This window comes from Microbacterium sp. Root61, from assembly GCF_001427525.1.
GTDB lineage: Bacteria > Actinomycetota > Actinomycetes > Actinomycetales > Microbacteriaceae > Microbacterium.
In genome coordinates this window covers 3,351,593-3,466,935 of sequence record NZ_LMGU01000001.1, presented here as the reverse complement: position 1 = coordinate 3,466,935, position 115,343 = coordinate 3,351,593, and the positions used below count along the sequence as shown (strand labels likewise).

General features: G+C 68.3%; 104 protein-coding genes (2 of these 104 running past the window's edge). 38 read left to right on the top strand and 66 right to left on the bottom strand.

Features of this window, described 5'->3' with window-relative positions:
- The 3 genes from ASD65_RS16140 to ASD65_RS16130 all read right to left on the bottom strand — a co-directional run.
- Positions 1-496: the 5' portion of a MurR/RpiR family transcriptional regulator gene (locus ASD65_RS16140; RefSeq protein ID WP_056224234.1), read on the bottom strand. 386 nt of this gene lie to the left of the window's left edge; 496 of the gene's 882 nt are visible here — the first part of the coding sequence; the start codon lies at positions 494-496; its stop codon lies beyond the left edge, outside the window.
- A 56-nt stretch (positions 497-552) separates the two neighbouring features.
- Complete coding sequence (locus ASD65_RS16135; RefSeq protein WP_200948684.1) at positions 553-1,986, bottom strand: DUF1254 domain-containing protein; 1,434 nt, start codon at positions 1,984-1,986, stop codon at positions 553-555.
- 67 nt (positions 1,987-2,053) lie between these two features.
- Positions 2,054-2,416, bottom strand: coding sequence for a winged helix-turn-helix transcriptional regulator (locus tag ASD65_RS16130; protein WP_056224231.1), 363 nt, complete (start codon positions 2,414-2,416; stop codon positions 2,054-2,056).
- A gap of 96 nt (positions 2,417-2,512) precedes the next feature.
- Here ASD65_RS16130 and ASD65_RS16125 point away from each other — a divergent pair, with 96 nt between their 5' ends.
- Both ASD65_RS16125 and ASD65_RS16120 read left to right on the top strand, forming a co-directional pair.
- Complete coding sequence (locus tag ASD65_RS16125) at positions 2,513-3,367, top strand: SDR family oxidoreductase (protein WP_056224230.1); 855 nt, start codon at positions 2,513-2,515, stop codon at positions 3,365-3,367.
- Between the two features lie 187 nt (positions 3,368-3,554).
- The gene (locus ASD65_RS16120) at positions 3,555-4,232 is read left to right on the top strand and encodes a class I SAM-dependent methyltransferase (protein WP_056224228.1); all 678 of its coding nucleotides are present in this window, start codon (positions 3,555-3,557) and stop codon (positions 4,230-4,232) included.
- Here ASD65_RS16120 and ASD65_RS16115 read toward each other — a convergent pair.
- Both ASD65_RS16115 and ASD65_RS16110 read right to left on the bottom strand, forming a co-directional pair.
- On the bottom strand, positions 4,213-5,211 hold the full coding sequence (locus tag ASD65_RS16115) for an SRPBCC family protein (RefSeq protein WP_056224225.1): 999 nt from the start codon (positions 5,209-5,211) through the stop codon (positions 4,213-4,215). The genes ASD65_RS16120 and ASD65_RS16115 overlap by 20 nt on opposite strands.
- The gene (locus ASD65_RS16110; protein ID WP_056224224.1) at positions 5,208-5,453 is read right to left on the bottom strand and encodes a hypothetical protein; all 246 of its coding nucleotides are present in this window, start codon (positions 5,451-5,453) and stop codon (positions 5,208-5,210) included. Before ASD65_RS16110 ends, ASD65_RS16115 begins: the two co-directional genes overlap by 4 nt.
- Positions 5,454-5,582: 129 nt before the next feature.
- On the opposite strand from ASD65_RS16110, the gene ASD65_RS16105 reads away from it, so the two are divergent.
- The 4 genes from ASD65_RS16105 to ASD65_RS16090 all read left to right on the top strand — a co-directional run bounded on the left by ASD65_RS16105 (position 5,583) and on the right by ASD65_RS16090 (position 8,736).
- Positions 5,583-5,864 (top strand): DUF6412 domain-containing protein, encoded by a 282-nt coding sequence (locus tag ASD65_RS16105; RefSeq protein ID WP_056225099.1) that lies wholly within the window; start codon positions 5,583-5,585, stop codon positions 5,862-5,864.
- Positions 5,865-5,961: 97 nt separating this feature from the next.
- Complete coding sequence (locus ASD65_RS16100) at positions 5,962-6,705, top strand: YidC/Oxa1 family membrane protein insertase (RefSeq protein ID WP_056224222.1); 744 nt, start codon at positions 5,962-5,964, stop codon at positions 6,703-6,705.
- A 210-nt stretch (positions 6,706-6,915) separates the two neighbouring features.
- Positions 6,916-7,623 (top strand): hypothetical protein, encoded by a 708-nt coding sequence (locus tag ASD65_RS16095; RefSeq protein WP_056224219.1) that lies wholly within the window; start codon positions 6,916-6,918, stop codon positions 7,621-7,623.
- Positions 7,624-7,995: 372 nt separating this feature from the next.
- Positions 7,996-8,736, top strand: a complete 741-nt coding sequence (locus ASD65_RS16090; protein ID WP_162248519.1) for a YhjD/YihY/BrkB family envelope integrity protein — start codon at positions 7,996-7,998, stop codon at positions 8,734-8,736.
- A gap of 29 nt (positions 8,737-8,765) precedes the next feature.
- Here the strand turns inward: ASD65_RS16090 and ASD65_RS16085 are convergent, their stop codons facing one another.
- The 7 genes from ASD65_RS16085 to ASD65_RS16055 form a co-directional block, all read right to left on the bottom strand.
- Complete coding sequence (locus tag ASD65_RS16085; protein ID WP_082561832.1) at positions 8,766-9,707, bottom strand: aldose 1-epimerase family protein; 942 nt, start codon at positions 9,705-9,707, stop codon at positions 8,766-8,768.
- A 1-nt stretch (position 9,708) separates the two neighbouring features.
- The gene (locus tag ASD65_RS16080; protein WP_056224214.1) at positions 9,709-11,256 is read right to left on the bottom strand and encodes a GMC oxidoreductase; all 1,548 of its coding nucleotides are present in this window, start codon (positions 11,254-11,256) and stop codon (positions 9,709-9,711) included.
- Between the two features lie 33 nt (positions 11,257-11,289).
- Complete coding sequence (locus ASD65_RS16075) at positions 11,290-13,152, bottom strand: glycoside hydrolase family 15 protein (protein WP_082561831.1); 1,863 nt, start codon at positions 13,150-13,152, stop codon at positions 11,290-11,292.
- The gene (gene zwf, locus ASD65_RS16070) at positions 13,149-14,609 is read right to left on the bottom strand and encodes a glucose-6-phosphate dehydrogenase (RefSeq protein WP_056224210.1); all 1,461 of its coding nucleotides are present in this window, start codon (positions 14,607-14,609) and stop codon (positions 13,149-13,151) included. The genes ASD65_RS16075 and zwf overlap by 4 nt, the downstream gene beginning before the upstream one ends.
- Positions 14,606-15,667 carry a cytochrome d ubiquinol oxidase subunit II gene (cydB, locus tag ASD65_RS16065; RefSeq protein WP_056224208.1) on the bottom strand — a complete coding sequence of 354 codons (1,062 nt, stop codon included), beginning with the start codon at positions 15,665-15,667 and terminating at the stop codon, positions 14,606-14,608. The genes zwf and cydB overlap by 4 nt, the downstream gene beginning before the upstream one ends.
- Before the next feature lie 20 nt (positions 15,668-15,687).
- Positions 15,688-17,073, bottom strand: coding sequence for a cytochrome ubiquinol oxidase subunit I (locus ASD65_RS16060; RefSeq protein WP_056224205.1), 1,386 nt, complete (start codon positions 17,071-17,073; stop codon positions 15,688-15,690).
- A 178-nt stretch (positions 17,074-17,251) separates the two neighbouring features.
- A complete protein-coding gene (locus tag ASD65_RS16055; protein ID WP_056224203.1) occupies positions 17,252-18,262 on the bottom strand; it encodes a glycerophosphodiester phosphodiesterase family protein in 1,011 nt (336 codons plus the stop codon).
- A gap of 132 nt (positions 18,263-18,394) precedes the next feature.
- Between ASD65_RS16055 and ASD65_RS16050 the strand changes: the two genes are divergently transcribed.
- The 3 genes from ASD65_RS16050 to ASD65_RS16040 all read left to right on the top strand — a co-directional run bounded on the left by ASD65_RS16050 (position 18,395) and on the right by ASD65_RS16040 (position 21,096).
- A complete protein-coding gene (locus ASD65_RS16050) occupies positions 18,395-19,309 on the top strand; it encodes a Bax inhibitor-1/YccA family protein (RefSeq protein ID WP_056224201.1) in 915 nt (304 codons plus the stop codon).
- A 103-nt stretch (positions 19,310-19,412) separates the two neighbouring features.
- Complete coding sequence (ligD, locus tag ASD65_RS16045; RefSeq protein WP_056224199.1) at positions 19,413-20,645, top strand: non-homologous end-joining DNA ligase; 1,233 nt, start codon at positions 19,413-19,415, stop codon at positions 20,643-20,645.
- Positions 20,646-20,739: 94 nt separating this feature from the next.
- The gene (locus ASD65_RS16040) at positions 20,740-21,096 is read left to right on the top strand and encodes a helix-turn-helix domain-containing protein (protein WP_056224198.1); all 357 of its coding nucleotides are present in this window, start codon (positions 20,740-20,742) and stop codon (positions 21,094-21,096) included.
- Positions 21,097-21,132: 36 nt separating this feature from the next.
- On the opposite strand, the gene ASD65_RS16035 is transcribed toward ASD65_RS16040, so the two are convergent.
- Positions 21,133-21,735 carry a ClpP family protease gene (locus ASD65_RS16035; RefSeq protein ID WP_056224196.1) on the bottom strand — a complete coding sequence of 201 codons (603 nt, stop codon included), beginning with the start codon at positions 21,733-21,735 and terminating at the stop codon, positions 21,133-21,135.
- Positions 21,732-22,355 (bottom strand): ClpP family protease, encoded by a 624-nt coding sequence (locus tag ASD65_RS16030; RefSeq protein WP_056224194.1) that lies wholly within the window; start codon positions 22,353-22,355, stop codon positions 21,732-21,734. The genes ASD65_RS16035 and ASD65_RS16030 overlap by 4 nt, the downstream gene beginning before the upstream one ends.
- A gap of 223 nt (positions 22,356-22,578) precedes the next feature.
- Between ASD65_RS16030 and ASD65_RS16025 the strand changes: the two genes are divergently transcribed.
- A complete protein-coding gene (locus tag ASD65_RS16025; RefSeq protein ID WP_056225095.1) occupies positions 22,579-24,171 on the top strand; it encodes an ABC-F family ATP-binding cassette domain-containing protein in 1,593 nt (530 codons plus the stop codon).
- Between the two features lie 7 nt (positions 24,172-24,178).
- Here the strand turns inward: ASD65_RS16025 and ASD65_RS16020 are convergent, their stop codons facing one another.
- The 9 genes from ASD65_RS16020 to ASD65_RS15980 form a co-directional block, all read right to left on the bottom strand.
- Positions 24,179-25,570, bottom strand: a complete 1,392-nt coding sequence (locus tag ASD65_RS16020) for a glycosyltransferase (protein ID WP_056224192.1) — start codon at positions 25,568-25,570, stop codon at positions 24,179-24,181.
- The gene (locus tag ASD65_RS16015) at positions 25,567-26,010 is read right to left on the bottom strand and encodes a nitroreductase/quinone reductase family protein (protein WP_200948683.1); all 444 of its coding nucleotides are present in this window, start codon (positions 26,008-26,010) and stop codon (positions 25,567-25,569) included. Before ASD65_RS16015 ends, ASD65_RS16020 begins: the two co-directional genes overlap by 4 nt.
- A 90-nt stretch (positions 26,011-26,100) precedes the next feature.
- Positions 26,101-27,684, bottom strand: coding sequence for a glutamine-hydrolyzing GMP synthase (gene guaA, locus ASD65_RS16010; RefSeq protein WP_056224187.1), 1,584 nt, complete (start codon positions 27,682-27,684; stop codon positions 26,101-26,103).
- The gene (locus ASD65_RS16005; protein ID WP_056224186.1) at positions 27,681-28,181 is read right to left on the bottom strand and encodes a DUF3817 domain-containing protein; all 501 of its coding nucleotides are present in this window, start codon (positions 28,179-28,181) and stop codon (positions 27,681-27,683) included. The genes guaA and ASD65_RS16005 overlap by 4 nt, the downstream gene beginning before the upstream one ends.
- Before the next feature lie 77 nt (positions 28,182-28,258).
- On the bottom strand, positions 28,259-31,495 hold the full coding sequence (locus ASD65_RS16000; protein ID WP_056224184.1) for a metallophosphoesterase: 3,237 nt from the start codon (positions 31,493-31,495) through the stop codon (positions 28,259-28,261).
- Position 31,496: 1 nt separating this feature from the next.
- Positions 31,497-33,392, bottom strand: a complete 1,896-nt coding sequence (locus tag ASD65_RS15995) for a fibronectin type III domain-containing protein (protein WP_156378902.1) — start codon at positions 33,390-33,392, stop codon at positions 31,497-31,499.
- Between the two features lie 263 nt (positions 33,393-33,655).
- The gene (locus tag ASD65_RS15990; RefSeq protein WP_056224180.1) at positions 33,656-34,498 is read right to left on the bottom strand and encodes an SURF1 family protein; all 843 of its coding nucleotides are present in this window, start codon (positions 34,496-34,498) and stop codon (positions 33,656-33,658) included.
- Positions 34,495-35,613 carry a GuaB3 family IMP dehydrogenase-related protein gene (locus ASD65_RS15985; protein ID WP_056224177.1) on the bottom strand — a complete coding sequence of 373 codons (1,119 nt, stop codon included), beginning with the start codon at positions 35,611-35,613 and terminating at the stop codon, positions 34,495-34,497. The genes ASD65_RS15990 and ASD65_RS15985 overlap by 4 nt, the downstream gene beginning before the upstream one ends.
- A gap of 46 nt (positions 35,614-35,659) precedes the next feature.
- The gene (locus ASD65_RS15980) at positions 35,660-36,292 is read right to left on the bottom strand and encodes a TetR/AcrR family transcriptional regulator (RefSeq protein WP_162248517.1); all 633 of its coding nucleotides are present in this window, start codon (positions 36,290-36,292) and stop codon (positions 35,660-35,662) included.
- 81 nt (positions 36,293-36,373) lie between these two features.
- On the opposite strand from ASD65_RS15980, the gene ASD65_RS15975 reads away from it, so the two are divergent.
- On the top strand, positions 36,374-37,837 hold the full coding sequence (locus tag ASD65_RS15975) for a DHA2 family efflux MFS transporter permease subunit (protein WP_056224174.1): 1,464 nt from the start codon (positions 36,374-36,376) through the stop codon (positions 37,835-37,837).
- 354 nt (positions 37,838-38,191) lie between these two features.
- Here the strand turns inward: ASD65_RS15975 and ASD65_RS15970 are convergent, their stop codons facing one another.
- The 10 genes from ASD65_RS15970 to ASD65_RS15925 form a co-directional block, all read right to left on the bottom strand.
- Positions 38,192-39,880, bottom strand: coding sequence for an ABC-F family ATP-binding cassette domain-containing protein (locus tag ASD65_RS15970; RefSeq protein WP_056224172.1), 1,689 nt, complete (start codon positions 39,878-39,880; stop codon positions 38,192-38,194).
- Between the two features lie 237 nt (positions 39,881-40,117).
- Positions 40,118-40,828 carry a GntR family transcriptional regulator gene (locus ASD65_RS15965; RefSeq protein WP_200948682.1) on the bottom strand — a complete coding sequence of 237 codons (711 nt, stop codon included), beginning with the start codon at positions 40,826-40,828 and terminating at the stop codon, positions 40,118-40,120.
- On the bottom strand, positions 40,825-41,694 hold the full coding sequence (locus ASD65_RS15960; protein WP_235566743.1) for a cytochrome c biogenesis CcdA family protein: 870 nt from the start codon (positions 41,692-41,694) through the stop codon (positions 40,825-40,827). Before ASD65_RS15960 ends, ASD65_RS15965 begins: the two co-directional genes overlap by 4 nt.
- Complete coding sequence (locus ASD65_RS15955) at positions 41,691-42,443, bottom strand: DsbA family protein (protein ID WP_056224170.1); 753 nt, start codon at positions 42,441-42,443, stop codon at positions 41,691-41,693. The genes ASD65_RS15960 and ASD65_RS15955 overlap by 4 nt, the downstream gene beginning before the upstream one ends.
- Before the next feature lie 79 nt (positions 42,444-42,522).
- On the bottom strand, positions 42,523-43,149 hold the full coding sequence (locus tag ASD65_RS15950) for a peroxidase-related enzyme (protein ID WP_056224169.1): 627 nt from the start codon (positions 43,147-43,149) through the stop codon (positions 42,523-42,525).
- Complete coding sequence (locus tag ASD65_RS19105; protein ID WP_056224167.1) at positions 43,146-43,646, bottom strand: hypothetical protein; 501 nt, start codon at positions 43,644-43,646, stop codon at positions 43,146-43,148. The genes ASD65_RS15950 and ASD65_RS19105 overlap by 4 nt, the downstream gene beginning before the upstream one ends.
- Positions 43,643-44,422, bottom strand: coding sequence for an ABC transporter ATP-binding protein (locus ASD65_RS15940; protein WP_056224165.1), 780 nt, complete (start codon positions 44,420-44,422; stop codon positions 43,643-43,645). The genes ASD65_RS19105 and ASD65_RS15940 overlap by 4 nt, the downstream gene beginning before the upstream one ends.
- Positions 44,419-45,276, bottom strand: a complete 858-nt coding sequence (locus ASD65_RS15935) for an ABC transporter ATP-binding protein (RefSeq protein ID WP_056224164.1) — start codon at positions 45,274-45,276, stop codon at positions 44,419-44,421. Before ASD65_RS15935 ends, ASD65_RS15940 begins: the two co-directional genes overlap by 4 nt.
- Positions 45,273-47,159, bottom strand: a complete 1,887-nt coding sequence (locus ASD65_RS15930; protein WP_056224161.1) for an ABC transporter permease — start codon at positions 47,157-47,159, stop codon at positions 45,273-45,275. Before ASD65_RS15930 ends, ASD65_RS15935 begins: the two co-directional genes overlap by 4 nt.
- A gap of 65 nt (positions 47,160-47,224) precedes the next feature.
- Positions 47,225-48,382 carry an ABC transporter substrate-binding protein gene (locus ASD65_RS15925; protein WP_082561828.1) on the bottom strand — a complete coding sequence of 386 codons (1,158 nt, stop codon included), beginning with the start codon at positions 48,380-48,382 and terminating at the stop codon, positions 47,225-47,227.
- A 193-nt stretch (positions 48,383-48,575) separates the two neighbouring features.
- Here ASD65_RS15925 and ASD65_RS15920 point away from each other — a divergent pair, with 193 nt between their 5' ends.
- Both ASD65_RS15920 and ASD65_RS15915 read left to right on the top strand, forming a co-directional pair.
- On the top strand, positions 48,576-50,429 hold the full coding sequence (locus tag ASD65_RS15920; RefSeq protein WP_056224157.1) for an FAD/NAD(P)-binding protein: 1,854 nt from the start codon (positions 48,576-48,578) through the stop codon (positions 50,427-50,429).
- Positions 50,426-51,583 carry an FAD-dependent oxidoreductase gene (locus tag ASD65_RS15915; RefSeq protein ID WP_056224155.1) on the top strand — a complete coding sequence of 386 codons (1,158 nt, stop codon included), beginning with the start codon at positions 50,426-50,428 and terminating at the stop codon, positions 51,581-51,583. Before ASD65_RS15920 ends, ASD65_RS15915 begins: the two co-directional genes overlap by 4 nt.
- A 54-nt stretch (positions 51,584-51,637) precedes the next feature.
- On the opposite strand, the gene guaB is transcribed toward ASD65_RS15915, so the two are convergent.
- On the bottom strand, positions 51,638-53,140 hold the full coding sequence (gene guaB, locus ASD65_RS15910) for an IMP dehydrogenase (RefSeq protein WP_056224153.1): 1,503 nt from the start codon (positions 53,138-53,140) through the stop codon (positions 51,638-51,640).
- A gap of 282 nt (positions 53,141-53,422) precedes the next feature.
- Between guaB and ASD65_RS15905 the strand changes: the two genes are divergently transcribed.
- The 4 genes from ASD65_RS15905 to ASD65_RS15890 are packed head-to-tail and all read left to right on the top strand — an operon-like array spanning position 53,423 to position 57,529.
- Positions 53,423-54,766 (top strand): branched-chain amino acid ABC transporter permease, encoded by a 1,344-nt coding sequence (locus ASD65_RS15905; RefSeq protein WP_235566741.1) that lies wholly within the window; start codon positions 53,423-53,425, stop codon positions 54,764-54,766.
- Between the two features lie 9 nt (positions 54,767-54,775).
- On the top strand, positions 54,776-55,753 hold the full coding sequence (locus ASD65_RS15900; protein ID WP_056224149.1) for a branched-chain amino acid ABC transporter permease: 978 nt from the start codon (positions 54,776-54,778) through the stop codon (positions 55,751-55,753).
- A 49-nt stretch (positions 55,754-55,802) separates the two neighbouring features.
- Positions 55,803-56,750, top strand: coding sequence for an ABC transporter ATP-binding protein (locus tag ASD65_RS15895; RefSeq protein ID WP_056225085.1), 948 nt, complete (start codon positions 55,803-55,805; stop codon positions 56,748-56,750).
- Entirely contained in the window at positions 56,747-57,529 is a 783-nt protein-coding gene (locus ASD65_RS15890) for an ABC transporter ATP-binding protein (RefSeq protein WP_056224147.1), read from the top strand. The genes ASD65_RS15895 and ASD65_RS15890 overlap by 4 nt, the downstream gene beginning before the upstream one ends.
- Positions 57,530-57,792: 263 nt before the next feature.
- Here the strand turns inward: ASD65_RS15890 and ASD65_RS15885 are convergent, their stop codons facing one another.
- From ASD65_RS15885 to groES, 3 genes are all read right to left on the bottom strand, one after another.
- Positions 57,793-59,070 carry an ABC transporter substrate-binding protein gene (locus ASD65_RS15885; protein WP_056224145.1) on the bottom strand — a complete coding sequence of 426 codons (1,278 nt, stop codon included), beginning with the start codon at positions 59,068-59,070 and terminating at the stop codon, positions 57,793-57,795.
- A gap of 181 nt (positions 59,071-59,251) precedes the next feature.
- Complete coding sequence (gene rarD / locus ASD65_RS15880; RefSeq protein ID WP_235566738.1) at positions 59,252-60,217, bottom strand: EamA family transporter RarD; 966 nt, start codon at positions 60,215-60,217, stop codon at positions 59,252-59,254.
- A gap of 153 nt (positions 60,218-60,370) precedes the next feature.
- Positions 60,371-60,667 carry a co-chaperone GroES gene (gene groES, locus ASD65_RS15875; RefSeq protein WP_056224143.1) on the bottom strand — a complete coding sequence of 99 codons (297 nt, stop codon included), beginning with the start codon at positions 60,665-60,667 and terminating at the stop codon, positions 60,371-60,373.
- Between the two features lie 296 nt (positions 60,668-60,963).
- Between groES and ASD65_RS15870 the strand changes: the two genes are divergently transcribed.
- From ASD65_RS15870 to ASD65_RS15860, 3 genes are all read left to right on the top strand, one after another.
- Positions 60,964-62,880, top strand: a complete 1,917-nt coding sequence (locus ASD65_RS15870) for an Hsp70 family protein (RefSeq protein ID WP_056224142.1) — start codon at positions 60,964-60,966, stop codon at positions 62,878-62,880.
- Between the two features lie 101 nt (positions 62,881-62,981).
- A complete protein-coding gene (locus ASD65_RS15865) occupies positions 62,982-65,477 on the top strand; it encodes a LuxR C-terminal-related transcriptional regulator (protein WP_056224140.1) in 2,496 nt (831 codons plus the stop codon).
- Between the two features lie 115 nt (positions 65,478-65,592).
- A complete protein-coding gene (locus ASD65_RS15860; protein WP_082561827.1) occupies positions 65,593-66,423 on the top strand; it encodes an IniB N-terminal domain-containing protein in 831 nt (276 codons plus the stop codon).
- 407 nt (positions 66,424-66,830) lie between these two features.
- Here ASD65_RS15860 and ASD65_RS15855 read toward each other — a convergent pair whose 3' ends face one another.
- The 4 genes from ASD65_RS15855 to ASD65_RS19100 all read right to left on the bottom strand — a co-directional run bounded on the left by ASD65_RS15855 (position 66,831) and on the right by ASD65_RS19100 (position 72,123).
- Positions 66,831-68,504, bottom strand: a complete 1,674-nt coding sequence (locus ASD65_RS15855) for a dynamin family protein (RefSeq protein ID WP_056224136.1) — start codon at positions 68,502-68,504, stop codon at positions 66,831-66,833.
- Positions 68,501-70,354, bottom strand: coding sequence for a dynamin family protein (locus tag ASD65_RS15850; protein ID WP_442922441.1), 1,854 nt, complete (start codon positions 70,352-70,354; stop codon positions 68,501-68,503). The genes ASD65_RS15855 and ASD65_RS15850 overlap by 4 nt, the downstream gene beginning before the upstream one ends.
- A 100-nt stretch (positions 70,355-70,454) precedes the next feature.
- Complete coding sequence (locus ASD65_RS15845; RefSeq protein ID WP_056224134.1) at positions 70,455-70,745, bottom strand: hypothetical protein; 291 nt, start codon at positions 70,743-70,745, stop codon at positions 70,455-70,457.
- A gap of 118 nt (positions 70,746-70,863) precedes the next feature.
- Positions 70,864-72,123: a hypothetical protein gene (locus ASD65_RS19100; RefSeq protein ID WP_056224133.1), complete on the bottom strand. Its 1,260-nt coding sequence runs from the start codon at positions 72,121-72,123 to the stop codon at positions 70,864-70,866.
- Between the two features lie 190 nt (positions 72,124-72,313).
- Between ASD65_RS19100 and ASD65_RS15835 the strand changes: the two genes are divergently transcribed.
- The gene (locus ASD65_RS15835) at positions 72,314-73,501 is read left to right on the top strand and encodes a class I SAM-dependent methyltransferase (protein WP_056224131.1); all 1,188 of its coding nucleotides are present in this window, start codon (positions 72,314-72,316) and stop codon (positions 73,499-73,501) included.
- A 1-nt stretch (position 73,502) separates the two neighbouring features.
- Here the strand turns inward: ASD65_RS15835 and ASD65_RS15830 are convergent, their stop codons facing one another.
- The 5 genes from ASD65_RS15830 to ASD65_RS15810 all read right to left on the bottom strand — a co-directional run bounded on the left by ASD65_RS15830 (position 73,503) and on the right by ASD65_RS15810 (position 76,757).
- The gene (locus ASD65_RS15830) at positions 73,503-73,997 is read right to left on the bottom strand and encodes a hypothetical protein (protein WP_056224129.1); all 495 of its coding nucleotides are present in this window, start codon (positions 73,995-73,997) and stop codon (positions 73,503-73,505) included.
- On the bottom strand, positions 73,994-75,079 hold the full coding sequence (gene tsaD / locus ASD65_RS15825) for a tRNA (adenosine(37)-N6)-threonylcarbamoyltransferase complex transferase subunit TsaD (protein ID WP_056224127.1): 1,086 nt from the start codon (positions 75,077-75,079) through the stop codon (positions 73,994-73,996). The genes ASD65_RS15830 and tsaD overlap by 4 nt, the downstream gene beginning before the upstream one ends.
- The gene (rimI, locus tag ASD65_RS15820; RefSeq protein WP_056224125.1) at positions 75,076-75,573 is read right to left on the bottom strand and encodes a ribosomal protein S18-alanine N-acetyltransferase; all 498 of its coding nucleotides are present in this window, start codon (positions 75,571-75,573) and stop codon (positions 75,076-75,078) included. Before rimI ends, tsaD begins: the two co-directional genes overlap by 4 nt.
- Entirely contained in the window at positions 75,570-76,271 is a 702-nt protein-coding gene (gene tsaB / locus ASD65_RS15815; RefSeq protein WP_056224123.1) for a tRNA (adenosine(37)-N6)-threonylcarbamoyltransferase complex dimerization subunit type 1 TsaB, read from the bottom strand. The genes rimI and tsaB overlap by 4 nt, the downstream gene beginning before the upstream one ends.
- 120 nt (positions 76,272-76,391) lie before the next feature.
- Entirely contained in the window at positions 76,392-76,757 is a 366-nt protein-coding gene (locus ASD65_RS15810) for a MerR family transcriptional regulator (protein ID WP_056224122.1), read from the bottom strand.
- Positions 76,758-76,816: 59 nt separating this feature from the next.
- Here ASD65_RS15810 and ASD65_RS15805 point away from each other — a divergent pair, with 59 nt between their 5' ends.
- Entirely contained in the window at positions 76,817-78,016 is a 1,200-nt protein-coding gene (locus ASD65_RS15805) for an MFS transporter (protein WP_056224119.1), read from the top strand.
- 29 nt (positions 78,017-78,045) lie between these two features.
- On the opposite strand, the gene tsaE is transcribed toward ASD65_RS15805, so the two are convergent.
- From tsaE to coaA, 5 genes are all read right to left on the bottom strand, one after another.
- The gene (gene tsaE / locus ASD65_RS15800; RefSeq protein ID WP_156378900.1) at positions 78,046-78,540 is read right to left on the bottom strand and encodes a tRNA (adenosine(37)-N6)-threonylcarbamoyltransferase complex ATPase subunit type 1 TsaE; all 495 of its coding nucleotides are present in this window, start codon (positions 78,538-78,540) and stop codon (positions 78,046-78,048) included.
- Positions 78,537-79,661, bottom strand: coding sequence for an alanine racemase (alr, locus tag ASD65_RS15795; RefSeq protein ID WP_235566736.1), 1,125 nt, complete (start codon positions 79,659-79,661; stop codon positions 78,537-78,539). The genes tsaE and alr overlap by 4 nt, the downstream gene beginning before the upstream one ends.
- Positions 79,658-80,023, bottom strand: coding sequence for a holo-ACP synthase (locus ASD65_RS15790; protein WP_056224116.1), 366 nt, complete (start codon positions 80,021-80,023; stop codon positions 79,658-79,660). Before ASD65_RS15790 ends, alr begins: the two co-directional genes overlap by 4 nt.
- Before the next feature lie 119 nt (positions 80,024-80,142).
- The gene (glmS, locus tag ASD65_RS15785; RefSeq protein WP_056224114.1) at positions 80,143-81,996 is read right to left on the bottom strand and encodes a glutamine--fructose-6-phosphate transaminase (isomerizing); all 1,854 of its coding nucleotides are present in this window, start codon (positions 81,994-81,996) and stop codon (positions 80,143-80,145) included.
- A 105-nt stretch (positions 81,997-82,101) separates the two neighbouring features.
- On the bottom strand, positions 82,102-83,058 hold the full coding sequence (gene coaA, locus ASD65_RS15780) for a type I pantothenate kinase (protein ID WP_056224112.1): 957 nt from the start codon (positions 83,056-83,058) through the stop codon (positions 82,102-82,104).
- A gap of 163 nt (positions 83,059-83,221) precedes the next feature.
- On the opposite strand from coaA, the gene ASD65_RS15775 reads away from it, so the two are divergent.
- Together ASD65_RS15775 and ASD65_RS15770 are read left to right on the top strand one after the other, a co-directional pair.
- On the top strand, positions 83,222-84,682 hold the full coding sequence (locus ASD65_RS15775; RefSeq protein WP_056224110.1) for an APC family permease: 1,461 nt from the start codon (positions 83,222-83,224) through the stop codon (positions 84,680-84,682).
- Complete coding sequence (locus ASD65_RS15770; protein WP_235566798.1) at positions 84,679-85,449, top strand: IclR family transcriptional regulator; 771 nt, start codon at positions 84,679-84,681, stop codon at positions 85,447-85,449. Before ASD65_RS15775 ends, ASD65_RS15770 begins: the two co-directional genes overlap by 4 nt.
- Before the next feature lie 20 nt (positions 85,450-85,469).
- Here ASD65_RS15770 and lepB read toward each other — a convergent pair whose 3' ends face one another.
- The 4 genes from lepB to ASD65_RS19095 all read right to left on the bottom strand — a co-directional run bounded on the left by lepB (position 85,470) and on the right by ASD65_RS19095 (position 89,311).
- Positions 85,470-86,000: a signal peptidase I gene (gene lepB, locus ASD65_RS15765; protein WP_056224107.1), complete on the bottom strand. Its 531-nt coding sequence runs from the start codon at positions 85,998-86,000 to the stop codon at positions 85,470-85,472.
- Positions 85,997-86,629, bottom strand: coding sequence for a DUF305 domain-containing protein (locus tag ASD65_RS15760; RefSeq protein WP_056224104.1), 633 nt, complete (start codon positions 86,627-86,629; stop codon positions 85,997-85,999). Before ASD65_RS15760 ends, lepB begins: the two co-directional genes overlap by 4 nt.
- Before the next feature lie 64 nt (positions 86,630-86,693).
- Positions 86,694-88,547, bottom strand: coding sequence for a copper amine oxidase (locus ASD65_RS15755; protein WP_056224102.1), 1,854 nt, complete (start codon positions 88,545-88,547; stop codon positions 86,694-86,696).
- Between the two features lie 14 nt (positions 88,548-88,561).
- Positions 88,562-89,311, bottom strand: a complete 750-nt coding sequence (locus ASD65_RS19095) for a hypothetical protein (protein ID WP_156378899.1) — start codon at positions 89,309-89,311, stop codon at positions 88,562-88,564.
- A 155-nt stretch (positions 89,312-89,466) separates the two neighbouring features.
- Here ASD65_RS19095 and ASD65_RS15745 point away from each other — a divergent pair, with 155 nt between their 5' ends.
- Positions 89,467-90,420 carry a Ppx/GppA phosphatase family protein gene (locus ASD65_RS15745; RefSeq protein ID WP_056224098.1) on the top strand — a complete coding sequence of 318 codons (954 nt, stop codon included), beginning with the start codon at positions 89,467-89,469 and terminating at the stop codon, positions 90,418-90,420.
- Positions 90,421-90,504: 84 nt separating this feature from the next.
- Here the strand turns inward: ASD65_RS15745 and glmM are convergent, their stop codons facing one another.
- The 6 genes from glmM to ASD65_RS15715 form a co-directional block, all read right to left on the bottom strand.
- The gene (gene glmM / locus ASD65_RS15740; protein ID WP_056224096.1) at positions 90,505-91,863 is read right to left on the bottom strand and encodes a phosphoglucosamine mutase; all 1,359 of its coding nucleotides are present in this window, start codon (positions 91,861-91,863) and stop codon (positions 90,505-90,507) included.
- A gap of 14 nt (positions 91,864-91,877) precedes the next feature.
- Entirely contained in the window at positions 91,878-92,360 is a 483-nt protein-coding gene (gene rpsI, locus ASD65_RS15735; RefSeq protein WP_056224095.1) for a 30S ribosomal protein S9, read from the bottom strand.
- Between the two features lie 29 nt (positions 92,361-92,389).
- Complete coding sequence (gene rplM / locus ASD65_RS15730) at positions 92,390-92,836, bottom strand: 50S ribosomal protein L13 (protein ID WP_056224093.1); 447 nt, start codon at positions 92,834-92,836, stop codon at positions 92,390-92,392.
- 188 nt (positions 92,837-93,024) lie between these two features.
- The gene (locus ASD65_RS15725; RefSeq protein WP_056224091.1) at positions 93,025-93,762 is read right to left on the bottom strand and encodes a CPBP family intramembrane glutamic endopeptidase; all 738 of its coding nucleotides are present in this window, start codon (positions 93,760-93,762) and stop codon (positions 93,025-93,027) included.
- A gap of 8 nt (positions 93,763-93,770) precedes the next feature.
- Entirely contained in the window at positions 93,771-94,295 is a 525-nt protein-coding gene (locus ASD65_RS15720; RefSeq protein ID WP_056224089.1) for a hypothetical protein, read from the bottom strand.
- A gap of 206 nt (positions 94,296-94,501) precedes the next feature.
- On the bottom strand, positions 94,502-95,386 hold the full coding sequence (locus tag ASD65_RS15715; protein WP_056224087.1) for a CPBP family intramembrane glutamic endopeptidase: 885 nt from the start codon (positions 95,384-95,386) through the stop codon (positions 94,502-94,504).
- A gap of 33 nt (positions 95,387-95,419) precedes the next feature.
- Between ASD65_RS15715 and ASD65_RS15710 the strand changes: the two genes are divergently transcribed.
- The 6 genes from ASD65_RS15710 (at position 95,420) to murB (ending at position 102,664) form a co-directional block, all read left to right on the top strand.
- Positions 95,420-96,019 (top strand): arsenate reductase/protein-tyrosine-phosphatase family protein, encoded by a 600-nt coding sequence (locus ASD65_RS15710; RefSeq protein ID WP_056224085.1) that lies wholly within the window; start codon positions 95,420-95,422, stop codon positions 96,017-96,019.
- A gap of 69 nt (positions 96,020-96,088) precedes the next feature.
- Positions 96,089-97,717 carry a polysaccharide biosynthesis tyrosine autokinase gene (locus ASD65_RS15705; RefSeq protein WP_082561822.1) on the top strand — a complete coding sequence of 543 codons (1,629 nt, stop codon included), beginning with the start codon at positions 96,089-96,091 and terminating at the stop codon, positions 97,715-97,717.
- Between the two features lie 6 nt (positions 97,718-97,723).
- Positions 97,724-98,632 carry a hypothetical protein gene (locus ASD65_RS15700; protein ID WP_156378898.1) on the top strand — a complete coding sequence of 303 codons (909 nt, stop codon included), beginning with the start codon at positions 97,724-97,726 and terminating at the stop codon, positions 98,630-98,632.
- 216 nt (positions 98,633-98,848) lie between these two features.
- Positions 98,849-100,312, top strand: a complete 1,464-nt coding sequence (locus ASD65_RS15695) for a sugar transferase (protein WP_056224082.1) — start codon at positions 98,849-98,851, stop codon at positions 100,310-100,312.
- Between the two features lie 32 nt (positions 100,313-100,344).
- On the top strand, positions 100,345-101,694 hold the full coding sequence (locus ASD65_RS15690; protein WP_056224080.1) for a UDP-N-acetylglucosamine 1-carboxyvinyltransferase: 1,350 nt from the start codon (positions 100,345-100,347) through the stop codon (positions 101,692-101,694).
- Positions 101,678-102,664, top strand: coding sequence for a UDP-N-acetylmuramate dehydrogenase (gene murB, locus ASD65_RS15685; protein ID WP_200948681.1), 987 nt, complete (start codon positions 101,678-101,680; stop codon positions 102,662-102,664). The genes ASD65_RS15690 and murB overlap by 17 nt, the downstream gene beginning before the upstream one ends.
- Positions 102,665-102,673: 9 nt before the next feature.
- On the opposite strand, the gene ASD65_RS15680 is transcribed toward murB, so the two are convergent.
- Both ASD65_RS15680 and ASD65_RS19165 read right to left on the bottom strand, forming a co-directional pair.
- The gene (locus tag ASD65_RS15680; protein ID WP_162248516.1) at positions 102,674-103,663 is read right to left on the bottom strand and encodes a glycosyltransferase; all 990 of its coding nucleotides are present in this window, start codon (positions 103,661-103,663) and stop codon (positions 102,674-102,676) included.
- Positions 103,663-104,601, bottom strand: a complete 939-nt coding sequence (locus ASD65_RS19165; protein WP_056224076.1) for a glycosyltransferase — start codon at positions 104,599-104,601, stop codon at positions 103,663-103,665. The genes ASD65_RS15680 and ASD65_RS19165 overlap by 1 nt, the downstream gene beginning before the upstream one ends.
- A gap of 923 nt (positions 104,602-105,524) precedes the next feature.
- On the opposite strand from ASD65_RS19165, the gene ASD65_RS15670 reads away from it, so the two are divergent.
- The 3 genes from ASD65_RS15670 to ASD65_RS15660 all read left to right on the top strand — a co-directional run bounded on the left by ASD65_RS15670 (position 105,525) and on the right by ASD65_RS15660 (position 109,731).
- Positions 105,525-106,601, top strand: coding sequence for a polysaccharide pyruvyl transferase family protein (locus ASD65_RS15670; protein ID WP_162248515.1), 1,077 nt, complete (start codon positions 105,525-105,527; stop codon positions 106,599-106,601).
- Entirely contained in the window at positions 106,598-108,076 is a 1,479-nt protein-coding gene (locus tag ASD65_RS15665) for a lipopolysaccharide biosynthesis protein (protein ID WP_056224072.1), read from the top strand. Before ASD65_RS15670 ends, ASD65_RS15665 begins: the two co-directional genes overlap by 4 nt.
- A gap of 281 nt (positions 108,077-108,357) precedes the next feature.
- Positions 108,358-109,731, top strand: a complete 1,374-nt coding sequence (locus ASD65_RS15660) for an O-antigen ligase family protein (protein WP_162248514.1) — start codon at positions 108,358-108,360, stop codon at positions 109,729-109,731.
- Between the two features lie 63 nt (positions 109,732-109,794).
- On the opposite strand, the gene ASD65_RS15655 is transcribed toward ASD65_RS15660, so the two are convergent.
- Positions 109,795-110,502, bottom strand: coding sequence for a WecB/TagA/CpsF family glycosyltransferase (locus ASD65_RS15655; protein ID WP_056224068.1), 708 nt, complete (start codon positions 110,500-110,502; stop codon positions 109,795-109,797).
- A gap of 223 nt (positions 110,503-110,725) precedes the next feature.
- Here ASD65_RS15655 and ASD65_RS15650 point away from each other — a divergent pair, with 223 nt between their 5' ends.
- The 3 genes from ASD65_RS15650 (at position 110,726) to ASD65_RS19405 (ending at position 113,217) form a co-directional block, all read left to right on the top strand.
- Positions 110,726-111,868, top strand: coding sequence for a polysaccharide pyruvyl transferase family protein (locus ASD65_RS15650; RefSeq protein ID WP_056224066.1), 1,143 nt, complete (start codon positions 110,726-110,728; stop codon positions 111,866-111,868).
- On the top strand, positions 111,865-112,863 hold the full coding sequence (locus tag ASD65_RS15645) for a nitroreductase family protein (RefSeq protein ID WP_056224065.1): 999 nt from the start codon (positions 111,865-111,867) through the stop codon (positions 112,861-112,863). Before ASD65_RS15650 ends, ASD65_RS15645 begins: the two co-directional genes overlap by 4 nt.
- 231 nt (positions 112,864-113,094) lie before the next feature.
- Positions 113,095-113,217: a hypothetical protein gene (locus ASD65_RS19405; RefSeq protein ID WP_268778138.1), complete on the top strand. Its 123-nt coding sequence runs from the start codon at positions 113,095-113,097 to the stop codon at positions 113,215-113,217.
- Between the two features lie 9 nt (positions 113,218-113,226).
- On the opposite strand, the gene ASD65_RS15640 is transcribed toward ASD65_RS19405, so the two are convergent.
- On the bottom strand, positions 113,227-113,535 hold the full coding sequence (locus tag ASD65_RS15640) for a hypothetical protein (RefSeq protein ID WP_056224063.1): 309 nt from the start codon (positions 113,533-113,535) through the stop codon (positions 113,227-113,229).
- A gap of 162 nt (positions 113,536-113,697) precedes the next feature.
- Between ASD65_RS15640 and ASD65_RS15635 the strand changes: the two genes are divergently transcribed.
- Positions 113,698-114,537, top strand: coding sequence for a response regulator transcription factor (locus tag ASD65_RS15635; protein WP_056224061.1), 840 nt, complete (start codon positions 113,698-113,700; stop codon positions 114,535-114,537).
- A gap of 19 nt (positions 114,538-114,556) precedes the next feature.
- Here the strand turns inward: ASD65_RS15635 and ASD65_RS15630 are convergent, their stop codons facing one another.
- Positions 114,557-115,343: the 3' portion of a chitinase gene (locus tag ASD65_RS15630; RefSeq protein ID WP_156378897.1), read on the bottom strand. It continues 779 nt past the right edge of the window; 787 of the gene's 1,566 nt are visible here — the last part of the coding sequence; the start codon falls outside the window, past its right edge; its stop codon occupies positions 114,557-114,559.

Sequence of the window (115,343 nt, the reverse complement as noted above, 5' to 3'; positions counted from 1 at the left end):
CCTCGCACGGGCGGCCGTTCATCACGAAGCCGAACGCGGCGGCCTGAGCCGCCGGAGCGGAGCCGCCGGTGCCGGCGACGAGCACGCGGGATGCCGCGGCGATCGCGTCTGCGGCGGCATCGAACACCGCCGGATCCACCGACGCGAGAGAGGTCTGCAGGACGCCGGCGGCGCCGTCGGCCAGGGTGTGCAGCCAGCCCTCGGTCCCGCCCGCCGGGTTCGCCTCACGCCGGGCCGCAGCACCCAGATCCCGCACGAGCAGGAGACGCAGGTGCTGGAAGCTGCGGAACCCGAGCGCCTGGCTCATGCGGCTCACGGATGCGGCGGAGGTTCCGGCCGCTTCGGCGAGGTCCGCCCCCGACATGTCGACGACGTCCTCCGGTCGCTCGGCGCAGATGCGCGCCGCCCGCTGCGCGCTGGGCACCAGCGACGGCAGCACCGAGAGGATGTGATCGATCGTTCCACCGACGGGCGGCTCGGCGATTCGTTCTTTCATGGCTCGGGTCTACCACGTGTCCGGGAGCGGAAGGTGAACGGGGTGGTGGCGCTCCCCTAGATCGGCTCGAACTCGTTGAGCCGCCACGTCTGATCGAACCACGCCTCGAGTGGCCCATAGGCGCGGAACATCGGGAACCATGCCTTGCCGGGCACGGTCTCGACCCAGTTCGCTTCTTTCCCTTCGGGCGCCGTGGGACCGAAGTAGAGATCGTAGGATCCGTCGTCGTTCGCCTGGACCGCGCCGTCGTTGCTCGCCACCGCGGGCGAGGGCCTGGAGGGCACGACGATGAGCGAGCGCGTCTGCGTGTCGTACACGTCGACCGCCCAGAAGTTCTTCGCCGGCGGATTCGGGTCGACGTGGAACCGATAGTTCCTCGCGCCGTCCAGGATGTCGCCGTTCGCATCCCGCACCGTGTAGGCGTATGCAGATCCGGCGCCGATCTGGGCATGCGCCATGGCCGGCGTGATCACCGTCGCGATGTAGTGGAACTGTGTGCGCGCGTCCAGCAGGCGTGCGCCGTTGCGGAGGAACTCGTAGTCGCCGCCCACGAACGCGTTCAGCCACGACCCGTACAACGAAGCTTCCGGATCCCGAGGGGCATAGGCGAGCACGCGCGCGATCCCGGCCCCGATGAAGGCGGCCTGCTCGAGGATCCGCCGGAGTCGGTCATCGGGGGCGAACGGCTGCCCGGCCACGATGCCGATCGCGGCGAGCTGGCCGGCGCGTTCGGCATCGAGTGCGTCCGTCGGCTCTTCCTCGACGAGGTCGGCGACCTCTTCGAAGAACGTGAAGTCGTTGGCGTGGACAGTGTTCACCACGCGCTCGGCCAGATTCACGAACGTGTTCGGCTCGGGTGCGGATGCTTCGGCCAGCGGATAGATCCTGGTGGTCTTCATCGCCGGCACGCCTCCCAGCGCCCGGAGCACGACGAAGTTCGTGAACGTGGGCGAACGGAAGACGAAGTAGCCCTCGGGGATCTCGCCGTCGTATCCGGGCGGGAGGAACAGGTACTTTCCGCCGGCGCCGCGGTCGGGCCCCGCAATGCCCATGTCTGCCACGTATCGGAACCAGAAGTCATCCACCACGCACAACGACTCCGGCGGCGCTTCGATGACGGTCGGGCCCCATGCCCGCAGATCCAGCATGGTCGTGCCGTAGGTGGTCTCCGTGTTCGGGGTCAGAGCGAGAGATCCCGAGTTCGCGCGCGGATCGGTGATTCCGATGACCCTCGGCGAGTCGACTCCGGCATCCCGCAGGCCTCGTCGAAACGCGACCAACGATGCGCCCGGCACCGAGTTGAGGAACACCTCGATCCCACGCATCAGATCGAGCGCGTCGTACGCCGACGCCACCGTCTCCGGCAGTGGCACCCCGTCGAAGAAACGCAGCTCTCCGAAGGGAGACGCGACCGCATCCGGGGAGCTCAGCGACGCGACCGCCGCGGAGAAGCCTTCTGGAGACAGTCCTGACTTACCGACTTCCGACACGTAGACCTCCGACTGGGCAAACACCGATTGAATCACTGTGCCAGGAACGCCGCCCGTCAGCCAAACGTCAGTCGGCCAGCATCCGGTCGGAGTTGTCGGCAACCCACTCGACGAGCGGCAGCATCCGTTCCATGAGGTCGCGACCCAGCGGAGTGAGGCTGTACTCGACGTGCGGCGGCACCGTCGGGAACGACTCGCGATGCACGAGACCGTCCGCCGTGAGCGTGCGCAGGGTCGACGCGAGCATCTTCTCGCTGATGCCGTCGATTTCGCGGCGCAGCTCGCCCCAGCGCCGCGTGCCGTCGGACAGCGAGGCGAGGACGAGCACGCCCCACTTGCTCATGATGTGGTCGAGGACGACCCGGGTGGGGCATCCCTCGGTGAAGGCGCCTGTCGACGATGCCTTGATCTGCGCAAAACTCACCTTCATGTGGGTACCTTACGACAAAGTGGGTATCGCCGGTTGGGAAGGTTTATGAGCCGACCGGAGGTTGTGTGGAGTGATCCGTCCAGGAAAGGACTCCTCATGACCACTCTCGTCACCGGTGCCACCGGTCAGCTCGGCCGCCTCGTCATCGACAGCCTCCTCGCGCGCGGCGCCGAGCCGCAGTCCATCGTGGCCGGTGCCCGCGATGTGCCGAAGGCCGCCGACCTCGCCGATCGCGGCATCCGCGTCGTCGCGCTCGACTACAACGACCCCGCGACGATCGCCGCCGCTGTCGAGGGCGTCGACGCCGTCCTCCTCGTCTCCGGCTCCGAGGTCGGCCGTCGCGCCGCGCAGCACCAGGCCGTGATCGACGCCGCCAAAGCCGCAGGCGTGGCCAAGTTCGTCTACACCAGCGCCCCGAAGGCGACGACCAGCGATCTCGTACTCGCGCCCGAGCACAAGGCCACCGAGGAGGCCATCGCCGCCGCGGGCCTTCCCGCCGTGATCCTGCGCAACAACTGGTACACCGAGAACTACGCCGCAGACGTCGCCCGCGCGGCCGAGACGGGCACCGTCGCCGCCAGCGTCGGCGCGGGTCGCGTCGCGTCGGCCAACCGCGCCGACTTCGCCGAAGCGGCGGCCGTGGTCCTCCTCGAGGACGGCCACATCGGGCAGGTCTATGAGCTCGGCGGCGACGTCGCCTGGGCATACGACGACCTCGCGGTCGCGCTCACCGAGGTCACCGGTCGCCCGGTGGAGTATGTCGCGCTCTCCTCTGAGGAGCACGGGGCAGCGCTGGAAGCGGCGGGCCTGGATGCCGGGACCGCCGGGTTCGTGACGGCGCTGGATGCCGGCATCCGCGGCGGCGCCCTGGCCGACACCGACGGCACGCTGGCGCGACTGATCGGCCGCCCGACCACGCCGCTCGTCGACGGACTGCGCGCGATCGCCTGACCCGACACCCCGCTTCTGCACCGGGAATCGGCGTCGCGCGCGAGAATCACGTGATTCTCAGACGCGGCGCCGATTCTCAGTTCGGCGAGACTCGGGGCTCCCCGCCTCCTCCGACGGGACCTGCGCGGATCGGTGATGTCGGCATGAACGTCGCCGAGCAGTCTCAGCCGGTGGCTAGGGTCGAGCTGTGGACGACGCCCTCACCGCTCAGACCCGCGACGCGTACGACGTGGTCGCCGCGAAATACGCGCAGCTGCTGCCCGACACCCGGTACGAAGCCGACCTCGATCTCGCGATGATCGGCCACTTCGTGCAACAGCTCGGCGGCCCGGCGGCGGTCCTGGATGCGGGGTGCGGCACCGGCCGGATGATCGGGCATCTGCATTCCCTGGGTGGCGACCTCACGGTCACCGGCGTCGACCTCTCCCCCGCGATGCTCGACCGGGCGCGCGCCGCGCATCCGGATACCGTCCTCCTGGAGGGCGAACTCGCGCGGCTCCCTGTGGATGACGCACAGTTCGATGGCGTCCTCGCCTGGTACTCGATCATCCACACGCCCCCGCACGACCTCGACGCCGCGTTCTCCGAGTTCTTCCGGGTCCTCCGTCCGGTGGGCTCGTGCTGCTGGGCTACCAGGTGGGCATCGGTGGCCGCATCCCCTCGCGTCCTTACGGGCACGACGTGGAACTGCGCGCGTTCCTGCACCACACGCCGTACGTCGCCGCTGCGCTCACCTCGTCCGGGTTCGCCGTCGACACCCGCCTCGATCGCGCCGCGCGGTCAGATGAGCAGCATGCCCAGGGATTCGTGCTCGCACGCCGGGCATGACGCCGGTCGCGTGAACTTCAGCGGAACGCGCGGCTGATCCCGGCAGCCGTCTGAAACAGTGTGACCCAGGTGAGGAATCGCTGGATCGGGCGGAGCGGCCACAGGGCGATCGTTCGCCATCCGCCCCGTCGCGTCCAGGAGTCGACCAGCTGCAGTTGTGTCCCGCCGACGGTCGGGACGAGTTCGATCTCCAGGAGGTGGGCATTCGCCCGCTTCGCGTCCGGGAAGGTTGTGCGCCAGGCGATACGACGCGACTGCTCGACTGTGACGAGCGTCACGAGGCGCCTCCGGTACTGCTCCTTGACGCGCAGCTCCTTGCCGTCCGGGCGGTGAGTGCGGACGAAAGCCCACCAGGTGGGTCCGTAGGTTGATTCCAGCCCGTCACCGTTCGCACGTGCGGCGACCGACCCCACGGCGGGGTTCCATTCCGGCATACGAGCGGGATCGGCAAGCAGCGCCCACACCTCTTCGATGTCCGCGGGGACGAAGGCTTCCGCACGACTGACGACCGCGCCGCGCGACCACCGAGGGTCCGGTTTCGAAGGCGCCTCGGGACGGTCTTGGTCGGCGAGAGCGGCCGACACCTCGGCCCTCGACGTGCCGAGCCGCTGCAGCAGGTCGTCGACGAGGCCGCTCGGCTCGATCAGCAGCTCCCGGAGCACGTCCGACGCGTCCCCTCCGCGCTTCCGACCCGCGCGCTGCAGAACCTTCATGGCGCGAGGAGTCCACTCATACCCACTGGTCTCGTGGAACACGATGGGGCCGGCAAGAGGTTCTCCCGGGGCGATACCGATGCTCTCCAGCTGCGCCGCGTGCAGCGCCTCGACGGCGTCGCGTGCCCGATCGAGGGTGATTCCGGCCGAGCGGAGCGCCTGGCCGGCGGCCCGATCGCTGATGACGAGGGCGAGGAACAGGTGCTCCAGATCGGCATCGCGTTGACCGCGCCGCGAGGCCTCCTCCATCGCGGCAAGCGACAGAGTCTGCATCGTCGCTGCGGCTGTCAGGAAGGAAGTCATGGCGTTCTCCTGGGGACGGGGATCGTGGGATCGATGCGTTTGGCGTACTTCTTGTGGACGGCCTGACGCGTCACGCCGAGCGCATCCGCGATCTCGAGCCAGCTCATTCCTGCGCGCAGCGCGGCCTCGACCTGCCGGAGCTCCAGGGCGTCGGCGAGGGCACGCAGCGAGACGATCGCACGCAGGCCCACTCGCGGATCGTCCGTGTTCGCCGCCACCGCGGCGAGATTCGGACCGGTCATACAAGCAACCTACGTTGCTTGGCCCGCGTGAGCAACTTCGGTTGCTAGCGCGTGCCTCCACAGGGCTGAACACCTCGCGGGTCGGCGCGGTGTTAGCGTGAATCGTCCACAGGGAATGAGGTGGTGCGTGTGCTCGAGTCAGCCGGCACACTCCTGCGCCTTCTCCCGAGCGTTCTCGGCGCCACCACCGCGACCGAATCGACGGCACTGGCGTTGGCCGCCGCTGCACTCGCCACCGTCGCCCTCCTCGCCCTCGCGCTCTGCGCCGTCGAACTGCCGGCGTCGGCGATCGGATCATCGCCGCACCCGCGGCGGGCGATCGACGTCTCCACGCTGCTCGCGCAGAGTGATCCGGATGCCCCGGGCCACCCGCGTCCACGCGCTCCCGGTCTCGCGGCTTCAGCCGCGTAGCCCGGTGACACCTGCCCCGCTGTAGCGGGGCGCTCCTTCGTGTCCCTCGGTGTCGTCGCGGCTGCCTGCCGCCACCGACATCGACGAATGGACACCCATGGACCTGTACGCCTTTCCCCCGATCGCCGCGATCCTCAACGCGGCCTACTCCTTCCTCATGTGGCTCGCCACCCTGCTCGAACCTTTGGCCGGCGCCTCTGCGGCCGCGGCATCCGTCGTTCTGCTCACGATCATCGTGCGCAGCGCGCTCATACCCGTCGGGATCGCACAGGCGAAAGCCGAGCAGACGCGCAGCCGCCTGGCCCCGCAGCTGCGGGCGCTGCAGCAGCGGCACAAGGGCGACCCTGAGCGGTTGCAGCGCGAAACGATGAGGCTCTACGCGAACGAGAACGCGTCGCCCCTCGCCGGCTGCCTGCCGCTGCTGATCCAAGCCCCGGTCGTGGGCGTCGTCTATGCCCTGTTCTTGCATCCGATCATCGGCGGAACGGCCAATACGCTCCTCGGCGAGCAGCTCTTCGGCGTGACGCTGGGGACCAGCCTGGTCGGCGCGGTGGCCGGCGGCACCGTCACACTCGCCACCGTGGCCGTTTTCGGTGTGCTGCTGGTCGCCATCGCGGTGGTCGCCGAAGTGACGCGACGGGCCTTCCGTCCTCCTGTCTTGGCCGTGGATGCCGCAGGCCTGACCGGAATCGCCACCACGAGGCTCGTCGGCGCACTCCAGTTCTCCACGGCGGTCTTCGCGATGTTCGTGCCCCTCGCGGCCACGCTTTATCTCACCGTGACCGTCGCCTGGACGCTGGTACAGCGCGTGATCCTGAGGCGGAGGCATCCCTTGCTCTGAGCGATCCTCGCGCCAGCACGGGAGACATCATCCATCGACCGATGCCGCCCCCTCCCTGGCGCGGTGGCGTGCTTCGGGTGTAGACCAGGCACCAAATCGGCGGTGGGGTGCCATGAGAGAAGGGCGAGGTTCATGAAAACAACGATGCGGCTCAGGGTCCTGGGAACTCTTGCCGTCGCGGGAGCATTGGTGCTCTCGGGAGGATCGGCGATGGCTGCCGTGTCCAGCGGCGCGGCACCGAAGGCGTACACGTGCAGCGGAGGTGACATTCCTTCGGGCACCTACGCCAGCGTGGCCGTCAACGGCCCATGCACGGTATCGACCGATGCCGTGATCACCGTGCTCGGCAGCGTGAACGTCGCCGCCGGGGCGATGCTCGATGCGCAAAGCGCGCCGTCGACCGTCACCATCAGCGGCAACGTCAACGGCGCGCGGGGATCCTTCCTCGGTCTGGGATGCCAGCCACCGTCGTACACGGGCAACTCCGCACACGAGTGCGCCCAGCAGCCGGAGGGGCACTCCACGATCAGCGTCATGGGAAACGTCTCGGTGACCGGCGCCGTCGCTGTGATGCTCAACGGAGTCACCATCCGCGGCAACGTCACCCTGTCCGGCGGAGGCTCCGACATCCCGTGGTCTATCAAGAACAACACGCTCACCGGCAACCTCACGATCAGCGGGCAGCGCACGGAGTGGCTGGGCGCTCTCTTCAACACCATTGGCGGGAACGCGAAGCTGACGGACATCGCGCTGAGTGACTCTCACCCTGGTGCCCCCGGCGTCTACATCGTTCGCAACACGGTCCGAGGGAATCTGATCTGCACCGGGCTGACGCCCGGCGTATCGGGAGGCTTCGTGCCCGGCAGCGTCAACGTGGTCGGCGGCAACGCCACCGGACAGTGCGCGGCGCTGATCTGACCGCTCACCCTGTTCCGCCGGCGCCGCCCGCGCATAGCGGCGTTTGAGGACGGCGGTTGTCGACGCGCCAGGACCATTCCGTCGTCGCCGGCGCGACGAATCGGGTCCTCCGGGCCCTGTCCTGTCAAAGGACACGGCCCGGAGGGCAGGCGGCGCGGAGGCCGACGCGCTGGCCGAGAACCTGACGGCTCGCACCGGTGTACCCTCGGACCGACCGGGCGACGTCGGCCCCGATCACCCACGCTTCGCGAGGTGCGCATGGCTCGGTGGACAGTGAATCGAATGGCGCGGATCGGTGCCAAGTCTGCGTCGGGGCGATTCATCTTGCGCGTGGCCCGCGAACTCGGCAGCCTTCAGCTCATCGATCGAGGCATGACCCTTGCTGCGCATGTCTTCACATCGGTCCTGCCGATCCTGATCGTCGCGGGCGCCTTGCGCGCAGAGCTGGACCCGCAATCCGGTCCGATCATCGCCGAGCATCTCGGCCTGGACGTCCCGTCCGCCGAAATCCTCGACAAGTCCCTTCCTGGCGGAGCCCAGGAGCTGCGCGCGACAGGCGTGTTCGGCGTTGTGCTCCTCATCATCGCCGCCACGTCGTTCGCCCGCGCCCTCGAACGAAGCCTCCGCACGATCTGGCGCACGCCGACGACCCGAATCAGGTTTGCGTGGCGGTGGGTGGCGGCGCTCGTCGCGGTGATCGTAGGGCTCGCCTTGGTTGTCACGACGCGCATCGCCCTTCGAGGTGACGGCCCGGTGGTGGTGCTCGAGTTCATCGCTGAAGTCGCGGCATGGGGCGCCCTGTGGTGGATCGCCGGGTGGATCGTGATGAACCGACGCATCAGCCTGCGAGAGCTCCTGCCCGGTGCGGTGCTCGCCGGGATCGGGTTCGCCGTCGCGGGGGTGTTCGGCCGCCTTTTCCTCCCGCCGCTGCTCGCAGACGCAGCGAACCGGTTCGGCGTGCTCGGCATGGCGTTCACCTACATCGGGTGGTTGCTGGTGCTGGCGTGCGTCCTCCTCGTCGCCTTGACAGCCGGTCGAGTCGTGTACCTCACCCGTACGGGTCGGGTCTGGCAGCGGTCCGCCGCAACCCACTCGTCACCACGTTCACCCTGACGAAGACTCGAGCTCACGCCGAAGGCCGATCAGCGCGGTTCGACAACCCTCAGCCCCCAGGTTCCGCGCCATGTCGCACCCGGAGGCAGCTCGATCAGGTCCAGGCCGCTGCGAAAGGCATCGGGTGGGCAGGTCATCGGTTCGACTGCAAGCGCGGTGCGGCGGCGTTCGGCCCGCGTCACCGCGTCGGCGGTATAGACCATGAGGTAGCGATACCCCTCGTCGACCCAGAGCTCGAGCGCGTGCCCGCTCTCCGGAGCGCGGATGCGCGCTACGGCGCGACCATCGCCGTGACGCGTCAGTCCGCCGAATGCCGTATCCAGCCGTTGCGACCCGATCCGCTCGGCCCGAGTGAAGTCACGCGGGGTACCCGCCACCGGCACCATGTTCGGCGTCGCAGCCGGTGTATCCGGATCGAGGAATGTCGTCACGGGCAGGGTGAGCTCCAGCTCGTCGACCCTGGTGCCGAGCGTGAGATACGGATGAAACCCCGCACCGAACGGGGCCGGCTCGCGGTCCGCATTGACGGCACTCAGGGTCACCGTCAGGCCCTCGTGGTTCAGCATGTAGGTGAGCTGCAGATCCAGCTGCCATTCGTATCCGGGCTGCGGGCGCAAGGCACAAGCCAACGTGACCCGATCCGGCCCCTGAGCGACCGGAGTCCAATCCAACCAGCGCACGAGCCCGTGGATGGCCGTGTGCCTGCTCGGCTCGTTCAGCGCAGCCTGGCACTCGTGCCCGCCGTAGCGGTATCGGCCGTCGGTGAGGCGGTTCGGCCAGGGCGCCAGCACCTGCCCTCTCCCGTCTGTCGCTCGTTCATCCGCCGCGAAACCGTCGATCACATCGACGCCGCCCGCCGTGAGAGCACGCAGGGTCGCTCCCACTTGGCTGACCTGCGCCTGCCAGCTCCCCCAGGCGATGCCGTACTGCGCTCCTGACGGGAACCGCGGCGCTCTCGAGGGCTCTGCCATCTCAACCGAGCCGCGCCAGCAGATGGTCACCCACGCGCAGCGCGTTCGCCATCGCCGTGAGGGCGGGATTCACCGCGCCGATGCTGGGGAAGAAGCTGGTGTCGACCACATACAGGTTGTCCACCTCGTGCGCCTTGCACGAGGCATCCAGCACGGATGTCGCCGGGTCATTCCCGAAACGCACCGTGCCCGCCTGGTGGGCGCAGCCCGCGATGGGAATGTCGTTCTTCATGTACGCATCCCGCGGGATCAGGTGGTGAGGATGCATGCCCAGGTGGCTGAGGTGCTTCTTCACTCGCCGGTACAGCTGCTCGAGGGGCTCCCGGTTGTTGGGCGCGTAGCTGAGCACGACGTTGCCGTCCGTGCCCAGCGTGACACGATTGTCCGGGTCGGGCAGGTCCTCCGTCGACAACCAGAAGTCGACTGCGTGCTCCGCCATCTCCTCGAGCGTGAAGAGGGGGGCGAGCTTGGCGATGTGCTGTTCGCCCCGGTACATCGGCGGGGACGACTTCCCCACCATCTGCACGTTGCCCATCGGGTAGTCGAAGTCCTCGTCGCCCAGATACCAGTCGTTCAGGCCCAGGGTCTTCTGGAAACGGGTTTCGTTCTTCTCCAGCGAGAGTGCGAGGAACGCCCGGCTGTTGTGGAAGAGGTAGTTGCGTCCCACCTGGTCCGAACCGTTCGCGAGACCGCCGGGATGCCTGTCGTTGGCGCTCGCGAGCAGAAGCTTCGCCGAATTCGCCGCGCCGGCCGAGACCACGACGATCGCACCGGAGAACCTCTGCTCGTCACCGTCGACGTCTGCGATCACTGCCGTGATGGTGCGGCCGGCGGGATCGGTCTCAAGCTTGCGGACGTTCGCGTTGCGCACGAGCGTGACGTTCTGGTGAGCTATTGCAGGCCGGACAGCGATCACGTCGGCATCGGATTTCGCATGCAGGAGGCACGGAAATCCGTCGCACGTGGCCGAGCGGATGCAGGGGCTGAACGCGGGATCCTTCTCGTCGAGCATGATTCCGTTCGGCGAATGGAACGGGTGCAGTCCCGCGCGTGCGAGATCGTCGAACAGCTCTTGGATCCGGGGCTCGTGCGACACCGGTGGATATGGGTAGGGCGCGCCCGGCGGGTCTGTCGGATCCTCTCCTCGGATGCCGTGCACCTGATACAGCGCCTCGGCCTGGTCGTAATAGGGCCCGAACTCGTCGTAGCCGATCGGCCACGCCGGTGATACCCCGCCATGATGGGCGAGCTCGCCGAAGTCCTGCTCTCGCAACCGGTACAGCGCAGCGCCGTAGAACTTGGTGGCTCCCCCCACGAAATAGTGGACCTGAGGTTGGAACCGTTTGCCGTCTTTGTCGCTCCACGTGTCCTTCGAGACGTAACGGTTCTCGACGAACACTGCGGTGGCATCCCAGTTCTCGATCTCCCGGGTCAGCCAATCCCCCCGTTCGAGGATCAGCACCCGTTTCCCCGAGGGTGCCAGCCGATGCGCCAGGGTTCCTCCCCCGGCGCCGGATCCCACGATGATGACGTCGTATTCGTCGTTCATGAGTGTCTCCTCAAGGGTCGGCGGCAGGCGCCGCTACAGCGACAGCTCTTCGAGTCGGTCGGCCAGGATGATCCGGGCCGAGGCCTCGATGAGCGCGAGGTGGGAAAAGGCCTGCGGGAAGTTCCCGAGGTGACGCGAGCGGTCGACCTCGAACTCCTCGGCGTAGAGGCCGAGCGGCGAGGCGATCCGCAGCAATCGCTCGAGCAGATCGGTGGCCCGCTTGCGCTCCCCGACGATCGAGAGCGCAGAGACCAGCCAGAAGGAGCAGATCAGGAACGTGCCCTCCTTGCCCGAGAGCCCGTCATCCGTCTCTCCCGTCACGTACCGCAGCACGAAGCCGTGCTCGGTGAGCTCGGCCGAGATCGCTTCGACCGTGTTCTTCATCCGTTCGTCGCTGCCGGGCAGGAACCCGAAGATCGCGGCGAGGAGGGTCGAGGCATCCAGCGCGTCCGTGTCGTAGTGCTGACGCAGCACACCGCGATCGCTGACGCCGTGGGCGAGGATGTCCGCACGAATCTCGTCCGCAGCGTCCGCCCAGGTCTTCTCCAGCACCTCGTCTCCACGGATCCCGGCGATCTTCGCAGCGCGATCCAGTGCCACCCAGCCCATGAGCTTGGACGACACGTAGTGCTGCGGTGCGCCACGGGCCTCCCAGATGCCCTGGTCCGGTTCGCGCCAGGACGCCAGCGCGTTCTCGGCCTGGGACTTGACGAGCGGCCACAGCCGTCGAGGGAGGTGCTGGTTGCGGCGCGTGTGCAGCAGGAGCGAGTCGAGCACCGCGCCGTACACATCGTTCTGCCGCTGGTCGAACGCTCCGTTTCCGATGCGGACGGGCTGGGCGCCTTCGTAGCCGGAGAGCTCATCGCGGGTCGATTCGGTCAGGTCGCGGCGTCCGTCGATTCCGTACATGATCTGCAGTCCGCCGTCCTCATTGGGCTCGAGGTCGGCGACGAACTGCATGAACTCGTCCGCCTCCCAGTCCAGGTTGAGGAAATGCAGCGCCTGCAGGGTGAACGTGGTGTCGCGCATCCACGTGTAGCGGTAGTCCCAGTTGCGTTCGCCGCCGGGTGTCTCAGGAAGCGAGGTGGTCAACGCAGCGACCGTGGCGCCGGTCGGCATGTAGGTCAGACCTTTGATCGTGAGTGCGGAGCGCTCGAGCGGATGCCGCAGCGAATGATCGGGGATGCGTGCGCGCGCGAGCCATCTGCGCCAGAACCGGACCGTCCGCGCGATCCGCTCGGACGCGTCATCGACATCCGCAGGGGAGACGAGGCCCTCCGCCCAGGAGAGTGCGCAGAACGCCTTCTCCCCCGCTGACAGTGTGTGACGCGCTCGCGCCGAGCTGCCCTCGACCCCGATCGACATGCTGGTGCTCAGCCGGACGGTCTGGCCTGCACCTGTGGCGTCGGCCGCGTGCCAGTCCTCATCGACCAACGACCACTTGGCCGGCTCTCTTCCGTAGTCGAACGCCGGCTCGCACACCAGTTCGACCTCGACCGTGCCTTCGAGGCACTCCACGAGTCGCACAAGGACATGGTCGGCGTCGTCGTCGGCGGGCGGCCTCGTGTGCGGCGTGACGCGGTCGGGTCCCGTGCGCGGTCCCATCGTGAGGGCATCGTGCACCAGCAGCCAGCCCCCCGGGGTGTGCCACGTGGTGGTGAGGACGTTGGTACCCGGAACGTAGGACCGCTGGGTGGGGACGTTGATGCCGTACGGACCGAACCGGAACGATCCCGCCCCTCGGTCCAGCAGATTGCCGAACGTGCTGGGCGAGTCGAACGCGGGCACGCAGAGCCAGTCGACCGAGCCATCGGGCGCGACCAGGGCGCCGGTATGACAGTTGGACAGGAACGCATAGTCGGCGATCGGTGGGAAGGGGGACCTCTGCAGACTCACGGCACGACCTCCGTCGGGGGCTCGACGATCCACGGACCCTGCCAGCCGCCGTGGCCGGCGACAAGGGTCGCCGCGATCGCCGGACCCCACGTGCCCTGCGCATACGGGTGCACGGGCGGAGGGTCATCGATCAGCGGCTGCACGATGCGCCAGTTCTCCTCCACCACGTCCTGGCGCTTGAAGCGACCCGAATCGCCGACGATCGCGGCGTGCAGGAGCACTTCATACGGGGTGGCACCCTCACCGCCCTCATCGGCGAACTCCGCGTCGAGGGTGACGGCCCGCGGGCCCTTGCCGTCAGCGCGGTGGGCGTCGACGACGAGCCGTGCTCCCGTGGACGGGTCGAGCTTGACCACGAACTCGTCGCGCACGGGTCGCCGATCCTCGCCGCTGCCCAGCCCGAGGTGGACGGGCGGCGGTTCCCGAAACACGACGCGCAGTTCGGTCTGAGTGGCCGGAAGCCGCTTGCCCGTCCTGATGTAGAACGGCACGCCCTGCCAGCGCCAGTTGTCGATCTCCAGCCTGAGCGCCGCGTACGTCTCCGTGGTCGAACCCGCGGCGACACCCGGGATGTCCTGGTAGCCGTCGTACTGACCTCGAACGTAGTGGGCGGGGTCGGCCGTCTTCACCGCTCGGAACAATGTGACCGCCGCGTCGCGAAGCGCCTCCTGCCCGTGCGCCGACGGCGGCTCCATCGCCGCCGCCGCCACAATCTGCATGAGGTGATTCACCACCACGTCCCGCAGGGCGCCGACGGGGTCGTAGAAGTGACCGCGATCCTCGACGCCGAAGTCCTCCGCCATCGTGATCTCCACGCACTCCACGTAAGTGCGGTTCCACAGCGGCTCCAGGACCGTGTTCGCGAAACGGAGATAGAGGATCTCCTCGTAGCCCATCTTTCCGAGGTAGTGATCGATGCGGTACAGCTGCGCTTCATCGAGATACTCGTGCAGTTCCGCGGCGAGCGCCTTCGCAGACGCGAGATCGTGCCCGAACGGCTTCTCGACGACGACGCGGCCCGCGGCGGTGAGCCCGGCCTCCGACAGCCCCTGGGCGACCCTTCCGAAGAGGAACGGCGGAATCTCGAGATAGAACACGGGATGCTGCGCCCCGCTGATCGCCTCGCCCACGCGCTGGTACGTCGCCGCGTCACCGAAATCCCCCTGCACATACGCGAGGCGCCCGACGAAGCGTCCGAAGACCTCCTCGTCCAGGGGTTCGCCCGTGGCGACGATCGAGTCCCTCGCTCGCTGCACGAGTCGCTCAAGAGTCCAGTCATCGACGGCGACGCCGACAATGGGGCATTCCAGGAGTCCACGCGACTCCAACCGGTACAGCGAGCGGAACGTCATCACCCTGGCAAGGTCGCCCGTGATGCCGAACACCACAAGGACGTCGGCCGCGGCGGACCACTTGTCGGTGTCCTGCGGCGTTGCGGATGCGGTCGATGCGGTCATTGGGGCCTCCATGTTCGATCGAGATTGGGCTCGTCCATCGACTTCGGCCCATGGTCTGAGGGCGCCGAGGCGGACGCGCCGCCGACGCGTCTGCGAAGGACGACATACGTGTACCCCTGATAGAGCAGCACCACGGGGAAGAAGACGGCCGCGACAACGGACATCACGGTGAGCGCGTATACGCTCGACGCGCTACCCGCAACGGTCAGGCTGTTCGCGCTGCTCGTGCTCGAGACCAGCACATCGGGGAAGAGACTCGCGAACAACGAACCCACCGTCGCCGCGATGGCGACCGCGGTCGCGACGAATGCGCCCTTCTCGCTGCCTCGCCGCGCCGCGTACAGCGACGCCGCGACCGCGAGCAGCGCGACGGCGAGCAGCAGATAGGACAGCCAACCGGGCTGAGCGATCAGAACGGTCCACACCGCGAAAACCGCGACCATCACGAGCGCGACGATGCCGAGTGTCCGTCCCCATTGCTGCGAGCGGGCGCGGAGATCACCGGTCGTTCGCACCGCGAGGAACGTCGCGCCGTGCATCAAGCACAGCGCGACCAGGGTGAGTCCGGTCCATACTCCGAACCCGGTGAACAGGCTCCACACGCGACCGGTGAACGCGCCATGCTCGTCGATGGGCAGCCCGGCGAGGAGGTCGCCGAGGGCGACCCCCAGCACCAGGGGCGCGAGAATGCTCCCGGTCGCGAGCGCAGCGGTCCACGCACCGCGCCAAGAGTGTCCTTCGCCTTTGCCTCGCCACTCCAGCGCCACCCCGCGCAGCATGAGCGCGAGCAGCAGCAGCACGATCCCGAGGTAGAGCGCCGAGAACCAGGTCGCAAACCAGGCGGGGAATGCAGCGAAGATCGCCGCCGTGCCGACCACCAGCCACACCTCGTTCCCGTCCCAGAACGGTGCGATCGTGCCGATCGCGTGTCTGCGCTCCGTCTCGGATCTCCCGATCAGCGCATGGAGCGCGCCCACTCCGAAGTCGAATCCCTCGAGCACGAAGAAGCCCGTCCAGAACACCGCGACGATGACGAACCAGACGGTGGCCAGATCCATGGTTCCTCCTCAGCTGGTCTTCAGTAGGTCAGCGCTGGGGCGCCGCGGTCTTGGCTCGCCGGCTCGGGGGCGTCCAGATCGCGCCGCGCGAATCGCATGATGAGGGTCGCGTCGAGGACGATCAGTAGCAGGTAGATCGCGGTGAACGCGCTGATACTCAGCAGGATCTCGGTGGACGAGACAGTCGCCGAGACACCGTCTGCGGTCTTCATGAGCCCTTGCACGATCCACGGCTGCCGCCCGCTCTCGGTGAGCATCCACCCCGCAGTGTTCATCACGAACAGCAGGGGAACGGCCCACGTCGCGACGAAGAGGAAGGTGCGGGCCGACGGCAGCTTTCGTCGTACGGCCAGCCACACGCCCCATGCCGAGAAGAGGAAGAAGAGGGTGCCGAGATAGGCCATCACCCGCATCGACCAGTACTGGATGGCGACATCGGGCACGTAGTCCCCCTCTCCGAATTGCGCCTCGTCTTGCGCCTGCAGCTCGTTGAGGCCGACCACCTCGCCGTCCCACGTGCCGGTCGCCAGCAGTGACAGCAGATGCGGGACCTGCAGGATCTTCACCGGCTCCTCGTCCGAACTCGTGAAACCGCCGATCTGGATGAGCGAGAACGAGCAGGGCTGACACGTCTCCCACTGGCCTTCAGCGGCGGCGATCTTCATGGGCTGGTAGGTCGTCTCAAGGACGCCGAGGTGGCTCCCGACGCCGAGCGCCAGCGCCGAGGCCGGGAGCAGGACGACGAGCGACAGCACGGCCGAGGTCTTGAACGCACCCTTTCCCCTCCGGAGCTGCCACGCCGATACGGCGAGCATCACGACGGCACCGGTCACCAGGGAGGCGAGGATCACATGGATGTACCCCCAGACGAACACCGGATTCGTGAACAAGTCGCCGATCGAGGTCAGCACCGCGCGCCCCGTCACGGCATCCGTCGTGTAGCCGACCGGATGCTGCATCCACGAGTTCGCGGCCATGATGAACGCGGCCGACAGCATGGCCCCTGCCGCCACGAGCCATGCCGACAGGAGATGGATGCCTCGGGGCAGCACCTTCCACCCGAACACCCAGAGGCCGAGGAAGGTGGACTCGAGGAAGAACGCGGCGAGGCCCTCCATAGCCAGCGGCGCGCCGAAGACGTCGCCGACGAAGACGGAGTAGGCGGACCAGTTCATCCCGAACTGGAACTCCTGCACCAACCCGGTGACGACACCGACCGCGACATTGATCAGGAGCAGCGTGCCGAAGAATCGTGTGAGCCGCTCGTACCTGATCTCTTTCGAGCGGTACCACTGGGTATGGACGATCGCGATGAGCAGGGCCAGGCCGATCGTGACGGGCACGAAGAGGAAGTGGTAGATGCTCGTCGACGCGAACTGAAGTCGAGCGAGGTCAGTTGCATCCACGTCACGCCCCTCACGCAGCGGCCGTAAGGGCACCGCTTTCCTGAGCGCGGTCGATCCGACCGACCCACGCAGTCTGTGAAACCCGGAGCTGCAGACAACGCGGTGTTCAGTGTCCTCCTGGGCGCGGGGTGACACAAGAGGGGTTCTTGCAGCCTCTTTGAGGTGAAGTCCGCGGCTGTCAGCCCCGGAAGAACGCGACCCCGAGGTCGGGGTGGTCGACGAACACACCGTCGACCCCGGCATCCCGGATCACCGTCCACTCGGACTCGTAGTCGCCGAATGCGGCCGGTCCGCCTTTGCCGCGGAACTGCCCGATGAGGAACTTGTTCTCGGGCCGGCACGTCCAGGTGAACACCCGCAGCCCGCGCTCGTGGGCGTCATCGACCACTGTCGACGGCCCGGTGAGGCGCCCCAGCTTGTCGGGCGCGAGGATCATCCGTTTGTCGACGCTGATGCCGTCCACGACTCCGGTGAGCGCGTCGAGCCCGGCGGGCGCCGCCGTCTGCCGGTACGTGAGCGCCGCCTTGCCGTGAGCCGAGGCGAGGTCGAACGGGCGCCCCGCCGCCTCCAGCAGATAGATGTACGAACCGCGGATGCCGCGTTCCTTCAGCTGTCGCAGCACCGTCGACTCGAACGCCTCGATCGTGAGCGGCAGCTCGCCGTTCGCCCATCCTGCAGCGCGAAGCTCGGTGTCCACCAGTGCCGCGACATCCCACCCCAGGGTCTGGAAGTACGTCGCGTGCTTGATCTCGAGCACCACGCCGAGCTCGCGCCCCCGCTCCAGCGAGGCGGCGCGGACCAGGTCCAGCACATCGCGCAGCCGCAGGACGGGCTGCTCGTCGTCGAAGGTCGCACTGGAAGCACGCAGCGCGGGCACCCGTTCGCGGCACCGGAGCGTCGACAGCTCCGGCCACGTGAAGTCCTCGGTGAACCATCCGGTGATCTGCGTGCCGTCGACCGTCTTGGTCGCGCGACGGTCCGCGAATTCGGGGCGATCGGCGACATCGGTGGTGCCGGAGATCTCGTTCTCGTGTCGCACGACGAGCACGCCGTCACGGGAGACGACGATGTCGGGCTCGACCGCATCGGCGCCCATCTCCAGCGCGAGGTCGTACGACGACCGGGAGTGCTCCGGACGGTAGCCGGGCGCACCGCGGTGTCCGATGACGAGGGGGTGCGGGCGAGGCATCGTCTCAGGCTACCCGCGACCGACAGTGAGGCTCTAAGACCTCTCCCAGGCGCCGCCTGCAATCGCGCGGGTCTGGTCGGCTATCGTTGATATACAGCACCAGGCTGTCGACCCTATTGGAGTGTGAGAGCAGTGGCCCTCAACAACCCCGCATTCAACAACCCGGCGTTCCAGGACCCGAAGGCCGGTCAGGCCTATCCGACGAACACGCCGCCCCCCGCATTCGGCACGCAGACGCAGGTCGCCGCCGCACAGCAGCAGGGCGTGGACGCCGCCGCCAACGCACAGCTCGAGGGCGCGTTCGCCGCTCCTCCCGCCGGTGCGATCGAAACCGGCCGCATGACGGTCGAGGACACCGTCTGGAAGACCGTCGGACTGTTCGCGATCATGCTGGTGACCGCGGTCGTCGGCTGGATCTGGACGCTGGCGCCGGTGACCCCGACCAACCTGAACCCGTCGATTGCCCCGTGGCTCATCGGCGGACTGGGCGGCTTCGTCCTTGCGATGGTCGTCATCTTCACCTCGCGCAAGAAGGTCCGCGCCGCGCCGATCTTCGCGTACGCCGCGTTCCAGGGTCTGTTCGTCGGCGGAATCTCCGCCTTCTTCGAGTTCATCTACCCCGGCATCGTCATGCAGGCGACCCTCGCGACCCTCGCCGTCGTCGGCGTCACCCTCGCCCTGTTCGCCAGCGGCAAGGTGCGCGCGTCGAAGAAGGCGACCAAGATCTTCATGATCGCGATGATCGGCTACCTGGTCTTCTCGCTGCTCAACCTGATCCTCATGTGGACCAACGTGATCCCGGCCGACCTGGCCTTCGGTCTGCACAGCCAGAAGATCTTCGGCATCCCGCTGGGACTCATCATCGGTGTGCTCGTGGTCATCATGGCCGCGTACTCCCTCGTGCTCGACTTCGACAACGTGCAGCAGGGCGTGCGCAACGGCGCACCGCGTCAGTTCGCGTGGCTCGGCGCCTTCGGCATCATGGTCACGGTGATCTGGCTGTACGTCGAGATCCTGCGCATCCTCGCGATCGCGCGCAGTAACTAGCAGTCTGGTTTTCGAAGGGCCGTCTCGTTTTCGAGGCGGCCCTTCGTCGTCGACGGATGCCGCGACCCTGGCCGCGGCATCCGCTCGTCGCTAGCGTGGGTCCATGGCCGCGCGCAAGGACACCACCATCGAGGTCGACGGCGTCGAGGTGCGGGTCTCGAGCCCGGACAAGATCGTGTTCCCGGAGCCGGGGCTCACGAAGCTGGACGTCGTGCAGTACTACCTCGCGGTGGCCGCGGGCGCGCTGCGCGGGGCCGCGGGACGCCCGATGGTGCTCAAGCGGTTCGTGAAGGGCATCGACCAGGAGGCCTTCTTCCAGAAGCGCGTGCCCGAGAACCACCCCGACTACATCGACACCGCTACCCTGCATTACGCCCGCGGAACCTCTGCCGAAGAAGCGGTGATCCGGAATGCTGCGGGGCTCGCCTGGGTCGTCAACCTCGGATGCCTCGACCTCAACCCGCACCCGGTGCGGGCCGAAGACCTCGACCATCCCGACGAGCTGCGCGTCGATCTCGATCCGATGCCGGGCGTGGAATGGTCGCAGATCGTCGACGTCGCGATGGTCGCCCGCGAGGTGCTGGATGACCACGGCCTGGTCGGCTGGCCCAAAACCAGCGGGTCGCGGGGGCTGCACATCCTGGTGCGGATCGCGCCGGAGTGGGACTTTCACCAGGTGCGGCTGGCGGCCGAGGCCCTGGCGCGCGAGGTCGAGAACCGCGCCCCCGGACTCGCGACGGCGCGGTGGTGGAAGGAAGAGCGCGGCGAGAGCGTGTTCGTCGACTTCAACCAGAACGCGAAGGACCGCACCGTGGCATCCGCGTATTCGATCCGGCCGCTCGCCGATGCCCGCGTCTCGACCCCGCTGGAGTGGGACGAAGTTCGGGTGCGTCGACCGGAGGAGTTCACTGTCCTGACGGTGCCCGCGCGGTTCGCCGACCGCGGCGATCCGCACGCCGGGATCGACGACGCCGTCGGCTCGCTCGATGGGCTGCTCGCCCTGGCGGAACAGCTCGGGCCCTCCGGGATGCCACCGCGCGCGGGTGACGGGTCCGGGCGACGGGCCTCGACGATGCCGCTCATCGAGGTGGCCCGCACCAAGACCAAGCCGGAGGCCGTCGAGGCGCTCGAGATGTGGAAGGCGCAGCATCCGGAGGTCGTGGAGCTGCTGCATCCCGCCGATGTGCTCGTCGACGGGATGCGCGGGTCGAGCTCGCTCTGGTACCGCGTACGCGTGAATCTGCAGCACGTCCCGGAGGCGCAGCGCCCGGAACAGGGCGACCTGGTCGCCGACTACGATCCTTGGGCCGGCAAGGAGTGGCCCGGGCGGGAGTGAACGGGCGCGGCTCAGCCTGACCGGTCGCGACGGGGCCGTTCTGCCGTGAGCGGAAGTACTGGGATGCCGCGACATCACGGCCTTATCGTGAAGCATGGCCGAGATCATCCCGCTTCCCGCTCGCTCCGACCGGACCCGGGTGCGACCCTCTTCGCGCGGTCCCGAGCCACTGTGGAGAGACCTGCTGGGGGATCAGCTCCGCCGCCGCCGCCACGATCGCGGCGAGACCCTCACCGAGACGGCCGAGCGCGCCGGCGTCTCGCCTCAGTACTTGTCGGAAATCGAACGAGGACTGAAAGAGCCGTCGAGTGAAATGATCGCCGCTGTCGCCGGCGCACTTGAGGCGACGCTCATCGAGCTCGCGTCCGGTGTCGCCGAAGAGCTGCGCTCCGCCGCCGCGATCCCCGCGCGTACCGCGACGAACCGCGCAAGCCTGGCCCTCGCCGCCTGACCGCGCTCAGCGCGTCTCCCCCGCCCTCGGCCCGACTCACCCGCGCGCGGCTTCACGCACATCCAGGACCGAGTCGATGAGGCCGTACTCGCGGGCGGCCGTCGCGGTGAAGACCCGGTCACGATCGGTGTCGGCGCGGAGGCGTGCAGCATCCTGACCCGTATGCCGCGTGAGGATCTCTTCGATGTCAGACCGCACGCGCACCACCTCGTCGGCGGCAAGGATCAGGTCGGGAATCGCGCCGCGAGTCTGCGCCGCGGGCTGATGCAGCACGATCCGGGCATGAGGCAACGCAGCGCGGGCACCGTCTGCCCCGGCTGTCAGCAACACGGCGCCGACCCCGATCGCCTGCCCGACACACGTCGTCGCGACCCGCGGCCTGATGAAACGCATCGTGTCGTAGATCGCGAGCGCGGCACTCGGATCGCCGCCGTCGCAGTTGATGTACAGCTGCACATCACGATCGGGGTTGTCGGATTCCAGATGCAGCAGCTGGGCGATGAGCGCATTCGCGACCCCCGCATCGATGCCCGTGCCGAGGTAGACGACGCGCTCTGACAGCAGCTGCGAGTAGACGTCCATGACCCGCTCGCCCCGCGGATGCTGCGCGATGACATTGGGAATCGTGTACGAGCTCATGCCGCCACCTCCCCGACGCCCAATCCGAATCGCGCACGACGCGGCGGACGGACCTCGTCGAAGTGCGCCACGACTCCGTCGATGAAGCCGTAGTCGATCGCTTCACGAGCGGTGTACCAGCGGTCGTGCAGTGAATCCTCGAAGACGCGATCGACAGGCTGCCCGGTGTCATCCGCGATCAACCCCATGACGGTGTCGCGCAGATGGCGCAGATCGTCGGCCTGCGCCTCGATCTCGACGGCCGAGCCGCCGATGCCCGCCGACCCCTGGTGCATCAGCACGCGCGCGTGCGGCAGTGCGCGCCGTTTGCCCTTCGTGCCCGCCGACAGCAGGAACTGCCCGGCGCTGTAGGCGATGCCCAGAACGAGGGTCGAGACGTCGTTGGGGATCAGGCGCATCACGTCGCGGATCGCGAGCATCGCCGGCACGGAACCACCCGGCGAATGGATCCATAGCGCGATGTCGGATGCCTCGTCCTCTGCCGCCAGTGCGAGCAGCTGCGTTGCGAGCAGCGTGCCGTTGTCATCATTGAGCGGCCCGTCGAGCACGAGCACCCGCTGGTGGAAGAGTTCCTTGCGCGCGGTGGCGCCGAACATCGGCGCCTGGGCTTCTTGTGTCATGTCTTCAGCGTGCCGTGGCGCCCGCCGGTCGGCGCGCGGATCTGCCTTCGGCGGATCCGCCCTGAGCAGGGCTGAGCGCCCGCGCGGCGCGTGACCCGCCAGGCGGGCGGCTTCACATGCACGCCCGGTTAGGCTGGAAGCGGCCGCGCGGCCCGCCCGTCGATCGGCTCAGGTGGGCGAGAGCCGGCGCGATGCGCGCCCCTCACCCGAACTGGAGAACTCCGTGAGCTTGATCCGCGTGAACGACGTCACGATGGAGTTCGAGGGACGCCCCGTGGTGCGCGAGGCCTTCCTCAAGCTCCGCCAGGGCGACCGCATCGGTCTCATCGGCAAGAACGGCACAGGCAAGTCCACGCTGCTCGAGCTGATCCTGCAGCGGCAGGAGCCGACATCCGGCACCGTCGAGGTCACCCTCGGCACGACGATCGGCTACTTCTCGCAGTTCTCCGAGCTCGACGGCGAGCAGAGCATCTCCGAGATCCTCGCCGCGCACTTCGCCGACGTGCACCAGACCCAGGCCCGCCTCGACGAGATCGGCCTCCTGTTCGCCGAGCCGATGGACGACAAGGCGATGACGCGCCTGCTCGCCGAACAGGGCGACCTGCTCGAGCGGATGGACCGGCTCGGCGCGTGGACGTACGAGAACACCATCGACACCGTCCTCACCCGCCTCGGCTTCGACGACGACCGACGCGCTCTCCCGGTCGGGCGGCTGTCCGGCGGCTGGCGCAACCGTGCAGCGCTCGCGCAGCTCCTGATCCAGCAGCCCGACGTCCTGCTGCTGGACGAGCCGACCAACTTCCTCGACCTCGACGGCGTCAAGTGGATCGAGGGCTGGCTGCAGAACTTCACCGGCGCCGTGCTCGTCGTCTCGCACGACCGGCAGTTCCTCGACGGCGTCGTCAGCCGCATCGTCGAGATCGAGAACTACCGCCTGCAGGACTACGAGGGCAACTACTCCGACTACGTGCAGGCCAAGCAGTCGCGCCTGAAGATGCTCGAGCGTCAGTTCGCGCACGAAGAGGAGCTGCTCGCCTACGAGCAGGCCGCGAGCACCGCCCGCCGCGAGGCCGCGCGCAACCCGTCGAACGCCGTCGCCCGCCGCCTCGCCGACATCAAGAAGAAGCAGGCGCCGCGCCCGATCGACCAGATCATCACCGGCATCTACGAAGGGCTTCGCGTGAGCAACGACCTCCTCACCGTCGAGGGTCTGGGCAAGGGGTTCGGCGGCGCACCACTGTTCGAGAACCTGACCTTCAGCCTGCACCGCGGCGACCGGGTCGCCGTGCTCGGCTCCAACGGCTCGGGCAAGTCCACGCTGCTGGACATCCTCACCGGTGACACCGACGCGGATGCCGGGATCGTGCGCTGGGCGAAGGGCGTGCGGTTCATCTCGTACAACCAGGTCTACGCCGAGCTGGACCTGAACGACACCGTCGGCCACGCCGTCAACGCCTACCCCGACTCGCTCGCGTTCACCGCCACGAAGAAGAGCGTGGGCCGATTCCTCGCGATGCTGCAGTTCAGCGAGGACGACCTCCGCCAGCGCATCGGCACCCTCTCCGGAGGTCAGCGCGCCCGCGTCGCCATCGCCCAGTGCCTGCTGTCGGGCGCCGGCGTGATCATCCTCGATGAGCCGACCAACCACCTCGACATCACCAGCACCCAGGTCATGGAGCGCGCGCTCACGCACTTCCCCGGCGCGGTCGTCGTGGTCAGCCACGACCGGTTCTTCGTCGACAAGCTCGCCGACCGGCTGCTCGTGTTCGACGGCACCACGACGGTCCGCGAGACCGCGGCCACCGGCGCGCTGTAGCCCGGATTCAGCGCCGGGTGGGCCGGGCGAGCGCGTCGCTCACCGCGGCGGCCAAGGCATCCATCACCCGCACGGGATCGAGTCGCTGCGCCGACGCGGATGCCGCGACCGCGAGTCGCTCGTGCTCCTCCGGGTCGCTCAGCACGCGGACGAGCGCCGCGGTCAGGGCCGCCTCGTCTCCGTCGGGCACGAGCACTCCCCCGCCGCCGGCCAGGGCTTCTCGGGGACCGTATCGCACGTCGTAAGACACCACCGGGCAGCCGTGCGCGAGCGCTTCGGCGATGGACAGCCCCTGTCCCTCGTACGCGGAGGTGGACAGGAAGACGGATGCCTCATCCAGCACCGCGCCGGGCTGATGCGTCGCTCCGGGCAGCGTCACGTGCTCGGCGAGTCCGCTGTCGTCGATGAGCTCCTGCAGCGCGGGGCGCAGGGCTCCCTCGCCGTAGATGTCGAGGGTGGCCTCGGGCACGGCCTCGACTACGCCGGCGAAGGCGCGGATCGCCTGGTCGATGCGCTTGCCGGGGGCGAGCCGGTTGAGCATCACGACGCGGCCCCTCGCGCGACGGCGCGCCGGCACGACGGATGCCGGGGCGGTGACCGCCTGCGGCACCACGACGTGCACGTCCGAGCCGCCGAAGCGCTGCCGCACGTCGTCGCGCTGCGCGGCGGTCGGCCACAGCACGGCGTCGAACCGGTCTGCGACGGAGAACCAGCGGTCCCACAGCGCGTTGACCGGGGCATCCGGCGTGTACGGCGCCTCGAGGTGGATCGTGTGGATGGCGTGCACGAGCCGCGCATGCGCGTCGTCCCAGCCGACGAACAGCTCTCCGAGCTGGCGTGACTCGCACAGCACCACGACCTGCCGGGTGGGCTGCCCGTTGCGCAGACCCGCGACGACGTGGTCCAGCCAGGCGCGGTAGAGCGCGCCGAAGCCGTCCAGGATGCCGATGCTCGAGCCGTCTGCCGCGTGCACGACCACGGGCGCCATGCTGATGTGCCAGTCGGGGTCGTTCGCGATCACCGGCAGCGAAACGAACGGCCGCCCCGCGGCATCCGCGATCTCCCGGTACTGCAGCGCCGGATCCGGTTCGCCCGGGCTCGCCGCAGCACGCAGCCAGGCGGCCGCCCCGCCATGCGGGTCGGCCGCCTCGTCGAACAGGTTGCGCATGCGGGTCGGGTCCACGACGAGCTCGCGCTCGGCGAAGACGGCGCGGTGCTGCGCGTGGTCGGCGGCCGAGCCGGGATCGACGGTGAGCAGCAGGGGGCCGCGCCCGTCCGCGACGCCGGCCGCGGCCATCTGTCGCGCGCGTGCGAGCGTGGCGAAGGTATAGCCGCCGTCCAGATCCGGGATGAGGCGGCTGGAGAGGATGACGTACTCGGCGTCGGGGAACGCGGTCATGTCGTGATGATCCGGAACACCGGGAAGTCCGGGGCGATCTCGCGCAGCCGCTCGTCGGGCGAGTCCTTGTCGACGTTCTCGAAGAACCGGCCGACCTCCCACGCCCAGGCCTTCAGGTAGGCGCGCAGGATCGGGGGCTTTTGGCCGTCGGCGACCTCTTCGACGCGGAACTCCTCGACCCGCCGCCCGCTGGCGAGCCTTCCAGCGCCGGACACCCGGATGTTGCGCACCCATTGCGTGTGCCCGCGCGGCGAGACGAGGTACCGCTCGCCGCCGATCCGGATCGGATTGACCGGCGTGGAGCGCCATTCACCGCTCGTTCGTCCCTGCACCGACAGCACCCGGCTGCCCGCGAGCGGGAGGCCGAGCTTCGTGAACCATCCGACGGCGCCGTTGAACACGGCATCCATCCCGGTCGGTTTGACGTATCGCGCTGTCACGCTTCCATCCTGCCCGACCGCGCTCGGCCATGGAACGACAGACCGGTGAACGACGAAGGCCTCGGACAATCGTCCGAGGCCTTCCTCAACTCACTCCCACTCGATGGTCCCCGGCGGCTTGGACGTGACATCCAGCACGACGCGGTTCACATCGCGGACCTCGTTGGTGATGCGGTTGGAGATGCGGGCCAGCACGTCGTAAGGCAGACGGGTCCAGTCCGCGGTCATCGCGTCTTCGCTCGAAACAGGGCGGAGCACGATCGGGTGACCGTAGGTGCGGCCGTCGCCCTGCACGCCGACCGAGCGGACATCGGCCAGCAGCACGACCGGGCACTGCCAGATCTCGTTGTCGAGGCCGGCCTTGGTCAGCTCTTCGCGGGCGATCGCGTCGGCGTCACGCAGAATCTCGAGACGGTCAGCGGTGATCTCACCGACGATCCGGATGCCGAGGCCGGGCCCCGGAAACGGCTGCCGGCCGACGATGACTTCGGGCAGACCGAGCTCGCGACCGATCGCGCGGACCTCATCCTTGAACAGGGTGCGCAGTGGCTCGACGAGGTCGAACTGCAGGTCTTCGGGGAGGCCGCCGACGTTGTGGTGCGACTTGATGTTCGCGGTGCCGGTGCCGCCACCGGACTCGACGACGTCGGGGTACAGCGTGCCCTGCACGAGGAAGCGGATCGGCTCACCGTCGGCCGCAGCCTCGGCCACGAGCGCCTTCTCGGCCGCCTCGAACGAGCGGATGAATTCGCGCCCGATGATCTTGCGCTTCTGCTCGGGGTCGCTGACACCGGCCAAGGCCGTGAGGAACTGCTCGCGGGCGTCGACCGTGACCAGGCGCACACCGGTCGAGGCGACGTAGTCCTGCTCGACCTGCTCGCGCTCGTTCTTGCGCAGCAGTCCGTGGTCGACGAAGATGCAGACCAGCTGGTCGCCGACCGCCTTGTGCACGATCGCCGCGGCGACCGCGGAGTCCACGCCGCCGGACAGACCGCAGATGACGCGACCGGTGCCGACCTGGGCCCGGATCTTCGCGACCTGCTCGGCGATGACGTTGCCCGAGTTCCAGTCGGCGGGCAGGCCCGCGGCCTTGTGCAGGAAGTTCTCGATGACGCGCTGGCCGTGGTCGGAGTGCTTGACCTCGGGGTGCCACTGCACCCCGTAGAAGCGGCGCTCGTCGTTGCCGAACGCGGCGACGGGGGTGGCGCTCGTGGAGGCGAGGACGGTGAAGCCCTCAGGCGCCTTGGCGACCTGGTCGCCGTGGCTCATCCACACGTTCTGCTCGTCGGGCTGGCCGCCCAGCAGCACGCCGCCGTCGCCGGTGAGCGCGGCATCCGTCGCGCCGTACTCGCGCAGGCCGGTGTTGGCGACCTCGCCGCCAAGCTGCTGCGCCATGACCTGGAAGCCGTAGCAGATGCCCAGGGTCGGGACGCCGAGACCGAGCACACCGGGGTCGAGCGCGGGCGCGCCCGGCTCGTACACCGAGGACGGACCACCGGAGAGGATGATGCCGACCGGGTTCTTCGCCGCGATCTCGGCGGCGGTGGCCGTGTGCGGCACGATCTCGCTGTACACGCCCGCTTCGCGGACGCGGCGGGCGATCAGCTGTGCGTACTGGGCGCCGAAGTCGACGACGAGGACGGGGCGCTGCGCTGTTTCGGGCGTATCTGTCACCGGGAGGTCTCCGTCGGGATCGCGTCGGTCGGGGTGGAAGTATCAGCGATGGCAGCCAGTTCGGATGCCTCGCGGTCGGCGAGGTAGCGCTTCACATCACGCGCGACCACCGCCTCCATGAAGAAGGAGAGGAGCGGGACGATGCCACCGGCCGCGAGCATCAGGAACCGCCAGAACGGCCAGCGCATCATGCTCCAGATGCGGAAGCACGCGAACAGGTACACGACGTAGAACCAGCCGTGGATGACCAGGATCGCCAGCGACAGGTTGACGCCGTCCCCGGTGGAGACAAGGCCGTCGGCGCCCTCGACGACCGGAGCGAACCAGAGGAAGCCGCCGGAGCCGCCCAGGAAGAGCTCGAGCCGGAGCGGCGTGTACTTGAGGATCATCTCGGCGCACAGCAGCAGAAGCCCGACGCCGGTGATGACCGAGCAGATCTGGTAGAACTTCAGCGCGCCGCGGATCGCCGGAAAAGTGGCGAGCTTGGGTGCGGGCATGCGTCCAGTCTACCCGCGGGTTTTCGCGGCAAACCCCACCCGCGGAGCCCGAAGGCCCTGCGGGTGGGGTGCGCGCGTCACTCGGTGGGGAGCTGGACTTTGATCAGTGCCGTCGGGTACCGATCGCGGGCCGAGACGTACAGCAGGTGCCGCTGCGGGTCGAGCGAGACGCCGTAGACCTTGTCGCCGTAGCGGTACTCCTCGAGACGCTCGATCAGGGTGAGATCGGATGCCGCGAACAGGGAGACTCCCGACTTGTCGAAGTCCGACGTCTGGTGCCCGACCACGACCACCCCGGCCTCGCCGTCCACCGCGATGGAGCGGAAGTCCGCGTTCGCGAGCTCCAGCCGCTTCACGAGGGCGTAGTCGCTGCCCTGGTAGACGCGCACGCCCTCGGTCGATCCGGCCGCATCGCTGTTGCTGATGTAGACGAGATCGTTCGCCGAGTCGTACGCGACACCGTGCGTGCGCCAGGGCGTCGAGTCCGCCGGACCGGCCACCGTCTGCACCAGCTCGCCCGTCGTGGCATCGGCCACGTCGAACCCGCCGCCGCGGACGGCCCCGAACACCCGACCGCCCTCCGCGTCGATGTCGAGCCCGCGGACGCCGCCGCTGAAGGCGTAGGGCCCGCGCACGAGTGCACCGGTCCCGGCATCCATCACCAGCCAGTTGTTGCCGTAGCCCACATAGAGGTGGTCGTTCGCCGCGTCGTAGGCGATGTCGCGGATCCCGTCCTGAACCGGATCGGCGGTCGGCACCGAGAGGACCTTGACGACCTTGTCGGTCGCCGGGTCCACCTCGTGGATGCGCGCAGGCCGCATCTCGTCTCCGACGAACAGGTGGCCGTTCGCCGGATCGACGGCGGTGCCGACGGGCCGGATCTCCGGCTCGAGCGCCGTCTCGGCCGACGGGATCGCGGTGAGAGGCGACGCGACGTAGTCGTGCGGCACTTCGCCCGGCTCACCCGGACCCTCGCCCGGCTCACCCGGACCCTCACCCGGCTCCTCGCCGTCTCCGAGCCTGGTGCTGATGGTGACCGCGGCCGCCGTCAGCTCCTGCCCCGGAGGGTTCAGCCGGAAGTCGCGGTTGGCGACGAAGACGCGCTGCGCCTCCTCGTCGACCGCGATGCCGTAGCCGTCCTTGCCGAACTGCGGCCCCACCATGTCGTTGTACATCTTGCCTGTGGCGAGGTCATGGATCGAGAACCCACCGCTCGTGGCCGATGTGCCGGTATAGCCGATGTAGACCAGCCCGCGCTCGCTGTCGATGTCGAGCTGGCGAGCGCCCGGACGGACCGCGCGCTCCCAGACCTTGGCGAAGCCGGCCTTCGGATCGAACGCCTGGATGCCGATGGCACCCTCCACCGTGAAGAACTTGGTGGTGACGATCATCCCCGTGGCCGGGTCGGCCGCGACGTAGTACGCGTCGGCGGTGCCGTTGATGACACCGAGCGACTCGCCGGTCGACGCGCGGAACACCTCGACGCCACGTGCCGGGACGGCGACGTAGACGTAGTCGTTCACGGGGTCGACATCCAGTGACCGGTTGGACTCGATGATCGGGTACGAGCCGCGCACGACCTGCCCGAACGTGTCGTCCGCGATGGAGACCACGACCCAGTTGCGGTTCTGCTGGCCGACGTAGAGCAACTCGCGCTCTTCATCGATGCCCAGGTCGCGGATGTTCTCCGGCAGGGTCATGCTCCGCAGCACCGTGTCGTTGTCGGGGTCCATCTCGAAGATCGTGCGGCTGTTCTGGTCACCCAGATAGAGCACGTCGCGCGCCTCGTGGTAGGCCACGCCGGCCGGGAGTGACGCGTTGCTGCGGTTCACCGAGGCGAGGTCCTTCGTCGGCTCATACGTGTACGCGGGGTCGGGCACCTCTTCGCCGGGATCGATCGGATCGGGGTCCGGGTTCGGCGTGCAGCCGAGGCAGGGCGACGGCGTGCCCGGGTCGATCTCCTGCGGCTCGACACCGTCGACGACGAGCTTCTGCCCGCCGCTCTTGGTGATCGTGAACCCGTCGAGGAACGCGCCATCCGCGGTCCGCGACTCGAAGCGCAGCGTGCCGGAGGCGACGTCGACGACCTGATAGGTCTGCATGCCCGTCACGAGCCGGCGCAGGTGCGCGCCGTTCTCGTTCCAGTGGCGCGGACCGGCGTCGTAGAACTTCGAGCCCACGCTGGAGGTGACGTACACCGGACCCGTGTGGCTGAGCTCGGGGTCGGCGCCCGCGGGCAGGTTCTCCTCGTTCGAGGACAGGTTGCCGCGACCGTAGGCGTGGTCGTGCCCGGTCAGGACGAGGTCGACGTTGTGCTCCTCGAGGATGGGTCCCCACGACTGACGGATGCCGAGGTTGTTGCGGCCCTCGTCGAGCGAGAAGACGGGGTGGTGGAAGTACACCACCGTCCACTCCTGCGGGTTGTCGGTGAGTACGCCGTCGAGCCACTCGGCCTGCACGCGCAGGCCCTCGGTGTCCACGACGTTGCTGTTGAGCGAGATGAAGCGCACGCCCTGGTGGTCGGTGTAGTAGACCGTGCCGTCGAGCTCGTCGTACACGCCGCCCTCGCCCTGCGGACCGGAGTCGGGGTAGCGGAACTGCCCCTGCCACTGGTCGGACAGGACTCCCTCGTACTCGTGGTTGCCCGGGGTCGTCAGGATGTTCTGCGTGCCCAGCGTGTAGGAGAACGCGTCGTACAGCTCGCCCCACTGCTGGTCGGAGTTCGCGTCGTTGACGAGATCGCCGATCTGCAGCACGAGGTCGGCGTTCGGCCGATCCCGGAAGGCATTGCGGATGACGCGCGAGGCGTCGCTGAGAATGCCGTTCTGGATGTCGCCGAGGTAGACGAACGAGAAGCGGTCGTTGCCCGCGGCCGCGGTCTCGAAGTCCTGCCACTCGCTGAAGTTGGTGCCGTCGCCGACCCGGTACATGTAGGCGACATCGGGCTGGAGGCCCGTGAGGGTCGCCGTGTGCACCGCCTGCGTGTACCCCAGGTCGGTCGTCTGTTCGGCACGCTCCTGCGCGATCGTGCGCAGCACTCCGCCCGGGTAGGGCTCGGCGGTCAGGGTGCGGTACTCGACGACTGCCTCGGTGACGACCGTCGAGCTGCGCCACGACACGACCTGCTGCGTGGTCGGGTCGGTGCCGGGAGTGAGCGTGATGCGGTCGGGCAGCCGCGTGGGCGCATAGCGCTCCGCGGCCGGGACGGATGCGGCCTGTGCGGGAGCCGCCGTGGCGACCACTCCCCCGGAGACCAGGACGCCGAGGGCGACACCCGCCGCCACCAGGCGTCGGGGTGTGCGATGACGCGACATGTCAGGATGCCTTTCGATTGCGCAGGAACGTGCGGGTGAGCAGGATGCCGCCGCCCGCCGCGAGAGTCGCACCGATGGCCATGAGGCCGATCGGCAGGTCGGATCCGGTGGCCGGCAGCGTTCCGCTGCTCGGCGCCCGGGTGATGATGAGGCCCGCACTCGCGCTGAGCTCGGACTCGAGGCCGGTCACGACGAGCGTGTGCTCGCCGGGCTCGACATCGTGCGGGATGGTGACGGTGGCCGCGATCGCGCCCGTGTCGGATGCGGTGACCAGAGCCAGCGTCACGGGCGTGGAATGCAGCACGATCGACACGCGCTCGTCCGGGAGGAATCCGGCGCCCGTGAGCGTCAGCGACCCGCCGGCACTCACGGTGCTGTCACCCAGTGAGAGCGAGGGCTTGTCCTCGCCCGGCTCACCGGTGCCCGGCTCCCCCGTTCCCGGCTCACCGGTGCCCGGCTCACCCGGGCCCGTACCCGGCTTGGTCGGCGGCGCGACGCCGTCGCGGCTGGAACCGGGGCCACCGGCCCACAGCACGTCATCCGTCACGAGCTTGTTGCCCGCGTCATCCTTCGTGATGGTGAACGCGTCGTACTTCGCCCCGTCCACGGTGCGCGCCTCCACGTGCATACGGCCGTCCTCGGTCACATCGACCGTCTGGAAGAGCTGGATGTCGCGGCCGACGACCCGCAGGTTCGCGTCGTTGTCGGTCCAGTTGTTCGCCCCGGCGGGATCCGGCACGTACATCTTCGGGCCGGCGACGCTCACGAGGTACGCCGGGCCGGTGTGGCTGGTGGCCGGGTCGGCGCCTTCGGGGAGGTTCTGCTCGTTGGCCTTCAGGTTGCCGCGACCGTAGGCGTGGTCGTGGCCCTGGACGACCAGGTCGACGTCGTGCTCCTCGAAGATCGGGAGCCAGGCGTCGCGCAGCGCGGCGTTGTCGCGGCCGCTGGTGACGGAGAAGATCGGGTGGTGGAACGAGACGACGCTCCACTGGTTCGGGTTCTCCTCGAGCACCGCGTCCAGCCACTCGGTCTGCGCCGCGCGAGAGGCCGCGCCCATCGCCTGACTGCTGTCGAGGCTGATGAACCGCACACCCTGGTAGTCGACGTAGTAGACCGTCTCGTTGAGCGTCGCCTGACCGGCCGGACCGTTCAGCGGGTACTCGAACTGGGCCTGCCAGTGCTGCGAGAGGTCCGGGCCCGGGTAGTACTCGTGGTTACCCGTGGAGGCGACGACGTTGAGGTACTGGTTGGAGAATGCGGCGGCTTCGTGCCACTCGCCCCATTCGGCGTCGCTCGTGGCGGTGTCGATGAGGTCTCCCGCGTGCACGACCAGGCGCGCGTAGGGTCGGGACTCGAACGCGGCACGGAACGATCGCGACGTGTACGCCTTGTTGTCGTTCTGCGCGTCGCCCTGCACGAGGAAGCTGAACCCACCGGACGACTCCTCCGCGGTGGTGAACTCGAGCCACTCGCTCCAGGTCTCACCGTCACCGACCCGGTAGACGTAGGTCGTACCCGGCTGCAGGCCTTCGATGGTCGCCGTGTGGTGCGCGACGCGGTAGCCGAGGCTGACATCGAAGGCGACGTCGGATGCCGCCGCCACCGTCTGCGCTCCGCTGATCACGCTCGGGCCGGAGGGGGCCCACTGCGCCTGCGGTGCGGTGACGGCGTCGGAGGTGCGCCACGTCACCGACTGGCTGATCGCCGGCGACACGGTGGGTGTGAGGATCACGCGATCCGGGACCGCGGTGGGGCGGTGGACGGTGGCCGGGTCGATGGCGGGAGGGGCGAGGCCGCCACCAGCGGCGACGGCGACACCTCCACCCATGGTGCTCAATCCGATGGCCACGGCGAGGGCTCCAGCCGTGATCAGTGCGGGACGGGCGATTCGGGGCACGCGGAGAATACCTCTCGGGAGGGCCGGCGTCGGGAGACCGGCTCACGATGCGCACAAGGCGCAGCCGCACCTCGGAGTGCGGCCACTTCCGAGTGTGGCCAGCCGTCGATCACGCACCCGGCCGTTTCGGGAGTCGTTCCCCGAACGTTCACGCTGCGTCACCGCGCGGCGGAATTCGACCAGGGACGGCCCTCTGGAGGTCGCCGTCCAGCAACGCGCGATTCAGGTTCCGTTCATCACCATCGGAGACCGGATGCGGACATTCAGGAGACGGGTGGTGCTCCGGATGCCGCGGCCGCGGCATCCTCCATCTCTTCGACTTCGCGCTCCCAGGCGTCCTTCGCGAGGCGATACCAGAGGTAGAACGCGAAGCCCGCGAACACGGCCCATTCGATCGCGTAGAAGATGTTCAGCCAGTTGACCGTCGAGCCCTCGGGCGGCGCCGGCGAGGCGATGTCGTCGAGCGGGCCGATCGCGACCTCGGACGCGAGGTACGGGCGGTAGACGTCCAGGCCTTCGATGTCGTGCCAGTGGCTGAGCAGCGCGGGCGGCGACATGCGCGACATCGACTGCGGATCGGCGTCGCGCCGTGGCACTACCGGCCCCTCGTCGGAGATCAGGCGCCCGGTGACGGCGATCGGGGCGGTGGACACGGCTTCGGCGTTGAGCTCGGCGACCGCGGCCTCCGCGGCCTCCTGGGTCGGCGCCCAGCCGATCGCGACGGCCAGCGACGTCGGCGTCTCGGTCTCGGCGATGCGCAGCTGCCCGGTCACCCAGTAGCCCTCGACATCGTCGTTGAAGCGCGATCCGACGACCAGGAAGTCGTCCGGGATCCACATGCCGGTCGCGGTCACACGCTGCCCGACGTACGGCTCCGGGAGGTAGTCGCCCGGCTCGACGACATCCGCGATCGGCAGCACCTCTTCGGTCGCTCCCGGCGGCTGGGGGTTGACGTTGATCGAGCGGCCGAGCTGCCACTGCCCGAGCCAGGCGAAGACGCCGGCCACGACGAGGCACAGCGCGAGCATCGCGAGCCAGCGCGGCCGCAGCAGCACCTCCCGCAGGGTCGGCGGGAAGGCCTCAAGCTCGGGCTGTGCGGAAGTCATCCCGCGGTGTAGGGCGCGACGACGACCTCGACGCGCTGGAACTCCTTGAGGTCGGAGTATCCGGTGGTGGCCATCGACTTCTTGAGCGCGCCGATGAGGTTCGCCGTGCCGTCGGCGACAGCCGCGGGCCCGTACAGGACGGACTCGAGGTTGGTCACCTGGTCGACGCGCACGCGGCGGCCGCGCGGAAGCTTGGAGTGGTGCGCCTCGGGTCCCCAGTGGTAGCCGTGACCCGGGGCATCCGTGGCACGAGCCAGCGCGACGCCGAGCATGACCGCGTCCGCGCCCATGGCGAGCGCCTTCACGATGTCGCCCGAAGTGCCCACGCCGCCGTCGGCGATGACGTGGACGTAGCGTCCGCCCGACTCGTCGAGGTAGTCGCGGCGAGCGCCGGCGACGTCGGCGACGGCGGTGGCCATCGGGGCGTGCAGCCCGAGGGTGGCGCGCGTCGTGGACGCCGCTCCCCCACCGAACCCGACCAGCACACCGGCCGCGCCTGTGCGCATCAGGTGCAGGGCGGCCGTGTAGGTCGCGGCACCGCCCACGATGACGGGGACGTCGAGGTCGTAGATGAACTTCTTGAGGTTCAGGGGCTGGTCGACGCTGGAGACGTGCTCGGCCGACACGGTGGTGCCGCGGATGACGAACAGGTCGACACCGGCCGCGACGACAGTCTCGTACAGCTCCTGCGTGCGCTGCGGCGTGAGGGATCCGGCGACGGTGACACCCGCGGCGCGAATCTCGGCGAGGCGGTCGCGGACGAGCTCCGGCTTGATCGGCTCGGAGTACATCTCCTGCATCCGCTGCGTCGATGCGGCCTCATCGAGCGTGGCGATCTCCGCGAGCAGCGGCTCGGGGTCGTCGTACCGCGTCCACAGCCCCTCGAGGTCGAGGACGCCGAGTCCGCCGAGCTGGCCCAGCATGATCGCCGTGCGCGGACTCACCACCGAATCCATCGGTGCACCCAGCACCGGGATCGCGAACTGGAACGCATCGATCGTCCAGGCCGTGGAGACATCCTCGGGATTGCGCGTGCGCCGCGAGGGCACGACCGCGATGTCGTCGAACGTGTATGCGCGGCGAGCGCGCTTGGCGCGGCCGAGTTCGATCTCCATGCTCACCTCTCCAGCCTACCCGGGTGCGTTCGGACCACGGATCCCGCTACCACGGCTCGTCTCCGCGGGGGATGATCTCGAGCACGCTCGCGATCTCGGTCGGGAAGCACGCGAGGAACAGTTCGGTGATCGCGGGCTCCTTGCCGTAGTCGTCCACGAGGCGCAGTCCGATCATGGTGCTGATCAGCATGCCCTCGGCCATGAACTCCCGCGCGTAGTCGGGCGAGAAGCCGGCCTCCTCGCGGAAGAAGTGCCAGATGCGGGCGAAGCCGGCACGTGCGGCGGGACCGATCGTGGGGTGGCTGCCGAGCAGGTACGCGTGCGCGAGCGACTGGTGCAGCCCACGGACGTCGAGCAGATCGACGTACGCCTTCCCGATGCGCTTCTCGGGTGGAAGCTCGATGCCGTCGACGACGAGGGTGGAGTCGAGAGCGGCACGGAATGCCTCGACGAGTCGCTCGAGCGCGTCCTCGAGCGTCGCGAGGAACAGGCTCTCCTTCGAGCCGAACAGGCGCACCACGTACGGCTGACTCACGCCCGCCGCCTTGGCGACCTCATCCGTGGTGGTTCCGACGTAGCCGCGCGCGCCGAAGACGGCCATCGCTGCTTCGATGATCTGCTCGCGCCGCTCGTCGGAACTCAGACGTTTGGTGGGCACTTTCGGCTGCGTCACACTCACACTTGACATGTTATCAGTCGATTACTACATTGAACGGATTGGAGTAATCATTCGATTACAACCAGCACGAAAGAAGCTCCCATGACTGATTCCACGCTCGCGGCCGACGGCCGCAAGACGCGTCCGTTCGGGCTCGTGGTGGCCGCGGCATCCGTCCCGATGTTCATGGCCACGCTGGACAACCTCGTGATGACGAACGCGCTTCCGGTGCTGCACACCGAGCTCGGCGCCAGCGTCGAAGAGCTGCAGTGGTTCGTCAACGCCTATACGCTCGCCTTCGCCAGCGCGATTCTGATCGCCTCCGCGCTCGGCGACCGCTTCGGTCGCCGCACCGTATTCCTCATCGGCATCGGGATCTTCGCCGCGGGGTCGGTCGCCGCCGCCCTCAGCACCGATCCGACGCAGCTCATCGTGGCCCGCGCCATCCAGGGGTTCGGCGGCGCCGGGGTACTGCCGCTCTCGCTCGCGCTCCTGGCGGGTGGGGTCTCCCCCGCCCGGCGGCCGCTCGCGATCGGCATCTGGGGCGGTATCTCCGGGCTCGGCGTCGCCGTCGGACCGCTCGTCGGCGGCGCGGTGATGGAGGGCTGGAGCTGGCAGGCGATCTTCTGGATCAACGTCCCGGTCGCGCTGATCGCGATTCCGCTCGTCCTGTTCGCCCTGCGCAACGACTTCGGCGCACGTCAGCGCATCGACATCCTGGGCGTGGTCCTGGTCGGCGTCGGCGTGCTCGCCCTCGTGCACGGCATCGTGCGCGGCAACGACGACGGCTGGACCTCGTTCAGCGTCATGGGTGAGCTGGCGGTCGGCACCGTGCTGATCGTCGCGTTCCTGCTGTGGCAGACCCGCGCCCGGGCGCCGATCGTGCCGCTGCGACTGTTCCGCGACCGCTCGTTCTCGGTCACGAACATCGTCGGCTTCGCCTTCAGCTTCGGCACGTTCGGTGCGGTGTTCATCCTGATCCAGTACATGCAGGTCGTGCAGGGCGCGACACCGCTCGAAGCGGCAGTGCAGACCACACCGTGGACGCTGGCCCCGATGATCGTGGCGCCGCTCGCCGGCATCTTCTCGTCACGCATCGGGACCCGGGCGCTCATGGTGACGGGGCTCGGACTGCAGGGCGCGGCGCTGACGTGGCTGGCGCTGATCCTGTCGACCGACGTGCCGTACATCGACTTGGTCGTGCCGTTCATCATGGCCGGGGTGGGCATGGGTCTGGTGTTCGCACCGTCGGCCACCGCACTGCTCGCAACGCTCGGCGTGCTCGACCACGCGAAGGCATCGGGCGTGAACTCGACCGTGCGCGAGATCGGCATCGCGCTGGGCACGGCCGTGATGACCGCGATCTTCGTCAGTGCCGGCGGCGAGCTGCGGCCCGACCTGTATGTCGACGCCGCGCGCCCCGCCGTCATGGTCGGTGCAGCCGTGCTGTTCGCGGGGATGATCGCCGGGTTCTGGCTCCCCGCCGGGCGTGGCGAGGTCCACGAACCGGATGCCGCAACCGAGGCGCCGGTGGAGCTTCCCGCCGAGCCTGCACCGGTCGCCTGATCCGCCCCTCCCTGCGGGCCGGCCGGTCGGCTTGCGCCGGCGGCCCGACCGCCCTTCCCCGTCGGAGATAACCACAACCTCGGACCGACACGCCGCACCCGCGTCCGACACAGTGGCGATCCCCGACGCAGCGGCGGGGTGGGTGCACAGACACAGCCGACCGGGAGAGCTCGCTCTCCCCTCGCGATTCCTCCGCTCACCCCTCGGATGCTGGCCGTCTCGCGCGCTCCCCTGCGACTCCGGACGGAGATAACCACAACCTCGGACCGACACACCGCACCCGCGTCCGACACAGTGGCGATCTCCGACACAGCGGCGGAGCATGCGCACCCGCGCCCACACCGCCACCGCGACTCAGCGGGCGCGGACCACCCGGGCCTCGTCCCACACCGGCTCGCCGGCCTCGTAGACGTCGCCGTCGGACCCGAACACGAGGAACCGGTCGAACGAGCGGGCGAACCAGCGGTCATGGGTGACGGCGAGCACGGTGCCCTCGAACCGCGCGAGCGCCTCCTCCAGCGCCTCGGCGGAGGCGAGGTCGAGGTTGTCGGTGGGCTCGTCCAGCAGCAGCAGAGTCGTGCCCGACAGCTCGAGCAGCAGGATCTGGAACCGCGCCTGCTGCCCACCGGAGAGCGTCTCGAACGTCTGCTGCGCCTGGCCGACCAGTCCGTACCGATCGAGGGCGGAGCTCGCGGCATCCCGCGGCATGCCCGACCGATTGTCGTCGCCGCGGTGCAGGAGATCGAGAAGCGTGCGCCCGACGAACTCCGGATGCCGGTGGGTCTGCGCGAACCACCCGGGCACGACGCGCGCCCCGAGGATCGCCCGGCCGGTGTGTGCGACGGGCTCCAGTCCCGCACCCACGGTCGTGATGTGGCCGAGGCGACCGTCGGGGTCGGTGCCGCCGCGCGCGAGCAGCCGCAGGAAGTGCGACTTGCCCGAGCCGTTGGACCCGAGCACCGCGACACGGTCGCCGAACCAGATCTCGCTGTCGAACGGCTTCATGAGGCCGGACAGCTCGAGGTGCTCCGCGATCACAGCCCGCTTCCCGGTCCGGGCGCCACGCAGCCGCAACTGGAGGTCCTGCTCGGGCGGGCGCTCCTCCGGGGGTCCCGCCTCCTCGAACCGCGCGAGTCGGGTCTGAGCCGCGCGGTAGCGAGAGGCGAACTCGTCGCTCGCCGTCGCCTTGACCTTCATCGCCGCCACGAGCGCCTTGATCTTGGCGTGCTCCTCGTCCCAGCGTCGGCGCAGCTCGTCGAGCCGGTTCATCCGGTCCTCCCGCGCAGCGTGGTACGTCGTGAACCCACCGCCGTGCACCCACGCCGTGCTGCCGGCGCCGCCCGTCTCGAGGGTGACAATGCGGTCGGCACCGCGAGCGAGCAGCTCGCGGTCGTGCGAGACCAGCAGCACGGTCTTCTGCGTCGTGCGGAGCTGCTTCTCGAGCCAGCGCTTGCCCGGCACGTCGAGATAGTTGTCCGGCTCATCCAGCAGCAGCACCTCGTCCGGACCGCGCAGCAGCGCTTCGAGCACGAGCCGCTTCTGCTCACCGCCCGACAGGGTCGCGAGGTCGCGGAACCGTGCTCGCTCGAACGGCAGCCCGAGCGCGGCGACGGTGCACCGGTCCCACACCGTCTCGTGCTCGTAGCCGCCGGCATCCGCGTAGTCCGACAATGCTGCGGCGTACCGCAGCTGCGTGTCGGTGTCGTCGCGCTCGATGATCGCGGCTTCGGATGCCTCGAGCTCCAGCGCGGCATCCCGGATCCGTCGCGGAGCCACCTCGATGAGCAGGTCGTGCACGGTGGCGCCGTCGCGTCCATGCCCGACGAACTGGTCCATCACGCCGAGGCCGCCGCCGATCGACACCGCCCCGCCGTGGGCGCGCTCGTCGCCGCGGACGATGCGCAGCAGGGTCGACTTGCCGGCGCCGTTGGGGCCGATCAGGGCCGTCGTGGACCCTTCGCCCACACGGAAGGTGACCTCGTCAAGCAGCGGCCGCCCGTCGGGCAGCACGAACGAGATCGCGTTGATGTCGATATAACCCACGTCGCACTCCAGGTCGTCGCGACCCGGTCGGATACGGGTCGGCGCGCCGAGTGGCGAGCCGACCAGTTTATCCACTCGCCGGCACGACGGCGACCGAGGGCCCATTCGCAGGCGGCGAACCACCGCAACCGTGTGCGCAACTGCGGACTTCGCCGCCGACACGCCCATGACGGATGCCGCGACCCGGCGCGTCGCGGGCGATCTCCGCAGGACGGCACACGGGCGCCCCGACCCCGATCAGATCGGACCGAGCTCCGGGCCGTGCGTGTCCATCAGGTGCGTGCGCAGCGCCTCGGCGAACCCGGCGGGATCATCGGCGCGCAGCCGCTCGATCAGTGCCCGGTGCTCGTCGATGACGTCGTCGACCCGGTCGAACAGGGTGTCGCGGTGCGCGCTGAGCAGCAGCCGCTGCCGGTCGGCAAGGCGGTCGCTGACATCGAGCAGGGTGAGGTTGCCGCCCGCCTCGACGAACGAGCGGTGGAAGGCGATCGTCAGCGTCACGAATCGGTCGAGGTCGCGAGCCGTCAACGCCTCGCGCTGGTCGACCAGGCCGGGCTCGAGCCGTTCGGCGAGCGCCCGTCGCCCGTCAGAGCTCGCGCGCTGCACCCCCATCGCCTCGAGGATGAGCCGCGCGTCGGCCAGGTCCGCGATCTCGCGGTCGTTCAGCGCACGCACCAGCGCCCCGCGCTTGGGGTAGATCGTGATCCATTCCTCGTCCTGCAGGCGCGAGAGCCCGGCGCGCACAGGCGTGCGGCTCATCCCGAGCTGGGTGGCGAGCTCGTTCTCGCTGAGCATCGATCCCGGACGATGGGTGCCGTCGAGGATCCCGCCGCGGATCGCGGCGTAGGCGCGTTCAGCGGCGCTGTCCGTGGTCGGCATACGACCATCATCGCGCTGTCCGGGCATCGGCGCGCGCACCTCTCGCTCGACGACGGGCAGGAATGTCATGCGGCGTCACTCCCGCGCTGCGGCACTACCGCGGCCGAGGCATCCGTCGCCCTCTTCCGGCGCACGGCCGACCGCCAGCGGAAGACCCCCCACGCCGCTGCGAGCACCACGATGGCGCCGAGGGCGAAGGCGAGGTCGGAAACCCCGGCCGTGCGGCCGAGCACCCAGCTCTCGAGGGCGAACTGGTCCGACGCACCGAGCACGCCGCCCAGCGACGCGGTCCCTTCGGTGACGATCAGCAGCACTCCGATGCCCATCCCGAGCAGGCCGGCGACGACCTGCGTCCACGTGTTGGTCCAGCGTCCGATCCGGATCGTACGGGGGCGCAGGATGCCGCGCAGCCGCGTCGACCGCGACCACAGGAACGCGAGCACGAACAGTGGCACGGTCATGCCCAGCGCGAAGACGGCGAGCACGATGCCGCCGTAGAGCGGGTTGCCGCCGAGGGCGGCCAGCGCCAGCACGGAGCCGAGCAGCGGACCCGCGCAGACCCCGGCGAGCCCGTAGACCGTGCCGAGGACGTAGACGGATGCCACGCCGGTGCCCTCACCGGACGCACCGCGCGTGAGCGCCGGCATCGGGATGCCGAGAAGCTGCACCGCGCCGAGCACGATGATGACCGCAGCGGCGACGGTGACCAGCAGAGTCCGGTGGGCGCCGACGAACGCTCCCACGGTCCCCGCCAGCACACCGATCGGCACCAGGGTCGTGATGAGCCCGAGGTAGAAGATCCCGGTGCGCGCGAGCAGCCGCGTCGGGCTGGTGAACGCGTAGGCGAAGAACGCCGGCAGCAGCATCACCGAGCACGGGCTGAGCAGGGTCAGGATGCCGCCGACCAGCGCGCCGGCGAGCCCGACGTCGATCACTCGCCCGCCGCCGCCAGCTGTTCGTCCAGGAGCTGGCGGAACGTGTCGAGGGGCTGCGCGCCCGCGATCGCCTTGTCGCCCGCAACGAAGAAGGGCACGCTCGTGACGCCGAGCCGCTGCGCCTCCGCGGTGCTCGCGAGCACAGCGTCACGCAGGTCGGTGCGGTCCAGGTCCGCCTCGAACTTCGCCAGGTCGGGCACGCCGGCCTCCTGGGCGAAGCCGATCAGTTTCTCGCGCGGCATGTCGGGGTGCCCCTTCTCCGGGGCCGCCGCGAAGAGCACCTGCATGTACTCGGGGAACTTGCCCTGCTCCCCCGCCGCGCGTGCGGCCACTGCGGCGTCGATGGACTCATCGCCGAAGAACGCGACATCGCGGAACTCGTAGCGCACCAGGCCCTTGTCGACGTACTCCTGGAAAACCGCGGGCAGCGTCTGGTTCGTGACGACCGCGCAGAACGGGCAGCGGAAGTCGGCCCATTCCACCAGCACGACCGGTGCGTCGACGTCGCCGATCGCGAACGGGTCGGCGGGGTCGCGCTTCGCGATCTCCGGCGCCTCGGCGGTGGGCGTCGGAACCGCGCCCTGCGTCGGCGCCTCCGCGGCCGGAGCCGCGCTCGGCAGCGACTGCGCGATCACCACCACGAGCAGGAACACCGCGATCGCGCCGAGCACGATGTTCAGGATCCGCGCGCGGCGGAGCTTGGCGGTGAGTGTCTGTGCAGGCGTCGGGGCGGGGTCGAAGGCAGTCATCACATCTAGGATACATCTTGAATCCCAGCTGCTTCCGGCACAGTGCCGGCCGTCGAGCGCCCACCTGCGTCCGGGGCTGCTACCCCGCGATCACCGCGCGCTCGTCCGCGGCGCGCTGGTTCGCGATCGCCTCGGCGTCCGCCGCGTCCGGGGCAGCCGGTTCGCCGAGACTCATCATGAGGCGGTTCGCCCAGGCGAAGAATGCCGTGGCTTCCACGATGTCCTGGATGTCGGCGCGGCTCAGCCCCACCTCGGTCAGGGCACGCACGTGATGAGCGCCGAAGCGGGGCGGGGAGGCGGTCAGGGCTGCGGCGGCGTCGACGATCGCACGCCAGCGCGGCGCGAACTCGGCGTCGACGCCCTGCTCCAGCAGGCGCGCGACCGCGTCGGCATCCTTCGTGAAGGTCACGGTGAATCGGGAGTGCACGCTGGTGCACAGCTCGCATCCGTTCAGCCGAGACGCGACCGTCGCGGCCAGTTCGCGCTCGCCCCGCGGCAGGCCCGGGCGTCCGAGGAAGATCGCCTGGTCGAGCGCGGTGCGCGTGGCCAGCCCCTGCGGGTGCCAAGCCAGCAGGCGGAAGTATGGCGAGTCCGGCCAGACGCTCGTCTCATACGCAGCGATCTGAGCGGCCGATCCGGTATCCGGACCGACCGGTGGAGCCCAGGCGTGCCAGGCGCGCTCGGCGGTCGTGAAGCGCGTGCTCATGCGTCCTCCCCGAAGACATCGTCCAACACCCGCAGCGCGTGCGCGACGCGCGTCTGGTAGCTGACCAGGCCGACGATCTGCTCGATCACGACGATCTCGGCCGCGGACCATCCCGCGACCAGCAACCCGTTCAGATCGTCACCGGTGGCGGCCGCCGGGCGGGTGATCAGCAGGTCCACCTGCCGCAGGGCGGCACGCACGCGGCGCGGGGCGCGCACGCCCGCCTCGCCGTCCGGACCGTCCTGCACGAGAGCCGATGCCTCGGGCCCGGTCGCGCCCTGAAGGTAGAACTCGGCGGCCGCGGCATCCCGATCCACCCACGCCGCGCGCGCGGCGATGAGGTGCCGCGTCGCGCGGTCGACACCGGGAACCGGATCGTCGGCGGGCACCTCCAGCAGTGCGTGATGAGCGGCCTGCGCAGCCTCGCGCACCGCCGGGCGGTGATCGCGCGGGGCGTCGGATTCGACCTCCGCGATGGTCAGGATGACGTCGGTCAAGGTGTGCCCTTCTCGAGGCGCTCGGCGAGCGTCAGAGGATCGATGAGTTCGTCGGTCTCGACGATGCGACCGAGGTACGCCTCGCGCACGCTCGGGTTGGCCAGCAGCTCCGGCCCGGTTCCCTCGACGGCGATGTGCCCGGTGCGCAAGACGTACCCGCGGTCGGCGACGCTCAGTGCGAGTTCTGCATTCTGCTCCACCATGAACACGCTGACGCCCAGGTCGGTGTTGATGGTCGAGATGTGTTCGAGCACCTTCTCCACGATGACCGGGGCGAGCCCCATCGTCGGCTCGTCCATGCAGATCAGGCGCGGGCGGCTCATCAGCGCGCGCCCGAATGCGAGCATCTGCTGCTCGCCGCCCGACATCGTTCCGGCGCGCTGGCGCTTGCGCTCCGCGAGCCGCGGGAAGAAGTCGTAGATCTCGGCGAGGGTGCGCCGCACGGCGCGGTCACGACGCGTGTACGCGCCGGTGAGGAGGTTGTCCTCGACGGTCATGTCGCCGAAGACGCGGCGGGCCTCCGGCACCGACGCGATGCCGGCCGCGACCCGTCGCGGGGTGCTCCACTGCGTGATGTCGACGCCGTCGTAGAGGATGCGCCCCTTGATCGGCCGAACGAGTCCGAGGATCGTCTTCATCGTCGTCGATTTGCCCGACGCGTTTCCGCCGAGCAGTGAGACGATGTGGCCCTCCTCCAGACTCAGCGTCACATCCACCAGCGCGGGACTCGGCCCGTAGCTCACGCTCACGTCGTCAAACTCCAACAGCGCGCTCATGCGTCCGCTCCTTCCGCGAAGGCCTTGCCGAGATAGGCCTCGATGACACGCGGATCGCGCCGCACCTCTTCCGGTGTGCCCTGCGCGATGAGCTTCCCGCCGTCCAGCACCAGCACACGGTCCGACAGCGTCATGACGAGGTCGAGCTTGTGCTCCACCAGCAACATGGTCTGACCCGCCGCCTTCAGCGCGAGCAGCTGCTGCAGCACCTCGGTGGTCTCGGTCTGGTTCATGCCGGCGGTCGGCTCGTCGAGCACGAGCACCTGCGGCTGCGCCACCAGTGCCCGGGCGATCTCCGTGCGACGGCGGTTCGCGTACGACAGCGAGTAGGCGTACTGATCGCGCCGGGGCGCGAGCCGGGTGCCGAAGCGCTCGAGCTCGGCCGTCACGTGCGCGGCATCCGCAGCGTCCTGCCGTCGGCGCGCGCGACTCGGCACGAGCGCCGAACCTGTTTCGGCGAGCAGCGGCAGCCATCGCAGACCGGGCAGACGACGCAGGCCGGCGAGCGGTCGGCCCACGGTCTGCACGGATTCGAGGCCCACGAGCACGTTCTCGGCGACCGTGAGGTTGCCGATCACGCGACCGTTCTGGAAGGTGCGGGTGAGTCCCCAGCGGGCGATGTCGTGCGGCTTGCGCCCGGAGATGCGACGCCCGTCGAGATCGACGGTTCCGGCGTTCGCACGCAGCACCCCGCTGATGATGTTCAACGTGGTGGTTTTGCCGCTGCCGTTCGGACCGATGATCGACACGGTCTCGCCGCGCGCGATGTCCAGGGAGACGTCATCCACCACGGTGAGGCCGCCGAACCGCTTGCGCAGCCCCGCGACGCGCAGCAGGGGTTCGCTCGTCGTCATCGCACGACCTCCTCAGCACGGGCGTCCTCGGTCGAGGCGCGGCCCGTCATGCGCCGCCAGGTACGCGATATCCAGTCGGAGGACGACCACAGGCCCTGCGGCCTCCACAGGATCAGCACGAGCAGCAGAACGCCGTAGAACAGGAGGCGCCAGTCGGAGAACGCCCGGAAGAACTCCGGGATGCCCACCAGGATGATCGCGCCGATCACCACGCCCATCGGGGCGCGCAGGCCGCCGAGGATCGCGATCGTGACGGCGAGGACCGAGAGCGAGATGCCGAACTGACTGGGCTCCAGGAACGTCACCTGCGCCGAGTAGAGGGCGCCCGCGAACCCGGCGAGCACCGAGCCGAGACCGAAGGCCAGCGACTTGTACGCGGCGGGATGGATGCCGGAGGATGCCGCGGCCACCTCGTCCTCGCGGACGGCGGCCCACGTGCGTCCGAGGTGGGAGCTGCCGAGGCGGGCGACGATGATGATGGCGACCACGAGGATCGCGAAGGTCAGCAGGTACATGCCGGTGGCCGAGGACACCGAGACGCCGAACAGGGTCGGACGCGGGATGCCGTAGATGCCGCGCGCGCCGTTGGTCAGCCACTGCATGTTGAGCGCGAGGGCGGCGATGAACGCTCCCGTGGCCAGCGTCGCCATCGACACGTAGTGCCCGCGCAATCGCCATGTCGGGGCGGTCAGGATCACGCTGATCAGCGCCGCCACGAGACCGGCGGCGATGAAGCTCGCCCAGAAGTCCCACCCGGCCTGAGTGACCAGCAGTGCGGAGGTGTACGCGCCGATCGCGAGCGCCCCGGCCTGACCGAGGACGATCTGGCCGGCGAAACCACCGGCGATCGTCACCGACAGGGCGAACAGGGCGTAGATCCACACCAGCGCCCCGGTGCGCAGCAGATAGTCGGCGGAGACCAGGGGCAGCAGCGCTCCGATGCCGATGAGCCCGACGGCGACCCACCGGTTGAGCTTGAGGGGCTTGCCCGCTCCGAAGAACGTGCCCGTCATCGGCTCGGCCGACAGCACCGGCACGCGTCCGAGGATGCCGCCCGGGCGGATCCACAGCACGAGGATGAGCGAGCCGAACGTGATCAGCTGACGCACGGAGTCGCCCCACAGGGAGACCCCGAACGCCTCGGCGATCCCGAGGATGAGCCCGCCGACGATCGCGCCCGGCAGGGATCCGAGCCCGCCGATGGTCGCGGCGGCGAAGGCCTGGATGCCGGCGGTGAAGCCCATGGTCGGCGACACGTTCGAGAAGTACATGCCCACCAGCACGCCGGCGATGCCGCCGAGCGCGGAGGCGATGATGAACGACACCGCCTGCACCCGGTCGACGGGGATCCCCATCTGGGCGGCGGCATCGCGATCCTGAGAGGTCGCACGGATGGCGCGGCCCAGGCGCGTACGGGCAAGCATGACGGCGAGCACGACGACGCAGACCACGCTGACGCCGATGATGACCAGGGCGATCGTGCCGAACCGGAATCCGAAGAGCTCGAAGTTGCTGCGTTCCAGGAGCGAGGGGAAGCGTCGCGTCTCGGCCCCGAAGACGCGCTGAGACGTGTTGTCGAGGATGATCCCGATCGCGAAGGTCGCCAGCAGCACCGCGATTCCGGGAGCCGAGCGCAACGGACGGACGGCCACGAGGAAGATCACCCAGCCGAGGACGCTGGTGAAGACGATGACGCCGGCGAGCACCGCCCACAGCGGCCACCCGAGGACCGCGGCGAGGAACCAGCCGGCCATCCCGCCCGCGGCGAAGACCGCCCCGTGCGCGAAGTTGACGATGTTCGAGACACCGAAGATCAGCGAAACGCCGACGGCGAGCAGCGCATAGGTGCTGCCGCTGACGATTCCAGCGAGAAGGATGTCCACGAATTGTCCCCGTCATGCGGCGATCCGGATGCCCGTCGGGCATCCGGATCGCATGCGTGCGATGTCTAGTCTGCGAGTTCGAACGCGCCGTCGCGCACGACGAGCGCGAACTGTTCGGCGTCGACGACCCGGCGGTTGTCGGAGAAGGTGATCGGACCGTACAGGATGGTGGCGAAGCCCTCACCCTCGTCCAGTGCGTCCCGCAGGCTCTGGCGGGTCAGGTCGCCCGCGTCCGCTGCGGCGGCGGCGGCCTCGGCCACGACGTTGAAGGCGTCGTAGGCGCGGATCGCGTAGTCGGACGGGGTCTCGACGTCGTACTCGGCCGCGAAGTCCGCGATGAACTGCTGCACGGTCTCGTCCGGGTTCGTCGGCGTGAAGTAGCTCAGGGTCTGCACGCCTTCGGCTGCCTCGCCGGCGAGCTCGATGAACTGCTGGTTGTAGATCGAGCTGATGCCGACGATGGGCACCTCGATGCCGAGCTCACGGGCTTGCGCCGTGATGAGCGCTCCGTCCGCCGCGTAGGAGATCAGCACGATGACCTCGGGGTCGGTCGCCTGGGCGGCCAGCAGCAGCGGGCGGTAGTCGGTGCTCTCGGGGTTGTACGCGGTGGCGTAGACCTCTTCGAGATCGGCGTCGGCCGCACCCTCGGCGAAGAACCCGTGCGTGTTCACGCCCCAGTCGGTGTCGTGGTAGAACACTGCGGCGGTCGAGCCCTGCTCGGCGGCGAAGGCGGCGAGGCGAGGCGCTTCGTACTCCTGCGACACCCAGGTCGCGAAGACGAAGTCGCCCGGGTCGGTCACCGTCGAGGCCGACGCGGAGAAGGCGAACTGCGTCAGGCCGGCGTCCTGGTAGATCGGGCTGGCGGCAGCCGTCGCGGGTGTGCCGAAGTCGCCGAGGACCGCGAGGATCGACGAGTCGTCGACGAACTTCTGCGCGACGGCGGGCGCCTGCGCGGGGTCGGCCTGCGTGTCTTCATAGACCAGCTCGACCTGTCGGCCGTCGATGCCGCCGGCGTCGTTGAGCTGCGCGAGGGCGAGCTCGAAGCCCTGTTCGAAGTACTCGCCGTACTGCGCCTGGTCTCCGGTCTGCGGCAGCGCGACGCCGAAGCGGATCGGCTCGGCGGCCGCGCCGGGGGTTTCTGCGGACGGGGTGCTGCAGGCGCTCAGGCCGACGACGAGCGCGACCGCGCCGAGAAGGGCGGCACCGCTGCGGAATGCTGACATGGGTTGCTCCAGGTGAGGATGGCTCTGGCCGCGTGCTGGTCGCGGAGTCCGCGGGGCGGACGTTGCCTATTACGGTAGGGATCTCCCCCGGGGTGATGACGGGTCAACGGACACAGTGCGAAACAAAGCGCGCAGCGCCGGAGCCTGCGGGCTCCGGCTGGCAGGATGAGAACGAGCCGGATGGAGGAGGACCGTGCACGCTGCGGCTTCCGCATCGATCGTCGTCATCGGCGCCAGTGTCCGTGGGACCTCGCTCGTCGAACGGCTCCTCGCGAGCGCACCGGACCTGCTCGAGGGCCTCGCCCTGACCGTGCACGTCGTCGACCCGTATCCGCCGGGCTCGGGACGCATCTGGCGGGCGGGGCAGACTCCGCACCTCGTGATGAACACGGTCGCCGCGCAGTCGACGCTCTTCGTGGACGCGACCGTCGCGTGCGAAGGGCCGCAGCGCACCGGGCCGAACCTCGCACAGTGGTGCCGGCTGGTGGTCGACGAGCCGCGCACCGCGGGTCCGGATGCCCCGCCCGAGGTCGTCGCCGAAGCACACGCGACGTCGGACTGGTCCAACCCCAGCCGGTTGCTGTACGGCCACTACCTTCGCTGGTGCTTCGCCGAGATCCTCGGCGAAGCACCGGCTGCCGTGGCGGTCGAGGTCCACGTCGCGCGCGCCGTCGACCTGCGCCCGACCTCGCCCGGTTTCGTCGTCGCGCTGGATACCGGCGCGGCGGTCGACGCGGACGCCGTGATCCTCGCGACGGGCTGGCTCGGACGCGACGACATCCCCGCACATCCCCGTGTCATCGCACCCGACAACCCGATCGATCAGGATCTGTCCGTGATCGCGCCCGGTGAGACGGTCGCCGTCCGCGGCCTCGGCATGGGATTCTTCGACACTCTGAGCCAGCTCACCGAGCAGCGCGGCGGCCGGTTCGAGCCTGGTCCGGGCGACACGGTCGCCTACATCGCGTCGGGTCAGGAGCCGCACATCATCGCGGGCTCCCGCCGCGGCATCCCGTATCGAGCCAAGCCCGACTTCGGTGCGCCGCCGTTCTTCCCGGAGCAGCGAGTGCTCCGCGCGGCCCTGCCCGCCCTCATCGAGCGGCGTCCCGTCGACTTCGGCGTGGAAGTGCTCCCGCTGATCGAACGCGACGCCGCCTACGACTACTACCGCGCACTGGACCGCGTGCGGCCGGGCAGCGTGCGCGACCTCGACGGGATGCTGCGCGCCATCGTCGAGGGCACCGCCCCGGTAGACGTCATCGCCGAAGCCCACGGCGTGCGGGTCGCCGATCGCCTCAGCCTGCGGGCGGCCGAGGATCCGCTCAGTGCGGGGCCCGGCTCGAGCGTCGACGAGGCCGTCGCGCGCTTCGTACGGGCGGACGCCGCCGAGGCCGCGCTCGGGCTGCGCAGTCCGCTCAAGCTCGCGCTGCATTCGTATGCGGCAGCTCGCTCCGCGGTGATCGATCTGGTCGCGTTCGGAGGTCTGACCCCGGCATCCTTCGCGGCATACCGCCGGTTCCTCGCGACCGCGGCGTCGTTCGGCAGTGGGCCGCCCTTGCGTCGCTCGCGGCAGCTCCTCGCCGCACACGATGCCGGGCTGCTCCGCTTCACCGGTCCGGACCTGAGCGCGCACCCCCAGGACGACCACGTCCGGATCGGCTCCTCGGACGGCGGCGAGGCACGCGCCGACTGGCTCGTCGAGGCATGGCTGCCCACGCCCAGCGTCGAGCGCACGGGCGATCCGCTGCTCGGCGCGCTGGTGCGGCGGGGGCTGGCTCGACCCTGGCGGTTCGCGGACGGGTCCGTGTCGGACGCCCTCGATATCCGCCCCGAGGACGGCGGGGTCCTCGGGGCGGACGGCACGCCTGCGCCCGGTCTGTTCTCGGTGGGCGTGCCCCACGAGGACGTGCGGGTGTTCACCATCATCGCCCCGGTCCCGGGCACGAATTCCAGCGTGCTCCGCGAGACCGACGCCGCCGCGCGAGCCGCGTTGCGGGCCGCCGTCGAGCACGCCACCGCTTCACGACCGAAGGAGGCTCGCACATGACCGAGCACGTCTCGCATCTCGTCATCGGAGGCGGTGCCATGGGCCTGGCCACCGCGTGGCGGCTGGCCGAACGCGGCCACTCCCCCGTCGTGCTCGAGCGGTTCGCGCGCGGTCATGGCCTCGGCGCGTCCCACGGCGCGGCCCGCAACTTCAACAATGCCTACGCCGAGCCGCACTACCTCGACCTGCTGGCTTCGGCACGACAGGGCTGGGACGACCTCGGCCGCACGACGGGCGAGCCGCTGCTGCGCCTGCACGGGCTGGCCACGCACGGCGACGACGCGGCGGTCGCCGAGATCGCGACGGCACTGGCCGCGCGAGGGGCCCACGCGGAGGTGTGGCCCTCGTCGCAGGCAGCCGCACGCTGGCCCGGGATGCGGTTCGACGGCGACGTCCTCGTCTCGAACGACGCGGGTGTCGTGCGCTCCGAAGCCGCGCTGCGCGCGATGGAGCAGGCCACGACGACGCACGGCGGTGACGTGCGCTTCGAGCATCGGGTCGTCGCGCTCGAAGACACGGGCGACGGTGTCGACGCGACCGTCGAGCATGCCGGTGAGCGGTATCGGATCCACGCCGAAACGGTCGTCGTGACGGTGGGCGCGTGGACCGAGGTCGTTCTCGGTGCGACAGTCGCGCTGCCGCGGCTCACCGTCACGGAGGAGTCGCCCGCGCACTTCCTCGAGCGGAAGCCCGGCGCGCAGCAGTGGCCGTCGTTCAACCATCTCCTCGACCCCGCCCGCGGTGCCTACCCGGGCAACGTCTACGGCATGCCGACTCCCGGCGAAGGCATCAAGGTCGGCTTCCACCGTGTCGGCGAGACGGTCGATCCCGACGAGCGCCCGTTCCGCTCCACGCCCCGGCTCGTGTCGCTGCTGGACGACTACGTGCGCGAATGGATGCCGGGACTCCTCGTGGAGGGAAGCGCGGCCATCAGCTGCACCTACACCTCGACGGACTCGGGCGACTTCGTCCTCGATCGCCGCGGCCGCATCGTGGTGGGCGCCGGGTTCTCCGGGCACGGGTTCAAGTTCACGCCCGCGATCGGCAGCGTCCTCGCCGATCTTGCGACAGACCCGTCGGCCGCCGCTCCGGCACCGTTCCGCCTCGATCGCGCCGTGTCTTCGGGACAGGACCGTCCGCGGTCCGCTCGCTGACCGAGATGACCGGCATCCCCTCTCCCGGCCGGGGGCGAGTGGAGGCGGCGAGCGCTACCGCTTGTAGTTCGGCGCCTCGACCACGATCTGCACGTCGTGCGGGTGGGACTCCTTGAGTCCCGCCGCGGTGATGCGCACGAACTTGCCCTTGGTCTTGAGCTCCTCGACGGTGCGGGCGCCGACGTAGAACATCGACTGCCGCAGGCCGCCGACGAGCTGGTACGCGACGGCACCGACCGGACCGCGGTACGCGACCTGGCCCTCGATGCCCTCGGGGATGAGCTTGTCGTCCGTGGGCACATCCGCCTGGAAGTAGCGGTCCTTCGAGTACGAGGTCTTCTTGCCGCGCGTCTGCAGTGCCCCCAGCGAGCCCATGCCGCGGTACTGCTTGAACTGCTTGCCGCCCTGGAAGACGATGTCGCCCGGCGACTCGTCGGTACCGGCGAGGAGAGACCCGAGCATGACGGTGTCGGCTCCGGCGACGAGCGCCTTGGCGATGTCGCCCGAGTACTGCAGTCCGCCGTCGGCGATGACCGGCACACCCGCGGGACGTGCGGCGAGGGATGCCTCGTACACGGCCGTGACCTGGGGAACGCCGACTCCGGCGACCACGCGCGTGGTGCAGATCGATCCAGGTCCGACGCCGACCTTGACGGCGTCCACCCCTGCGTCGATGAGCGCCTGGGCGCCCTCGCGCGTCGCGACGTTGCCGCCGATGACGTCGATGTGGTCGAACGAGGCGTCCGCCTTGATGCGCTTGACGATGTCGATGACGCCGGCCGACTGGCCGTTGGCCGTGTCGACGACGAGGACGTCGACGCCCGCGTCGCGCAGCGCCTCGGCGCGCTCCCATGCGTCACCGAAGAAGCCGATCGCGGCGCCGACGCGCAGACGACCGTGCTCGTCCTTGGTGGCGAGCGGATACTTCTCGCTCTTGTCGAAGTCCTTGACCGTGATGAGGCCGGCGAGTTTGCCGCCGGCGTCGATCAGGGGCAGCTTCTCGACGCGGTGCTTCGCGAAGATCGAGAGGACGTCGTTGGCGCCGATGCCGACGGGCGCGGTGACCAGGTTCTCGGTGGTCATGACGTCTTTGACGAGCGTCGTGGTGCGCTCGAAGCCGGAGACGAATCGCATGTCGCGGTTCGTGACGATGCCCACGAGCTGTCCGGTCTCATCGACGACCGGCAGTCCCGAGATACGGAACTGGGCGCACAGCGCCTCGACCTCGTCGATCGTGGCGTCCGGGGTCGTGGTGATCGGGTCGGTGATCATGCCGGATTCGCTGCGCTTAACGCGATCCACCTGGGAGGCCTGATCCTCGATCGACAGATTGCGATGCAGGATGCCGAGACCGCCCTCGCGGGCGATGGCGATGGCCATCCGCGACTCGGTGACGGTGTCCATCGCGCTGGAGACCAGCGGCGTGGCGACGGTGATGCGGCGGGTCACTCGCGAGGAGGTGTCGGCCTCGCTGGGGATGACATCGGTGTGCCCCGGCAGCAGCAGGACGTCGTCGTAGGTCAATCCGACGAAGCCGAAGGGATCGTGTTGCTCCATAAGGGTTCTCCTGCGCGCGCGGCGCGTTGCTCGAGTGGACGACGACGGCCGGTGCGCGCGAACACGCGCCGTACTCAATTCTAAGCAACGGGGCCTGGGAATTGTTCCCACGACCATGGCCGAAAGCCGCGATCACCGTTCGGTCACAGTCCGGATACTTCTCCTGCCGGATCTGTAGGTGAAACAACGGCGACACATTACGCTCATACCGTCGTTCATCGAAGCCGATGGACAACCCGACAAGTTGGTCAGCGGTGACGGACTGGAGGCTCTGTGGGTCCTATGACTGCACGTACCGGGCGAATGCTGCCCTGGATGGCGATCGTGATCGGTGCGTTGCTCGCTGCGGCGATGGTCTTCGCCGGCGCCGGCGCCGGTGAGGCGCACGCTGCGCCCGGCGACGACCAGGAAAAGACGGACTTCTACTTCGCCGGTGTCATCACCTTCGAAGACGAAGCAGTCCCCGACGTCACGATGACGATCAAGGGCGGCGGCTTCGACGCCGAGACGCAGACGGATGCCGAGGGCAAGTGGCGACTGTACGTTCCGGAGAAGGACGACTACGTCCTGACGGTGGACGAAACGACGCTGCCGGACGGCGTGATCGTCGACCCCGCGCTGCTGCCCCCGGGGATCACCCCGATGCAGGGCACCACGGGATCCTTCGAGGTGACCTTCGGCCTCACCAACAGCAAGATCATCAACCTGTTCCTGGGCGAAGGGCAGCGCGTCACGACCTCCTTCCTGGATCAGTTCGTCGAACGACTCATGAACGGCCTGAACTTCGGCCTGCTGCTGGCTCTCGCCGCGATCGGCGTCTCCCTCATCTACGGCACCACGGGACTCAGCAACTTCGCACACGGCGAGATGCTCACGTTCGGCGCCATCATGGCGCTGGTGTTCGGCGTCTGGCTGCAGATCCCGATGTGGCTCACGGTCCCGATCGTCGTGGTCGCCGGGGCCGCCCTCGGCTGGACGTTGGATGCGGGACTCTGGCGCCCGTTGCGACGCAAGGGGCTCGGCATCGTCCAGGTCATGATCGTGAGCATCGGCCTCTCGCTCGCCATGCGGTACACCTTCCAATTCTTCATCGGCGGCGGCACCTACCAACTGCCCGGTGCCGGCATCGGTCGCGACATCCACTTCGGCCCGATCGCGCTCTCGTGGATCGACGTCGCGTCGATGGGGACGAGCATCGTGCTCCTGATCGGCGTCGCCTACTGGCTGCTGCGCACCCGCATCGGCAAGGCCACGCGCGCCATCAGCGACAATCCCGGCCTGGCCGCGGCATCCGGCATCAACGTCGACCGCGTCATCCGGATCGTCTGGATCCTCTCGGCCGTCCTCGCGGCGGTCGCCGGCATCCTCTGGGCCTACTTCCGGCCCGGTGTGAAGTGGGACATGGGCGGGCAGGTGCTGCTGCTGATCTTCGCCGCGGTCACGCTCGGCGGGCTCGGCACGGCGTTCGGCGCCCTGGTCGGCTCGATCATCGTCGGACTCCTCGTGGAGATCTCGACACTCTGGATTCCGCCGGACATGAAGTACGTCGGTGCGCTCGCCGTGCTGATCATCATCCTGCTGGTCAGACCCCAGGGAATCTTGGGCCGCAAAGAGAGACTCGGTTAGGGGCCCGCCATGGACTGGGGACAGATTCTCAACAACACGGCCTACTGGATCTTCAGCCCGGAGACCATCGCGTACGCCATCGCGGCGACCGGTCTCGCGGTGCAGTTCGGCTACGGCGGTCTGCTCAACTTCGGCATGGCGGGCTTCATGGCCCTCGGCGCGTACGGCTACGCGATCTCGATCCTGAGCTTCGGGCTGCCGTGGTGGGTGGGCATCCTCATCGGATGCCTCGCCGCCGTCGCGTTCGCCTTCATCCTCGGCATCCCGACCCTGCGTCTGAGAGCCGACTATCTGGCCATCGTGACGATCGCGGCGGCCGAGATCGTCCGCCTGCTGCTGACCACCCAGCTCTTCGACGAGTGGACCAACTCCGCCGACGGCCTCGGCGGCTACCACGCCGGATTCCGCGCGGCCAATCCGTTCCCGGAGGGCAAGTACGGCTTCGGGCCATGGGTATGGACCCAGGATCAGCTGTGGGTGCGCGTGTTCGGCATGATCCTGCTCGCGATCGCGGTCTACCTCGTGTGGGCGCTCATGCGCAGCCCGTGGGGTCGCGTGCTCAAGGGCATCCGCGAGGACGAGGACGCCGTGCGCTCGCTCGGTAAGAACGTCTTCGCCTACAAGATGCAGGCGCTCATCATCGGTGGTGTCTTCGGGGCCCTCGGCGGAGTGATCTTCGCCCTGCCGTCGGCCGTCGTCCCCGCCACCTACACGACCTCGTTGACGTTCTTCATCTGGACGATCCTGCTGCTGGGCGGCGCGGCCACCGTGTTCGGCCCCGTCGTCGGCTCCGTCATCTTCTGGGTGATCATGGGCTTCCTCGACAACGTGCTGCCCGCCCTCGCGCAGTCCAACGTGCTCCCGCTGTCGAGCCTGCAGGCCGGCACACTGCGCTTCATCCTGGTCGGCGTCGCACTCATGCTCATCGTGATCTTCCGTCCGCAGGGGATCTTCGGAAACAAGAGGGAGCTGACCTTTGTCAAATAGCGCCTCACCCCAGAATTCGTCCGAGCCGGTCGCCACGACGACCGGCAGCATCCGGCGCCCCAAGACCACGGGGCTGGCGGTCGGCGCGGCCGCGCCGGGCGTCGCCAAGATCGACCCGATCCTCGTCGCCGACGACCTCACCCGCCAGTTCGGCGGCCTGACCGCGGTCGACGTGAAACACGTCGAGATCCCGCGCCACGCGATCACCGCCCTGATCGGCCCGAACGGCGCCGGCAAGACGACGATGTTCAACCTGCTGTGCGGCTTCGACAAGCCCAACTCCGGTATCTGGTCCTTCGACGGCCGCCGCCTTGCCGGCATCCCGTCGTTCAAGGTCGCGCGCATGGGTCAGGTGCGCACCTTCCAGCTGACCAAGGCGCTGTCGCTGCTCACCGTCCTCGAGAACATGAAGCTCGGCGCGACGGCGCAGCGCGGCGAGAACATCTTCGCCAGCATCATCCCGGCGATCTGGCGTCGCCAAGATGCCGAGATCGAAGAGAAGGCGATGGGCCTGCTCAAGCGTTTCAAGCTCGACGCGAAGGCGGACGACTACGCCGCCAGCCTCTCCGGCGGCCAGCGCAAGCTCCTCGAGATGGCCCGCGCCCTGATGAGCGACCCGCAGCTCGTGATGCTCGACGAGCCGATGGCCGGCGTCAACCCGGCGCTCACCGAGTCGTTGCTGGATCACATCCTCGACCTCAAGGACCTCGGGATGACGGTGCTCTTCGTCGAGCACGACATGCACATGGTCCGCCACATCGCCGACTGGGTGATCGTGATGGCCGAGGGTCGCATCGTCGCCGAAGGACCACCCGAGCAGGTCATGCACGACCAGGCCGTCATCGACGCCTACCTCGGCAGCCACCAGGACGTCGACCTCGGCGTCGTCACCGGCCGGATCGAAGGCGAGCTGGACACCGCCGCCGTGGAGCTCCTCGAGGAGATCAAGGAAGAGCAGGAGGCCTCCATCAGCGAGGCCGAGGAGGAGAAGCGATGAGCACCTCGACAGGCTCGACGGGCGCGTCCGCGCTGGCAGAAGGCAGAACCGACCGCGTCGTCGTCGAGATCAAGGATCTCGTCGCCGGCTACCTGCCGGGCGTGAACATTCTCAACAGCGCCAACCTGATCGCCCACAAGGGCGAGCTGATCGGCATCATCGGCCCGAACGGCGCCGGCAAGTCGACGCTGCTCAAAGCCATCTTCGGCATGGTGAAGGTGCGCAGCGGCGAGGTGACGGTCAACGGGGAGAGCGTCGTCGGACTCAAATCCGACAAGCTCGTCCAGCGCGGTGTCGGCTTCGTGCCGCAGACGAACAACGTCTTCCCCTCGCTCACGATCGAGGAGAACCTGCAGATGGGGTTGTTCCAGGCCCCGAAGACCTACAACGAGCGTCTGGAGTTCGTGACCGGCATCTTCGCCGAGCTCGGCAAGCGGCTCAAGCAGCGCGCCGGATCCCTGTCCGGCGGCGAGCGCCAGATGGTCGCGATGTCGCGCGCGCTGATGATGGACCCCGCAGTGCTCCTCCTCGACGAGCCGTCGGCGGGCCTGTCCCCCGTCCGTCAGGACGATGCGTTCATCCGCGTCTCCGACATCAACAAGGCCGGCGTGACGACCATCATGGTCGAGCAGAACGCGCGACGCTGCCTGCAGATCTGCGACCGCGGCTACGTACTCGACCAGGGCCGCGACGCCTACGAGGGCACCGGCCGCGAGCTGCTGAACGACCCCAAAGTCATCGGCCTCTACCTCGGCACCCTGGGCGCCGACGGGGTCTGACCCGCGACAGTGCACAAGAGATGAGCGGATGCTGCGGCATCCGCTCATCTCTTTGTGTGTGCGCGTTGCCCACACGCGCGCTCCCCGAGGGCATGAACCCCGAGACTGCACAGGAGCCTCGAGACTGCGGGTAATACTCGCAGTCTCGACGTCCCGCTGCTGTCTCGGCGATGCGGGTGGGAGGGTCGGGGCCGGCAGCCGGGCGTCGCCCGCACGCCACGCGAAAGGGCCCCGGATCGCTCCGGGGCCCTCGCTGCGTCGATCTAGAGGTCGATGCGGGTGAACAGGTTGTCGGCGCCGTACTGGAAGACGCCGACGGTGGCCTCGGTCGGGTCACCGTTGTCGTCGAACGTGATCGGTCCGGAGAAGCCGTCGTAGTCCGCGGTGCCGCCACCGAGGATGATGTCGGCGCACTCCTTGAACTCGGTGCACTTCGTGCCGTCACCGGAGCCGCCGGAGACTTCCTGCAGGTGAGCTGCGACCTCGGCCGGGTCCGTCGAGTTGGCGGCGAGAGCTGCCAGCGCGAGCAGGATGACGGCGTCGTACGACTCGTTGGCGTACGAGAAGTCGGTCAGGTCGGAGTTGCCTTCGCCCGTCCAGAACTCGTTCAGGCGCGTCTGGAACTCCTCGGGCGTGGCCGGGCCGGCAGGCGTGGTGCCCTTGGCGCCTTCCATGCTGACGCCGGCGGGCCACTTCTCGTCGGAACCGAAGTTCTTCAGGTTGCCGTCGACCAGGTACAGCTGGTCGGCCGGGTAGCCCGCGGCCAGCAGTGCCGGTCCGATCGTGTAGATCTCGTCGAACGTGATCAGCACGATGGCGTCGGGGTTCGAGGCCAGGATCGCGCTGATCTGCGCGTCGAAGGTCGCGTCACCCGTGTTGTAGGACTGGCTCTCCACGACCGTGCCACCGGCTGCGGTGAAGGTCTCTTCGAACACCTTGTTCAGACCGGTGCCGTACGAGTCGTTCTGGTACAGAACGGCCACGTTCTCGTGCCCGTCCTCGGCGACCAGGTTGCCGAGCACCTCGCCCTGCAGCGTGTCGGACGGTGCGGTGCGCCAGTAGAGCCCGTTGTCATCCCACGTCGAGAAGTCCAGCGACGTGTTGGCCGGGGAGAACGTGATGATGCCTGCCGCGACGGCGTCGTCGAGGAAGAGCTTGGTCACACCGGAGGATGCTGCACCGATGGCCGCGGTGACGCCCTCGGAGATGAGCTTCTGGATGGTTGTGGCGTAGGCCTTGTTGTCGGTGTCGCCCGAGTCGCCGTAGATGATGTCGGGAATGGTGAGGCCGACGGCGGCGTCGTTGACGTCCTGCGCGGCCAGGCCGACGCCCGCCTCTTCCGGCGGGCCGAGGAATGCGAGGGTTCCGGTCTGCGGCAGGATCGTGCCGATCTTGAGGGACAGGTCCACCGACTCGGGGGGTGCACTGGAATCTCCGCCCGTTCCGCCGCCGGAACATCCGGCGAGTACGAGGGCGCTGGCACCGACGATCGCGAGTCCACCGAGAACGGTGGCGGTGCGCGAGCGAGTAAAGACGCTCATGTTGCTCCTTGCTGTGAATGAACGGGGGCGGCACGGGGCCCGCCCAGTGCCACCAACCTAATCGCGTCTGTGTCTCGCGAGTGTTGCGAGTCGTTAACGATGTGTAACGGATCCCGCTCCGATGTCAAATCGTGACGCCACCGTGACTTTTCCGCAGGATGCAGCGGCTTTCGGACACGACTCAGGTCAGTGTCGCGACATCCGATACCCCGCGCGCACGTCGGGCGAAGATCACCGAATCGATGCTGAGAACGATGAGGGCGACCCAGACCAGGCCGAACCCGATCCAGCGCTCGAATGTCATCGGCTCGCCGAGGAGCCAGGCGCCCGTGATGAACTGCAGCACCGGCGCGATGAACTGCAGCAGACCGACGACGGTGAGCGGCACGCGTCGGGTGCCGGCCGCGAAAAGGAGCAGCGGGGTTGCGGTGAGGATCCCGGCCAGCAGCAGCAGCGTGGCGTGTCCCGGCCCGGCGGTGCCGAGGGTCAGGCCGGTGGTGGTGGCGACCACGACGAGCTGCACGATCGCGACCGGCAGCAGCCACGCCGACTCGAGAGTGAGGCCGCTGACGGCGTCCACCGAGGGGCCGAGGCGCTTTTTCACCAGACCGTAGAAGCCGAACGAGAAGGCCAGGGTGAGCGCGACCCAGGGAAAGGCGCCGTAGCCCACGACGATGACGGCGACGGCGACGGCGGACAGGCCGATCGCGATCCACTGGGTGGGGCGCAGGCGTTCGCGCAGCAGCAGCACCCCGAGCAGCACGGTGACGATCGGGTTGATGAAGTAGCCGAGGCTCGTCTCGATCACGTGGCCCGTGAGGGTCGCGATGATGAAGACCTGCCAGTTGACGTAGATCAGGGCGGCGGCCACCGCCGTCCAGCCCAGCAGCCGACGGTTGCGGATGATGCGACCGAGCGCCGCCCATCCGCGCGTGACCGCGAGCAGGAGCACGCAGAACGCGAGCGAGAGGACGATCCGCCACGCGACGAGCTCCCATGGACCGGTCGGGGCGAGCAGCAGGAAGTACAGCGGCAGAAACCCCCACAGCAGGTACGCGGCGAAGGTGTAGATCCCGCCGAGCGTGCGCTCCCGGGCCGCATGGGCCGACCGCTCCTCTGCGGAGGTCGGGGGCAGGTCGCGGGTCACCGGTCCAGCCTAGGACCGGCCGTCGTCGCGGCGGCGCGGTCGCAGCGTGCGAGCGCGCCGACCTCCATCCGATTCCTGCCAGGATCCGTCGGCGGGAACGACGAAGGGCCCGGATGCCGAAGCATCCGAGCCCTTCGATCGTGAAGTCGCTGGCTAGCGGACGACCACAGCGAGGACGTCGCGCGCCGAGAGCACGAGGAACTCGTCGGCGCCGAACTTGACCTCGGTGCCTCCGTACTTGCTGTAGATCACGCGGTCGCCGACGGCGACGTCGAGCGGAACGCGGTTGCCGTTGTCGTCGATGCGGCCGGGGCCCACGGCCACGACCTCGCCCTCCTGGGGCTTCTCCTTGGCCGTGTCGGGGATGACCAGACCACTGGACGTGGTCTGCTCAGCCTCGATCTGGCGGATGACGATGCGGTCCTCGAGCGGCTTGATGGAAACCGTCACGGTCTACCTCTTCTTTCTTGAGACTGAAGACTGGTTAGCACCCTCATACTCCGAGTGCTAATGACAGTCTAGGGAACCGTTGGCACTCATGCAACGCGAGTGCCAATCCGACGTCATCCGCTCGACGTGTGTATCAGATCGAGCGAGGAGCCCTCTGATCAGGTGGAGGTCACCATGGCTCTACATCGTCAGGCCGCGGGTGAACGTTTCCCCGACACACCCTCGCCAATCCTGCCCAAGAGTGGTAAACCTGCTGGTGGATCACTTGCATCCGCCTATCAGTTGTGGGGCTGAATATGGCATCGACGTCGTACTTTCTTGCTGTCGACGTGGGGACGAGCCGGACCGCTGCGTCCACGGCCCGCGTCGGATCCGATGGCGCGCTCGCCATCTCGGCATTCGGTCTGGGACGAAGCTCTGACAGCACGCCGAGCGCGATCTTCGTCACCGAGGACGACCTGCTCTTCGGCGAAGCCGCCGAACGACGTGGTCTGGCGCAGCCCGAACGGCTGATCCGCGAGTTCAAACGCCGGATCGGCGACGACGTCCCGATCGTCGCGGGCGAGCATCGATTCGCTCCCGAGTACCTGTTCGCCCGGATGGTCGCATGGGTGCTGGACACCGTCGTGGAACGCGAAGGGAGCCAGCCCGCCGCGATCACCACCACCGTGCCTGCGACATGGGGCGGATATCGCGCCGGCCTCGTCGCGTCCGCGATCGCTCGCGAAGTCCGTACCGATGTCCAGGTGATCACCGAGCCTGAAGCCGCCGCTCGCCATTACGAGACGACGACGCCGCTGGCCGTCGGCGCGGCGTTGGCCGTCTACGACCTCGGCGGCGGCACCTTCGACGCCGTGATCCTGCGCAAGGAGCCGGATGGCGGCGTCCGCATGGTGGGAGAACCGACCGGCCTCGCAGACTTCGGCGGCGCGGACTTCGATGATGCGGTCCTGCGCCACACGATCGACGCGGCGGGCCTCTCCGTGACCGACCTCGCGGCGGACCCCGCGTCCCGCGTCGCCCTCGCCGCACTCCGCCGCGAATGCGTCGCCGCGAAGGAGGCGCTGTCCTTCGATGCGGAAGCGGTCGTGCCGGTGCTCGTCGCCCAGACTGCCACCACCGTGCGTCTGACGAGGTCGGAGTTCGAGGCCATGATCGACGGCGGCGTCGAGCGCACGATCGACGTTCTGGACACCGCCCTGGACTCGGCCGGCATCGAAACGGGCGACCTGCAGGCCATTCTGCTGACCGGAGGGTCTTCGCGGATACCGCGCATCTCGCAACTGCTGTCCGAGCATTTCGACCGTCCGATAGCGATCGACGCGGATCCGAAGGCGATCGTTGCGCTCGGCGCCGCGTTCGCCCTCGCCGACAGCGCGAAGACCGATACGGCGGCCGTAGCGCTCGCTCTGGTACCGCTGGCGGGAGCCGAAGCCGCGAATGCCGCGATCGGCAGCGTCGCGCGCGACGCCGTCGATACCCCGCCATCTGCCCTCGCGACACCCGGTGTCGCTGCCGCACCGGCGCAGGCCGCGGTACGACGCCGGCGCTTCGGTCGAATTCCGGCCGCTGCCGCCATGGCCGGGGGCGCGATCATCCTCAGCTGCGGCGTCATCATCGCGACGAGCGCGGAGCTGGGAAGCGGTGCCATCTCGGCGCAGGCCGAGCCGGAGACCTTCACCGAATGGCTGGGGCTCGATTGGGGCGACCAGGCGGCCGCCGCCGGGACTACACCGGTCTCGGCCGGTGGCCCGATCGTGGAGGCGTCGAAGCCGACGACGCCCGACGCTCCGACGCCGCGCGGCAATCCGCGCCGGGAGGCCATCGAGCGCCTGCCCGACGCACCCCGCGCGATCGCCGCGCCCGCACCGCCCGCACCCCTCGGAACGTCCGGCGGTGGCGCACCGCACACCACCTCTCCGCAGGGTCCGGCCGCCGATCCTCCTGCGGAGGAGGAGCCCGCGAACTCCGACCCCTCCGACCCGCCCGTCGACCCGGGCCCGACGGATCCGCCCGTCGACCCGGGCCCGACCGACCCGCCGGTCGACCCCGGCCCCACGGATCCGCCCGTCGATCCGCCGGTGGACCCGCCCGTGGACCCGCCCGCCGATCCCCCACCCAGCGATCCTCCCGCGGACCCGCCTGCGCAGCCTGCGGAAGAACCGCCGCCGTCTACTCCCGACCCGACTCCGTCGCCGGGCGAACCGGTCTGATCGACGGATGCGCCATCGAGATGTCCACGCTGCCTTCACCTGTCCTGGCTGACCCAGGCGAAACCCATAGATTCATCTGGGAACGCCAGGCGCGTCCCACGATGACCGCACTCGCCACGCCTGCGACCGGACCCGCGCGCGCCGTGGTGGTGGGCACGGCGGGATCCGGCAAGTCGACGATGCTGCGCGAACTGCATCGCCTGCTGTCGGAAGCCCCGGCCGAAGCTAGTCTGCTCGTCGAGTCCACGGAAGTCGCCCGCGTGCCGCAGGATCATGTGCTCCTCGTGGACGACCTCCACCTCCTCGGGGCGGACCAGATCGCCGACCTGCGCGCGCGGGCGGAGGATCCCGACGCGGCGCTCGTGGTCGCCAGCCGACCGTGGCCCCGGCTCGACGAACTCACCCTCATCACCCGTCCGCTGGAACGGACCCGTTCCGCGATCGTGCTCGGGCATGTGTCGCGTTCCGACGTCCTGACCTATCTCACCGCGGGCGATCGAGTGATCTCCGATTCCTGCGTCGACCACATCCTGCACCTCACGGGCGGAGTGTCGTGGCTCGTGTCCGAGGCGCTCGCCCTCCACGACGTGCGCGACTGCGCGGACGACCCCCGCCACACCGCTCTCGGACGAACCCTCGAGGATCGTGTCCTCCACCGCATCGACTCGCTCCCGACGAAGCTTCGGGACGAGATCGAAGCCCTGTGCGTGGCCCCGGCCCCCGGCCCGCGACTTCTGGACGGAGGGGCCGAGGCGATCGCCAAGGGGTACGCCGAGGGGTTGTTGACCCGCAACGGCCGTCCCGTCCCGCTCGTGGAGTCGTCGGTCCGCGCGAGCCTCCCGGTGCGTCGGCTGATCGACCTCGGCGACGTCCTCGCCGCAGACGGTGCAGGGGCGGTCGATGACCCGGACTATCGACGGTGGATCACCGGCGTGCGCGATCCCGGCTTCGCCGCAGCCCTGGTGGCCCACGGCGACCGGATGCTGGAGAGCACCCCCCGCCGCGCCCTCGACTTCTACGACGATGCCCTTCGCTGCGGCGCAGCAGCGGGGGAACTCGGCGGACGACGAGCGCAGGCTGCGTGGGCGACGGGAGACATCGACGCGGCCGGTGCGATCATCGACGAGCTCTCCGCTTCCGATGCCGCGAGCGACGGCGATCGCATCGCCGACACCTCTGCCGCCGTGTGGTCGATGCGCGCGATGCTGCGCACCGGCGATGCCGTGTACCAGTCACTCCCCCCGACGTCGCCGACCTCGCAGGCCCGCGCGACGATCGCCGCGATCGGCTCGGGCAGGGCCGTTCCGCCGATCGGGCGGCAGGAGGCTCTGCCCACGACACTGGGCGTGGCCATGGAGCTGATGGATCGTGGCCTGCGAGCCACTCTGCGCGCCGACGGCACGGAGGCTGCCGTGGCCGACCTGGTGCGCGCGTCCGAGATCTACACCTCTTCGGCGACCTCGGCACCCATCCCCGAGCTCCCCGCCGTCGTCGCCGCCGTCGTCGCGCTGAACACCGGAGATCTGGAGATCGCTCACGACGTGATCGAAGACGCCATCCGGGGAGCCCAGGGCGGAGACTGGGCGCGACCACGCCTGTTGCTGTGGCGCGCATGGCTGGCGCTGCAGCGATCACGGCCGCTGGCGGCTCGGGAGGCCCTGGATCGCGCCCTGGAGTGCTCCGCGGCACGCACTCCGCGCGACGATCTCTTCGCGCAGGCGATCCGCGTCGCCATTGCGCGACGATACGAGGACGCCGCTCGACTGGAGGCCGTGTGGGCCGAGGTGCGCGACACCGGGCTGCACGTCGAGGTGGATCTCTACCTCCTGCAGCCGCTCACCGAATTGCTCACCGCCGCGGCACGCGTGGGCGACGCCGAGCGGATGCAGACGCATTTCGCGCGAGCGCTGGAGATCGTGGACCAGCTGGGGTCGCCGCCGATCTGGTCGGCACATCTGCGCTGGACCGGCGTTCAGCGCGGCATCCTGCTCAATCGTCCGAGTGACCTCAAGCCGCACGCCCAGGCGCTCCTGCAGGCAGCTCCCGACAGCCCCATCGCCGCGGTCATGGCGCAGGCCGGCCGCGTCTGGACCGCATGCCTCGCCGGATCCGTCGACGCGGACGCCGTGGAAGCGGCCGCACACGGCCTCGCCTCGGCAGGACTCGGCTGGGACGGCGCACGCCTCGCCGGTCATGGCGCCAGTCGATCCACCGATCGCAAGGTCGCCGCCCGCCTGCTGTCCTGTGCGCGCGAGCTCCACCCCACCGAGGGCACGCGCGAGCCGGTCGGTGTCGGCGCGGCGGACGCCCCGGCGCTCCCGGGCTCCGACGGCACGGTCCTGAGCGAACGCGAGCGGGACGTCGCCCGCCTCGTGCTGCAGGGCAAGACCTACGCCGAGATCGGCGAGACGATCTTCATCTCGCCGCGCACAGCGGAACACCACATCGCCCACATCCGGCGTCGACTGGGGGCGACCTCGCGCTCGGACCTCGTCGCGAAGCTCCGCGTCGTCGTCGAGCAGTCGGCCGGCGGGGCCGAGCACACCGGCGTCACGGGTGACGCCGACCCGAGTGCGGCCGCACGACCCCCCTCATAACCCCCACCAGCATCGGGGCAACCCCCGATGCTGCCCCGATGACAAGTACATAGCCTGAAAATCACCAGTCTTATCCTGCGGGATACCCATGTTCGACCACGCTGAGGAGCCGAAAATGAGCACACCGGTTGCGACCATAGCCGACGCTTTGATCGCATTCATCATGAGCCTGCTGCGAGATCCCGCGGCCGTGGATGAATTCGCAGAATCGCCGCAGACGATGATGGCCAGAAGCGGGGTGGGCGATGCCTGCCTGGCAGATGTCAAGGCCGTCAAGCCTGTCATCGTCGACAACGCTCATGTCACGACGAGAGTCGTCACCCAGCCCGTCGATCCGCGCGGCGGGGGTGAGCCGCGGGAGACCAACGAAGTGATCCGCGAGATCTCCCGCATCGTGAATCAGTTCACGACGATAGATGCGCGGTCGACGGTCGTCGACCAGTCCGTCAACCAGAACATCTGGACCAACGGCGGCGACGTGTCGCAGATCTTCGACCAGGACTCGGTGGTCGCCTCCGGCGACGGCGCCGTGGCCGCCGGGGACGACGCGACCGTCGTGGACTCGGACGTCGATGTGACGATCGGCGACGTCTCGATCGGGAACACCGCGAACGACGGCAGCTTCAACACGACGGTCACCCAGGACGGCGACGACGATGCCGCGCCCGCGGATGCCGACGCGGCTGCGGCTGCCGACGCGGATGAGCCGCAGGCCGAAGAGGACGGGGATGCCGCGGCCGCGGCCGTCTCCGACATCGTGGACGACGCGATGGGGGTCGCGGGCGACGCGGTCCAGGCTGCGGCGACGACCGCCGTTGCGGCGACCGAACCGGCCGAGGACCCGCTCGGCGCCGACCTCGCCGCTGCGGACACGTACGAGACCGAGGACCCGGGTGGGGTGGTCGTGGAGGACGCGTACGTCGAAGAACCTGTCGAGGAGCCGTGACCGAGGTCCCGACGGATGGGGGTCGGCAGGCGCCGGCGCGCCCGCCGACGGAGAACCCGAACATCGCACCCGTGCTGGTCAAACTGACTCCGCCGTTCTCGGTGCGGATGAGTCAGTTCTTCTGGATCCTCAGCTTCGCGGTCGGCGGCTTCACGGCCGTGTACTTCTTCGTGATCCGCAAGGAGCTGCTGCCGCTCATCGCCGACCGGGTGCGCGCCGTGGTCGAGGGACGCAGCGATCAGACCTACGACACGGCATCCGACATCGTGTTCTGGATCGTGTTCGGGGTGATGGTCGGTGTCCTGCTCGTTCAGATCACGCTCCTCGTGTCCTTCATGAGCAGGCGTGCGCACGTGCGGTGGTGGCAGTTGGCGACGTTCGGCGTCCAGGTCATCCTGGTGCTGATGTCATCCGAGTGGGTGGCGATCGGTGACCGCGGACAGTCCCTTCTGCTTCTTCTTCCAGCCCAGGCGGGGCTTGTGCTTCTCGCTCTGCTCAGCAGCGTCCTGCCCCCGGCCATCGCCTGGTCCGCCCGTCGCCACGACATCCGCAAAGCCGAGGGGATCGTCGGCGGCGGCGACCTCTGACGCGGCGACGGCCGTCGCCGCGGGATCCGGACCGAGGTCCGCTGCCAGCGCTTCCAGGCTGCGGATGACCACCCGGCAGACACCGATCGCGGCGCTGGAGGTGAGTGGGGACTCGGCCAGTGTGCGCCAATGCGCGAGTGCGGCCCCGCTCAGTTCCCGCAACACCGTGACGTCGGCGTCCTCTGCCGCACCGAGTCGGAGATAGGGCAACGCGCCCGCCCCGCCGACGATCCGCAGCGCCTCCGCACTGTCCTGATCTGTCAACGGCAGTCCCTCCGACCGCGCGCTGGCGATGAGAGTCAGCTCACGAAGGCCGTGCGCGGATGCCGAGATCCGTTCGCTGGCGGCGTGGATCACGTCCACGCCGTCGCGGGGATTGTCCCGGATGAGCCTGTCGAGCGCGAGCAGCACTCCGCGGATCTTGAGAGTCGTCGCCCGCGTGCGGAACTGTGTACGCACGAACTGCTGCAGCTGCACGAGCCCGCTCTGCTGCACCATCGCCTCGGCCAGCTCGGACGAGCTTGCGGTCCCGCCCCGGATCAACGCTGTCGCCAGACGCACGCCGAAAATGCCGAACCGGCTCACCAGATCGCTGCGCACAGTCGCGCTCAAGGTCGTCGTGGCGGTGTCGGCGACGAATCGATCGGCCGAAACGAAGAGCTTCTCCCGCTCGACCCGGTCGAGCGCCGCGAGCTGGCGGAAGGCGATGTACTCGCTCTCGCGGAGCGTCCTGGCACCCTCGGCGACCAGACCCGCGACGGGGATCACACCGAGCACCAAAGAGGCGAGATCGGCTTCGTGCTCGTAGCGCCGGGCCACCTTGGCCGCGGACAGCAGCGAGTCGATCCGGCCGGAGCCGATCTCGTCCGATCGGGACAGCACCCCCACAGCGCACACCGTCTGCCCGCCTCCGGGCGCGGTGTCACGGAACGCCTCGAGGAACGCCACGTCCGACGCGTGCAGGTGACGCATGAGATAGATGACGGCGTCCGCCGAGGACGGCTCCTCCTCCCCGGTGAGGAATCGGGTCGCGCGCAGCGATATCTCCTTCGACATCGAAGCCATGCCCGGCGTGTCGATGAGGATCACCGATCTGAGCGCATCCAGCGGCCACCCGACCTCGAGCCACTGCACATCCTCCGCGGGAAGGCCGCCCAGACCGAGGGCCAAACGTCCGCGCTCGCGGTGCACGGGCATCCGGCGGGTCTCACCGTTGTTCAGGTGCATCGTGATCGAGGGCGTCGGCGAGTATCGGTACCACGTGACCACCCGCGTGCACTCGCCGGCGTCCGTCGGGGCGATCTGCTCGCCGAGCATCGCGTTCAGCAGCGTGGACTTGCCCGCCTTGACCATCCCGGCGATCGCCAATCGCAGAGGCTCGCTCAGTCGCTGCTCGAGCTTCCCGATGACCGCCATGGCCGCGGGGTCGTCGGCATACACGGACGCGGCCGTGCGAAGCAGCTCCTCCGCCTCCTGCGTGGTCGGCCCGTTCACCGACGCACAGCCTCGCGGCGGATCGGCGGCAGCGCGGGCAGCTCGGCGGAAAGGGCGTCCAGCCGCCGGAGCTGCTCCTGCAGGACCATGACCCGCTGGTCGCGCTGCGATGTGAAGGTGCCGGCGGCCTGCTTCGAGGCTGTGAGTGCCTCTGAGAGCGACTGGTGCAGCTCCTCGGCCATCGAACCGAAGTGGTCGCGGGCCGCGCGCTGGACCGTCCGCAGACGGTCCTTGAGCTGCTTTCCGACTTGGAAGATCACCTCGTCGATGTATCGGCGCACGAGGATCTTCGCCTCGTGCTGGCGCCGGGACAGTCTCGCGGTCATGTCCTCGCGGTACGCCCGGCGGCCGACGAGCACTCCGGCCAGCAGCGAGAGGGGGTTGATCAGCGACAGGCCGATCAGGCCGGTCGCCAGACCCACCATCAACACACCGCCGTACGAGCCTCGGACACCGATGAAGATCTTCTCGCCCGCCCCGAGGCGCCCCGAGTCCAGTCCCCCGACCCCCTCGACGGGATCCAGCACGCCGCGGGTGTCACCGACTTCGATGGCGGGAAGCGCAGCCTCACCCTGGCTGAACAGCTCCGCGACCTCCTCGGAGAGCCAGCGAGAGCGCTCGTCCGTCCAGACGAACGTCTCGGACACGGCTCCCGCGACCCGCTGCTCGAGCCACGCGGTGACCTCGTCCCAGATCGGACCGGGGTCGCCTTCGTCGATCGACGCCTCCGCCTCGCGCTGCACTTTGCGCAGGCGATCACGCAGGTCGTGCTCCATGTCTGCGATCAGGTCGACGATGCCATCGGTGAGCGTCACCTGCCACCGTGCCGACCGTCCACGGAACTCGTCGGCGCGTGCCTTGGCCGCTTCGAGCTGGGCGATCATCCGAGGTGTGTCCTCGGGATGCAGCAGTGCGTTGAGCTCGGAGCGGAGCGAAACGCTGACCTGATCGACGACCGAGACCAGGTCGTGCACGGCGCTGCGCTGGCGGATGACCTCGGCGCGGCCGAGGACCTCGCGGCGCAGGTGCGTGACGAGCGCCGGGAATCCCGACTCGTCGTTCAGAGTCCGATCCCTCAACTCCGCGGCGAGCAGTCTCAGGTCGCTGGAGACCGAGAACATCGGCACATCCCCGGCGTCGCGCAGACGACCGCGGTCGATCTCCTCGATTTCGCGCCACTGGGGGTACAGGTCGGTCTTGGCGAGCACAGCGGCGACATTCGGCGAGATCCGCATCGCATGTTTGAGGAACTGCACCTCCGGTTCGGTGTACTCCTGCGAGGCATCCGAGACGAGGAGGACGGCGTGGGCGGAGGACAGCGCCGACAGGGTCGCCAAGGCGTTGGAGGACTCGAGCCCGCCGACGCCCGGCGAGTCGACGAGGCGAAGACCCCCTTTGAGGAACTCGCGCGGCAGAAGCACCTCCGCCGAGACGATATTGCGCTCGTTGCCCGGATTGCCCCGCTCCGACACGTATTGCGGCAGCTCCTCCAGCGACACCTGCCGCCGTTCGATCGCGGAGCCGGTCGACGAGTCCTCCTCGCGGGTGAGGATCCACGCAGACGCTTCGTCGGCATAGCTGACGGAGGTCGGCACGCTCGTGGCGACATCGTCGTCCACCGGACACGCCGGTGCGTTGACGAGCGCGTTGATGAGCTTGCTCTTCCCTTGCTTGAACTCCCCCACGACGATGACGCGGACATCGGGATCGATCAGGCGCGATCGGGTGCTTTCCAGCCGCTTGGCCAAGTCCGCGCGGCCCGTGTCGGCGGCGAATTCGCTCACGCTGCGCACGAGTGCGGTGATGTCGGCCACCTCGGCTGTCGACGATGCGTCTTCGCTCTCGACCACGGCGAATTCCTCGCTTCTGCCCGATTCGAGCATGTGTCCCTCTTCCATCGTGACAGATCGATGCCGTGCCGCCGCATCCGATGCGCAAGCGAATCCCAGATCAGAGCGGGAAGTCGAGTCCTATCGCACCGCCGTCGTCGAGGCCGGCGCCGTCTCCGTCATCCCCCCAGATGCCGGAGGCGTCCGCATCCCAATCAGACGCATCGATGTTCTCGATCTCGTCGGAGAACATCCCCGTCTCCGCCGGATCCGAGAACACGTCGATGTCGGCTCCCCAGAGGCTCGACGCGGCGTCCGCGCCGACGTCCGAGTCGTGTCCCACTGTCTGCGCGCCGTCGGGATCGCGGGGCGGCTCGACGCCGCTGCGCCCGTTCACTGCATCCTCGCTCATCTTCCCCACCCTTCGCGCGGAAGCTTCTGAGGTTCAGTTTCGCACCACCACCGCGTTCGGTAAATGGTGTTCTGCCCGGCCACCCCAGGGGCGGCCGGGCAGAACGTGTGCGAAGGGATCAGAAGTCGATCTCGTTCGCGTCGCCGAACGGGCTTCCGACGTTGGAGTTGTCCACATCCACGTCCACATCGACCCCGTGGTCGTCCGAGTTGTCCTGGAACGAATCGTTGATCGAGTTGTCCGAGTTGTCCTGGAACGAGTCGTTGATCGACCAGTTGTCGGAGAAGTCGAGGTCGTCGTTGAACGAGTCCGTGTTCCAGGTGTTCCCGATCGAGATGTCCCCCACATCGATGTTGGTGTTGATGTTGTTGACGTCGACGTTGCCGCCGGCACCATATGAGCCGTCGCCGGAGACGATCACCGAGTCCTGGTTGAAGAACTGGCTCACGTTTCCACCGTTGGCGTCGCCGCCATTCGCGTTGGCGTTCCCCGCGCTGCCGCCCTGGCCGCCGCCGACCCCCAGCGAACCGGCATCGCCGGCACCACCGCTGCCGCCACCGGCTGCGCCCGTTCCGGCACCACCGAGGCCGCCGTCCCCACCGGCACCGCCGCTGCCGAGACCACCGAGGCCGCCTGCGCCGCCTGCGCCGCCTGCCGCGCCGGTGCCACTGCCACCCGCACCGCCGTTGCCGCTGTCGCCGCCGCCGGCACCCGAGAGCACGCCGCCGAAGCCGCCATCCGCATCTCCGCCGACCGCGAGGGCGGCTCCGCCGCTGCCCGAGTTGGTGGTGATGTTCTGGTTGACCGACTGGTCGTTGTTCGTGGACCGTGCGTCGACATCGAAGTCGAAGTCTCCGCCGCTGCCCGCGCCCATGAGGCCGACCATGCCGCCGCCGCCACCCTCGCTGTCGTCGATGAAGTTGATGTCACCGAAGCCCGAGTTGTACTGGCGGATGCCGGCGTTGACCGAGTTGTCGTTGGCCGAGTCGTGGATCGAGTTGTCCTGGAACGAGTCGTTCACCTGGAACGAGTCGTTGATCGAGTCCTGGTACGAGTCGTCCTCGTTGAACGAGTCCTCGACGTCGACATCCACGTCCGTGTCGACGGAGTTGTCCGAGTTGTCGGAGTTGTCCGAGTTGTCGGAGTTGTCCGAGTTGTCGGAGTTGTCGGAATTGTCCGAGTTGTCCGAGTTGTCGGAGTTGTCCGAGTTGTCCGTGTTGCCCGACAGGAAGTCGTTGTCCGAGTTGTCGGAGTTGTCGGAGTTGTCCGAGTTGTCCGAGTTGTCGGTGTTTCCCGAAAGTACATCGTTGTTCGACAGGAGGTCCGTGTCGAGGTTGGTCTGGATGCCCAGAACGTTGAGGTTGTCGTTCACAGCCATGATCTCTTCCTTCGTTCGTGGAGCGCCAAGGCGACGCGTTGGTACGAGTCTGGAGATTCGCGTCTGGTCCGGCATCGGGAGCAACCCCGCAGAAACCCCCGGCGTGCATGGGGATCCGATAGGGGGTTGGGTGACGGGCCCCGGGGAGGGGCGCGGCGGCGAGCGGATGCCTCGGCCGTAGGCTTGCCGGATGGACATGGCCGAGCTCACCGAGCTGCTCACCCCCGAAGGCCTGCGACTGCTGGATGCTCTGCCTCCGGTCGAGTCCGCCGAGGACGTCACCCGCGTCGTCTCCCGTCTGCGTGCCGCGGGGCACTCCCCCGCACTCGTCTCCGCTGTCGTCGGCCAGGCGCGGCTGCGGGTGCGCGGTCGGTCGAAGTTCGGCGAGTTCGCCGACCGGATGCTGTTCACCCGCGCCGGGCTCGAGCAGGCCACGCGGCTGTCGATCGCAGCCCGTCACGCCGCCCGCTTCCGCGCCGCCGGCCTCACCCGCGTCGCCGATCTCGGCTGCGGCATCGGCGGGGATGCGCTCGGCCTCGCCGGCCTGGGACTGCACGTCGACGCGGTGGATGCCGACGAGGTCACGGCCGCGATCGCCGCGTACAACCTGGCACCGTTCGGCGACAGCGTGACCGTGCGTCACGGTCTGGCCGAGGCATCCGATATCTCCGCTGCCGACGCCGTGTGGATGGATCCCGCGCGCCGCACCTCGGGGCACAGCGAGACCTCGCGCGTGAGCGCCGCGGACTACACGCCCTCCCTCGACTGGGCCTTCGGACTCGCGCAGACGGTGCCGACCGGCATCAAGCTCGGGCCCGGGTTCGACCGCGACGCCGTGCCGGACGACATGGAAGCGCAGTGGGTCAGCGCCGACGGCGCGACGATAGAGCTGGTGCTGTGGTCCGGCGCGCTGGCTCGTGAAGGCATCCGCCGAGCGGCGCTGGTGGTGCGCGGCGACGCCGCCCACGAGCTGACCTCAGCGGAGGATGCCGAGGATGAGCCGGTCCGCACGCTCGGCGCCTTCGTGCACGAACCGGACGGCGCGGTGATCCGTGCGCGCCTCATCGGCGACGTGGCCCGGGCGTTGGAGGCGGGCATGCTGTCCGGCGGCATCGCCTATCTCACCTCGGATGCCGCGTTGACGAGCCCGTTCGTGTCGTCGTTCCGCATCCGCGAGGAGCTGCCCGCCGACGTCAAGGCGCTGGGCAAGGCCCTGAGGGAGCGCGGCATCGGCACGCTCGAGATCAAGAAGCGCGGCGTGGACATCGACCCCGCCGTGCTGCGCAAAGCGCTGAAGCTGAAGGGTGCGGCATCCGCGACCCTCATCATGACCCGCATCGGGTCACAGCGCCTCGCCCTCCTCGCCGACCGCGTGTAGCTCAGCCGAGGAGGTCGACGCGGCTCGCAGCCCAGAGCAGCCAGCCGGCGCTGTAGATGACCGACACGACGCCGAGCACGAGCGCCCACACGGCGACCCGGCGGCTCTCCAGCGGGCGACGCAGCGCGAGGATCGCTGTCACGATGCCGACGATGCCGATCGGGAACCCCCAGCCGACGAACAGTGACACGACGAGCCCGGCGATCGAGAACATCAGCGCCCAGGCGGCCAGCCCACGGTGCGGCGCGGGCGGATCCGGAAGCATCCATTCCAGCGTCGGCAGGGGCAGCGATGCCGGGTCCACGACCGGCGCCGCGATACCCACCGGCGCGGTGGGCAGCCGAGCGAAGCCGCCGCGGTGCTCGCCGGGGAGCGCCGACCCCTCGGCGACCGGTGCCACGTCGGGCGACGGCGGCTCTGTCACGGGCGGCGCAGCAGAGGCTTCTGCGTCCTTCGCGGGCTCATCCACCGGCGCCGAGGCATCCTTCTCGCTCATGCGGGCACCCCTTCGCGCGGGCGCTCGTCCACCTGGATCTGGGTGACCGGCAAGGTGGAATCCGCCCCGAACGACAGCGTCGACGGCTCGCGCCCCGACGAGATGAGCGCGGAAGCGAGCCCGGCGATCATCGCGCCGTTGTCGGTGCAGAGCGACAGCGGCGGGATCCGCAACGCCACGCCCGCGGCATCCGCTCGCTCCATCGCCACCTCGCGCAGCCGCCGATTCGCGATCACGCCGCCCCCGAGCAGCAGGCGCGGCACCTCGTACCGCGCGCACGCGTCGAGCGCCTTGGTGATCAGCACGTCCACGACGGACTCCCGGAAGGATGCCGCGACATCCGCGATCGGCACCGATTCTCCGGCGGCTTCGCGCTGCTCGACCCACCGGGCTACGGCGGTCTTGAGGCCGGAGAACGAGAAGTCGTAGCGGTGCTTGTCCATGTCGGACGCCCGCGAGAGTCCGCGCGGGAAGCGGATCGCATCCGGGTCTCCGGATGCCGCTGCCCGATCGATCTCGGGACCGCCCGGGTAGGGCAGCCCGAGCAGGCGCGCGACCTTGTCGAAGGCCTCGCCGGCGGCGTCGTCCATCGTCTCGCCGAGCATCTCGACGTCGGTGGTGAGGTCGCGCACGAGCAGCAGCGACGTGTGTCCGCCGCTGACCAGCAAGGCGACGGTCGGGTACTCCAGGGGCGGCGCATCGGCGTCCAGGAGATCGGCCGCGATGTGCCCGACGAGGTGGTTGACCGCGTACAGCGGGCGATCCAATGAGACGGCGAGCGCCTTGGCCGCGCCGATCCCGACCATGAGCGCCCCGGCCAGGCCTGGCCCACTCGTGACCGCGATGGCGTCCAGGTCGCTGAGACCCACCCCGGACTCGGCGAGCGCCGCGTCGATCGACGGCTGCAGCGCCTCGAGGTGCGCACGCGCGGCGACCTCCGGCACGACACCGCCGTAGCGGGCGTGCTCGTCCATGCTGCTCGCGATGGTGTTGCTCAGCAGGGTGCTGCCGCGGACGATGCCGATACCGGTCTCATCGCAGCTCGTTTCGATGCCGAGCACCAGAGGCTCGTTGCGGTTCATGTGCACGCTCCCGCGTCCGTGGTGTCGGGCATCCGGGACGTTGTCCAGCCGGCGACGAGCAACCGCATCACGACGGCGTCCACGTCGTCGGGCTGGTAGTAGTGCGGGCGCCGGCCGAGTTCGACGAAGCCCTCCGATGCGTACAGCGACTGTGCGACGGGATTGTCGGCGCGCACCTCGAGGAACACCTCGGCCACGCGACGACGCGCGGCCTCCTCGATCAGCGCGCGCAGCAGCATCCGTCCGCGTCCGCGGCCGCGGGATGCCTCGGCCAGGGCGATCGTCTGCACATCGGCATCCTTCGACCCCTTCGGGGCACGGAGCCCCGCGTAGCCGACGATGCGGCCGGCCTCCTCGTCGACGATGTACCAGCCGTGCGGCGAACCGAGCTCCTCACGCATCATCGCGTCCGACCAGGCATCGGTCGGGAACGAGGCACGCTCGAGCGCCATGATGTCGTCGAGGTCGGCGGCGGTCGCCGCGCGGAGCGTCACGAGCGGTCCCCGCTCGGCGCCGGCGCGGTGACCCGCTTCGGACCGGTGGGCATCGTGACGTCCGGGGAACGGAGGTACAGCGCATCGTCCGGACCGATCGTGCGCCCCGCGGCCAGTGCACGCGCAGCCGCGAGACCGAGCATCGTGGCCGGCACCGCGCTCGCGTCGTGGCGCCGCGCGCCGAGACCGGCGAGCACTGCGTCGACGTCGTCGCGCGGGGTCAGCGCGGGGCCCTCGGTGCGGATCGGCAGCCCGTCGTCGTCCAGCCCGTCGTACACCGAGTACGCGAACTCGCGCCGGCGAGCGTCGGTGACGACGGCGAAGCGCTCGGTCTCGACCCCGCTCAGCGCGTCGGCGAGCAGCACCTGCAGCGCGATGGCGTCGTGGCTGACGATCGGGATGACCGGGATGCCGCGGCCCTGCGCGAAGGTCCGCGCGGCGGCGATGCCGACCCGCAGTCCGGTGAACGGCCCCGGCCCCATGCCGGCGGCGACATACGTGACGCTCGAGGGGTCGGCGTGGCCGGGGACGGGCGAGCCGATCGGACCTGCGGCATCGCTCAAGGCGCGGAGCAGCAGGTCGCCGATCACCTCGGCATGTCCGAGCGGGTTCTCGCTCGCCGCCTCCGCGCGCACGACTCCGTCATCATCGACGACCGCGACGGCCGTGCCGAGTGAGGTATCGATGGCGAGGATCACGCTTCCAGGGTAGCCGTGGTGCGGCTGTGGCCTTCCTGCACGACTTCGGGCGGGGCGACGACTAGGGGCCAAGCTCGGGGAGTCTGTCGAGCACCGCCGCAGAGCAGCGGCCACGGTCGCTCAGCCGCGCTCGGCAGATTCTGCCAAGTAGCGCGAGATCGCGTCCTTGTTGCGGCTGAGGCAAGAGATGCGTCGTTCCAGCTGTTCGCGCTGTTCGGTGAGGGAGGCGACGATCTCGGGGTCGAGAGCGGTGATGCGGATGGACGGGCTGCCCGTGTTCAGGCACGGCAGCAGCTGCTTGATGATCCGCGTGGGGATACCGGCCTCGATGAGCCCGCGGATCTGCTCGACACGCTCGACAGCGGCTTCGGGGTACTCGCGATAACCGTTGTACGCGCGCTCCGGACTCAGCAGTTCCTGCTCCTCGTAGTAGCGCAGAAGCCGGGCCGGGGTCGCGGTTCTGGAGGAGAGCTCGCCTATGCGCATGGACTCCCTTTCGGCCGGACTTGACCTTAACACTAATGGCAAGGTTTGACACTGGGGCCATGTCATCCACACTCGCCGTTCCGGCCACGGGTTCGACCCCGCTCCCCTCCGCACGTCTCCCTCTCGGCGGCCTGCTCGCACTCGCCGCCGTCGTGTTCACCGGTGTCGTCACGGAGATCCTCCCGGCCGGCCTGCTGCCACAGATGAGCGCCGATCTCGGCATCTCCGATTCTCAGGTCGGGGCACTCGTCGCCGTGTACGCCATCGCGACGGCGATCACCGCTATCCCGCTCACTGCGCTGACGCGGGCAGTCCCCCGCCGGATGCTGCTCGTGTCGCTCGTGCTCGGGTTCGCCCTTGTCAACGCCGTGACGGCCCTCGCCCCGAGCTACGCCGTCATCCTCGTGGCCCGCGTCATCGGTGGAATGCTCGCTGGGCTGCTCTGGGCCATGGCGGCGGGCTACGCGATGCGCATGGTCGCGGCCGAGCGCGCCGGGCGGGCACTCTCGATCGCCATGGTCGGCACGCCGCTGGCCTTCGCATTCGGATTGCCGATCGCCACCGCGCTCGGCTCGGCCTTCGGCTGGCGGGAGGCGTTCGGCGCGATGGCCGCGCTCAGCCTCGGCCTGGCGTTGTGGGCTGCGCTCGCGCTGCCGTCGTTCCCGGGTGAGCGAGCGGGCGAGCGACCGTCGCTTCTCGCCGTGCTGCGGATGCCGGGGCTAGCCGTCGTGCTCGGGACGACCGCTGCGTTCGTCCTCGCACACAACGTCGCCTACACGTACATCGCGCCGCTCACCCGGGCGTCCGGTGTATCGGACCACCTGGACATCGCGCTGCTCGTCTTCGGCGTGCTCGCGGTCGCAGGGGTGCTCACGGCTGGGGTCCTGGCCGACCGGCACCTGCGCGGCATGGTCGTGCTCGCCGCGATTCTCCTGGGCGTCGCCATGCTGGCCCTCGGCCTCTGGGGCGAGAACGCCGTCGCCGTCTTCCTCGCAATCGCGCTGTGGGGCTTCGCTTATGGAGGCGCTCCGACCCTGTTCCAGTCCGCCCCGGCGCGCATCGCAGGCTCATCGGCCGATGTGGCCCAGTCGATGGTCGTCGCGACGTGGAACGGCTCGATCGCGCTCGGCGCCTTCATCGGAGGGCTGGCCATCGACGGCACAGGGGTGTGGATCCTGCCGTGGCTGACGATCGCGCTGTTGGCGCTCTCCACGCTGCTCGCCGTCAGTTCACGCGCCGCCTTCGCCCGCGTGCGCTGACCCACGCGGCCGTCGCGGACCGTGGGTCGTCAGCGCGAGACGCGCCTGATCGTCACCACCCGCGCTTCATCCTTGTCGAGATCCTCATCCGCCGGTGCAGCGCCATCGGCGTCGCCGCCACCGACCGGACGCTCCACCTCGACGTCCCACCACACGTCCGCGAGCTCTTCGGCCATCCCCCGCCCCCACTCGACGACGACGACCGAGCGGTCCACGTCGATGTCGAGATCGTCCAGCTCCAATGCCGAGCCGAGCCGGTACGCGTCGACGTGCACGAGCGGCGCACCCCCGACGAGAGACGGATGCGTCCGGGCGATCACGAACGTGGGGCTCTGCACGGGTCCGCGCACGCCGAGTCCGGCGCCGATCCCCCGCGTGAGCGTCGTCTTGCCCGCGCCGAGCGGGCCGGTCAGCACGACGAGGTCGCCGGGTCGCAGCATCCGTCCGATCTCTTCGCCGAGCGCTTCCATGTCCTCCGTCGTGGCGACCTCGCGGCGGCCGACGAGCGGGTCGAGCCCGCTCACGCGGACACCTGCCTCCGCACGACGCGGGGTCCGATGCGGGTGACGATCTCGTAGTTGATGGTGCCCGCGGCATCCGCCCAGTCGGTCGCGGCCGGCGCGCCCAGAGTGGGGTCGCCGAACAGCACGGCCTCGTCGCCCACTGCGACGGGGTGGTCGCCGACGTCGACGACGAACTGGTCCATGGCGATGCGCCCCGCAACGCGGAATCGTTGCCCGTTGATGGCGACGGGCCCGGCACCGGATGCCTGGCGTGGCACCCCGTCCGCGTACCCGAGCGGAACGAGGGCGAGCGTGGTCTCGCGCGGCGTGCGGTAGTCGTAGCCGTACGAGACGCCGTGCCCGGCGGGCACCCGGCGCACGGCCGACACGGCGGCGCGCAAGGTCATGGCGGGGCGCAGTCCGAGGTCGGCGGAGGAGCGGTCGGCGAACGGCGAGAGCCCGTACATCCCGATGCCCAGCCGCACGCAGCCGAGTCGCGCCTCGGGCAGGTCGATCGCGGCGTACGTCGCGGCGATGTGCCGCAGCGGCGGAGCGAGTCCCGCGGAGGCCGCGACGGAGACCCCGTCGTGGAAGAGCCGCAGCTGCTCCCGGTCATCCTCGATCGAAGCGTTGGAGAGGTGGCTGAAGAGTCCGACGACGCGCAGCTTGCCGATGCGCTCGAGGCGTGCCGCCTCGGCGAACACGACGCGGTAGTCCTCCGGGGCGATGCCGTTGCGGGCGAGGCCGGTCTCGAGTTTGAGATGCACGCCGACAGGACGATCCACGGATGCCGCGGCCGCAGCCGACAGCAGCTGGTCGAAGGTCGAGATGCCGAGCTCGATGTTCGCGGAGGCCGCTTCGGCGAACGAAGCGCCGGGCGCGTGCAGCCACGCGATCACGGGAGCGCTGATGCCCCCGCGCCGCAGCGCCAGGGCTTCGGTCACGTCGGCGACGCCGATGCGCGTCGCGCCGCCCTCGAGTGCGGCGACGGCCGAGCGGACCGCGCCGTGTCCGTAGCCGTCCGCCTTGACGACGGCGATGACCTCCGACTCGGTGAGCCGGCGCAGGTGCCGCACGTTGGCGCTGATCGCACCGACGTCGATGGTCGCCTCGCGCATGACTCCGGCGGGCAGGCGGGTCACGGAGTGGCCTCGGCCGACTCGGCCACGACGTACGCCGTCGCGAGCCCCGCATCGTGCGACATCGAGAGGTGGATGGCGGAGATCCCACGCTCGGCGACGACCGCGGCGGTCGAGCCGGTGAGGGTGAACCAGGGACGCCCGGATGCCTCGGGCGTGATCTCGATCTCGGTCCAGTGCACGCCGTCCGAGCCGCCGAGCGCCTTGATGAGCGCCTCTTTGGCGGCGTATCGCGCGGCGAGCGAGCGCGGTGCGAGCACGCGCTCGGCCGGGGCGAAGAGCCGCTCGACGAGGCGCGGGGTGCGGGCGATCGACCGCTCGAACCGTGGGATGTCGACGAGATCGACTCCGATGCCGACGATCACAGCACGCTCCCTTCGGCCCCGATTCGGGGCATCCGCCACCCTATCGCGGGGTGGCGTTCGTGCGGCCGTGGCGCGTTCCCGCTTCCCTCCCGCGAGACAGCGGCGCCGGCGCCCCGCGCCTACTCGACGGTGACGGACTTCGCGAGGTTGCGGGGCTGGTCGACGTCCAGGCCCTTGGCCGTGGACAGGCCCATCGCGAAGATGTGCAGCGGCACGACGGCGAGCAGCGGCTCGAACAGGGGCCCTGCCAGCGGAATGCGCAGCACCTCGTCGGCCTTGGGCAGCACGGCGGCATCGCCTTCCTCGGCGATCGCGATGACGCGGGCTCCGCGGGCGCGGATCTCCTCGATGTTCGAGACGACCTTCGCGTGCAGCAGCGCGGACTCGCGCGGCGACGGCACGATCACGAACACGGGCTGACCGGGTTCGATGAGCGCGATCGGTCCGTGCTTGAGCTCACCGGCGGCGAAGCCCTCGGCGTGGATGTACGCGAGCTCCTTGAGCTTGAGCGCACCCTCCATCGCGATCGGGTACCCGACGTGGCGGCCGAGGAAGAGCACCGAGCGGGTATCGGCCATCCAGTGCGCGAGCTGAGTGATGCGCTCCTGCTCGCCGTCCAGCACGCGCTGGATCTTGGCGGGGATCGCTTCGAGCTCGCGCACGTTGTCGGCGAGCTGCGTCGCGTCCAGCGAACCGCGGACGCCCGCGATGTGCAGGCCCAGCAGGTAGAGCGCGGTGATCTGCGCGACGAACGCCTTCGTCGAGGCGACGGCGACCTCGGGGCCGGCGTGGGTGTAGACGATCGCGTCGGACTCGCGCGGGATGGTCGCACCCTGCGTGTTGCAGATCGACAGCGTCTTCGCGCCGGCTTCGCGGGCGTACTTGACGGCCATGAGCGTGTCCATGGTCTCGCCGGACTGGCTGATCGAGACGATCAGGGTGTCGGGTCCGATCACCGGGTCGCGGTAGCGGAATTCGTGCGCGAGCTCGACGTCCACGGGGATCCGGGTCCACTGCTCCAGCGCGTACTTGCCGGTCTGGCCGGCGTAGGCGGCGGTGCCGCAGGCGATGACGATGATCCGGTTGATGCCGAGGAAGAGGTCGTCCAGACCGTCCAGCTCGGGAATCACGACCTTCTCGTCGCGGATGCGGCCACGCAGCGTGTTGGCGACGGCCTCCGGCTCCTCGGACACCTCCTTGGCCATGAACGACGACCAGCCGCCCTTTTCGGCGGCGGAGGCATCCCAGGTCACTTCGAACGGCTCGACCTCGACCGAGTTGCCGTCGAAGTCCGTGACCTCGACGCCGCCGGGAGTGATCGCGACGATCTGGTCCTGGCCGATGGCGAGGGCGTTGCGGGTGTGCTCGACGAAGGCCGCGACATCGGAGCCCAGGAAGTTCTCCCCCTCGCCGAGGCCGATCACCAGCGGAGAGTTGCGGCGGGCGCCGACGACCAGGCCCGGGTGCTCCTCGTGCATCGCGAGAAGGGTGAACGCGCCCTCCAAGCGAGCGGCTACGCCACGGAACGCGGCGACCAGGTCGCCTCCGTTCGCGCGGTACTCGCGACCGAGCAGCACAGCGGCCACCTCGGTGTCGGTTTCGCTCTGGAAGGTGAAGCCGGACGCGAGGAGTTCCGCCTTGAGCTCGGAGAAGTTCTCGATGATGCCGTTGTGGATGACGGCGAGCTTGTCATCGTCGGCGAGGTGGGGGTGCGCGTTGACATCCGTGGGGCCGCCGTGCGTCGCCCAACGGGTGTGGCCGATGCCGGTCGTGCCGTCCGCGAGGGGCGTGGCCTTCAGGTCTTCGCGCAGCACATTGAGCTTGCCGGCGCGCTTGCGCATGCCGAGCTCGCCGCTGCCGTCGATGACGGCGACGCCCGCCGAGTCATAGCCGCGGTACTCCAGTCGGGCGAGTCCTGCCATGAGGATGTCCTGGCTCGGACGCGGGCCGACGTATCCAACGATTCCACACATGCCATCAATGGTACGAGGGTGGGTATGCAAGGCACCTGAACGAATTCGGATGCCCCGGTCAGAACGAGTTTTCCGCCGACTGGGCGGCCCGAAGATGGAACGCGTCTACAGCTTGCGCAGAAGCACCGTCTCGACGGCGTGGTCGGGGCCCTTCTGCAGGACCAGCGTGGCGCGGTGCCGCGTCGGAAGGACGTTCTCCTCGAGGTTGGGGAGGTTGATGTCGTTCCAGAACTGCAGCGCGGTCTGCACGGCCTCTTCGTCGTTGAGCTCGGCGAACACCCGGAAGAACGAGTTGGGGTTGCTGAACGCGCTGTTCTTGAGGGCCAGGAAGCGATTCACGAACCAGGACGTGATGTGCTCGGTCGCGGCATCCACGTAGATGGAGAAGTCGAAGAGGTCGCTGACGGAGACCTCGTTGGGGTCGGCCGGCGGCTGCAGGACGTTGAGTCCCTCGACGATGACCACGTCGGGGCGCCGCACGGTGACATGCGCGTCCGGCACGATGTCGTACTGCAGGTGGGAGTAGAAGGGTGCGCGCACCTCGGGCGCCCCGCTCTTGACCTCGCTGAGGAAGTCGACGAGCGCGCGGCGGTCGTACGACTCGGGGAACCCCTTGCGGTCCATCAGCCCGCGGCGCTCGAGCTCCTCATTCGGGTAGAGGAAGCCGTCGGTCGTGACGAGCTCGACCCGGGGCGTGCCCGGCCAGCGCGACATGAGTTCGCGCAGCAGACGGGCGATCGTCGACTTGCCGACCGCGACCGATCCGGCGACGCCGACGACGAACGGCGTGGTCGAGTCGGTCTCGTGCAGGAACGTGCTCGTGTCCGCACCCAGCCGCTTGGTCGCTGTCGCGTAGAGGCTGAGCAGTCGGCTGAGCGGCAGGTAGACCTCGCGCACTTCGGCGATGTCGAGACGGTCGCCCAGACCTCGCAGCTGCACCACCTCGGTCTCGGTCAGCGGCTGCGGGATGCCCGCGGCAAGACGCGACCATTCCGCCCGCTCGATCTCGCGATAGAGCGAGTGCGGTGGCGCGGTGATCATGGCAGCGTCGTCGGCGGACATCCCGATCATCGTAGCGGGTGTCCGGATGCCGGTGGATCCAGGCTGTGGGCACGGCCGGGTGCACCCTTCGTCGTGTCCCGCCGCACGTCACGAAGTCGAAACACGCGTGAGCGCCCCGCGCAACAGGCTCTCCGTACCGTGAGTGGCGAAGAAGGAGGTGGCGATGAGCGCGTTGAGTGAAGCGATCGCCGGGCGACCACCGACCGCCGGACTGGATGCCGTCTCGCCTCTGCACGGCTTGCGACGCGGGTCGATCCGCACCGTAGACCTCGTCGCTCAATCGGTTGCGGCGGTCGCCCCTGCGGGCGTGCTGCTCGCTCAGACCAGTGGCCTCGTCTCCCGGGCAGGATCGTTCGCGTTCTTCGATCTGCTGCTGACCGCGACGATCGTCGTCCTGGTCGCTCTGTCGATGTCGATCTTCGCGCGGCGGATCTCCGCGGCCGGCGGCATCTACACGTTCGTCACCCGCGGGCTCGGCCCGCTGCTCGGAATGGTCGCGGGCGCCGCCATGGCACTCGGCTACGCAGCGATCTCGATCGATACGCTGCGCAGCGGCGTGCGCCGCATCACGAGCCTGATCGATCCGACAGGAGGGGATGGCGCTTTGCCCGCCGTCCTCGTTCTCCTCGGCGGCGCGGTGATCACCCTCGTCATCGCCCTCGGCGCGCGGATGTCGACGCGCATCATGCTGGTGATCGAAGCGATCGCGGTCTCGGCGATCCTCATCGTCTCGGTCGCCGTCTTCGCGAGCACCGGCTGGAACCTCTCACCCCTCGTGCCCGACCTCTCCCACGTGCCGCCGATCACCTCTTTCGCCGGAGGCATCGGCATCGCGGTCGTGGCTTTCGTCGGCTTCGAGAGCGGTGCCGCACTGGGGCCGGAGAGCCGCCGGCCGCTCTCGAGCGTGCCTCGAGCGCTCGTGTGGACTGCGTGCGCACTCGCGGCGGTCTACTTGTTCGGCGTCGCCGCGCAGTTGTCCGCGATGCCTGCGGCGGGCCAGGAAGGGACGCTGCTGGCGGATGCCGCCTACCTCTCGGGGGCATCGTGGGTCGAGCCGACGATCGACATCGTCATCGCAGCATCCTGGGTGGCCTGCACGCTGGCGTGCACGAATGCGCTCGTGCGCCTGGTGTTCTCTATGGCCCGTGAGGGCGTGCTCCCTCGTCTGCTCGGCGCCACCTCCCGCCGTTTCGCGTCGCCGCACATCGCCGCCGTCGCCATCGGCGCGATCCTGACGTTCGGCACTCTCGTACGGCTGTGGGGTGGGCGCGAATCCCTCTATGCCGACGTGATCGGCATCGCCACGAGCATGGGGTTCATCCTCGCCTACCTACTCGTGAGCGCGGCCGCTTGCGCCTACCTTCTTCGGCTGCGGGAGTTCAGCTTCCGCGAGGCGTGGCCGGCGCTGGTGGCGACGGTCGCCCTTGCGGGCGTGGTCGCGACCGAAGTGGCCGGCATCGGGAGCAGCCGGGTCGCGCTCTGGGTGTTCGCCGCGCTGGTGGCGGGCCTCGCGCTCGCGCACGTCGTGCGGTGCCGGTACGGCCCTGCGACCGTGCGCGTCGGCGTCTACGACACCCCCGTCGCCTCCGACGCCCTCCGGGCAGACCAGCCGTGGCCGCGATGAAGGGTCCGGGCTCGCCCGGCGGCGTCACCCTCGCGCTGGCGGTGCTCGAGGAGGTCGCCCGGTCCGGACCCGCCCTCACCGCGAACGGCATCGCCCGCGTGCTCGAGATCCCCCGCGCCAGCGCGTACCGCCTGATCAACTCTCTGGTGAGCGAGGAATACCTGCTGCGACACCCGACATCGGACGGTTTCGTCCTGGGGGCCAGGGTGGTCGAGCTGGCGCACCTGATCGCGCCCCTGCAACGAGTCCGTGCACCGCATCTCCTCGACGAACTCCGCGCAGACACCGGCGAGGCGATCCACTACGTCCGATACACGCGCGGTCGGGTCGTCGTGGTCGATGAGGACCCCGCATTCCCGCTCGCCTCGATCGACCGCACGCGACGCCAACTCGCCTCCACGGCGATCGGGAGGCTGCTGCTGTCGTCGGTTCCCACCCACCCGTCGAGCCCGCTGCCTCCCCCGGCGGCGATCGTGGCGCAGACGGCCCGCTCCTCCGGGGTCTCGGCGCGAGAGCATGAGGAGATCGTCGCCGAGGTGGAGGCAACGGGGTTCGCGCGGTTCGTGGATCCGGATCCCGAGGGGCGTGCCTGCGTGGCGGTGCCGGTCCGCTCCCGCACAGGAGAACTGGTCGCGGCGGTGGCGATCTCGGTCGCACGGGATCGAGCGCAGGCCGCGCTCGAGAACCTGGAGCGCCTGAGAGTCGCGAGCAGCACGTTGGCACGGGTCGCAGAGGGCGAGCTCGCGTCCGCCGGCTCCCCGCGCTGACCGCTGCTCGCGTCAGCGCCTCACCACCGCAGGGCGACCACCCGGGTCGCGACGATCGAGGACACGGGCACGGGTCCGAGGTAGCGGGAGTCCACGGATGCCTCCCGGGAGTCGCCGAGCACGAACACCGTGTCGTCGGGCACCATCACGTCGAAGGCGAGAACGCTGGCGATCGCCGCCGGCTCGAGGCGGTATTCCTCGGAGAGCGACCGCCCGTTCACCGAGAGTCGCCCGGCGCTGTCGCAGCACGCGACACGATCTCCGGGTAGACCGAGGACCCGCTTGACGAACGTCGGCGCAACGGCGTCGCTGTCCGTCAGACGAGCGACCTGTTCCGCCCACCCATCCGGATCAGTGAAGATCACGACGGTGCCGCGTTCGAGCGGACCGCCTCGATACGTCTCGCCCACGATCACGTCGCCGATCTCCACCGTGGGGCGCATCGAACCCGACTCGGCGCGATAGAGGGCGACGTGCTGTGCGGACATCGCGGCGGCGGCCGCGACCACGAGCGCGGCGGCCGCACCGACGAATCGGCGGCGCGGACTCACATCGTGTCCCGGCGCGCGGTCATCGCCTCGATCTCCCGCTCCTGCTCGGCCGCGATGTGCTTCGCGAGGGCCCGGATGTAGCTGTTGTTCCCCTCCCGCAGCACCTCCGTCGTCATCAGGAGCGCGCCCTGGTGATGAGCGATCATCAGCTCCAGGAACAGTTTCTCCGCGACCACGTCGGATGCCGCCTCCAGCGCCGCGATCTGCTCGGGCGTGGCCATCCCCGCCATGAAGCCGTTGCCATCGTGGCTCATCATCCCGCTCCGATGCCACGCGTCGAGCCAGGCCTGCATGTCGGTGATCTCCCGCGTCTGGTCGCGGTCGATGAACGCCGCGAGCGCGATCGAGACATCGTCGATCCCGTCGGTCGCGGCGAGGATGCGGGACAGCTCGACGGCCTGCTGATGATGCGGGATCATCATCGAGGCGAACATCATGTCCGCGTCGTTCGGGATGTCCTCCACGGCGTCCCGCGCGGACACCGCAGCCGGATCGGGAGCCTCGGCGGGCGCAGATTGCGGACGAGTCGCCGCCGCGGGCGCTGCCGGCGTGAGCTGGATTCCGAGGAACAGCGCTCCGCAGACGAGGAAGACCGCGACGGCGGATGCGGTGGCGACAGGACGACGCATCCCGATCCCTTCTTCAGTTCGAGTGGCGATGGCCCGGCCGTGCGGCCGGGCCATCGCCTATGGGTCAGACCGCGAGAGCGTTGCGGCGGCGGCGCTTGGCGACGAGCACGACACCGAGGATGAGCAGGAGGAGCCCTGCCACCACGGATCCGCCGGCGATCGTTCCGCCGGTGACGGCGAGCGCTGCCGCGCCCGGCGCGGCCACAGTCACCGCCACATCGACCGTTGAGCCGGAATCCGCGCCGACGGCCGTCAGCGTGTGCGAGCCCACCGGAACGGACGCCGGCACCTTCAGGCTTCCCGAGACCGCACCGTTCTCGGTCGCGGTCAGCTTGCCGAGGGTGACCGGATCGGAGTGCAGTGTCACCGTCACCTCTTCACCAGCCGCGAAGCCGCTTCCGGTGAGGTCGAACGACCCTCCGGGCGTCAGCGTCTTCGACGACAGCGTGATGCTCGCCGCGCCGGCCGCGTCCGTGGGGGACGCGGAGGGGCTCGGTCCGGCGGTCGGCTCGGTGGTCGGCTCCGGCGAGACCGTCGGCTCCGGCGAGACGGTCGGCTCGGGCTCGACGACCTCGCACGGCGCCTCATCCGTGTGGATCTCCCCACCCGGATCGCCGTCGACGCACGAGCGTCCGGACGGCGTGCTCATCGACTGGGCGGTCCAGTCGCGCGGCTGGATGGAGAACGACTGCCAGTGGGTCTGCATCGGGCTCTGGTCCTCGTCGCGGACGACATGGTGGAACCCACTGTTGACCCATGCCACCGGATCGGTCAGGGCCTGATCGGCGCTCGAGGCGACGTACTGGACGACGTTCTTGTCTGCGCACGCTGTGTTGAGGTTGTTCGTCGCATACTCCTGGCAGGCGTTGTAGTTGGTGAACGTCAGCAGCGGCTGCGTCACCGGGTCGCCCTGGTAGAGCTGGGAGCCCGGGAACACGAACTCGTACGACCGCGCATGGCCGTCGGCGTTGAGGCTGTCGGGGGCCACCACCCGCCACCAGGTGAGGTCGTTCTTGGGCACGAGGTTCGACGGGTTGTCGATGGTCGTCCCGGTCGTGTGCATGAGCTGCACACGGTCGCCCTGCTCGCCGAGCTCGGAATCGAACTGCTCCACCTTCATGTTGCTCTGTCCGTCCAGACCGAAGTCCAGGCGCCAGATCGCGTTGTGCCAGTGGGAAGCGGCGAAGTCCGCCGCGCCCTGACCGACCGGCCAGCCGGTGGTCGCGTCCGCGTCGAAGTCCTCATACGAGATGTCGCCGGTGGCTCCGAGGTCGAACGAGACCGTCCCCTCGTCCGAGAACTCGATCTTCGTGGCGTACTCGTACCAATCGACCTTCGAGATGATCTGCAGGCTGAAGCCCTGGCCCTCGGCCGTGAACAGCGGGGCGTCCTCGATGGAGCCCCATGTCTGCTCGTGCGAGCGATAGGCCATGGGTCGCGCCGTGTCGGTCACGCAGAGCGCCGGGATCGTCCGCATCGCCGTCGTCGTGACGCCCTGCCGCGTAGTCGTCCAGGTCTGCGCGACATCCCGCAGTGCCCCGTCGCCGCACTCGGCGGCGCTGAGCTTCTGCAGGTACTGGTTGCCGAATCCGTAGGACGTGATGTCGTTCCAGACGTTCTTGCCGGTGTCGTACGGAACGTGCAACTGACCGAGGTAGGCCGACTCGAGGACGCGACGGTAGCTCTGCTCCCCCGGCGCCTTGACGTTCACCTGCTCGAGGGTGAGACCCTTCTTACTGTCGACGCGCCAGCACATCTGCCACGAGGTGCCGTTGTCGAAGCTCTTCTCGATCAGGGCGTCACCGGAGCAGCTCACCGGCGGGGCCGCACTGGCGGCGGTCACCGGCACGACGGCGAGTCCCGCGGCGACGGCGAGGGTTGCCGTCGCGAGGGCGACGGCACGGGCGATTCTCTTCACTGCAGGCCTGCCTCTCATTGGATGCCGATCACGGTGCGGGTCGACAGATCGACGACGAACGATGCCGTGTCGAGGTAGCCGCCGCCGATGACGCGGAACTGCATCTCGACGCAGCGGTCGAGCTGGCATGCGTCGCCGCCGAGCGTGCTCGCATCCGGGACGAACGAGCCGCCCGAGACGCCGAGCTGGTCGATCGAGGTCAGTTCCTCACCGGTGACGGTCGTGAACTCGGTGCGGATGGCGGCACTGGCCGCGGGGTCCTCGAGGAAGACGCTGAATGCGTAGTCGACCTCGTCCGCGCTGGGCGGCGGCTGCACGCCTTCACGCGAGGAGCTGTCGACAGAGCCCGTGCTCAGGTTCACTGCTTGCAGGAGCGTCTTGTCGGACGTGTAGTCGTACAGGACGACATCGACGATGCGTTCGCCGGAGTCGACGTCGCGGGTCGCGATGTCGATCGACAGCACCTGGGGCGAGTCGGATCCGTCGACCGAGGTGACGTCGTCGGGGATGCTGCCGTCCGTCGTGGCGAGGTGCAGCGCGTAGCTGAGCTCGTCCTGGCTCAGCGGGTCGCGCGGTGCGCCGAGCGCGGGCTTGTCCGTGACGACTCCGACCTCGCCGGTGGCGGACGCGACTGCTCCCGCGGCTCCGCTGACGCTCGGAATCGCGAGGAACCCGCCGAAGATCACGGCGGCGGCGATGACTCCGCCGCCGGCGATCGCATACGGCAGGCCCCTTCTTCTTGTGCTGCTCGGTGGTGACTGCACCGGACCTCCCTGGTCGCTGTGTACGAGATGAGTGGCTCTCGATGCGAACGTAGTGAGCGCATGTTTCACCTCTCCCGAGCATCCATTTCGAGCAGATGACGCCGGGTGGTACATCGCGGAGGGCGGGGCGGTACAGGAGCCACTACCCTGAACCAGTGCGCTTAGGAGTCCTCGACATCGGGTCCAATACGGTCCATCTACTCGTGGCTGACGTGCGCCCCGGCGGCAGACCGCTCGCCACGACCAGTACGCGCACCGTGCTGCGCCTGATGCGCTTCCTCGGGCCCGACGGCGAGATCGTGGAAGAGGGCGTCCGCGCGTTGGAGGCCGCCGTCGCCGAAGCGCGCGAGGTCGCCGCCGCCGAGAACGTGGGCGAACTGCTCGCCACTGCCACCAGCGCCGTCCGCGAGGCCGCCAACGGCCCCGAGGTGATCGCCCGCATCGAGGCCGCCCTCGGGCAGCCCCTGCAGGTGCTGGACGGCGCCGACGAGGCGCGCTACACCTACCTGGCCGTGCGCCGCTGGTTCGGGTGGGCGGCCGGCCAGATCCTGCTGTTCGACATCGGCGGTGGTTCGCTCGAGTTCGCCTCGGGGGCCGACGAACTGCCCGAGGTCGCGGCATCCGTCCCCCTGGGCGCCGGACGGATGACGGTGGAGTTCCTCCCGGCGGACCCACCTGGCGAAGACGCCGTCGAGGTGCTGCGCGCGCACGCCCGCACGGCGCTCGCCCCGATCGTCCACACCTTCGCCGGCCAGCCGCGGCCCGATCACGTCGTCGGATCGTCCAAGACGATCCGATCGCTCGCGAAGCTCGTCGGCTATCCGGTGCCGGGCTGGTCGGGGATCGAGCGGATGCTGCTGCCCCGCGCCGCGCTGGGCTCCTGGATTCCGCGGCTCGCCCGCATCCCGGCCATCGCACGACAGGAGCTGCCCGGCATCACTCCCGACCGCACGTTCCAGATCGTCGCCGGGGCCGTCGTGCTGCACGAGGCGATGAACGCGCTGGGCGTCGACGAGCTCGAGGTGTCGCCGTGGGCACTGCGCGAAGGCGTGCTGCTCCGTTACATCGAGTCCCTCGCCTGGCCCGTGGAAGCGTCCCCGGCGCAGTAGCCGACCGATTCGGCGCTCCCCGCAACGACCGATCGCCCCGTCCCGCGCTGAGAGCGAGGGTCGAGGCGACCGGATCGAAACGTCTTACAGCGCGAGGCGTTCCCGGACGACTCCGGCGAGCGACTCGGCGAACTCCTGAGCCTGGGCTTCGTCGGCTGCTTCGACCATCACGCGCACCATCTCCTCGGTGCCCGAGGGACGCAGCAGCACCCGGCCCGAGTCGCCGAGCTCGGCCGCGACCGAGGCCACGGCATCCGCCAGCACCTCGTCGGCGGAGGCGCGGGTGCGGTCGACGTCGCGCACGTTGATGAGCACCTGCGGGTACACCGTCATGATCGAGGCCAGCTCGGCGAGGGTCTTGCCCTGCCGCGCCATCTCCGCCACGAGGTGGAGCCCGGTGAGGATGCCGTCACCGGTGGTGGCGTACTCGCTCATGATGACGTGGCCGGACTGCTCGCCGCCGAGCGCGAAGCCGCCCTCGTTCATGCGCTCGAGCACGTAGCGATCGCCCACCGCGGTCTGCTCGACGGTGATGCCGTTGGCGGCCATCGCGCGGTGCAGTCCGAGGTTGCTCATGACGGTGGCGACGAGAGTGTCGTTCGCGAGGTGCCCACGGTCCTTCATCGCGACCGCGAGGATCGCCATGATCTGGTCGCCGTCCACGATGTTGCCGGCCGCATCGACCGCGAGGCAGCGGTCGGCGTCACCGTCGTGGGCGATGCCGACATCGGCACCGACCCGCACGACATGCTCGGCCAGCTGCGCGAGGTGCGTCGATCCGACGCCGTCGTTGATGTTCCAGCCGTCGGGGTCCGCGCCGATCACGGTCACACGCGCGCCGGCGTCCTTGAACGTCTCCGGGGAGACGCCGGATGCCGCGCCGTGGGCGCAGTCCAGCACGACGTGGAGGCCATCGAGCCGGTGCGGAAGGGACGCGAGCAGGTGCAGGGCGTAGCGGTCCTCGGCATCCGAGAACCGACGGATGCGGCCGATGTCGGCCCCGGTCGGCTGCAGCTTCGGCCCGGCGAGAGCGTGCTCGATGCGCTGCTCGACCACGTCGGGGAGCTTCACACCACCGCGGGCGAAGATCTTGATGCCGTTGTCGGGCGCGGGATTGTGGGATGCCGAGACCATGACACCGAAGTCGGCATCGTGGTCGGCGATCAGGTAGGCCAGCGCGGGCGTCGGGAGGACGCCGGCTTCGAGCACGTCGACGCCGGAGGACGCGAGGCCGGCGCAGACCGCGGCGGCGAGGAACTCACCCGAGACGCGCGGGTCGCGCGCGACCACAGCCGTGAGGCGGTGACCGGCGGCGCGACGCGCGTCGGCGGTACGGCCCTGGCCCAGGACGACAGCAGTCGCCTGGGCCAGGGTGAGAGCGAGATCGGCGGTGAGGGGGCCGTTGGCCAGCCCCCGCACCCCGTCCGTGCCGAAAAGCGGCATCGGATGGAAGCCGATCAGCGCTTCGAGTACTGAGGAGCCTTGCGGGCCTTCTTGAGACCAGCCTTCTTGCGCTCCTTGACGCGGGCGTCACGGGAGAGGAAGCCGGCCTTCTTGAGGACCGCACGGTTGCTCTCGACGTCGATCCCGTTCAGCGAACGGGCGATGCCGAGACGCAGGGCGCCGGCCTGACCCGAGGGGCCACCGCCGGAGATGCGGGCGATGACGTCGTACGCGCCGGTGAGGTTGAGGACCGTGAACGGGTCGTTGACCAGCTGCTGGTGCAGCTTGTTCGGGAAGTAGTCCTCGAACGTGCGGCCGTTGACCGTGATGGTGCCGGTGCCGGGAACCAGGCGAACGCGCGCGATGGCCTGCTTGCGGCGGCCGACGGCTGCGCCGGGGACGCTGAGCACGGGGCGCTCGGCGGCTACGGCTTCCTGGTCGACCGGGGTCTCGGTCGAGTAGCTCTGGGTTTCGATGGTGTCTTCGATGTTCGCCACGAGAGTGTCCTTAATAGTCTTTGCGGCGCTTACTGGGCGACCTGGTCGAGTGTGTACGTCGTCGGCTGCTGTGCACCGTGGGGGTGCTCGGCGCCGCGGTACACCTTGAGCTTGCGCAGCTGCTGGGCACCGATGCTGTTCTTGGGAAGCATTCCGCGGACGGCCTTCTCGACGGCGCGCTCGGGGTTCTTCTCCATCAGCTCGCCGTAGGTGACCGACTTCAGTCCACCCGGGTAACCGGAGTGGCGGTAGGCCTTCTTCTTCTCGAGCTTCTGACCCGTCAGCGCGACCTTGTCGGCGTTGATGATGATGACGAAGTCGCCGGTGTCGATGTGGTTGGCGAAGGTCGGCTTGTGCTTGCCACGCAGGAGCGTGGCGGCGTGCGAGGCGAGGCGACCCAGGACGACGTCGGTTGCGTCGATGATGAGCCACTCGCGCTGGACTTCGCCAGCCTTGGGGGTGTATGTGCGCGTCACAGTAGTGCTGCTTTCTTGTTCGAACGGAGAGGTTCGTGAATCCCGCTCCGGGGTGGTTCTCCGGCTGAAAGCCGACGGAACACGCCAGTGGAGGGCTCACGTTCGCAGCGCCGGCCTGCAGAGACACGGCACCAAAGGGATAGCCTACGGCATCCGGATGCCTCGGCCAAATGGCGCAGGCCGGCTCATCACCACAGCATCAGCCCGACGCCGACCGCGTTGAAGACCACGTGCGCCACGATGGCCCCACCCAGTCGCCCCGTGACGAAGGTGAGGATGCCGCATCCGACTCCGATGCCGAAGGTGCCGATCAGCTGCCCCACCGCGATCCCGCTCTCCCACGGCAGGAAGTGCAGGGCCATGAACGCGACAGTCGAAACGAAGATCGCGATGATCCCGGCTGCCGTGCGGCCGAGATCTTTGAGTGCATCCAGGAATGCGCGAAGGACGAGGCCCCGGAAGAACCACTCCTCTATGAAGGGCGAGAGGAACACCGCACCGACCACGATCACCACCGATGCGGCCAGGTCCGGCGCCCCGAAGCCGCCGCCCAACGCCGAGACAGTCGGCGCGACGAGCTCTACGAGCGCTCGCACGATCAGCCCGACGCCCAGCCCTAGCAGCACGTCCAGCCCGCGCCAGTGACGGATGCCGGTGGCCACCGCGATCCCGACGCGTGAGGCGACCGCACCCGCGGCGAGCACCGCGACCACGAGCGGCAGACAGATGACGATGATGTCCAACATCGCCAGCACCCACCCAGGCGCGTCCGCCATCCGCGCGCGCAAGCCGGGGTAGCCGCTGAGGATCAACAGGGTGCCGAGGTAGCCGAGCGCGGCGATGCCGAGCGCCAGCCACGGGGAGGCATACGGACGCCCCGCCGGAAACGCCGAAGACCCCGGGCTCGCGCCCGGGGTCTTCGTCACGTTGATGTTCAGCGGTTGGCGGCCGCGCGGCGGCGAGCCACTGCGGCGGCGACGGCGATGCCGCCGATGCCGATCGCGCCGACGCCCAGCCAGACGGCCGCGGCGGGCACGGTACCACCGGTAGCCGGCAGGCCTCCGCCGGCACCGGGGGCGGTGGTCCCGGGGGCTGCGACGGTGACCGTGGTCGAGCCGAGGGGGGTGCCGTCGGGCGCGGTGACGTTGATCGTGAAGCTACCGGGCGTGTTGGCGACGAAGTTCGCGGTGGCCGAGCCGTTGACGACGGGCTTCGTCACCGACGAACCTGCAGCAGCCATGACGATCGACGAGAGCGTCCCACCGGTGGAAGTGAAGATGACCTGGTCGTAGCCCTCGAGACCCGAGATCGTGATCGGCGTCGAGGCGCCGGGGGCGAGGACGGCCGAACCGGAACCGGTTCCGTTGTCGACGGGGTAGGTTGCGGCGGATGCGGCAGAAGCCGCCCCGAGAACGAGCAGTCCGGCTACAGCAAGTGCTGCGAATGTCTTCTTCAGCATGATTCAGGCTCCCTGGGGGTTGGAGTGTGTCTGTGGATGGCCGCGGGTCCCTGGGGGAAACCTGAATACGGCCTATGTGTGTCACCCTAGCTGAGACTTTCCGCGTGTCGCCAGCCGCCAGGTTTCCGCTGTGTAACATATTCAGACTGTGCGTATCCCCCATATGGGGGACAGGGCATGTGTCAGACCCGCTGAATTCCGCGGGTCTATGCCCAATAGGTTCCGACCAGCGCGAGCAGAAGAAAAATTGCGTTGAATGTCAGGTGAACGAGCACCGCACCCCAGATTCGGCCGGTGAGCAGGACCAACGCTCCGCACACCAGGCCGAGCGCGGCGAGTGCGATGACCTGATCCGTGCTCTGCTGCAGCAGCACGCCGTGCAGCAGGACGAAGAGTCCCGTGCTGACCACGGTGGCGACGACTCCGGCCACCGTTTTGCCGACCGGGCGTCTGAGCACACTGTAAAGCGCGACGAGGATCACACCGCGGAAGAAGAACTCCTCGAGCACTGGTGCGACGGCGACTCCGCCGAGCACTTCGACGAGCCAGGTCTGCGACGACAGCTGCCCGTCGACGACGCCGAACGACGGCAGCGCGCCTGTTCCGCCGACCAGCGGTTCCATCCAGCCCTGCACGACGCGCAGAAGTCCACCGAGCACGACGCCGTAGAGCAGATCGATGGCGCGGAAGCGCAGCAGACCGATGGGACGCGACCGCGACAGAGCCCACACGACGGGCACCAGCATCCCGATCCAGACGATGACGGTGGCGGATACCGCGGCCCACGGCGAATCCCAGAGCCAGTCGGCGACGGTGCCGAGCAGGATGCCGATGCCGAGGGAGAGCAAGGCTCCGGCGATCAGCCATTCACGCCACGGCAGCACCGAGCGCCCGCCGAGGCGCCAGTCGTCTCGCGGGGTGCGCTTGCGCGAGCCGCCGGTCGAGGGTGGCGCGCCGGGAGCCGGGATCGCGAGCGGATCGACGCTCACATCTGGCGCGGGAAGGGCAGTGAAGTCGATCGTCTGCGTGCCGGCCGCACGCAGCTCGGCCCGCGTGAGGGGCTCGGTCGCGTCGCTAGAGTGGTCGGGCACGCGCCCACGTTACCTGTCTCCCGGAGGCCTTCGGTGTTCGAGATCCTCACGGTCTGCACGGGCAACATCTGCCGGTCGCCCCTGGCGGCCCAGCTTCTGCAGACGCGTCTGGCCCCGTACGGCGCGGTCGTTCCGAGCGCCGGCACCCGCGGTTTGCGGGCCGCGCCGATGACCCCCGAGTCTGCTCATCTCGCTGTGCATCTGGGCGTTCCGGCCGAGCTCTCCGCCGCTCACGCGTCGCGGTTCCTGACCGAGGCGCACCTCGACTCCCCCGCCCTCATCTTCGCGATGACCCGCGATCACCGACGCGAGATCGCCGAACTCGCACCGTCGCGACTGCGCAGCACGTTCACGATCCGCGAGTTCGCGCGGCTCGCCCAGACCGCACCCGACGACGAGCTCCGCGCAGCCGCGGATGCAGCGGGTCCAGATGCCGCGGACAGAGTTCGCGCCCTGGGCGCGACCCTCGCGTCCTATCGTGGGCTGGCGACGCCCCCGAACGACCCGGCCGACGACGACGTGATCGATCCGTATCGGCAGCCGTGGGAGATCTATCAGCGCTCGGCTGCGCAGCTGGTGCCGGCGGTGGACGAGGTCGTGCGCGTCATCCGTCTCGGCCTCGATCCCCGCTGACCGCGGCAGGGCGCCTGAAAGCGCTGTGGCAGGATGGGCGCAGCAACCCAGCACCCCGTGAAAGGCGACATGGAGCTCACTGACTACATCCGAATCCTGCGCAAGAACTGGCTGATCATCATCGTCGCCACTCTCGTCGGAATCGCCGTTGCCGCAGGATGGTCGCTCACGCGCACCCCCGAATACGAGGCGAAGAGCACCGTGTTCGTCTCGTCGCAGGCGGGAGGCACGATCGCCGAACTGCAGCAGGGCTCCAACTTCACGCAGTCCCGTGTGACGACGTACACCAACCTGGTGACCACGCCGATCGTCATGAATCCGGTGATCGCGCAGCTCGATCTCGGGATGACCGCGAACGAGCTCGCCAAGGCGGTCTCTGCTGCGGCGCCGCTGAACACGACGCTCATCACGATCACGGTGACCGACTCCGATCCTGTGAAGGCCGCCGACATCGCCAACGCGCTCGGTGCCAGCCTGACCGCGGCCGTCGAGTCGATCGAGACGCCGAACGGTACCGAGACCAGCCCGGTACGCCTCACCCGTGTCAAGGACGCCCTGCCTCCGCTCAGCCCGTCGAGCCCGAACGTGCCGCTCAACCTGGCACTCGGCGCCCTGGTCGGTCTGGCGCTCGGTATCGGGACCGCGGTGCTGCGCGCCGTGCTCGACACCCGCATCCGTACGCCGCGCGATGTCGAGATGGTCACAGACCGGCCGTTGATCGGCGCGATCGCCTTCGATCCGAAGGCCAAGACACGCCCGCTGATCGTGCACGCCGACCCGCTCAGCCCGCGCGCCAAGTCATTCCGCGCAGTACGCACGAACCTGCAGTTCCTCGACATGGATGGCCGCGCGAGTTTCGTCATCACCTCGAGCGTTCCGAGCGAGGGCAAGTCGACCACGACGATCAACCTCGCCATCGCACTGGCCGATGCGGGCAAGCGTGTCGCTCTGCTCGACACCGACCTGCGCAAGCCGAAGGTCGCCGAATACCTCGGCATCGAGGGCGGCGTCGGCCTCACCGACGTGCTGATCGGCCGCGCCCGCGTGGGCGACGTCATGATGCCGTGGGGTCAGCGCAGCCTGTACGTGCTCCCGGCCGGCAAGATTCCGCCGAACCCCAGTGAGCTGCTGGGGTCCAAGCAGATGCGCACGCTGCTCGAGGTCCTAGAGCGCGACTTCGACGTCGTGCTGTGCGACGCTCCCCCGCTGCTTCCGGTCACGGATGCCGCGATCCTGGCTCGCGCCACCAGCGGCGCGATCGTCGCCGTGGCCGCAGGTCGCACCAACCGCCACCAGCTCTCCGGCGCGGTCGATGCGCTCGAGAAGGTCGGCGTCAAGATTGCAGGCGTGATCCTGACGATGGTGCCCACGCGAGGCCCCGACGCGTACTACTCGTACGGTGCGGGATATGGCTATGGCTACGGGTACACCGCAGAGGAGACCAAGAAGGAGCGGAAGAAGTCGCGCGAACGCCGCGCGACCGCGCCCGATCTCGCACCTGGCCGTTCGATGGCACCGCCCGTACTGCCTCCGCCTGCGGCGTCAGTTGAGGCCACCGTTCCCGCTGCCGCGCCGGGCGCGACGGATGATCCGGCCGTGACGCGCCCGAACGCACGCAGCGATCGGCGCCAGCCGAATGTGTTCGACGAGCTCGGCATCCCGGCGTCTCCGCCGGAGACCCGCACACCTGCGTCGTAGCGCGCGATGGCACGGATGGCGGGGCGCAACGGCGCGGCTTCTCGGTGGGTGGCGATCGTCGCGGTCGTGGCACTCGGGGCAGTCGTCGGTGCGCTCGCGGTCATGGCGTACCAGCGCGCCAACCCCGCGCGCACCGAGTCCACGCCGGCACCGGTGCCGACATTCACGCTCGGTGTGCAGACAGCCACGCCGAGCCCGAGCCCGACCCCGACCGCGGTCGCCGGGCCCCGCGAGACCGAGCGGTTCCTGTCGGCATCTGGAGGCACGCTGTGGCGCGCCACCGCCGGGGCGTGCGGCGGCGAGCAGCCGTTGATCGAGCGCTCGAACGACGCCGGTCGCTCGTGGACCGACGTCACACCGCTGTATCGCGGAATCACCCAGGTGTCCTCACTCGACGGGCTCGCGGTGGACGCGGTCGAGGCGGTCGGAACGATCGGTGCGCCGTGCGCACCGCAGGCGCTCCGCAGCTACACGAACGGGCGTTTCTGGGAACCGTACGCAGACGTGCTCGCCGCGTCACGCTTCGTCGATCCGGTCGATGCGTCACTCGTGCACCTGGGAGCCGGGACCGTGGACGCTCCTTGCTCCAGCGCGCGCGGCTTGCGCGCTCTCAGCAACGTCGTGGCACTCGTCTGCGACCGCGTCGCGTTCGTGCGAGCGAACGACGCGTGGGTGCCCCTTCCCGCTCCGGATGCCGCGGCAGTCGCGGTCACCGGAGTCGACGTCGTGGTGGCACACGCGAGCGACGGATGCTCCGGCCTGGCGCTCACGCGCTTCCTCGGGGCAGACACGACCAAGGCCCAAGCTGCCGGTTGCGTGGAGGGCCTCGACACGAGCCAGCCGATCGCGATCAGCGGCTTCGACGGCGGAGTCGCAGTGTGGTCGGGTGCATCACTGAGCAATGTGACACCGTGAGTCTCCCTGTTTGCTCGGTGAACATGCGATAGACGGCATCGATCAGCCATTCTGAAACATTGCCGTCACAGATGGCTGGTAGCGTTCCGGTGGGGATTGGCGGGGTACGCAGGGCCGAGGATCAGTGTGACGTCGAAGCTAGACATCGACTCGACGACGAAGAAGTCAAGACCAGATGCAGGAAACGCGGTAGCGACACCTCATGCCGGTTCGCGAATGGGCGCGGCCACGAGCGGCGCGCGCAGCGACCAGTGGCGAGAGCGCTACGCCCGCCGACTGTGGTTCAGTGATCTCTTCGTACTCGTCTGGGCGGCTTACGGGGCGCAGATCGTCTGGTTCGACGGCGGCAACGCACAAGTGGCGATCCGTGAAGACAGTCGCCTCAGCGACGTTTCGTACTGGGTGTTCTCCGGCGCCTTGGTCGTCGTGTGGATGTGGGCCCTCAGCCTCGTCGACTCGCGCAGCCATCGGGTGATCGGCACCGGCGCCGCCGAGTACACCCGCGTCGCCAACGCGAGCTTCACGCTCTTCGGATTCATCGCGATCCTCGCGTTCCTCACGCGGGTGGACGTGGCACGCGGGTACCTGCTCGTCGCGCTTCCGCTGGGCATCTTGTTGCTGGTGATCGAACGGTGGCTCTGGCGGCAATGGCTGATCGCCCACCGCTCGGTGGGCAAGTACTCAGCTCAGGTTCTCCTGGTCGGATCCGAGGAATCGGTGACCCAGATCGCACGCGAACTGCGGCGTTCCCCCAGCGCGGGGTACACGGTGATCGGTGCCTGCGTGCCCCGCGGAATCATCGACCAGACGCTAGGCGACACCGATATCCCGATCATGGGAACGATCGACGACGTCGAAAGCGTGGTGCACACGGGGGCTGCGGACACCGTAGCGATCACCAGCATCGGCGACCTCCCTCCCATGCGGGTGAAGCAGATCTCGTGGAGCTTGGAAGCCGGCCGCCAGCATCTCATCCTCGCCCCCAGCCTTGTGGACATCGCCGGCCCGCGCATCCATTCTCGACCTGTCGCGGGACTCCCCCTCATCCATGTGGAGACACCCCGGTTCTCAGCGGGGCAACGACTTCTCAAGCGGACGATGGACCTCGCGATGTCCGTCGTCGGGATCATCGTGATCAGCCCCGCCCTGCTCATCCTTGCCCTCTGCGTCAAGCTCAGCAGCCCCGGCCCAGTCATCTTCAGTCAAACTCGCGTGGGCCTGCACGGCACCGAGTTCCGCATGCTGAAGTTCCGCTCGATGGTCGTGAACGCGGAAGCCCTCCTCGCCGGTCTCGAACGCGACCGTGACGCCGGCAACGAGGTGTTGTTCAAGATGAAGAACGACCCCCGCGTAACCCCCGTAGGCCGATTCATGCGCCGTTTCAGTCTCGACGAGCTGCCTCAACTCTTCAACGTTCTTGGCGGCTCGATGTCGCTCGTGGGCCCGCGCCCCCCACTCGCATCCGAGGTCGCGCTCTATGCCGACCACGTACACCGCCGCTTCCTCGTGAAGCCTGGCGTCACCGGCGCATGGCAGGTCGGCGGGCGGTCCTCTCTGTCGTGGGAGGAGTCCGTTCGGCTCGATCTGTCCTATGTGGAGAACTGGTCGCTTGTCGGCGACTTCGTGATCTTGCTCAAGACCGCCAAGGCAGCGCTCGCCCCCGCGGGAAACGCGCACTGACACCCCATGCAAATGAGAACCAAGGAGCCCGTATGTATGCCGTGATCGATGGCGCTGTCCCCCCTGTTGGGCGCGTGCGCGTCAGTGGCGCCAAGAACTCCGCGACTCGCCTTCTGTCGGCCGCCCTATTGAGTGATGAACGTGTCGAACTGAGCAACTTCCCCACGAGGCTCGTCGACGTCGGGCATAAGGTCAACTTCAGCCGTCACACCGGCGCCGACATCAGCGTGGATCACCACTCGGAGACCGTAAGTGTGTCCGCCGACGCCGTTAGTTCGACGCTCCTGACGCGTGACCAGTATGACGTCCCTATTCGGACGACCTACCTGCTGGCCGCTGCGCAGATTCTCCGAACAGGCATCGCTCGGATCCCTTACCCCGGCGGGTGTCCGATCGGCGGAGGCAGTTCAGGGGCCCGCGGCTACGACCTCCACATCATGGTGTGGGAGCAACTCGGCGCGACGGTGCGTGAACTCGAGGATCATATCGAGATCACGGCAAATCGGGGCCTCATCGGCGGCACCATCAACTTCCCGATCACGACCGTCGGTGGCACGGAGAACGCGCTTCTGTGTGCGAGTGTGGCCAGCGGGCAGACGCAGATCTTCAACGCCTACATCACACCCGAGGTACACGACCTCATCGCGCTTCTGCGTCGCATGGGTGCGAACATCTCCGTGTTCGGCACGAGCCACATCGTCGTCGATGGAAAGGGGGCCGCGCTGAGCGGCGCTCACATGGCTGTCATGCCCGACCGCATCGAGGCACTCACCTGGATCGTCTACGCGATTCTCTCTGGCGGCAATCTCACGGTCGAAGGGGTTCCTTTCGAGTCGATGGAAGTACCGCTGATCCACATCGCTCAGGCGGGTGTCGACCTCTTCCGCAATTCGAACGCAGTGCATGTGACACCTGACTGCCTATCGTCCGGCAGCGTGCAGCCCTTCGAACTGGCATGCGGAGCTCACCCGGGCGTCATTTCGGACATGCAGGCGTTCTATGTCCTCCTCGGTCTCGCCGGCGCCGGGACGTCTCGCGTTTACGACTACCGGTACCCCGAACGCATTGCCTTCGTCGATGAACTCGCGAAGCTCGTGCAGGGGGATCACCTTGCTGCCGAGCGCGGCAAGATCACGGTCCGTGGGCCGGCGACCTTCAAGCCGGGTGTGGCGAATTCGACCGATCTTCGAGGGTCGATGGCCGTCGTCATCGCTGCGCTGTGTACCGAAGGACGATCGGTCATCCAGAACGTGCAGATGGCGCTTCGCGGATACAACGACCTCGAGTCGAAACTGAGTCGGCTCGGATCGCGGATCACTGTATTCGACGACGCCCCCGCGCCCGCTGAGGTCAAGGAGTTGCTGGGTGCGAGTGCACGATAGCTCCGGCCTGCAGGCGTTGTTGCGGCGGGCGCACCCGGAGTCATCGCGGTTCGGGGTGCGCCTGAGCGAAGTCTCACGGTGGCAGATTGGCGGCCCGGCTCTCGTCGTAGTCGAGCCGCGGTCGATCGCTGAGGCCGCCGACGTTGTTGCACTTATGCGTGACCGAATCGAACCGATGCTCGTTGTGGGCGACATGTCCAACGTGCTTTTCGACAGCGATGGGTTCGATGGCGTCATCATCCGAATCGGGCGCTCGCTCTCGACGATGCGAGCCCTCGGCACTATGGTGCATGCGGAGGCGGGCATCGCCATCCCCCAGCTTGCACGGGCGACGGCCGATCTCGGCTTGTCGGGGCTGGAGCACACCGTCGGGATCCCTGGCACGCTGGGTGGCCTCGTGACAATGAACGGCGGGAGCCAGCGCAAGGGGATCGGCCTCAGCGTTGCGCGCGTGACGTGTCTGGACCGCTCCGGTAACGTTCTTGAGTTCACTCAAAGCGAATGCCAGTTCGGATATCGCTCGTCCACTCTGCAGCGCCCCGACCTCATCGTGGCGGCGGTCGAGCTTCAGCTCGAGCCCCGCGACTCGATCGAAGTGCACGCTGAAATGGACGAGGTCGTCGAATCGCGGCGCGCGCGCTTCCCGGAGGATCTGCCCAACTGTGGATCGACGTTCCTGTCCGACCCCAGCATGTATGAGATCATCGGCGCCCCTGGAAAAGCCATCGAGTCTGTGGGGCTCAAAGGGTACTCATACGGTGGCGCCCAGGTCTCACCGCAGCACGCCAACTTCGTCGTGAACACCGGTGGCGCGACGTCGGACGATGTGCTTGCCGTCATTCACCACATCCGTGAAACAGTGCACCGGTCGACCGGGTTCGCCATGGACTGCGAGGTCCGGTACGTCTCGCCTGACGGTGACGTCGTTCCCGCGCATATCGCCGCCGAGGAGCGGCGGCGAGTGGCGTAGCGGCAATACCTACACGGTCGCGCGCTTTCCCATCCCGAGCGCGCGTCGCACCATAGGAACGAATGGCCTGAACAGGGGTGATCCGTACGCACGTCCGAACGCCGTGAGAGCGACCCGCGTGCGTCGATCGGTCACACTTGTGTCTGCAAGCGTCTGCGCCGCGGCTGGAGAGCCGAAGACCGCAAGGCGCAATACTGCTTTCACAACTTTTTGCTGGACGATCGGGTCGTCCGCCGGGACGACCGCAGTAGGGCCAGAGATCCGGATGCGCGCGAGCGCTTCGGCGGCGTCAGGATCCGACATTTGCGATAGACGTCGCGCCGCTATCGAATAGCAGGTCTGCTCGATGATCTTCTTCGGCACGTATGAGACGCCATCGAACTGAACGTGCCGTGCATATATTGGCTCTCGAACGGTCGCGAAGCTCGCGACCTTGCTCATCCGGAGCCAAAGGTCGATGTCCTGGGCGAACTTGAACTCGGTCCTATATCCACCGACCAAGTCATATGTGCTCCGCCGGATCATCACTTCTCCGTGGGAGAACATGTTGCTCTCGAGCAAACCTTCGTATGTCAGCGAGTCCGCGTCAGGCTGGCGCAGTCTCTGCGTGCCGAGGTCCTCTTGGACGTTGTAGTACCAGCCTCCAACCACCCCGACGCGAGGCCGCTGGTCCAATACAGCCACCTGCAGCTCGAGTCGACTTGGCAGAGAGGTGTCTCCCGATCCCTGAATCGCAATGTACTCGCCGGTTGAACTCTCGATGGCGGCGGACAGACCGCTCACAAAGCCGAGATTTTGATCATGGATGACAAAACGAAAGCGGGGATCGGCATACTCGTCTGCGAGCTCTCTGAGACGATCGGCCGTGTCATCGGTTGACGCGTCGTCAAACACGATGAGTTCGAAATCTTGGAACGACTGGTCGAGCACGGAGCGGATAGTTCGCTCCAACACAGGTGCTCGATTGTAGAATCCGGTGACGACAGAGACTTTGGGCATTAGTTCTTTCCTGCGACCGCACGAAACACGTCGGCGTAGGCCGATGCCACCGACTTCCAATCCCGACCAACGAGTGGAGGTCGGGAATCTGAATCGAGCTCTGCGACTCGAGCCAGAGCACTCTCGATCTGCGGCCCCGAAATCGGCTGGTCCATCAGGTGCACCCATTCAGGCCCAGTTTCCTCAGCCAGTCTTTCCATGATGCAGCTCTGGTACACCAGGACGGGCCGATCAAGCGAGAGCGCAACCATAGCCACTCCGGAGTTGCCGTTTCCTGCATCTCTGTACGGCAACGCGATGAGATCCGCCTGGGTCATCTCAATCACCATCTCTTCGTCTGAGACAGTCCGGAGATCGAGAGTAATGCGGGCACCTTGATCTCCGTTGAGCCTTAGTTCATCGTCGATCTCCTTGAGCATGGTCGCGTTCGCCGCCCCTACGATGCGAACCTCAACGTCGGGCGACGTGATTCCTCGCGCCGCACGGATGAGGTCGATTACGCCCTTGTACGGCTCAATACGGCCGAATAGCAGGACGCGGCCACCCACCCGGCGCGCACGTGCGTTTGCGCCTAGAACTTCGATGAAGTCGCCGTGTGGAATCACGACCGAGTCGGCACCTTGGAGACCCGATGCACAGTCGCTCATCACAACGTAGCGACGCACAAGTCTGTCGAGTTCCACGAGTAACTCCGCCTCCGCATGAGCGACAGCGCGATGCGGTTCCAGATTGTGAACCGTCCGAACGACGGGGATGCGTCTGATCTTGAGTTTTAGCAGGAAAAGGCGGAAAAGGAAGCGACGAATGAACCCTCTGAAGCCCGAGCGGCTCCGCACCAGAATCTCAGGCCAGTGCACGTGAAAGACGTCAAAGCTGCCAAGCAAAGCGCGTCGCCACGTGAAGTACGAGTACTCGACATCTGAGGGAGCGTAGCGCACCAGAGAGTCGATGTACTTTACGATTGGCCCCGGCGGTGGCACCGACTCAAAAACACGAATCGGTCTTGCAGTTCTTGGTGTTCTGTCCAAACGAACGGCTTCCCTTCGGCTCGTCTTCATAACACTATGCGAGAAAACGGACTGCCCTAGTCGCTCAGAATGCACTCCAACCGGGCGCCGAGGGTGAACATCGCCTAGAACGCACTGAGCCGCCCCTACCGTGCTTCCGAACGACACATCGGCCACTGCCGACGCTGGCGGCGACGGACTCGCCGCACAATGGTCAGACACGGTTGCCCCGCTACGCTGGACGCGTAGGACGAGGTTCTACGCGGTCGCCGGTATGACGCGCTCCGCATCGCGAGCGCATTGCGCCTAGACCCGAGGCCAACCTGCCACCCAGCCAGTCCTTGCACGAAACATGACTCTGCTATGAACGAAGGTAGCGCGACACTCACGCGTGAGCTGCTCCAGCGCGGAGGAGTGCGGTGAGCTGTATGCCATCAGTTGAGGCGGCCCGTCGGCCGCGCCCGCTGCAGAGACGGAGATCGAGAGAACACAGCGGTTGCATCCGCAGTTTGAAGCCCTCCCTTTAGAGCAGACACACTCAACAGCCCTATCGAATCTCTCGCCACCGCGAGCGCGGGACTTAGATGATGACGACATTGACATAGTCAGTCCCACTGAAAGCCCCCCACGTATCCGCATCACATGATGGAAGCAGACTCTTGACGCACAACTCCCCCTTCCAATCCACGACGTCGCGCTCGCCTGGCCGCGTCCTCCGCGCCGTCCGGCGCCATTTGGCTGTCGTCCTCGAGGAGTGGGGCGAGAGAGTCGCCGTCGCGCGGTTTCGCCGCATGCCTGTGGCTGCGGAAATGCGCACGGGAAGTATCGTCATCGCTGCCGCAGGGAACGGGAGCGTGGGCGACGAAGCCATGTATCAGGCATTCACTTTGCATGCGCCGGGGCCGGTCACGGTGGTTCACCACAGTGGCGCCGACCTACTCGTTCCCGCGAGCGACCTTGGAGCGCATGATGTCGTCCTGACCGGCCTCGTCTACGGACGAGGGATCCGCCAGCATCTCAAGGCATTGCGCGAGTTCCTCACGCTCGTGTCGACAGCGCGACACTTCGCGGTCATCGGCGCGGACATGATGGATGGGATCTACAACGAACGCGCAGCTGCCCGGCGGTTCCGCCTGGCAGCCATCGCTGCCGAGCTCGGTGTGGAATCGCGCATCCTTGGCTTTAGCTGGGTCGATGAGCCGGCTGCCCTCGCGAAGCGCGCACTACGCCGCAGCCCCGCAGCTGTGGCGTTGCTGGCTCGCGACCCGGTTTCGGCCCGCCGCCTTCGACGAGATGGGGGGCGCTCCGTACATGAGGTCGCGGACCTCGCGTTCCTCACAAAACCAGCCGATGTGTTGACCGCCGCAGGGGTGGAGGAATGGCTCGACTCCCAGGCCGCACTCGCTCGGCCAGTCGTGCTGGTAAACGCGAATCCCCGCATCGCGGTGAAGTACCCAGGCCAAGATAGGGCCTACACCGACCTCGTGCGCACACTAGTGGAAGCTGGATATGCCTGCCTCGCGTTAGCACACGACGCTCGGCATGGAGACGATGGCGAGCCTGCCTATCTTCGCTCGTTGCTCAGCGAGTTCGCGGACTCAGATCGCGTCTTTGTGACTCCCGGAGTCGTTCTTCCTGGTGAAGTGTCTCTCATTGCCTCACGCTGCGTACTCGCCGTATCCGGACGAATGCACCTAGTGATCCTGGCCGCTGTCGGGGGGACTCCTACCGTGGGGCTGGAATATCAGGACAAGTTTGAGGGGCTGTACGGCTATTTCGGCTACGACCTCCGCGTACCTGCGGGCGACGTACGGACCGAGCTTCCGAGAGCCGTATTCGCCGCATTGGACGGCCAGGAAGGCCTCCGTGAACAGCTCGTCGCATCGTCGCCTACCCTTCGTGAACTGGCAACGAAGAATCTCCCCGCATGACTGACGGAACGGGGGCGCATGGCGGCCTCGGCCGTTCTGCGGCCCGCGGCGTCTTGGTCACCAGCAGCGGCCAGGTCGCGAGACTAGTCCTACAAGTTCTCGGCGTCGTGATCCTGTCGAGGATGCTTGACCCAAGCGACTTTGGTGCGCTCGCGATGATCGCGGCTCTGGTCGCTGTCGGTCAGGCCATTCGGGACTTTGGGCTATCCAATGCCGCGATCCAGGCTCCGGAGCTCAGCAACCAGCAGCGAACCAATCTGTTCTGGCTGAACACCGGCTTCGGTCTGATCAGCGCCGCGGCCCTCTTCTTTTGCGCACCCCTGATTGCGGCGTTCTACTCTTCGCCGATACTGACGCCCATCACGCAGGCTCTAGCAATCACCTTTGTTCTCAACGGGCTCATGACACAGTCCCGAGCCCACCTCGCGCGCCAATTGAGATTCAGTGCGCTCATGATCACGGATGTTGTACCTGCCGTGCTGGGCCTGGGAATCGCCGTGGGTTTGGCCGCCATCGGCGCAGGCGCCTGGGCCCTCGTCGCGCAACAGATCGCGATCGCGTTCTTCGCCCTCGTCTTGTCCGCGCTGTTCGATCGCTGGATTCCCGGGCTGCCTCGAAAAGCTCCGGGGATGCGGTACTTCCTCAAGTACGGCGGATTCCTTACGCTCGCTCAGATCGTCGCATCCATCAGCCGCAATGCCGACTACGTGATCCTCGGATATCGTTTCGGCCCTACGGCAACCGGCTACTACAATCGCGCGTTTGAACTGGTCATTAATCCGCTGAATCAAGTGAACGCGCCCTCGAGCAAGGTCGCGGTCCCCGTGTTGTCTCGTCTCCAGGACGATCCCGAGAGATTCAATGAGTTCTTGCTCGCCGGCCAGAAGGCCATGCTCGTCGTCCTCGTCCCCATACTGTCCGCAGCCGCTGTCGTCGCGTCCCCTCTGATCCTCCTGGTTCTAGGTGATACATGGGGGGCTAGCGCGGCGCTTCTTCAGATCCTGGTCATTGCGGGTATCTGCCGTGTTGCGAGCTACGCGTCGTACTGGATCGCTTTGTCGCGAGGCGCAACCTCCGTCAGCCTGTGGGTGAACCTCGTGTCAGCCCCGGTTCTCGTGGGGTGCATCGCGTTGGGATCCATCTGGGGCGTCGAGGGAGTTGCGTGGGGGTTCGCCGCGGGCACGGCGTTGTCCTGGTTCATCGGTTTGATTTGGTACAGCAAAGCGGCCGACGCCCCCGGGTGGCGGATGCTGACCAGTGCACTGATCGTGTTTCTCGCCAATCTGGTTCCCGCCGCCGCAGGAACGTGGGCGGTCACGGCCAGCGATCATCTTCCTCTCTTCGTTCAACTCGTCATTGGTATCGTGACCTACGGGATCACATGGGGCGTGCTGACGTGGCTGGTCCCGCCATTCCGCAAAGACCTGCGCACCGTGGTCGGCATCGCGCGCCTGATCGCGCCGGCGCGACGCTAGCGGGGCGTCGAGATGAACGTCACCGGCAACGGCCGATTCGACCCTGCGCGCGGCGCCCCCATCGCGAACGTCACGCCCACCTACCGGCAGCTCCCCGACGATTCATCGCGGCTAGAGTCGTCGAGCGGGGCTTCGCCGCGCGCGCACGGAAGCCCGGCGACGAGTTCATCACTACTGAAGGCTGCGCAGGAGTGAATCGACAATTGGAACGCAAACCGCTGCATCGCAGCGTTCAGGAGCGAACCCTCCGATCTGCATGGTTAGTCGGACTGCTTCTCGGCATGGCAGCGGCCATCGTCGGAGTGAAGTCGCCAATAGCCGCCCTTCCACTACGCCCTTGGCACGTCCTGGTTCTTATCGCGTGTGTGGTGGCGCTGAACTCGGCATACCGAGTATCAAGGGACCGCGGGTACGGCACGGTCCGAGTCACAGCGATAGATGTCGCGTTCGTTCTGCTCATAGTTGTCTCCGCTGCGGTCGAACTGCACAACGGTTACTACCTTCACTATGGCGCGATCCTGAACGGGCTCATCGAGCCGATCTTCTGGTTCCTCACCTATTTTGCTGCCCGAACCGCAATCACCGACGTAGCTTCGGCCGTCGCAGCATTGAAGGCGTTCGTGTTGCCCATTTTCATCGCCGCACCGATCAGTTTCGCTCAGGCCCTTCGCTTCGCGCCCGTCCTCGATCTCACTGTCTCGATCGTCAGTGGCGAAGGGTTCGCGAGCGCGGTCGAAGACGGCCGTCTTCTGCGAGCGGCCGGTCTGGTCGGTGGATGGACGTCATTCGGGGCATACGTGTCCGGGGTATTCGCGGCCGCGCTGGCGTTGCTCATCATGGCCAAGGAACGCGGGACGCGTTCAGACCTCTATCCGTTCCTCGTCATCGGACTCTGCATCGCATCGTTGCTGACGACACTCACGTTCAGCACGACAATTGCCTTCGTGGTGATCCTGCTGGGAACACTCCGCCGATTGGGAATTCGCCCTGGCATGCTCGCCGCGCTGTGCGTCGCTGGCTTTGCCGCTGCCGCGATATTCGGCGCTCTCATCAGCGAGCGGATCGGTCAACAGTTCGACGGTCGCACACGCTTCGTTGAGTGGATACCCGAGTGGGTCCCTAACACGATCGGCTACAGGGCGTACGTGTGGATCGGGCAGACCGTGCCGACGATTCTTGAGCGCCCGGTCACCGGCTGGGGCTCCAAGGTCTACGACGCGACATTCGGCCGATCAGATGCGCTTGATCCCGATCGGACGGTTCCCACTGGATTGGTGTGGACATCCCCGGAATCGCAATGGTTCGCGACGCTCATGACGAGCGGAATTGTCGGCCTCGTCCCGTTGGTACTGCTCCTGATCGCGATCGCCGTTGTACTGTGGCGCGGGCTGAAGAACAGGGGTTCGAGTTGGATCGCTACCCCCGTGTGGTGGCTGTTTCTCGCAAACGTGGCCATCGGCTTCACTGCAATCAGCTTCACCAACAAAGGCCTGCCGGGCGCATTCTGGCCGCTGGTGGGTATTGTCGCGGCCCTCAGCATTCCAAGAAGATCCAACACCGACCCCGAGAGTCAACCGCTCCCGAGTCGGCCTCGGAATGCAAGCGTCATGGCCGCACAGACTCGCATAGCTAGCCACCGGCAATCAACTGACTAGCCTGCTGACCGGCGCGGCGTCCGTGCCGGGCTCAGGAGTTCCGTGCCGGGTACGGCGACTCGCTCAGCTCTCTGCCGCAGCACGGCGGCTTTCCGCACGCCGCAGGATCAGCACTCCAGCGAGCTTGAAGGGCTCCATCAGATAGCGATTGGCCAGTCTCCGCGGAGCTCGCGCGAGTCGATACAGCCATTCGATGCCGAAGCGTCCCATCCAGCGCGGCGCGAGATGCTGCACGCCCGCGTAGTAGTCGAAGCAGCCGCCCACGTTCGCGACGACCTTTCCCTCCAGCAGGTCGCGATGCTGCAGGAGCCAGCGCTCCTGCAGGGGCATTCCCATCCCGACGAGGACAACCTGCGCCTGGGCGATCTTGGCCCGCAACTCGCTGCCCATCTCCGTCCCTCGGTAGCCGTCGACACCTGTCCAATCGGCGTCGGGAAAGTGCTCGCGCATGTGGAGCTCTGCCCGGCGAGACGAGTCCGGGGTACCACCGATCGCAAGGATCCGAAGCCCGCCGGCAATCGGCATCAGAACGTCGATCCAGTCAGTGCTTCCCACCCGCAGGGTCGTCGGGATCCGGCCGGCCCAAGCGATCGGCGCACCATCCACCAGAACGAGGTCGCTGGACTCGCAGAACTCGCGGAACTCCGGATTCGTATGAAAGACGTATGCGCCATGGAGGTTGAGATTGCCGATCACGATGCCCTCGCCCGCACGCGCGCATTCCAGCACGATCGCGGCCGTCTCACTCGCTGAAAGCGGCGTCACCTCCACGTCAAGCAACGAAACTCGAACTCGGGCTGGGCGCTGTAGTGCCCCGCGGGATTCAGTCACACTGCAAGCTTAGGAGTCGGCTGGTCGCCGCCTGACCACACACCCGTTGCGAGACGCAATTGACAGATAGGCTGAAGTTGTGCGGGCCGCCCCCAGCGTCGAGCCGGGCGCCGCTTCCGAGCGATCGAATGACAGGGGGGCGTACGTGGCGTCAGTAGGCATCATGTCGATGCAACGGATCTACAACTATGGTTCGTCGTTGCAGGCTTATGCGCTGCGGCGCCTTATCGAAGGCGTCCAGCCCGCGGCCGAGGTGGGCTTCATCGACTACGAGCCCGGCACGCCGTTGATCAGCGCGGAGGCAGAGCCCTCGAAGCCGCAGGGCCGAATCCGGCGGATCCTGTCGAAGCTTCGCGAGTATGGCGATGTCGACGCCAAGCTGAGAGACAAGCTTCGGTTCTTCAACCACAAGCGCACCTACGCGGTGAAGTACTTCCCCGCCATCGGCATCACGGCCGATCGCAATCGCGATCTCGGAATCGACCTGCAAGTCATCGGCAGTGACGAGGTCTTCAACTGCGTGCAGAGCAACATCAACGTCGGGTATTCGCGCGACCTCTTCGGACACAACTCCCCCGCTCAACGTGTGGTGTCGTACGCGGGTTCTTTCGGCAACACCACGTTGGCGAAGATCGATGCCGCCGGCATCCGCGAGCAACTCGCAGACGACTTCTCGGAGTTCGCCGCGATCTCCGTCCGCGACCGAAATTCGGCGCACGTCGTCGAGTCGCTCACCGGACGGGCCGCTGAGATCCATCTCGATCCCACGCTGGTTTATGACTTCGCCTCTGACCCGCTCATCCCCACCGCTCGCCAGCATCCCGGCAAGTACGTCATCGTGTATGGGTATTCAGGCCGACTCACCGCTGACGAGAACGCTGCCGTGCGCCGCTATGCCGACAGCATCCACGCTCGCGTGCTCGCCTTCGGCGGGTTGCAGTCATCCGCGGACGAGTTCGTGGATTGTGATCCGTTCACGCTTCTCGCCTATTTCCGCGACGCGTCTGCGGTCATCACAGACACCTTCCACGGCACGATCTTCTCGATCATCAACGAGGTGCCGTTCGCGGCGATCATCCGCACGAGCTCCGGACACGGGTACGGGAACGAGGAGAAGCTGGGATTCCTCCTGGACATCCTCGAGTTGGGCGACCGTGCGCTGCGAGGCGATGACGAGTTGGCCGGCCTCCTCGATCGACCGATCGACTACACCGAAACCCGGTTGATCAGGGAGCGCGAGCAGGTCCGATCCATCGACTATCTGTCGAGTGTGTTGTCGCGGTCAGACGTGGAGCAGAGCCGGTGAAGATCAATGCGAGCAGGCCGAAGCAGGCAGCAAAGCGAGTAGCTCAGGCCGGAAGGCTGAGCGTTCACGCCTTCCGGGACAACGCGCGCTTCTGGCGCTACTCCGCATTGTCCACGTACGACTCCGGCTACGAGCAACTCGTCGGACGCATCATGTACAACGTTCATGCGTTGGAGAAGGGGCTCGCGCAGACGGACGACTGGCGGCCGGGTCGGGGACGCAAGGCACTGCGCAATCTCAACGATGCGCTCGTGGTCTACACGCAGCGCGGGTTCGATGAGTCTTCGTTCGCTTTTACGCAAGGGCTGTCGATTCTGCAGCGCTACCGCGAGCGGCACGCCACCCACGAGGACGCCATTGGGTTTCTCGCAGAGATCGTCGACCCTGCATTCCTCACACCGCCATCCGCGGCAAGCTACGGAGCGGCAGGGGTGAAGTCCGTCCGACGAGCCGACAAAGCGAGCAATGCGACGAAGGGATTCTTCGACCTTGCGCAAGGACGTTCCAGTGTTCGGGACTTCTCCGGAGCACCGATCGCGACCGAGCAAGTGACCAACGCTTTGCGGAACGCGGAGAAGACGCCGTCTGTGTGCAATCGACAGGGATGGCGCGTCTATTGGACCGAGGACAAGGACTTGGCTCGGCAGGTTCTCACACATCAGCGCGGCTTCAGCTACCGGCAGATGCCAGAAGTATTGCTGGCCGTCACCGTGTCGAACAGTGTCTTCATCAGCCCGGTCGAGCGCAATCAGGGATTCATCGACGGAGGGCTCTACGCGATGTCGGTGCTCTATGGGCTGGAGGCGGAGGGACTTGCGGCGGTACCACTCAATGCGTGCCTCTACGCACGCGATCGCGACGCGGTGCAGCGATTGCTCTCCATCGATCCGTCCGAGGAAATTATCATGTTCATCGCGATCGGGGACCACCCCGAGGAGACGATCGTCCCCGTTTCGGACCGTCGACCTACAGAAACATACCTGCGGGTGCGCTAGCCAAAGTCCACCATCCCGTGGAGACTTCTCGCCGTAGCCGCGCACGCTTCAATGCGGGTTCGTAGAGGAACGTTCGCGCATGATTTCGGACCTTGCCATGGGGTTGAAGTGATCCCCTACGCGCTGCGACTCGGAGACATCCGGTAGGCACCGAGCGCACATTCACTCCGCAGCAACCTGGCGTAGGGTGCTCAGCAGAGCCGCTGGGGAGCTGCTGGGGGAAACGCGCACATGCAAGCACTGGGATGGATCGCGCTCGGCGTTGCCGGATGGATCGTTGTCGGCGGTGCCGTCGCACTGCTCATCGCGCGCGTCATCGGGCACCGCGGCCGCGATGAGCCGCCGCACCGGTGACCGCCCGCCTCAGGCGCTAGCCCGCCCGAGCGCATCCCAATCGACGTCCACCCGTCCGGGCTTGGTCGTCGAGATTCGGGCGGGGAGGCGTTGACCCACCTCCGGCCAGTACTTGCGCTGAGTGACGATCTCGGTGCGCACGAGGGTTTCGGCCACACCCGAAGCTTCGGTCATCAGCTCGAGCGCACACTCCTGGTAGCCGAAGCGTCCCTTCGGCTCGCTCACCGAAACGACGCGCACGAACCCGGGCACTGCGTCGGCGATGGGGTCGCCCGTAAGGCGTTCCAGCTGCGTCGCGAACTGCTCGATCCCGTCCATGACCACAACCTACGCCGTTCGCCGGAGCGGCGTAATCACGGGAGAGCACTCAGGTGCTACAGGTAGGCTGAAGTAGGCGCATCCCGAAGTCAGCGCCCTTCCCCCAGATACGCCTCCCCGAGCACCACCCCCGTGCATCATGACGAAGGCCCATCGACTCCCATGACTGACTCCCCCGATGAGCGGCTGATCGCCGTTGTCGTCGAAGACGACCCGGACATTCGCGCGCTGCTGATCGAGCTGTTCGACGCCGCAGGCTTTCGCACGATCCCCGTGGACAACGGACTCGACGGCGTCGAAGCCGTTCGCATCCATCAGCCCCTGGTCACCACGCTGGATGTGAACATGCCCGGCATCGACGGATTCGAAGCCGCGCGACGGATCCGCAAGTACAGCACGACCTACATCATCATGCTGTCGGCATTCGGCACCGAGGCGGACATCGTACTGGGCCTCGGCGCAGGCGCCGATGAATACGTCGTGAAGCCGTTCCGGCCGCGCGAGATGCGCGCCCGCATCGAAGCCATGCTGCGTCGCCCCCGCCTCGAGCGCCCACCGACGTCGACCGATGCCACTGAGGATGCTGTCGCGCCCACGCCCGCGTCGACCCCGGGTACGAGGCATCCGCTCCCCAGTGCTGCTGCCGTCGCGAGCTCGACCGCTCCGCTTCGCGACGAGAACCACTGGGTCAGCCACCACGACCTGCGCGTCAACCCGGCCACCCGCACGGTGCTGGTAGTAGACCGCGAGGTCGAGTTGACCCGCACCGAATTCGACCTGCTCGCGACCCTCGTGGAGTCGAAGCGACGGGTGCGCAGCAAGGCGGACCTCACCCTGGTGCTGCGCGGTGAGGAACAGGCGACGTCGTACTACGTCGGCGAGGCCGACAAGCGCGCCGTCGAGGCGCACATGGCCAATCTCCGGCGCAAACTCAGCGACAACCCCACCGAGCCCCGCTACATCGAGACCGTCCGCGGGGTCGGCTACCGACTGACGCCGTAGCCGACCCGACGGTTTCAACTCACTCGGTGGTCGGGGCGTCCCCGACCGGCAGCAGCTCCCACGGCGAACGGTCGTGATCGGTGATGCCGATCGAAGGGTTGTCGCCTCGCGTCCACCATTTGGCGACGAACGGCGTTCCTGCGTAAACCACCCGGGCGCCCTTCTCGTAGACCTGATCGACCGACCAGTCGGGGTAGGTTCCGGCAGGCACAGTCGGCAGGGCGAACGGCTCATCGGTCGGCAGCACCGGTCCCACCAGCGTCCACGGTGTCTGATCCGCGCTCAGTGTCGGGTCATTCGGCTCCGCACCGCCCTGACTCCACCACTTCGCCGCGTACACATTGCCGCCCCAGACCACTCGCACCCCCGCGGAGTAGGCGAGATCGGGCGACCAGATCGGATACGGGGCGGTCTCGGGATCATCCGTCGGCACCACGGTCGGATGTCCGGTCGGGGTGGGCGTCGCTGTCGGGTACGGACGTCCGTCGAAGTCTGCCGCGAGAACCGCGGCGAAGCTGTCGCCTCCCTGCGGCACACCGCTGCAGGCATCCGAGACGACCGTGACGTCGGGATAGTTGGGCCCGCACGTGCGATCGCGGTTCAGCGACCACATCGACATGCGCGCCATCGAGTGCGACACCGCGAATGCGTTGAGCTTGGCGGCATCCTTCATCGTGAACACCTCATCGACGACGTCGTTCTGACCGATCATCGGCGTGGCGCCGAGAACCGCCCACGCGCCCTGCGGCGGAAGTGGCACGTCATTCGCGGCATAGAGGTCGGCAAGTTGCTGGTTCGTCGCATTC

Coding starts and splice junctions, on each gene's coding strand:
- ASD65_RS16130 (WP_056224231.1), bottom strand. CDS start 2,416: ATGAAGGTGAGTTTTGCGCAGATCAAGGCATCGTCGACAGGCGCCTTC.
- ASD65_RS16125 (WP_056224230.1), top strand. CDS start 2,513: ATGACCACTCTCGTCACCGGTGCCACCGGTCAGCTCGGCCGCCTCGTC.
- ASD65_RS16115 (WP_056224225.1), bottom strand. CDS start 5,211: ATGACTTCCTTCCTGACAGCCGCAGCGACGATGCAGACTCTGTCGCTT.
- ASD65_RS16110 (WP_056224224.1), bottom strand. CDS start 5,453: ATGACCGGTCCGAATCTCGCCGCGGTGGCGGCGAACACGGACGATCCG.
- ASD65_RS16100 (WP_056224222.1), top strand. CDS start 5,962: ATGGACCTGTACGCCTTTCCCCCGATCGCCGCGATCCTCAACGCGGCC.
- ASD65_RS16095 (WP_056224219.1), top strand. CDS start 6,916: ATGGCTGCCGTGTCCAGCGGCGCGGCACCGAAGGCGTACACGTGCAGC.
- ASD65_RS16090 (WP_162248519.1), top strand. CDS start 7,996: ATGACCCTTGCTGCGCATGTCTTCACATCGGTCCTGCCGATCCTGATC.
- ASD65_RS16085 (WP_082561832.1), bottom strand. CDS start 9,707: ATGGCAGAGCCCTCGAGAGCGCCGCGGTTCCCGTCAGGAGCGCAGTAC.
- ASD65_RS16080 (WP_056224214.1), bottom strand. CDS start 11,256: ATGAACGACGAATACGACGTCATCATCGTGGGATCCGGCGCCGGGGGA.
- zwf (WP_056224210.1), bottom strand. CDS start 14,609: ATGACCGCATCGACCGCATCCGCAACGCCGCAGGACACCGACAAGTGG.
- cydB (WP_056224208.1), bottom strand. CDS start 15,667: ATGGATCTGGCCACCGTCTGGTTCGTCATCGTCGCGGTGTTCTGGACG.
- ASD65_RS16055 (WP_056224203.1), bottom strand. CDS start 18,262: ATGCCTCGCCCGCACCCCCTCGTCATCGGACACCGCGGTGCGCCCGGC.
- ligD (WP_056224199.1), top strand. CDS start 19,413: ATGGCCGCGCGCAAGGACACCACCATCGAGGTCGACGGCGTCGAGGTG.
- ASD65_RS16040 (WP_056224198.1), top strand. CDS start 20,740: ATGGCCGAGATCATCCCGCTTCCCGCTCGCTCCGACCGGACCCGGGTG.
- ASD65_RS16035 (WP_056224196.1), bottom strand. CDS start 21,735: ATGAGCTCGTACACGATTCCCAATGTCATCGCGCAGCATCCGCGGGGC.
- ASD65_RS16030 (WP_056224194.1), bottom strand. CDS start 22,355: ATGACACAAGAAGCCCAGGCGCCGATGTTCGGCGCCACCGCGCGCAAG.
- ASD65_RS16020 (WP_056224192.1), bottom strand. CDS start 25,570: ATGACCGCGTTCCCCGACGCCGAGTACGTCATCCTCTCCAGCCGCCTC.
- ASD65_RS16005 (WP_056224186.1), bottom strand. CDS start 28,181: ATGCCCGCACCCAAGCTCGCCACTTTTCCGGCGATCCGCGGCGCGCTG.
- ASD65_RS16000 (WP_056224184.1), bottom strand. CDS start 31,495: ATGTCGCGTCATCGCACACCCCGACGCCTGGTGGCGGCGGGTGTCGCC.
- ASD65_RS15990 (WP_056224180.1), bottom strand. CDS start 34,498: ATGACTTCCGCACAGCCCGAGCTTGAGGCCTTCCCGCCGACCCTGCGG.
- ASD65_RS15985 (WP_056224177.1), bottom strand. CDS start 35,613: ATGGAGATCGAACTCGGCCGCGCCAAGCGCGCTCGCCGCGCATACACG.
- ASD65_RS15975 (WP_056224174.1), top strand. CDS start 36,374: ATGACTGATTCCACGCTCGCGGCCGACGGCCGCAAGACGCGTCCGTTC.
- ASD65_RS15965 (WP_200948682.1), bottom strand. CDS start 40,828: ATGACATTCCTGCCCGTCGTCGAGCGAGAGGTGCGCGCGCCGATGCCC.
- ASD65_RS15955 (WP_056224170.1), bottom strand. CDS start 42,443: ATGACTGCCTTCGACCCCGCCCCGACGCCTGCACAGACACTCACCGCC.
- ASD65_RS15950 (WP_056224169.1), bottom strand. CDS start 43,149: ATGAGCACGCGCTTCACGACCGCCGAGCGCGCCTGGCACGCCTGGGCT.
- ASD65_RS15940 (WP_056224165.1), bottom strand. CDS start 44,422: ATGAGCGCGCTGTTGGAGTTTGACGACGTGAGCGTGAGCTACGGGCCG.
- ASD65_RS15935 (WP_056224164.1), bottom strand. CDS start 45,276: ATGACGACGAGCGAACCCCTGCTGCGCGTCGCGGGGCTGCGCAAGCGG.
- ASD65_RS15925 (WP_082561828.1), bottom strand. CDS start 48,382: ATGTCAGCATTCCGCAGCGGTGCCGCCCTTCTCGGCGCGGTCGCGCTC.
- ASD65_RS15915 (WP_056224155.1), top strand. CDS start 50,426: ATGACCGAGCACGTCTCGCATCTCGTCATCGGAGGCGGTGCCATGGGC.
- guaB (WP_056224153.1), bottom strand. CDS start 53,140: ATGGAGCAACACGATCCCTTCGGCTTCGTCGGATTGACCTACGACGAC.
- ASD65_RS15905 (WP_235566741.1), top strand. CDS start 53,423: ATGACTGCACGTACCGGGCGAATGCTGCCCTGGATGGCGATCGTGATC.
- ASD65_RS15900 (WP_056224149.1), top strand. CDS start 54,776: ATGGACTGGGGACAGATTCTCAACAACACGGCCTACTGGATCTTCAGC.
- ASD65_RS15890 (WP_056224147.1), top strand. CDS start 56,747: ATGAGCACCTCGACAGGCTCGACGGGCGCGTCCGCGCTGGCAGAAGGC.
- ASD65_RS15885 (WP_056224145.1), bottom strand. CDS start 59,070: ATGAGCGTCTTTACTCGCTCGCGCACCGCCACCGTTCTCGGTGGACTC.
- ASD65_RS15870 (WP_056224142.1), top strand. CDS start 60,964: ATGGCATCGACGTCGTACTTTCTTGCTGTCGACGTGGGGACGAGCCGG.
- ASD65_RS15865 (WP_056224140.1), top strand. CDS start 62,982: ATGACCGCACTCGCCACGCCTGCGACCGGACCCGCGCGCGCCGTGGTG.
- ASD65_RS15860 (WP_082561827.1), top strand. CDS start 65,593: ATGAGCACACCGGTTGCGACCATAGCCGACGCTTTGATCGCATTCATC.
- ASD65_RS15845 (WP_056224134.1), bottom strand. CDS start 70,745: ATGAGCGAGGATGCAGTGAACGGGCGCAGCGGCGTCGAGCCGCCCCGC.
- ASD65_RS19100 (WP_056224133.1), bottom strand. CDS start 72,123: ATGGCTGTGAACGACAACCTCAACGTTCTGGGCATCCAGACCAACCTC.
- ASD65_RS15835 (WP_056224131.1), top strand. CDS start 72,314: ATGGACATGGCCGAGCTCACCGAGCTGCTCACCCCCGAAGGCCTGCGA.
- ASD65_RS15830 (WP_056224129.1), bottom strand. CDS start 73,997: ATGAGCGAGAAGGATGCCTCGGCGCCGGTGGATGAGCCCGCGAAGGAC.
- tsaD (WP_056224127.1), bottom strand. CDS start 75,079: ATGAACCGCAACGAGCCTCTGGTGCTCGGCATCGAAACGAGCTGCGAT.
- ASD65_RS15810 (WP_056224122.1), bottom strand. CDS start 76,757: ATGCGCATAGGCGAGCTCTCCTCCAGAACCGCGACCCCGGCCCGGCTT.
- ASD65_RS15805 (WP_056224119.1), top strand. CDS start 76,817: ATGTCATCCACACTCGCCGTTCCGGCCACGGGTTCGACCCCGCTCCCC.
- glmS (WP_056224114.1), bottom strand. CDS start 81,996: ATGTGTGGAATCGTTGGATACGTCGGCCCGCGTCCGAGCCAGGACATC.
- coaA (WP_056224112.1), bottom strand. CDS start 83,058: ATGTCCGCCGACGACGCTGCCATGATCACCGCGCCACCGCACTCGCTC.
- ASD65_RS15775 (WP_056224110.1), top strand. CDS start 83,222: ATGAGCGCGTTGAGTGAAGCGATCGCCGGGCGACCACCGACCGCCGGA.
- ASD65_RS15770 (WP_235566798.1), top strand. CDS start 84,679: ATGAAGGGTCCGGGCTCGCCCGGCGGCGTCACCCTCGCGCTGGCGGTG.
- ASD65_RS15760 (WP_056224104.1), bottom strand. CDS start 86,629: ATGCGTCGTCCTGTCGCCACCGCATCCGCCGTCGCGGTCTTCCTCGTC.
- glmM (WP_056224096.1), bottom strand. CDS start 91,863: ATGCCGCTTTTCGGCACGGACGGGGTGCGGGGGCTGGCCAACGGCCCC.
- ASD65_RS15720 (WP_056224089.1), bottom strand. CDS start 94,295: ATGCTGAAGAAGACATTCGCAGCACTTGCTGTAGCCGGACTGCTCGTT.
- ASD65_RS15705 (WP_082561822.1), top strand. CDS start 96,089: ATGGAGCTCACTGACTACATCCGAATCCTGCGCAAGAACTGGCTGATC.
- ASD65_RS15700 (WP_156378898.1), top strand. CDS start 97,724: ATGGCACGGATGGCGGGGCGCAACGGCGCGGCTTCTCGGTGGGTGGCG.
- ASD65_RS15695 (WP_056224082.1), top strand. CDS start 98,849: ATGGGCGCGGCCACGAGCGGCGCGCGCAGCGACCAGTGGCGAGAGCGC.
- ASD65_RS15690 (WP_056224080.1), top strand. CDS start 100,345: ATGTATGCCGTGATCGATGGCGCTGTCCCCCCTGTTGGGCGCGTGCGC.
- ASD65_RS15680 (WP_162248516.1), bottom strand. CDS start 103,663: ATGCCCAAAGTCTCTGTCGTCACCGGATTCTACAATCGAGCACCTGTG.
- ASD65_RS15665 (WP_056224072.1), top strand. CDS start 106,598: ATGACTGACGGAACGGGGGCGCATGGCGGCCTCGGCCGTTCTGCGGCC.
- ASD65_RS15660 (WP_162248514.1), top strand. CDS start 108,358: ATGGCAGCGGCCATCGTCGGAGTGAAGTCGCCAATAGCCGCCCTTCCA.
- ASD65_RS15650 (WP_056224066.1), top strand. CDS start 110,726: ATGTCGATGCAACGGATCTACAACTATGGTTCGTCGTTGCAGGCTTAT.
- ASD65_RS19405 (WP_268778138.1), top strand. CDS start 113,095: ATGCAAGCACTGGGATGGATCGCGCTCGGCGTTGCCGGATGGATCGTT.
- ASD65_RS15640 (WP_056224063.1), bottom strand. CDS start 113,535: ATGGACGGGATCGAGCAGTTCGCGACGCAGCTGGAACGCCTTACGGGC.
- ASD65_RS15635 (WP_056224061.1), top strand. CDS start 113,698: ATGACTGACTCCCCCGATGAGCGGCTGATCGCCGTTGTCGTCGAAGAC.